Origin of the sequence: Amycolatopsis plumensis, from assembly GCF_042652605.1 — a bacterium.
GTDB classification, from domain to species: domain Bacteria; phylum Actinomycetota; class Actinomycetes; order Mycobacteriales; family Pseudonocardiaceae; genus Amycolatopsis; species Amycolatopsis plumensis.
The window spans coordinates 4,683,129-4,793,440 of record NZ_JBHSJY010000001.1; the positions used below are offsets into that span (position 1 = coordinate 4,683,129).

Below are 110,312 nucleotides of genomic sequence, written 5' to 3' on the forward strand. Positions count from 1 at the left end.
TCGAGGGCCGGTTCGCGGAAATCCTGACCCCGGCGGCACTCGACTTCCTGGCCAAGCTGGACAACACGTTCGCCGGTCGCCGGCGTGAGCTGCTCGACGCCCGCCGCACGCGGCGCGAGGAACTGCAGTCCGGCGAGAAGCCGCTCGGCTTCCTGCCCGAGACCCGCCGGATCCGCGAGGACGAGTCGTGGCACGTGGCCCCGACCGCGCCCGGTCTGGAGGACCGCCGCGTCGAGATCACCGGCCCCACCGACCGCAAGATGACGGTCAACGCGCTGAACTCCGGCGCGAAGGTCTGGCTGGCGGACTTCGAGGACGCGACGTCGCCGACCTGGCACAACGTCATCGACGGCCAGATCAACCTCTACGACGCCATCCGCCGCAACATCGACTTCACCACCGAGGCGGGCAAGCGCTACACGATCGGCGACGACCCGGCGACGATCGTCGCGCGCCCCCGCGGCTGGCACCTGGTCGAGAAGCACATCCGCATCGACGGCCGTCCCGTGTCGGCGAGCCTGGTCGACTTCGGCCTGTACTTCTTCCACAACGCACGCCAGCTGCTCGCTCGCGGCGTCGGCCCGTACTTCTACCTGCCGAAGCTGGAGAACCACCTCGAAGCGCGCCTCTGGAACGACGTCTTCCTGCTGGCGCAGCGCGAACTCGGCATCCCGCGCGGCACCATCCGCGCCACCGTGCTGATCGAGACCATCACGGCCGCGTTCGAGATGGACGAAATCCTCTACGAGCTGCGGGAGCACGCCGCGGGCCTGAACGCCGGCCGCTGGGACTACATCTTCAGCCTCATCAAGAACTTCGCCGCGCACGGCGCCGACTTCGTCCTCCCGGACCGCGCGCAGGTCACCATGACCGTGCCGTTCATGCGGGCCTACACCGAGCTGCTGGTGAGCACCTGCCACAAGCGCCGCGCCCACGCCATCGGCGGGATGGCCGCGTTCATCCCGAGCAAGGACCCTTCGGTCAACGCGACCGCGGTCGAGAAGGTCCGTGCCGACAAGGAACGCGAGGCCGGCGACGGTTTCGACGGCTCCTGGGTCGCGCACCCCGGCCTGGTCCCGGTCTGCCGCGAGGTCTTCGACAGCGTGCTCGGCGGCTGGCCGAACCAGCTCGGCAAGCTGCGCGAGGACGTCCACGTCACCGCCGAAGACCTCCTGGACGTGGCCAGCGCCGGCGGCGAGGTCACCGAGGCGGGCGTCCGCGCGAACATCAACGTCGCGCTGCGGTACGTCGACGCGTGGCTGCGCGGCACCGGCGCGGCGGCGATCCACAACCTGATGGAAGACGCGGCCACCGCCGAGATCGCGCGCTGCCAGGTCTGGCAGTGGATCCGCAACGGCACGAAGCTCGAGGACGGCACGGCGCTGACCCGCGAGCTGGCGGTCGAATTCCTGAACGAAGAACTCGCGTCAGTGCGCGCCGAGCTGGGGGCGGGCAACCGCCTGGACGACGCGTACGAGATCTTCACCGAAACCGCGCTGGGCGAGAAGCTGCCGAGCTTCCTCACCACGGGTGCCTACGCGCGGTACCTCACGGACGCCCGGTAGCAGGGGCCCCGGCCGCCCCTACCTGACGAGGGGCGGCCGGATTCCACACTGGTTGGGATGGTGTGGGTCCGGACCGGTCCGGTGACGGCGGCTCCCCGTCACCGGACCGGTTCATTTCCGCGTCAGGAGACCCCGTACGCCCGGATCACCGTCTGCTGCACGGTGTTCCCGTCGTCGTCCGACGCCTTCGCCCGCAGCGAGACGAAACCACTTGCCGGATTTCGGACCACGACCGTCCAGTGGTCCCCGGTCCGCACGGTGACCGCTGGCCGCCAGGTGCGCCCGTCGTCCGTGGACGTCTCGACGGCCAGCTTCGTCCCGGTCCCGCCGCCCTGCCGCTCGACGAACGCCGGGAACGTGAAGACCCGGTCGCCCGGCGCGCCGTTGCGGAGGTCGACCGCCGGGTCGAACCGGGCAGTGAGCAGCGGCAGCGCCTTGCCGTCCGCGGCGGCCGACGAACGGAAGCCCCACTCCGCCGACACATCCGTCCACAGCGGCCACCAGTCGGCGTGCCGGTGGACCTCCGCGGAGAGCCGGTACGCGCCGTCCGCGTCCGGCACCGCGATCCGGGCCATGCCCGGCTCGTCCGGGGACACCGGGATCGCGACGCCGTCCTTGGTCAGGCTCACCGATCCGGTGTCCCCGAAGAACGACTCGGCCGTGCGCGGGCGTCCGGCGGCGTCGCCGAACATCGGCAACCACATGTCGAAGACACCGTCCTTGCGCCACGCCCACGGACGCGGCTGCTCGCCGGAGTGGGTCACGGTCAGCCCGCGCAACGACGGCCCGGCCACGGCCTTGTTCCACGCGAGCCGGTACTGGCGGCCCGCGGCGAGGTCGAGCTTCTCCGTCAGCTCCCCGAGCCGGCCCGCGGTCCACACCGTCTCCCACCGGCCGGGGGAGTAGTACTCGGTGCGTTCCTGCTGGTCGGCGACGGGTTCGGTGTAGCCGTAGCCGACCATCCGGCCGAAGAACTCGCGCGCGGCGACGTAGCGGATCGTCTGGGCAGTGCTGTCGTGGTAGGCCGTGCGCACCTCGGCGAGGTCACGCGTCTTCGGCCGCTGCACCCGCGCGGTCGTCACGGCCCGCTCGACGCCGTCACCGAGCTCGTAGCGGAAATTCGGCGACGGACGGCTGACGACCGTCGCCGAGGCCCGGCCCGTCTTCGCCAGCTCCGCCAGCCGCCGTCCGGTGACCGACGAACCGCTCCAGATCGTCGGCATGGTCAGCGTCGGGGCGTCGCCGCCGAGCACCGTGGCCGCGGCTGTGTCACCCGACAGGGAAACCAGGGCGAGCTTCGCCCCGGCGTGCTCGACGTCCGCGAGCCGCCGGTAGGTCTCGGTGATCGGCGTTTCCGGTGCCACCTGGATGACGACGAGCTTGCCGCGCGCGTCGATCTTGGCCAGGTCCTCCGCCGTGCCGGCCCCGCCGGACACCATCGGCACCGTGCTGCGGCCGGCCGGTGCGGCGGACTCCAGCCACAGGCCCCGGACCGCGAACGGCTTCCCGTCGTCCGCGGTCAGCTCGAGGTCCGGTTCGGTGGCCCGGCGCTGCTGGCTGAAGGCGAACGCGGCCGACGAGGTCCCCGGCACCGTCGCGGCGAAGGCTTCGTGGAAACGCGGGTCGAGGTCCGTGTTGTTCGCGAAGACGCAGCCGCAGCCGGTGATCCGGCTGAGCAGCTCGACCCCGTACGTGCCACCACGGGCCGCGGGGTTGTCCGGCTCCAGTGACGTCGGCTTGCCGTCGCGCGCGTCGAAGGTCTGCGTGACGTCGTGGTCGAGCACCAGCTCCGGGTGGCTGATGAAGCTGTACGACGGCTCTTGGCCGGGCCGCGGCGTCTCGATGGTGCTGTGCACGGCGTACCGGCCACGCGGCAGCCGATAGGTGCCCGCCTCGCCGAGGGTCAGCGAGCCGGTGTCGAGGTCGAGGATCGCCACCGGCGGGTACCCGGTCGGCGCCCACGGCTTGCCGTCGCGGTCGAGCAGGCCGACGGTGAGGTTGTACGTCTCGCCTTCCTGCCGGACCGACAGCGCGGTCCGGGTGCTGACGCCGTCACCGCGCGCGGTGAGGATGCCGGAGTGAGTGCCCGGGGCGCCGTCCTGGGCGGCGAAGGTGAGCTCCACGGGAGTGCTGCCACCTGCGGGCACGGTCACGTTGGCCGGAAAAGTGACCACGCCGCCGAGGTCGCTGGAGAGCGCCAGCGTCACCGGCGTGGATCCGGAGTTGTACCAGGTGACCGTCGCCTTCTTGGTCGTCCCGTTGTTGGGCCACGGGAGGTACGCCGACGCCGCGCCGGTGGCGGTGACCGCCGTGGTCGTCGCGCGGGCGACGTCGACGCGGCCGGTGCCGACCGCCGCCGGTCCGGCGTCGACGGGCGTGGCGCTGCTGGTCAGTGCCGCCTTGAGCCGCTCGGCCGGCCAGTCGGCGTGCTGCTGGGCCAGGATCGCCGCCGAGCCCGCGACGTGCGGCGTGGCCATCGAGGTGCCGTTCAGCGTCTGGTAGCCGTCGCCGACGGGCTCGCCCGCGGGCGGGATCCCGGCCGGGCGCGCCGCGGTGATCGACTCGCCCGGGGCCGCGACGTCCGGCTTGGCCGCGCCGTCGCCGGGCCGCGGACCACGGCTGGAGAACGGGCTCAGCACGTCCTTCTTGGACACGCTGGCCACGGCGAGGGCGGCGTCGGCGGCGGCCGGGCTCTCGACGGATTCGTCCCGGCCGGAGTTGCCCGCGGCGACGACGAACAGCGTCCCGTAGTCGTGGGTCAGGGTGTTCACGGCTTCGGACACCGGATCGGTCCCGTCCGATGGCGCACTGCCGAGGCTCATGTTCACCACGCGGGCGTGCGCCTCGGTCACCGCCCACTGCATGCCGGCCAGGACGCCGTCGAAGGTGCCGTGGCCGGAGTCGTCGAGGACCTTGCCGACGGCCAGGGACGCGTCGGGCGCGACACCCCGGTACTTCCCGCCCGACGCCGCGCCGGAGCCGGCGATCGTCGAAGCCACGTGCGTGCCGTGCCCGGCGCCGTCCTCGACGGTGCCCTTGCCGGTGAAGTCCTTGCTCGGGCCGACGTGGCCGGCGAAGTCCGGATGGGCGGTGGCGATGCCGGTGTCGAGCACCGCGACGGTCACGCCGCGGCCGGTCAGCCCCGCTTGCCACGCCGCCGGGGCGCCGATCTGCGGCACGCTCTGGTCGAGGCTCGCCTGCACCTTCGCGTTGAGCCACACCTTCGCGGTGCCCGCCGCGAGCGTGGCGGGTTGCGTGGTGAGCCGGTTCCAGAACGCCGCGGCGCCGGACTTGGGCTCGTCGAGTGCGGTGTAGCCGAGCGCGGCGGGCCGCGCGGCGACCCCGGTCCGGGCGGCGACGGCCGGGCCCGCCTGCCGGACCAGCAGAGGCACGTGCGGCGTGCGCGCGTCGTCGTAGCCCTGGCGCAGCAGGCCGGTGACGTTGAACAGCTGCTCGTCGAGCCGTCCGGCGCGGACCAGCTCGGCGGCGTCGCCGGGCAGGACGTAGCTGTCGCCGTGGCGGGTGTACTGCCGGAACGGCACCGGGCGGTCCCGGCGCGCGGGCAGCACCCGCACGCCGGTGCCGCCGACCAGCACCTGGTCGCCGGTGACCAGCGTGATCCGGGTCGGCGTCTCTGCGAGTCCGTCCGCCGGGGCGGCCGCCGCGCCGGGTGCGGTGAGCACGCCCGCGGCCAAGGTCACCGCGATGACCGCGGTGATCGGTTTCCTCATGGAATGGTTCCTCACTGTCGGGTCCCCCGGTTCGTGGAACGGGTTCGGCGCGGAGCCGGGTTGCCCGGATTTCGATCTCCGGGCAACCCCCGCGGCCGCGCACCCCGTTCGACAGGTGTGGGGGCAACGAGGAGGAACTGGTGAAACGGTCGGAAGAAGCGGGGTACCGCGACTACGTCACGACCCGGATGGAGGTCATGCGCCGCACGGCGTACCTCTTGTGCCGGGACTGGCACCTCGCCGACGATCTCGTGTCGATCACCATCGGCAAGCTGTACCGGCACTGGCCGCGGGCCCGCCGGGTGGCGCACCTCGACGCCTACGTGCGCCGGATCCTGGTGCGGACGTGGCTGGACGAGAAGGCCAGGGCGTGGCGGCGCGAAGAGCCGGCGGAGACGCTGCCGGAGCCCGCGGTGCTGCCCGCCGACGACGTCATCGAACGGCTCGGCCTGCTGGAACTGCTCGACGCGCTGCCGCCGCGGCGCCGGGCTGCGGTGGTGCTGCGGTACTACTGCGACCTTTCGATCGAGGAGACGGCCGAGATCCTCGAGTGTTCGACCGGAACCGTCAAAAGCCAGACCGCGCGCGGGCTCGACTCGCTGCGCGCGCTCGTCGCCGCGAGCCGGAACTGATGGAGGGCCAATGAGCAGGGAGCAGTTCGACGCGGCGATCGGCGTCGTCCCCCCGTCCACAGTGGACGTCGACGCGGTGCTGGACCGCGAGCGCCGCCGGGCGCGGGTGCGCCGGGTGGCGAACCCGTGGACCGCGGCGGGCGCGGGCGTCGTGGCGGTGGCCGCCGGCGCGGTGCTCGTCCTCGCCCCGGGCGACCCCGGCCCCGCCCTCGTGCAGCCGGGAGCGGCGCCACCGACCCCGACGTCCAACGCGTGCCGGCTCCCCTCGCGGCCGACCGGTGCGCCGCCGAAGGAGAAGGTGACCGTGGCGGCGGACCGGCTGACGACGGTGCTCACCGCGGCCGTCCAGCAGCGGGTCGCCGCGGGCACGACGTTGGGTGTTCACCCGTTCGGGCAGTACCCCAAAGGCACCCAGCACGGGCCGCTGACCTTCTACCACGTCTTTTCCGCGCAGGTGGAGGAGGACGGCGCGTGCAGCGGCGGCGAGGACTACTTCATGGCCGCGGCCTCGACGACGGAAAAGGCGCACAAGGGCGCCGTCTGGGCCATCGTCACCCGGCTCGGCGGCAACGCCACCCCCGCGACCGAGTGCGGCCCGCTGCCCGAGGACACGCAGGGGTCGTGCCGTCCGTGGACCGGACCGCACGGCGAGACGATCGTCGAGACAACCTTCACCATCCACGGGGGTCCGACCGTCAACCGGGTGAACGTCACCAAGCCCGACGGCACCGGCGTCGTCATCGAGGCCCAGAACACCGCCCGGGACGCGAAACTGGGTGATGCGCCGGACATGCCGTCGCCGCCCCTGGACCTCGGCCAGCTGGCGCAGGTCGCGCTCGATCCCGGGCTGACGCTCTATCCCTGAGCGGCCAGCAGCACCTTGGCTGCTTCGCCGGCGATCTCCGCTTCGCGGGGGTCGCCGGTGATGGCGGCGAGCACCGTCGCGCCTTCCATCAGCGAGAACAGCTGGTCGGCGATGGTCCGGTCGGGGACGAGGCCGCGCAGGTAGGCGCGGACCTCGTCCTTGTGCTTGCGGATCGCGGCGGCGATGCCGGGGGTGGGCTCGCCGAACTCGCCGAAGGAGTTGATGAACGCGCAACCGCGGAAGCCCGGCTCGGCGAACCAGTTCTTCAGCCAGGCGAACACGGCCAGGGGGTCGTCGCCGCGGGCGTGGACGAATTCGCGCAACGAGCGGCGCCAGCGTTCGTCGCGACGGAGGAGATAGGCCTCGACCAGGTCGTTCTTCGCCGGGAAGCACTGGTAGAGCCGCTTGAGCGAGACGCCGGAGCGCTCGCGGACGGCGTCCATCCCGACCGCTTGCACGCCGTGGGCGTAGAAGAGGTCTTCGGCGGCCTCCAGCAGCCGGTCGGTCGCCTCCGTGGAATTCATGTCACCTGTCCCTGGCGCTGAGAATGATCGTTCTCTAGTCTAGCGGGAGCAGCGGAGAACGAACGTTCTCCGCGTCCGGAAGGAGCTCCCATGACCCCGCGCCCGCCGTTCCCGCCGTTCGACGAGGACACCGCCCGCCAGAAGGTCCAGGCCGCCGAAGACGCGTGGAACACCCGCGACCCGGAACGCGTCTCGCTCGCGTACACCGAGGACTCGGTGTGGCGCAATCGCGACCAATACGTCGTCGGGCGCGCGGAGATCGTCCGGTTCCTCACGGCGAAGTGGGAGCGCGAACTCGACTACGCCCTCCGCAAGGAGCTGTGGGGCTTTCGCGGCAACCGCATCGGCGTCCGGTTCCAGTACGAGTCCAGGACCGCCGATGGCCAGTGGTTCCGCAGCTACGGCAACGAGCTGTGGGAGTTCAGCGACGAAGGCCTGATGCGCCGCCGCGAAGCGAGCATCAACGACCTCCCGATCGCCGAAGCCGACCGCCGCATCTTCGGCCCGCGGCCGGAGTCGGAGCAGGGCGCGCTGTTGCCGGTCTTCTAGTCGGCCGAGCCGTCCCCGGTCCGGGGAGCGCCGTGGGGGAGAACCTTGACCTGGCCGGGCCGGGGCTTCGCCGCCAGGACCGTGAAGCGTGTGATCAGGGTTTCTCCCGCGCAGCGGACGGAAACCGGGTACGTGCCGGGCGCGACGGCGGCGACGACGCTTTCGCCGAAAAACGCCCACGGCTGGTGTCCCTCGGCGTTGCGGTTCAACGGCACGGTGATGCGCAGGGCCTTGGTGGTGACTGGGCCCGCTTCGCCTTCGCACGCGACGGTGAGGCTGACCTTTTCGCCGGGGTGCCCGCTGGAGGCCGACAGTTTCAGCCAGGTGGGCAGCGGTGGCGGGGTGGTGGTCTGCGCGGCGGTCGCCGTGGTGAGGGCGAGCGCGCTACAGGAACGCGTCCGCCTCCGGGTGCTGACCGGAACCCGGTGAACCGGACGAACCGATCACGGACGACGAATACGTATCGCCCCTGCTGTTCCGCTTATTGTTTCCCCGGGAAGCGGCGCGGATGCTCGCTGCGAGGCGCCGATCGCGCCCCCGTTTCCCCGAGGAGTCCCCATGACCAGCAGGTTGAGAGCTGCCGTAGCCACTCTCTTCGTCGTGTTCTCGCTGACGTTCGCCGTGTCCGAAATGGCGACGACGACCGTCTCGGCCGGTCCGGACTGCGTCCGGCCCTGCCGGTTCTGAGGTTCCCGGCTGCCTAGACTTCCGGGATCTCGGCCGGGACCGGTTCGAAGGCGTTGCCGGTGGCGATCTTGGGCCGGGGCAGCTCGACCGGTTCGCCCGGCTTCGTCCGCCGGTAGACCTCGGCGGTCGCCTCGGCGATGCGGCCCCAGTCGAAGTCCGCGGCCAGCCGGGACTGCGCGACCTGGGCCCGCTCGGCCGCGGCCTCGGCGTCGGAGAGCACCGCTGTCACCGCGGCGGCCAGCGCGGCGACGTCCCCGGGACTGAACGCCAGTCCGGTCTCGCCGTGGACGACGACCTCGCCGAGGCCGCCGGCCGTCGACGCGACCAGCGGCGCCTTCGCGGCCGCGGCCTCCAGGGCGACGATGCCGAACGGCTCGTACCGGCTCGGCAGCACGACGGCGTCGGCCGCGGCCAGCGCGGCCCGGAGGTCCCGGTCGGAGAGGTGCCCGACGAAGTCGACCGCGCGCCGCACCCGCAGCTTCCGCGACTGCTCGACCAGCTCGTCGAAGTGTCGTCCTTTTCCGGCAACGACCACGCGGGTGCCCGGGTGGCGGCGCCGGATGCGGGGGAGGGCGGCCAGCAGGTCCTGCACGCCCTTCTCCCATTCGAGTCGTCCGAAATAGAGCAACAGCGGCGCCCCGGCCGGGCTGTAGACCTCGCGGGCGCGCGCGATCTCGTCCGCGGGCACCTGCCAGCCGCGCTCCTCGATGCCGTTGTGGATCACCGTGACGTCGGCCGCTTCGATCTCGAAGAGATGCGCGACCTCGCGGCGCATCGCCTGCGAGCAGGTGATGAGCGCGTCGGCCCGGTTCGCGAGCCACCATTCGACCGAGTGGACCTGCTGGTTCAGCGGGTGCGACAGCCAGCCGGAGTGCCGCCCCGCCTCGGTCGCGTGGATCGTGCCGACCAGCGGCACCCGCGCGGCTTCGGCGATCGCGATGGCCGGGTGGGCGACCAGCCAGTCGTGCGCGTGGACGACGTCGGGCTGCCAGGTGCGCAGTAGGTCCTGCACGGCGCGGATCATGGCGTGCCCCATGGCCAGCGTCCAGGCGACGAGGTCCCGTTCGAAGGTCACGTGCATCGGGTCCTCGGCGACCCGGATGATCCGCACGCCCTCGACGACGCGGTCGGTGCGCGGGTGCGTCCCGGCGTCGGTGCCCGCGGCGTGCCGGCAGAGCACCACGACGTCGTGGCCCTGGCGGGCGAGGTGGGTGGCGAGCGCGTGGACGTGCCGGGCCAGGCCCCCGATGGCCACGGGCGGGTACTCCCAGGACAGCATCAGCACTCGCATGGGCAGAGGTTACTCGCGAGTCAGAAGGCCTCGACGCGCCCGTGCTGGCGAAGTGTTCACATGTGATCTCGATCACTGGCGAGCGCGGGGATCTCTGCCACCATCGACCGGGATGACTTCTGACGACGCCCCCGGCTGGCGCCGGCTCGACCCGCTTCTGCCGACCCCGTGGAGCGGCGACGTCGCTCCGGACAACGTCCTGCCCGAGTACCCGCGGCCCCAGCTGACGCGGCCGCGTTGGCTGAACCTCAACGGCGTCTGGGAGTACGCGGGCTGGCCGTCGTCGCCGGACGAACCACGGCCGTCCGGCTACGCCGAGCGCATCCTGGTCCCGTTTCCGCCGGAATCGGCGTTGTCCGGAATTCGGCGACGCGACGAAGTCCTCTGGTACCGGCGCCTTTTCGACGTTCCCGCCGACTGGCGCGGCTCACGGGTCCTCCTGCACTTCGGCGCGGTCGACCAGACGGCGAAGGTCTGGGTCAACAACCAGCTCGTCGCGACCCACGAAGGCGGCTACACGGCGTTCAGCGCGGACATCACCGACGTCCTGCGCGCCTCGGGACCGCAGGAGCTGACCGTCCGCGCCGAGGACCGCACTGACATCGAGCCTTTCCCGGTCGGCAAGCAACGCAACGCGCCCGGCGGGATCTGCTACACGCCGTCGTCCGGAATCTGGCAAACGGTGTGGCTGGAGCCGGTCCCCGAGGCCCGGGTCGAGCGGCTGGAGCTGACTCCGGACTTGACCGGTGTGACGGTGTTCCCGCAGGTCACGAGCGGCGACGAAGTCGTTGTCGTGATTTCGGACAACGACGTCGAGGTCGCACGAGCCACCAGCGCGGCCGGGACGCCGATTCGCGTGGACGTCCCGTCGCCGCGCCTCTGGACACCCGACGACCCGCACCTCTACTCGCTGCGCGTCCAGCTGCTCGACGAGCGTGGTGCGATTTCGGACGAGGTGGGCAGCTACGCCGGTCTGCGGACGATCGGCCTGGTCCCGGACCCGCACGGGCGGCCGCGGATCGCGCTCAACGGCCGGGTCACCTTCCTGCACGGACCTCTCGACCAGGGCTACTGGCCGGACGGCATCTCGACCGCGCCCACCGACGAGGCCCTGCGGTTCGACCTCGAGAAGACGAAGGAGCTGGGCTTCAACTTCGTCCGCAAGCACGTCAAGGTGGAGCCGGCCCGCTGGTACTTCTGGGCCGACACGCTGGGCCTGGTCGTCTGGCAGGACATGCCGTCGCTGACTGTGTCGTTCGACGGCCCGCCCGGGATCGCGCCGGACCCGGTGCCGCGGGCGCGCGAGCGGTTCGAGGCGGAGTTGGCCGAGATGGTGACGCAGCTGCAAGCGGTCCCGTCGATCGTCGGCTGGGTCCCGTTCAACGAGGGCTGGGGCGAGTTCGACACGGCCCGTGTCGCGGAATCGGTCAAAGCCCTCGACCCGACGCGGCTGGTGATCGCGAACAGCGGCGTCAACTGCTGTTTCTCACGGCCGGACAGCGGCGCGGGCGACGTCTACGACGACCACACGTACGTGGGCCCGGGTGCGCCGTCGGTGAGCGACGGCCGCGCGATCGTCGACGGCGAGTACGGCGGCCTTGGTCTCGTGCTGGACGACCACCGCTGGCCAGGCCCGCCGAACGCGTACGAGATGACGCCGACGCGAGAGCGGCTCACCGAGCGCTATGCGGAGGTGAGCGCCGCGCTCGAGCGAGTGGTGGCGGAGCGCGGCTTGTCCGGTGCCGTCTACACCCAGACGACGGATGTCGAAAACGAGGTCAACGGCCTGCTGACCTACGACCGCCGCGTGGTCAAAGTGGACCCGGTGGTGGTCGCCGAGTGCGTGCGCAAGGTGATCGAGGCGGGCTCGTCCTGAATGCGACCACGGCGGGGGACCGGTGTCCCCCGCCGTCGGACGTCAAGCCGGCAGCGCGGCCTCGATGGCCTTGACGACGGCCTCGTCCTCGGGCTCGGTGCGCGGCCGGAACCGCGCCAGGACCTCGCCGTCGGCGCCGACGAGGAACTTTTCGAAGTTCCACTGGACGTCGCCCGCCGTGCCCTCGGCGTCGGCGGTCTCGGTCAATTCGGCGTACAGCGGGTGCCGGCCTTCACCGTTGACGTCGATCTTCTCGAACAAGGGGAACGTGACGCCGTAGGTCGTCGAGCAGAACGTCTGGATCTCGTCCGCGCTGCCGGGTTCCTGGCCGGCGAACTGGTTGCACGGGAACCCGACGACGGAGAAGCCCTGCTCGCCGAAGCGTTCCTGCAGCCGCTCGAGACCGGAGTACTGCGGGGTCAGGCCGCATTTCGACGCGACGTTGACCACGAGCAGCGCCTTGCCCGCGAACTCGCCCAGCGAGCTGTCCCGCCCATCGAGGGTCTTGAGCGGAATTTCGTGGATTCCCATCCGGGGTCCCTTTCAGTCGTGCTTCAGCGCCCGGGCGTCGAGGTGCCCGAACGGTCCGTCGTCGGCCCGGTAGCGCGCGGCGAGTTCCGCGGCCAGCGCGCGATCGCCCCGGCGCAGCAACCCGGCCAGCGTGTCGAAACGCTCGGTGTGGACCGCCGCGCGACGACGGGCGTAGTCCGCGGCCGAGTCCTTGGTGACCATGAACGCCCAGTCGCTTTCCAGCGCCAGCATGGCCTCGGCGACGGCCTGGTCGGCGACGGTGTCCCGCGCCGTGGTCGCCAAACCGGCAACGAGCTCGAGCAGCCGCTCCTGCAGCGCCGCGTTGGCGGCGACCATGTCCTTGACCTGCTCGCCGTCCCAGACGCGCCAGTCCTTGCCCGAGCCCCACGACGACGCAGGCAGGTCGATCGGCTCGCCGACGTTGCCGGCTTCCGTCGCGCCCTTCAGCGTCGTCACCCGCACGCCGGCCTCGGGAAGCGCACGCAGCACGCCCTCCAGCCACGCCGGTCCTTCGTGCCACCAGTGCCCGAAGAGCTCCGTGTCGTACGCGGCGACCACGAGCGCCTCGCGCCCGTGTTGCCGCTTCAGCGACCGAAGCCGCGTCACGACTGTCTCGACGAAGTCCTTGACATGCGTGCCCAGCACGTCCGCGGCGAGCGCCGGGTCGTACGGCGCCTTGTCCTGCGGCTCGACCGTCTTGCCGGTGACCCGGGCCGCCTTGAGGCCGACCTCGTGCTGCCAGGTGTGGAAGTCGCGGTAGGCGGCGTGGCCGGGGTAGCCGGCCTTCGGCGACCAGACGCGGTAGGTGACCTCGAGATCCCGGCCGAACGCGAGGACGTCGGTGCCGCCGACCGGTCGCGCGGCCCAGGTCTCGCCGCGCAGCGACGGGCCGTCGACCAGGAACCGCCGCACGCCGGCGGCGGCGTAGTCGTTTTCCATACCAGGCGCGTAGCCGCACTCCGGAGCCCAAATCCCCTCGGGCCGCGTCCCGAGCCGCAGGGCGGTGTCGGCGAGACCGGCGTTCAGCGCGAATTCCCGCACCCGCGGGTCCAGCAGCGGCTGGAACGGGTGCGCGAGGGGGCCGCCGAGCAGCTCGATGGTCGAATTGTCGACCAGGGACCGCAGGACCGGGGAGAAGCCGTGCCGCCACCGGGTGCCGAGCTCCTCGGCCGCGCGGACGGCGGTCTGGTGCTCGGCCGCGGCGAGTTCACGCAGCAGCGAGTCGCCGCGCCACAGGGTCGACGCGTGCTGCGCCCGCAACTGCCAATGGCCGAGCCACTCGTGGAACGCGCGGATGCTGTAGGGATCGTCGAGCTGCGCGGCGAGGACCGGCGTCACCCCCAGCGTCAGCACGTCGCGGCGGCCTTCGGCGGCGAAGCGCTCCAGGAGCTCGACCATCGGCAGATAGGAATGCGCCCACGCCTGGTAGAGCCACTCCTCGCCGACCGGCCAGCTCCCGTGGTGCGGCAGCCACGGCAGGTGGCTGTGCACGACGAGGCAGAAGGTGCCCTCGCTCATCGGCGCACCGCCACGGCGATCAGGTCGAGGCTGGCATCGAGGTCGTCGCCGTGGATGTCGAAGCCGGTGGCCTCGATCGCGGCGACGTCGGCGAGCAGCGCCTCCGGCCAGACAGCCTGACCCGGCAGCTTGCCCATGACCACGTCGAGCTGGGCGTCGATGATCGAACCGCCGTACCGCTCGTCGAGCGCCCGAACGGCCTCGCCGTGGTGCAGCCCGTGCAGGGTCTCGACCTCGAAACCGGCGTCGGTGAGCAGCCCGGCCAGTTCGGACGGCGCCAGCTCGCGGGTGTGGAACGGGTTCAGCGGCGTGTCGCTGTCCGGGGTGAAAGTCAGCCGGTTCGGCGTCGTGACCAGCAGTTTGCCGTTTTCCGGCAACGCCCGCCGGCACTCGGCGAGGAACCCGGCCTGGTCCCACAGGTGCTCGATGACCTGGAAATTGGCGACGACGTCGACCGCGCCGTCCCGGACCGGGAGGAAGGCCAGGTTCGCCCGCGCGACGGCGACCTCGGGGTAGCGGCGGGCGACGTGCTCGGTGGTCGGGACGTCGTAGTCCAGCGCGAGCACCCGGCGGGCGGTGGTCGCGAGGAGGCTCGCGCCGTAGCCCTCGCCGCAGCCGGCTTCGAGGACCGTCGCGTCCGCGCAGTGGGGGAGCAGGGCGGCGTACGCGGCTTCGTGGCGCCTGAACCAGTAGTTCTCCTCGGCGATGCCGGGGACGGTCCGCTCGCCGGTCAGGTGCAGCGCCTCGGCCCGGGTGGCTGGGGTGGTCACCTCCGCGACCCTAGCGGGTGTCACGTCCGGCGCCGCCGTCTCGTTCCGTGGTCATGCAACGGACCATCACCCGCATACTGCTCGTCGTCTTCGGCCTGGTCGAAGCCGTGGTCGGAATTTGGCCACTGGTATCGCCGACCGGCTTCTACCAGGACTTTCCCGGCTTCCGCGCCGGCTGGGTGGCGATGGACGGGCCGTTCAACGAGCACCTCCTGCGCGACTTCGGCGGCCTCAACCTGGCGCTCGCCGCCCTCCTCGTCGGAGCCGTCGTGATCGGCACCACATCGGTCGCCCGGCTCGCCGGTGCGGCCGGGCTGCTGTTCGGACTGCCGCACTTCCTCTACCACCTCGGCCACGTGTCGCATTTCGCGCCGATCGACCAGGGGCTGATCATCACCACGACCGGGCTGGGGGTCGTGGTGCCGCTCGCGGTGCTGGCGATCCCGGGACGGCGGCTCAGCCCACCGGCGACACCGTGATGCCGAGCGCGCCGGGGCCGAGGTGCGCGCCGATGACCGTGCTCGCTTCGACGACCATGCTTTCGACCATCCCCGGCACCCGGCGTTCGATCTGCCTGCCGATCTCCAGTTCGTGGTCGCTGGCGCCGAACCGGGTCACGGCGATGTCGGCGCGAAACCCGCCGGACTTCTTCACCGCCAGGTCCACCATCTTGGCCAGCGCGCGCCGCGTGCCGGGGACGCGGGCCAGCGGCGCGACCTCGCCGTCCTTGACCGTGAGCAGCGGCTTGATCGAGAACGCGCTGCCGAGCATGGCCTGGGCGGCGCCGATCCGGCCGCCGCGGCGGAGGTATTCGAGGGTGTCGACGTAGATGAACTCGGTGCTCGTGGTGCACCGGCGTTCGGCGGCATCGATGACCCGCTCGGCATCAGCGCCGGCCGCGGCGGCCCGCGCGGCCGCCACGGCGGCGAAGCCGAGGCTCATGCCGGTGGTCCGGCTGTCCAGGACGTGCACCGGGATGCGGACCTGCTGGGCGGCCTCCCGGGCCGCGCGGACGGTGTCGGACATGCGGCCGGAGATGTGGATGCTGACGATCGCGGTCGCCCCGGCGGCGGCGGCCTCCTGGTAGGCCCAGAAGAACGCCCCCGGGTCCGGGGGCGCGGTGACGATGACCTGCCCGGCTCTCATGGCGTCGATCACTTCGCCGCGGTCGAAGCGGTTTTCGTCGTCGTAGTGGCTTCCCAGGCTCAGCTGGATCTGGACCACCCCGATGGCCCACCGGGAAGCGACGAGGTCGGGCAGGCAGGAGCTCGAGTCGGTGATGACGGCGATGCGCGCGGGCATGGTGGGGGAGGTTAATGCCTGACACCCACTGCGAGTAGGCCGTGGTTGGTCCGATCGGACGAACGGCCGGTCGGGTGGGGTAACCGGTCAACTACCGGGACGATAGTCCCAGTAAATTGCTCATCCAGGTGAATGGCGTCACCTCAACGGGTCCTGCGCGCTGAATGGCCCTAATCTACCGGCCAGTAGAGCACTGTCCCGTGGTCGCCCGCGGGCCACGAACCGGGAGGTCGAAGCAGACCCATGACCAACATCGTCGTCCTGGTCAAGCAGGTACCGGACACCTACTCGGAGCGGAAGCTCAACGGGTCCGACCACACCCTTGACCGCGAATCCGCCGACGCCGTGCTCGACGAGATCAACGAGAAGGCCGTCGAAGAAGCGCTGAAGATCAAGGAAGCCGGCGAGGGCGAGGTCACCGTGATCTCGGTGGGCCCGGACCGCGCGACCGACGCCATCCGCAAGGCGCTGTCCATGGGCGCCGACAAGGCCATCCACGTCTCCGACGAGGCGCTGCACGGCTCCGACGCGATCGCCACCGCCAAGGTGCTCGCCGCCGCGATCGGCAAGGTCGAGGGCTTCGACCTGGTCATCGCCGGCAACGAGTCCTCCGACGGCCGCGGTGGCGCCATCCCGGCGATCCTCGCCGAGCTGCTGGGCCTGCCGCAGGTCACCTACGTGCGCGAGCTGACCGTCGACGGCTCGACGATCAAGGCCACCCGCGAGACCGAGGACGGCCTGACCCACCTCGAGGCGAGCCTGCCCGCGATCGTGAGCGTCGGCGAGAAGATCAACGAGCCGCGCTACCCGTCCTTCAAGGGCATCATGGCCGCGAAGAAGAAGCCGGTCGAGACGTTCACCATCGCCGACCTGGGCGTCGACGCGGGCGAGGTCGGCCTCGCCAACGCGTGGTCGCAGGTGACCGAGTCCGCGCCGAAGCCGCCGCGCACCGCCGGCGAGAAGGTCGAGGACGAGGGTGACGGCGGCACCAAGGTCGCCGAGTACCTGGTCGGCCAGAAGCTCATCTGACAACGGCTCTTCGAGGAGGAAGTAGAACCATGGCTGAAGTACTCGTCCTCGTCGACCACGTCGACGGTGAGGTCAAGAAGGTCACGCTCGAGCTGCTGACCGCCGCCCGCGCGCTCGGTGAGCCGTCGGCCGTCGTCGTCGGCCCGACCGGGACCGCCGCGAAGGCGAAGCAGGCGCTGGCGTCGCACGGCGCCGCCAAGGTGTATGTCGCGGAAGGCGACGACGCCGCGAACTACCTGGTCACGCCCAAGGTGGACGTGCTTGCCGCGCTCGCGCAGCAGGCGTCCCCGGCGGCCGTGCTCGTCACCGCCAGCGGTGAGGGCAAGGAGGTCGCCGCCCGCCTGGCCGTGCGCCTGGGCTCCGGCCTGATCTACGACGCCGTGGGCGTCAACGGCGACGGCGTCATCGACCAGTCCATCTTCGGTGGCGCGTTCTCGGTCAAGTCCAAGTCCGCCAAGGGTGCGCCGGTCGTCTCGATCCGCCCGGGCGCGGTCGAGGCCGAGCCCGCCGAGGGCGCGGCGGCCGAAGAGACCGTCGAGGTTCCCGCGGTCGACGCGGCGAAGGCCACCAAGATCACCGGCGTCGAGCCGGTCACCGGCGGCGACCGCCCGGAGCTGACCGAGGCCTCGATCGTGGTCTCCGGTGGCCGCGGCGTCGGCTCGGCGGAGAAGTTCGACGTCGTCGAGAAGCTGGCCGACTCGCTCGGCGCGGCCGTCGGCGCGTCGCGTGCCGCCGTCGACTCCGGCTACTACCCGGCGCAGTTTCAGGTGGGCCAGACCGGCAAGACCGTGTCGCCGCAGCTGTACATCGCGCTCGGCATCTCCGGCGCGATCCAGCACCGCGCCGGCATGCAGACGTCGAAGACGATCATCGCCGTCAACAAGGACCCGGAGGCGCCGATCTTCGAGATCGCCGACTTCGGCATCGTCGGCGACCTGTTCAACGTCGCGCCGCAGCTGACCGAAGCGGTCGAGAAGCGCAAGGGCTGATCTTCGCCCGCGAAGGGGCCCTCCGGACGACCCGGAGGGCCCCTTCGTGCGTTTTCGGGACAGAGAACCCGCCATTAACTGAACGTGCATTTATCGGTCATCGGATGGCACTCTCCGCGGCTTCCTCCGCGCAGGTACACCTTGACCATGACGACGTCACAGCTCCTCGTCAGCACTGATCAGGCGGGTGCCGAGCTCCCCGCCGACGCCCCCCGGTACTCGCTTCTCGTCGCGCACGCGAACGACGAAGTGGTCGCGGCGCAGAAACTGCGGCACCGGGTTTTCGCCGAGGAAATGGGTGCGCGGCTCCACTCCCCGCGGCCCGGTCTCGACGTCGACGAGTTCGACGAGTTCTGCGACCACCTCGTGGTCCGCGACGACAACACGGGCGACATCGTCGGCTGCTACCGCATGCTGCCGCCGGAGCGCGCCGCCCAGGCCGGGAAGCTTTACGCCGACAGCGAATTCGACCTGGCGGCGATCGGAGGCCTGCGCCCCTCGCTGGTCGAGACCGGCCGGTCGTGCGTGCACCCGGACCACCGCAGCGGCGCCGTCGTGAGCCTGGTCTGGGCCGGGATCGCCCGCTACATGCTGCTTTCCGGCCACCGCTACCTGGCCGGCTGCGCCTCCGTCCCGCTCGTGGACGACGGTTCCTTCGCCGCCGGCGTGTGGGACCTCCTGCGCGCCAAGCACTACTCCGACGAGGCCACGCGCGTCACGCCGCTGATCCCGTGGGACGCCTCGGGCATCGAGCGCCCGGCGCGGCCCACGCTGCCCCCGCTGATCAAGGGCTATGTCCGCCTCGGCGCCAAGGTCTGCGGGCCGCCCGCGCTCGACGCCGACTTCGGCGTCGCGGACTTCTTCGTGCTGCTGGACCTGCAGAACGTCGACGAGCGGTACCTCAAGTTCTTCCTCGGGGGCCAGGGATGAGCCACGCGTGGATGCCGTCCTCGCCGTGCGGAGACGAGTGCCTCACCGCCGACGACCCGCTGGTCGGTGTCCCGCGCCGGGTCCTGCGCTTCGCGGCAGCGATCTCGGTGGTCCTCGCGGCACTGGTGTCCGCGCCCTTGCTGCTGGTCGCCCCCGGCCGTGAGCGCTTGCTCCGGCTCGTGTTCCAGGGCGTGCTGCGGGCGTTCGGCGTCCGGTTGGACATCCGAGGCGGCGCCGACTTCCTGACCGCGCCCGCCGGCCGTGGCGCGCTGGTGGTCAACAACCACATCTCGTGGCTGGACATCGTCGCGATCAACGCGCTACGGCCGATGCGCGCGCTGGCCAAGAAGGAAATCGCGAGCTGGCCGGTGCTCGGCGGCCTGGTCCGTCGCGGCGGCAGCATCTTCCTCGACCGCGAACGGCTGAGGACCCTGCCCGCCACCATGGCGGCGCTGGCCGACGCCCTCCGGACGGGCTCGTTGGTGAGCGTTACGCCGGAGGGCACGACGTGGTGCGGTCTGGCTTCGGGCCGCTTCACCACGGCGACGTTCCAGGCGGCCATCGACGGCGGTGTCCCGGTGCGTCCGATCGCGCTGCGGTACCGCCTCGCCGACGGCCGCGAGACCAGCCGCCCGGCGTTCATCGGCCCCGAGTCGCTGATCGCGTCCCTGCGCCGGGTCGCGGCCCTGCGCGGTCTGGTGCTCGAGATCCACATCTGCCCGGAAATCGCTCCCGGCCGGGCCGAAACCCGCCGTGAACTGGCCGACCTCGCCGAGTCTGCGGTCCATTCCGCGCTGGGCACGGTGCAGATCCCGGTCCAGCAGCGCCGCCGGACCCCACGCCGCCAGGCGGCCCCACTGGCTTCGCCTCCCGCGAAGTGATCCGGGCCCTGTCGCCGCGATCCGGCGGCAGGCCCGGATTGGGGACCTGGCCGCCGTCACCCGGCGGCCGGTCCCGGTCCGCTTCGTTCAGCCGACGGCGATCGTCAGTTTTCCGCCAGGGTGCCCGCCCTCGCTCTCGACCTGCGCCGCGGCCGCCTCGGCCAGCGGATAGCTCTTGCCCTGCGCGATGCCGACTCCGCGATCGGTCACCCAGCCGGCGATCCCGGTGAGGACCTCACGGGTCTGCTCGCCCCCGCTGGAGAACGGGATCCCCAGCTCGAACGCGGCCGCGTCGGCGATGGTGATGATCCGGTCCTTGCTGCCGCGCAGCTCCACGGACCCTGGCAGCACCCCGTGCCCGGCAGCGTCGAAAACGGCGTCCACCGGCCCGGTCGTCGCCTCACGAACCCGCTCCACCCAGCCGTCGCCGTAGAGCACCGGAACGACGCCCAGCGACTTGAGGTCGTCGAGGCTCCGGCTGCCGCCGGTCCCGATGACGGTCACACCCTGCGCGGCGGCGACCTGCGCGGCGAACCGCCCGACCGTGCCGCTGGCGCCGTGGACCAGCAGCGTCTCGCCCTCGCGGAGATTGAGCAGCCCGAGGACGCGAAGCGCGGTCTCGCCGGCGACCGGCAACGCGGCGGCGTCCGCCCACGAAAGGCTCGCGGGCTTCGGCGCGACCGTCTTGGCGAGCGCGTATTCGGCGTAGGCGCCGGTCTCCGACCAGCCGAACACTTCGTCGCCCACGACGAAGTCCGCGCCCTCCCCGACAGCGTCGACGACCCCGGCGACCTCGAGGCCCGGGATGTGCGGGAACGGGACCTGGAAATTCTGCTGCATGGCGCCGTTGCGGATCTTCCAGTCGATCGGGTTGACCCCGGCGGCCCGCACGGCCAGCCGCACCTGTCCCGGACCCGGCTCCGGCGTCGGGACGTCGGACAGCTGCAGGACTTCCGGCCCGCCGTATGCGGAGAAGGTGATCGCTCGCATGGTGTTTCTCGCTCCTTGGTTCGTGACCTTCGGTTCGAATGTCCTCCCTCGGAAGTCAACTCGCCCGGTGGGGCCGCCGAACCGCCCGGACGAGCAGTGTTCACTAGCCGGACGAGCAGGTCGCCGGATCCCGGACGCGCCTACCTTGGAGACCATGGACGTTTCCTGGTCGGATCCGCGGCATGTGCTGGGCGTCGTCGAACGGCTCCTGTCGGCACCCCGGCCCCAGCTGCTCAGCCGGTTCACCGTGGAGCTGGGCAAGCTGATCCCGCACCGCGCGGCCGCGATGCAAACGGGCGACTGCCCCCGCAGCCCGTTCAAGGCCATCGGCGACGAAGCGATCACGCAGGCCGTGACGAGCGTCGAGCTACAGCGGCTCGCCCACCGCAGTGAGCCCGGCAAGGCCCTGGTGATCGACGGCGTCCTCGGAGGCGTCGAGCGTCGCCTGATCCTGCTCGCTTCGACACCCGCGGTGGGCCACGGCGCGATGATCGCCGTAGTGCCGGAGGCCGCGGAGCCGCCGTCGGCAGAGCTGGAGCTGGCGGCTCAGCTGTGGCACATCGTCAGCACCGACGCAGGCCAGCGGGCGACAGACCCGGGCCCGGACGTCCTGGCCAGCAGCCTCGCCGCGGCTTCCGCCCGCGCCCAGGTGATCACCGACCTCGGCCAGACGCACGCGGCGACCCTGGTCACGCTCCTGTCGGTCCTCCGCTCCGGCCGGCTGTCCGACGCCGTCGCCCGCCGCACCGCGGTCGACCTCGCCGCCGACGCGCTGCTCGAGCTCAAAGGCATCGCCGACCGTGACCAGACCATGTCCGCGGAGCCGTCGGAAGCGGCATTCACCGTCCTCAAGGCCCAGCTGGCCGACCTGGTCCGGCACACGGAAGTCGACGTCGACCTCGTCGACCCGGTCGGCGACGCGTCCCTCCCGCAGGACATCGCCCACACGGCACGGACACTGACCCGCGGCCTGGTGCTCGCGGCGTTGGACCGGCCCGCGACCACGCGCTTGAGGGCGTCCTGGCGCGTGGACGGATCGGTGCTACGGATCACCGTCCGCGACGATTGCCCCGAAGTCGCCGACGCGGTCCCGCCCCGCGGCCTGACCGAGCGCCTGACGGCCCTCGGCGGCCACTGGGAGGTCGACGCCGTGCCGGACTGGGGCACAACGGTCACCGCAGTTCTCCCGCTCGGTGTCGCAGAGCCGCCGGAACTGCGTCCGCTCGACCGGCTCAACCCACGCGAACTGGAGGTTCTGTCGGGCATCTCCCAGGGCCTGCGCAACCGGCAGATCGCCGAGCAACTGCAGCTCAGCGAGCACACGGTGAAGTTCCACGTCCGCAACATCCTCGACAAGCTGGACGTGAGCTCCCGCGGGGAGGCGGCTGCACTGGCTCGCGACCTGCCGCTGGAACCGGTGGTGCGCCGCTCCGCCTGAACCAGCTTGACCTCCAGCGGGCTGGAGGTTGCACGCTGCTGATCATGGCCTCGACGATCGACTCCGCACCCCGCCGCCGAAGTGTGCTCTGGACCGCGGAACACCGCCTGACCACGATCGCGCTGCTGCTCGTGGTCACATTGGTCGCGTTCGAGAGCATGGGTGTGGCGACGGCGATGCCGACCTTGGTCGCCGACCTCCACGGTGCTGCGCTCTATTCGTGGCCTTTCACGATCTTCCTGGTCTCCAGCGTGGTTGCGACGGTGCTTTCGGGCCGGATCGGCGACCGCCGTGGCCCAGCGCCCGCCCTGCTGGCGGGACCCGTGCTGTTCGCGGTCGGCCTGGTCGTCGCGGGGACGGCGAGCGGAATGCCGATGCTCCTCTTGGGCCGTGCGCTTCAGGGCTTCGGCTCGGGGTTGCTCCTCGTCTCGGTTTCGCTCCTGATCGCGTTGACGTTCACCGACCACGAACGTCCGGTCATCTACGCCGCGAACGCAGCCGCGTGGGTCCTGCCTGCGGTCATCGGGCCTTCGGTGGCGGGGGTCGTGACGGTCAGCATCGGCTGGCGCTGGGTCTTCCTCGGCTTGGTTCCGCTGGTGGTGGTCGGGGTGCTCATGCTGGTCGTGGTCGTCCGGCGCTTGCCCGCGCACGAACCCGCCACCGGCGGTCGACGGGCCAGCGTGCCGCAGGCGATCGTCGCCGCGCTCGGCGTCGCAGCGTTGACGTGGGCGGCCCAGCACCAGTCGTGGGTCGCGCTCGGCTACGGCACGGTCGGCCTGATCGCGCTGGCCTACGCCCTCCGGACGCTGCTGCCGTTCGGGACGTTGACTTCCCGTCCCGGCCTGCCGACGGTCGTCGCCTCCCGCTCCCTGATCGCCGGGGCATACGCGGGGATGGAGGCGTACCTGCCGCTGACGATGGGTGCGGTCCACGGATACAACCCCGCCCTGGCCGGCCTGCCGCTGACGATCACGGCGTTGGGCTGGTCCGCGGCCTCGGCAGCGCAAGGCCGGTACGTCGACTGGTCGAGGGAGGCGTCGCTGCGCACCGGGTTCTGGCTGGTCGTGGCCGGCCTGGTCGGCTTCGGCCTGGTCTCGCAGCCGTGGTTCCCCGGCTGGATCGCCTTCGTGGCCTGCGCGGTCGGCGGCGCAGGCATGGGGATCGCGATGCCCGCGATCTCCGTCCTCCTGCTCCGCTACTCGCCCGAGGGAGAGCGCGGGTTCAACACCTCGGCGATGCAGCTCGCGGACTGGGTCGGATCCGCGCTGCTCATCGGCCTGGGTGGGGTCCTGCTCGGCGCGGTCGGCTCGGTTCTCGACCCGTCACCGGCGATGGCCCTGCTCACCGTGGCCCTGGTGGTTCTGGCGATGGTGGGTGTCCGGCTGACCGGGCGGTGGCCGTCAAAGGTGTGACAGCCCACTTCGAGGGCCAGGGTGGGCTTCGTCACGCGCTGGAGCGGACTACCCTGGAACAGCGATGACCTATCTCGACCACGCGGCGACCACTCCGATGTTGCCCGAAGCCATAGCGGCGATGACCGAGGCGCTGTCCACCGTGGGCAACGCCTCGGCCCTGCACTCTTCGGGTCGCCGGGCTCGCCGGATGGTCGAGGAAGCCCGCGAAACCATCGCCGAGGCGCTGGGCGCCCGTCCCTCCGAGGTGCTCTTCACCGGCGGGGGCACCGAGAGCGACAACCTCGCGATCAAGGGCATCTATTGGGCCCGCCGCGGCGAGCACGGGCAGCGTCGGCGCATCTTGTGCGGCGCCGCGGAGCACCACGCAGTGCTCGATACCGTCGAATGGCTCGAAGCTCACAGTGGCGCCGAGATCACGTGGCTCGACGTCGACAGCCGGGGACGGGTGTCGCCTGAGGTCCTCCGCACAGCCATCGCAGCGGATCCCGAGTCTGTGGCGTTGGCCACCGCGATGTGGGCGAACAACGAGGTCGGCACGATCAACCCGATCGCCGAGCTGGCGGCGGTGTGCGCCGAGTTCGGCATCCCTTTCCACACCGACGCGGTCCAGGCTGTCGGGGCCGTCCCGGTCGATTTTGCGGCTAGTGGCGCTGCTGCGCTCACCCTGACCGGACACAAGCTCGGTGGCCCGTTCGGTGTGGGAGCGCTTCTGCTGGGGCGTGACGTACCTTGTGCGCCGCTGCTGCACGGCGGAGGCCAGGAGCGCAACATCCGCTCCGGCACCCTGGACGTCCCGGCAATCGTGGGCTTTGCGGCTGCCGTCCGAATCAGCGTCGCGGCCCGAGCCGACTACGCGAAGCGCGTCGAGGAACTTCGGGACGGCCTCGTCGAGGCCGTCCAGCGCGAGGTGCCGGACGCCGTCCTCAACGGTGGAGAGGGCGAGAGGTTACCCAGCCACGCCCACTTCACCTTCCCCGGATGCGCCGGCGACAGCCTGTTGATGCTGCTCGACGCCAAGGGCATCGAATGCTCGACGGGATCTGCCTGCACCGCAGGCGTCGCCCAGCCGAGCCATGTGCTGCTCGCCATGGGGGCCGATCCGGCGGCGGCCCGTGGTTCCCTCCGTTTCTCCCTTGGTCACACATCCACCGCCGCGGACGTCGAGGCGGTGGCTGCGGAGATCGGCGGTGTCGTCATGCGCGCCCGGCAGGCCGGCCTCGCCGGAATGCGCAAGCAGACCCAGAAGCAAGAGGTGTAAGGCAATGCGGGTTTTGGCCGCGATGAGCGGAGGAGTGGACTCGGCGGTCGCCGCGGCGCGCGCGGTCGACGCCGGGCACGACGTCGTAGGTGTGCACCTGGCCCTGTCGGCCAAACCGGGAACGCTGCGGACCGGCTCGCGCGGGTGTTGCACGATCGAGGACTCGCACGACGCCCGGCGGGCCGCTGACATCCTCGGGATCCCGTTCTACATCTGGGACTTCGCCGAGCGCTTCACCGAAGAGGTCGTCGAGACCTTCGTCGGCGAATACGCTGCCGGACGCACACCGAACCCGTGCGTCACCTGCAACGAGAAGATCAAGTTCGAAGCTCTTCTCGAGAAGGCGATGGCGCTCGGATTCGATGCGGTCGCGACAGGTCACTACGCGCGTCTCTCCGTGGTGGACGGTGTGCCCGAGTTGCGTCGCAGTGCGGACAGCGGCAAGGACCAATCGTACGTCCTCGCGTCGTTGACACCGGAACAGCTCAGCCATGCCATGTTCCCCCTGGGCGACTCCTGGAAGACCGACGTGCGAGCCGAGGCGGAGCGGCGAGGCCTCTCCGTCGCCAACAAGCCGGACAGCCACGACATCTGCTTCATCCCGGACGGCGATACCAAGAAGTTCCTGGAGAACCGGCTGGGACAGCGTCCTGGTGAGCTCGTGGACGCGGAAACGGGTGCGCTCCTCGGCCGGCACACCGGGGTGCACGGGTTCACCGTCGGCCAGCGCAAGGGGCTGGGAATCGATGCACCGGCACCGGATGGCCGTCCTCGGTACGTTCTGTCTCTCGAACCGGTGTCGGGCTCCGTCAAGGTGGGCTCCGCGGCCGGGCTCGGCGTCAAGGTGATCGAGGCTGACCGGGCGATCTGGCCCAGCGGACGGCCGCTGAGCGAACCCACCGAGTGCGTGGTCCAGGTCAGGGCCCACGGAGGGATCGTGGACGCGGTCGCCGACGTGGACAACGACACCATGACGGTGCACTTGCGCGAGCCGCTGCGCGGAGTCGCTCCAGGGCAGGTCGTCGTTCTCTACCGCCCTGACCCCGAAGGTGGGGACGTCGTCCTCGGCAGCGCGAAGATCTCAGGAACCCGCTGATCGTCGGTCACCTCCGGTGCTTCTTACGAAGCCGGTTCGTCCGGCGGCGGGCGGGGTGCATCGACGGTGGCGTCGTCGAATGGACCTGTCCTGACGGCGTCGCGACGGTGACGGTGCCTTCCGGCGTGACTTCGTAATCCCAGCCAGGCTGTCCCGCCAGCTTGCCGTGCCGCGAGCAGAAGGTGACTGCCTGGTCCGCAACGCCTTCCGGCTCGCCCTTCGTGCGAGTCGCCTTGATCCCGCAGCTCTGGGCGGGGCGTGTGCATCCTGGCTGTCGGCATTCCTGGTCGCGGACGCGGATGAACTCGTCCTGATCGAGCGTGTAGCGCGTCGGCGACAGCTCGACCGCGTGGCCGGTTCGCGGGTCGGTGAGAACCCGGCGCAGCGTCGTACCGGGGCCGCCGATGATGTGGCGAGCGAGCGCGGCCGCGATGGGCCCGCGACCGGACAACGCGGCCGGGGTCTGATTGAGGCCGAGGTAGGTGGCCAGATCGATGTGCAGAAAGACCTCGGTGCGTTCGCTCGGGCCTCCGTTACCGCCGAGCAGCAGATCGATGGCCACGTCCGCTCGGAGCTGATCCAGCGTTCGCGGTTCGTCCGGCGTCTTCAGCGCACGGGCGGTCTGGTCGACGCGGGCATAGGCTGCGGTTGCCTTCTCGGTGGGTGCGTTGTTGACCGACAGGTGGGTCACGCCGGCGTCCTGGTGGCGGACGGTGAGCCGCCGCTCGACCAGCTTTCGTTCGGTGCGGAGCGCTGCGCCTTCGGGATCGGCCTGCGCAGCGGCGTAGGCCGCGGCTCGGCGGACCTGGGTGGCGTTCTTCCCCGGAACCCGATCTTCGAGCGTTGCGTCGACGACACGGACGTGTTCTCTCGACAGCCATGCCGTCGCGTCGGTGACTTTCATGGCGCGATAAAGGTCGAGCCGGCCGTCATCCATGAGATTCAGCATGCGGGGCAGGCGGGCGATCAGCGCGTTGGCCGCGGAAACGATGGCACTGGCGCGATGTTCCGTTGTGGACAAGGCCAACGCCACTTCCGAGGACGCGCTGGGCGCCTGTCTCCGCCGCACGCTCAGGTCCGCGATCGCTCTCAGCTGCAGAGCTTGCAGCTTCGAGATCTCCGCGTCCGTATCGCGGATCAGGTCGATGACCTGCTCGTCCTTCATGTGCTGCAATGTGTTCGGGTCGGCTCGGATCGACTGCAGCACGAACGGAAGTTCGCCGGCGGCGCTCTGGGCAGCTGCCGGGACGAGCTTGTGGACTGGTTGTGAAGATGTCATGAGTCCGACGGTACGACGGCTCGCGACAAAAGTCATCGAAACGGCGCGAACGGTCCATTCGCGCCGTTCTATTGACTAATCACCATTGTTTGTGCTTCGTTGACGTGAATGGACGTCCACGCTGGGGTTGGAGAAGATTCAATGTCCGAAATAGACAGTCGTTGCTTCGCGACACGTGGCGACGCTCGCCGCTCAGAGCTTGAGCTTGAAGCCTGTGTGGCTGGGCACGAACCCGAGGCGCTCGTAGAACCGGTGCGCTCCTGTCCTGGAGGTGTCCGACGTGAGCTGCACGAGGGCGCACCCGCGCCGCCGCGACTCGTCGATCGCCCAGCGGACGAGATCGGCACCCAGGCCGGTGCCGCGATGGTCGGCGTGGATCCGCACCGCCTCGATCTGGCCGCGAAGCGCGCCGCGCCTGGCGAGACCAGGAATGATCGTCAGCTGCAAGGTGCCGACCGGCTTGTCACCTGTCGCGACGACCATCAGAAGCTGATTCGGATCCGCGTCGATCTCAGCGAAGGCGCGCAGGTAGGGCTCAAGGTCGCCCGGATCGTCCCGAGTGGCGCCGAGTTGGTCGTCCGCCAGCATGTGAACGATCGCCTCGATGTCTTCTCGCCGTGCCCTGCGGATGGTGTAGTCGGCCACAGCGTCAGTATCACAGGACGCGGGAGAACCCTTGGTAGCTGTACTCGAAGCCGAAGCGTGAGTAGAAGTCACGCAGGTCGCCGCGGGTGAGGCCCGAATCAAGGTGGATGCGTGCGCAACCGCGCCGACGGGCTTCGTCGATACCCCAACTGAGGAGCGCGCTGGTCACACCGCGCCGCGCGGTGCCGGCGACGCCGTTGTCGTCCTCGGCCACGACAAGCGCGACGTGCGGGGCGTTCATGAGTGCCTGGAGCGCGGTTGCCAACGGTTCGCCCGGTGCGCCGAACAGGCGCACGGCGCCTCGATGTCCGTGGCCCGGGCGCGTCTGATGACCTCCATTTCATCCAGTATGCAGGAGGCAGGCCGGTAGGCCTGACTGCGACGAGGCGGCTACCCGCAGTGCATGGCCGCGAGTACGTCAGGCCACCGTGTAACGACGAACCCCGTCGACAGCTTGGGCGCTCAGTTTCCCTTGGGTCACCAGGAGGTCGAGGTGCGCTGCGGTCTCCAGAACCGCAAGCATCTGGTTGAAGGAGTCCATTTCGGACAGTTTGCGGTTGCGGCGGGTCCACCCCATCCGGTGCGCGGCTTCGTACGCGCAAGTCGCGCCGGCCGCGATTTGCGACGCTACCGTCTCGAGACGTTGGCGATGGTGCTCCAGCAGTTCGTCGACCCGGGTGTGCACGCTTTCGGACACCGGACCGTGGGCGGGGAGCATGCGGCGGTCCGGCATGGCGCGCACCAGGCGGAGCGAGCCGAGGAAGTCGTTGAGCGGCAACTCGGCCGGCACCGGCTGGAATCCGATGGAGGGGGTGATGTGCGGCAGGACGTGGTCACCGGAGAACAACAGGCCGGCCGTGGCGTCGACGAAGACGACGTGCCCGGACGTGTGTCCCGGAGTGGCGACGACGTCGAATTCGCGCCCGGGCAGGATCGGCCGCGGGCCCGGTGTCAGCCATTCGTCGGGCGCTTCCCAGAGGTCGGCTTCCGTGTGCCGCCGGTTCGTGCCGAACTGCCGGGCGAGCGCTTCCACGACTTCGCCGGCCCCGGCCTGGACCAAGAGGTCGACCTGGGCCTCCATCGGCAGGCGGTCGGGATTGCCGGATGCCTTGAGCGATGGCTCTTCGTCCTGGCCGAGCGCGATCTTCGAACCGAAGTCACGACGGAGGACCACCGCCTGCGAATAGTGGTCCCGATGCACGTGGGTGACGAGGAACTCGCTGACGTCGGCGAGTCCGGCGCCGATCCCGGTCAGAGCGTCGGCGAGCTGTTGCCGGGCCACGGTCAGCGCCCACCCCGAGTCGACCAAGACCAGCTTCTCGCCATCGGTGACCGCGTAGACGTTGACCGCACGCAGAGCATCGTTGGGCAGCGGCAACGGGATCCGGTAGACGCCCGACGTGACCTCGTAGATTCCGGGCTCGGTCCAGTTCCTGTCGCTGCTTTCCGGCAACGGTTCCACGGTGACCTCCCGTCCCGGCGAGACTGCGGCGTCCCGGCCTTTCTTCACCCTGAGCCGTGCCGGGCCCGCTGTCCACCGGGAGGAGATGAGACGCCGGTCACCTCGATCAGTCGGTGTCCTGCTTCAGCGCGGTGTCGATGGTCAGGGCGGCCGCGACCACCATGCTGGCGAGCGGATCCGGCAGCGGGTGAGGGATCTCGACGACGTAGTTGTCGGCCGTGGTGAAGGCGGCTTTGAGGAATCCGCCCCAGGTCTTGGTTACCCGGGCGACCTCGGTGCCGGCGTGGTCGCGGATCGAGAAGTTCCAGGCGCGCCAGTTCTCGGCGAAGATCCCGCCGACCGACCTGCCGTCGACGATGAAGCCGAACCGGATCTTGCCGAAGACGTTCTCCTGGACGATCTCACCGATCGGCGTCTCGTCCGCCCTGGTGACGAGGAACCGGGACTTGAACACCTTCGCCGGCCGGGTCACCTTGAGCACGGTGCTGTGGTTGGCGTCGCGGACCTCGAACTTGTGGGTCAGGAACTGGTCGTAGTTGGTCAGGAGCCGGATCGCCTTCCTCAGCGTGCTCTGACCCACCTCGACGACCCCGCCGAGCTGGTTGCCGTGCTGGTCGAAGACGCCGAACTCGTTGGCCATCTCGATCAGCTTGGCTCGCTGGTTGACCACGAGGACCGGCTCGGTGAACAGGGTCCCGCTGCCGACGCGTGCGGCGCCTCGGCCGCGTGTCGCGCGATTGACCTGGTTCTGGATCCGGGCCGGGTCGTGGGCGCGTTCGATGTCCAGCTCGATCGGCTCGGAATCGCTCGATGGCGGGGAGGGGTGGGCCGGCCGGGTGTCGGCGGTCCAGGCGTGGCCGTCCCACCATCGGTGCAGACGGGGGTCCCGCGCGTCCGGGTACCAGCCCGGCTGCGGTGGCGAACTGGTCATGGCCGGTCAGCCTATCGCCGTGGATGCAGCCATGGTGCCGGTCAAGGGATATGCGGTGAATGTCCGCATCCCGGCGCCCCGGCCGGTGCCGTCGTCCAGGGATCGACCAGAATCGGTGGCCGTGAGTGAGCGAATCTGGGCCAGCGGCGCCGCGACGGCGATCGGCTCGATGCCGGGCAACGATCCCGCCGAAGCGGCCGCCGTCGTGTTCGGCGAGTTGCCCAACTTCCCGCACCTGCCCGAGTTGCCGGCCCGCGGCGTCGGCGCGGACATGCTCGGCCGGACCGCCGCGCTGCTCGTCGATCTGGCCGTCGACGTCGTGCCGAGTGGCTATCGCGTCGCGTCCCGGCCTGGGCACGAGCATCGCCGGGCCGTCGACCTGCTCCGCTGGGATCTCGACGCCGTACAGGAGGCGCGGGAGAAGGCCGGGGTCACCCCGCCGGTCTTCAAGATCCAGCTGGCCGGGCCGTGGACCCTGGGCGCCGGAATCGAATTGCCCCGGGGTCATCGGGTGCTCACCGATCGCGGGGCCCTTCGGGACTTCACGTCGTCCCTCTTGGACGGCCTGGCCGGACATGTCGCGGAGGTGCAGGCCAGGACCGGCGCGCCGGTGGTGGTCCAGTTCGACGAACCGTCGTTGCCCGCGGTGCTGGCCGGCGGCCTGTCGACGCCGTCCGGCTACGGGAACGTCCCGGCGGTGCCGGCGCCCGAGGCCCGCCAGCTGCTCACCACCGTCATCGAGGGCGCCCGCCGGATCACCGATCGCCCGGTCATCCTGCACTGCTGCGCCGCGAAACCGCCGCTCGGTCTGCTGCGGGAGGCCGGCGCGGACGCCTTGGCGTTTGACCTCGCTGCGCTCGACGGTGCCTCCGCCGCGTTCCTCGACGAGATCGGCGAAGTGTGGGACGGCGGGGCCACGTTGTTCCTGGGGGCGGTACCGGCAAGAGCGCCCGGAGCGCCGCCGAGCCTGAAGGATGTCGGCGAGCCGGCGTTCCGGCTGGCCGACCGGCTCGGGTTCAACCGCAGCGTCCTCGCCGAGCGGGCCGTGCCGACGCCTGCCTGCGGCCTCGCGGGCGCGACGCCGGAATGGATGCGCCGCGCCCTCTCGCTCACCCGGGACCTCGGCAAAGCCTTCGTGGAGCCGCCGGAAGGCTGGTGACGGAATCCGGCGACTCGCGGACGTCTGCCCCGGCCGGCAAGTAGCGTTGGCGAGGTAGCCGACCGAACGAGGATCTCCCGAAACCATGCGTCTGTTCCGCCGCAAGAGCACCGCCGCCGACCCGCCCGACCCGCGCACCGCGTGGCCGGAGCAGCCCGTGCCGGATGATCCCGCAGCCGCCGCGGAGGCGTTCTGGCACGGCTGGTTCGAGCTGCTCCCGATGGTCAGCGCGGCTCTGGGGGAGGGTGAGCCGCATCGGGTCGAACACGAGCTCTGCGAGCTGGTGGAGGCGCTGCACCCGCGGCTGCACTTCTCGCTGGAGCGTGGTCGCCAGGCGATCTACGCCCTGGTCGTGACCGGTCAGGAAGACCCTGAAGTGCGGCCGTTCACCGAAGCGTGGCGGGCTGCCGCCCCGCCGGACGACGCGATCTGGGAGTACCACGACTCGGTTCCGCCGGTCCCCGATCCGACCGAGGTCACGGTGAACCTCGGCCAGCACCGGATCTCGCTGGCCGATGTCCGCGTCGTCGCTCAGGTGGACGACGACGAGCAGGTGGTCGACGTCGCCGTCTTCCACCCGCGCTTCGGCGACCTCGACGACGCCACCCGGCAGACCATGACCTTCCTGCCCCTCGACGCGACATTGGGTGAACGGCTCGCCGCCGAACGGTTACGGCGCGTCGAGACGGCCGAAGCCGAGCCCGCCGGCTCCATCACCCTTCTGGAGTTCCGTGAACTGGTCCGCTGGCTGGGCGGCAACCACGACGAAAATGTCGGTACCGCCGACTAGGGTTACCACCCGTGAGCAGCACCGACCTTCCCCAGGACCAGACCGCCGAGGACGTGACCGACGTCCCGGCCGACGTGCGTGAGCGGCACGGCGCCCTCGCCGAGGAACTGCGCAACCACCAGTTCCGCTACTACGTCCTGGACTCGCCGATCATCTCCGACGGGCAGTTCGACGAGCTGCTGGGCGAACTTCAGCAGCTCGAAGACGACTACCCCGGGCTGGTCACGCCCGATTCGCCGACGCAGCGGGTCGGAGGCACGTTCTCGACCGAATTCACCGCGTACGACCACCTCGAGCGCATGCTCAGCCTGGACAACGTGTTCGACTGGGACGAGTTCCTGGCGTGGGTGGAACGCGTCGAGAAGGAGGTCGGGCAGACCGAGTTCCTGGCCGAGCTGAAGATCGACGGCCTGGCGATCAACCTGCTGTACGAAAACGGCCGCCTCACCCGGGCGCTCACCCGCGGCGACGGCCGGACGGGGGAGGACGTCACGCTGAATGTCCGCACCCTCGACCAAGTTCCGGAAACGCTCACCGCCACCGACCAGTTCCCGGTGCCCGCCCTGGTCGAGGTGCGCGGCGAGGTCTACTTCCGCGTCGAGGACTTCCTCGAGCTGAACGCGAAGATGGTCGAGGCGGGCAAGCCGCCGTACGCGAATCCGCGCAATACCGCGGCCGGCTCGCTGCGGCAGAAGGACCCGAAGATCACGCGCGAGCGGCGGCTCCGGCTGATCTGCCACGGTCTCGGCAAGCGCGACGGTTTCGAGCCCCAGCGTCAATCGGAGGCGTACGACGCGCTGGCGGCTTGGGGGCTACCGGTGTCGCCGCACAGCAAAGTTCTGACGTCGGCCGACGAACTCACCGCACACATCACCTACTGGGGTGAACACCGGCACGACGCCGAGCACGAGATCGACGGCGTGGTCATCAAGGTCGACAGGGTGGCGCTGCAACGGCGGCTCGGTACGACGTCACGCGCGCCACGGTGGGCGATCGCGTACAAGTACCCGCCCGAAGAAGCCATCACGACGCTGCTGGACATCCAGGTCAACGTCGGGCGGACCGGACGGGTGACCCCGTTCGCCGTCACCGAGCCGGTCAAGGTCGCGGGGTCGACCGTCGCGCGGGCCACCCTGCACAATCAGGAAGAGGTCAAGCGCAAGGGCGTGCTGATCGGCGACCGGATCGTCATCCGGAAGGCCGGTGACGTCATCCCCGAGGTCCTCGGGCCGGTGGTGGACGCGCGAACCGGGGACGAGCGCGAGTTCGTCATGCCCACCCACTGCCCGGCCTGCGGTACCGAACTCGCCTACCAGAAAGAGGGCGACAAGGACATCCGGTGCCCGAACAGCCGGTTCTGCCCTGCGCAGCTGCGAGAGCGTCTGTTCAGCCTGGCCGCGCGCGGCGCGTTCGACATCGAAGTTCTGGGATACGAAGCGGCGGCTGCGCTGCTCGACGCGCGGGTAATCGCCGACGAGGGCGACGTCTTCGACCTCGACGAGGACAGCCTCGCCGAGGTGGAACTCTTCCGCACCAAAGCCGGCGAGTTGTCGGCGAACGCGCGGAAGCTGCTCGCCAACCTGGAGGTGGCGAAGGACCGGCCGTTGTGGAAGGTGCTGGTCGCTTTGTCGATCCGGCATGTCGGTCCGACCGCGGCGCAGGCGCTGGCGCGGGAGTTCGGCTCGATCGAGCGCATCGAGCAGGCGACCGAGGAGGAGCTCGCGGACGTCGACGGCGTCGGCCCGACCATCGCCCGCGCGACGCAGGAGTGGTTCGAGGTCGGCTGGCACCGGGAGATCGTCGAAAAATGGCGACGCGCCGGCGTCCGGATGGAAGAGGAACGCGACGACTCGATCCCGCGCAACCTCGAGGGCCTGTCGATCGTGGTGACGGGCTCGCTCGACGGCTTCTCCCGCGACGAGGCCAAGGAAGTCATCATGGCCCGCGGTGGCAAGGCCGCCGGGTCGGTCTCGAAGAAAACCGCTTTCGTCGTCGTCGGGGACTCGCCTGGTTCGAAATACGACAAGGCGGTTCAGCTCAAGGTGCCGGTGCTCGACGAAGGCGGCTTCCGCGTCCTACTGGAGCAGGGCCCCGACGCGGCGCGGGAGGTGGCGCTGCCGGCCGGCAATGAGACCGCCGAAGAGGAGACTGGGGGAACGGATGGGTGAGGTCGAGATTCGGCCGCCGCGGGCCGAGGAGTACGCCGCGGCCGGCGAGGTCACGGTCCAGGCGTACGAAGCCGACGGCCACCTGGCCGACGACGTCGGCTACGACGCCAAGCTGCGTGACGTCGCGCGGCGGGCCGAGGCGGCTGAGGTCCTCGTCGCCGTGGACGCGGCGAGGAACGTGGTCGGCACCGTGACCATCGTGCGGCCCGGGTCGGAGTACGCCGAGATCTCGCGTCCGGGGGAGCTGGAGTTCCGGATGCTGGCGGTGGCGCCGTCCGCGCGTGGCCGCGGTGTCGGCGAAGCCTTGATCAAGGCTGTCTTCGACCGCGCTCGGGCGCTGGGGCTCCGCAAGGTGGTGCTGAGCAGTCTCGACCGGATGCACAGCGCGCATCGGCTCTACGAACGTCTCGGGTTCACGCGTCTGGCCGAGCGGGACTGGCGGCCGTTTCCGCACATCAGCCTCATCGCCTACCAGATCGACCTCTGACCTGAGCCTCGTCGAAAGGGACGAACCCGCGGAGGGCTCGTCCCTTTTCGACGACGTGCGGGGCTACCCGTCGAGGACGACCGCGACGATGCCGGCGAGGTGGGCGAGCCGGGCGACCTCGGCGGCGCGGAAGTTCGGGCCGCCGGGGCGGGCGACGAGCAGCGCCTTGCCCGGCTTGCCGAGCGGGGTCGCCGCGAGCTCGGTGCCGAGCTCCTTCCACGTCTCCGGGATCCAGGCCTCCTCGCTGTCGAGGACCGTCGCGCGTTCGAGCGGCAGCCACGGCAGGTCGGTGATCGGGGTCTCCGGGGCCGCGCTGGACGAGGCCAGCCGGACCGCGCCGGTCTCCGAATGTTCGACGATCATCGCCCAGCCGGCGCGCACGATCCGGGGGACACCCTCGGCGAGGATGTCGAGGCCGGACTTCGGCTGCGCGGCGATCTCCTCGACGAGCTCGAGCTCGCGATGCGTGTCGAGGACGCCCGCGTAGGGACGGACCGCGTCCACTTCGACGCCCTCGACGCTCTCCGCCGCCGTAATCAGCGCGTCGGGCAGGCGGCCCGACGGGAGCTCGACCACCAGGTCGTCGACGGCGACTCCGCTGCCGCGCTCGACGACGTCCACGCTGAGGATGTCGGCGCCTACCGTGCCGAGCGCCGTGGCCACCGCGCCGAGGGTCCCCGGGCTGTCCGGAAGGAGGACCCGGATCAGGAACGACACCACGCGCCCCTCTCACCTCTGGCGTCCCAGCCTTGCCGTGGGACGCTCGATGCCGGTCGCCGATTGTGACAGACCCACTCGGCTCGCGGGACCTGCTGTCCGCCGGGCGGGATGTGAGAGTCGCCGGACGGCAGCCTGCCTGCGCCGGGCGTAACCCAGTCGAGTCCGCCCGCGCCGCCACCATAGACTTGCAGCTTCCGAGACAACCCGCACAGCACAACCCGGGAGTCACCCGCGTGCCCAACATTTCCCGAGACGAGGTCGCGCACCTCGCGAAGCTGGCCAGGCTGGCTGTGACCGACGACGAAATCGACGTCTTCGCCGGCCAGCTCGACCAGATCCTGGACTCGGTGGCCAAGGTGAGCGAGGTCGCCGCCGCCGACGTGCCGCCCACGTCGCACGCCGTGCCGCTGACGAACGTCTTCCGACAGGACGTGGTCGTCCCCGGGCTCACGCAGCAGCAGGCGCTGGCCGGTGCGCCGGCCGCCGAAGAGGGCCGTTTCCGGGTGCCGCGGATTCTGGGGGAAGAGCAGTGACCGAGCTCATCAAGCTGACCGCCGCGGAGCTGGCGGACAAGATCCACTCGCGCGAGGTGTCCGCGGTCGAGGTCACGCAGGCCCACCTGGACCGGATCGCCGAGGTCGACGACCACATCCACGCGTTCCTGCACGTCGACACCGAGGGCGCGCTGGCCGCGGCCAAGAAGGTCGACGAGGGCATCGCCGAAGGCAACGCGCCCGCGTCTCCGCTGGCCGGCGTGTCGCTCGCGCTCAAAGATGTGCTGACCACCGAAGGCGTCCCGACCACCTGTGGTTCGAAAACGCTCGAAGGCTGGCTGCCGCCGTACGACGCGACCGTGACGCGCAAGCTGCGTGAGGCCGGTGTCGTCATCCTCGGCAAGACGAACATGGACGAGTTCGCCATGGGGTCGTCGACCGAGAACTCCGCGTACGGGCCCACGCACAACCCGTGGGACCACGCCCGCATCCCGGGTGGGTCGGGCGGTGGCTCGTCGGCGTCGATCGCGGCGTTCGAGGCCGCCATCGCGATCGGCACCGACACCGGTGGGTCGATCCGGCAGCCCGGGTCGGTGACCGGGACAGTCGGGGTCAAGCCGACCTACGGCGGGGTGTCGCGGTACGGCCTGGTCGCTTTTTCGTCTTCGCTCGACCAGGCCGGGCCCTGCGCGCGGACGGTGCTCGACGCCGCCCTGCTGCACGAGGTCATCGCCGGGTACGACCCGCGGGACTCGACCTCCATCGACGCGCCGGTGCCGCCGGTCGTCGCTGCTGCGCGCCAGGGCGCGAACGGTGACCTGAAGGGCGTCAAGATCGGCGTCGTGAAGGAGTTCGGCGGCGACGGCTACCAGCCGGGCGTGCTGCGGTCGTTCCAGGCCGCGGTCGAGCAGCTGCGCGCGCTCGGGGCCGAGGTCGTCGAGGTCTCTTGCCCGAATTTCGTCTACGCGCTGCCCGCGTACTACTTGATCGCCCCGAGCGAGTGCTCGTCGAACCTCGCGAGGTTCGACGCCATGCGCTACGGCCTGCGCGTCGCCGACGACGGCACGCACAGCGCCGAAGAGGTCATGTCGCTCACTCGCGAGAAGGGGTTCGGCGCCGAGGTCAAGCGGCGGATCATGCTGGGCACCTACGCGTTGTCGTCCGGCTACTACGACGCCTACTACGGCTCGGCGCAGAAGGTGCGCACGCTCATCACGCGTGACTTCGACGCCGCCTTCGAGCAGGTCGATGTCCTCGTTTCGCCCACGACGCCGACCACGGCGTTCAAGATCGGCGAGCGCGTCGACGACCCGATGGCGATGTACCTCGCCGACCTGTGCACGATCCCGTCGAACCTCGCCGGCAACGCCGCCATGAGCGTGCCGAGCGGGCTGTCCGACGAGGACGGGCTGCCCGTCGGGCTGCAGATCATGGCCCCGGCGCTCGCCGACGACCGGCTCTACCGGGTCGGTGCCGCCTACGAGGCCGCCCGCGACGCCGCCGCCGGTGGGGCGCTCATCCACAAGGTCCCGGAGCTGGGAGGAACGAAGTGACTGCCGTGGCCGAGTTGATGGACTACGCCGACGTCGTCGAGCGGTTCGACCCGGTGCTCGGGCTCGAGGTCCACGTCGAGCTGAACACGAACACGAAGATGTTCTGCGGCTGCCCGAACGAGTTCGGCGGCGAGCCGAACACGAAGGTCTGCCCGACCTGCCTCGGCCTGCCCGGGGCGCTGCCGGCGGTCAACGGCAAAGCCGTCGAGGGGGCCATCCGGATCGGCCTCGCGCTGAACTGCGAGATCGCCGAGTGGTGCCGGTTCGCGCGGAAGAACTACTTCTACCCGGACATGCCGAAGAACTTCCAGACCTCGCAGTACGACGAGCCGATCGCCTTCAACGGCTACCTCGACGTCACGCTCGACGACGGCGAGGTCGTGCGCGTGGAAATCGAGCGCGCGCACATGGAGGAGGACACCGGCAAGTCGCTGCACGTCGGCGGCGCCACCGGGCGGATCCACGGTGCCGAGCACTCGCTGCTCGACTACAACCGGGCCGGCGTGCCGTTGATCGAAATCGTGACGAAGCCGATCGAGGGCACCGGTGAGCGGGCGCCCGAGGTGGCGCGGGCTTACGTGAGTGCGCTGCGGGACCTGCTGCGCGCGCTCGACGTGTCCGACGTCCGGATGGACCAGGGCTCGCTGCGGTGCGACGCGAACGTCTCGCTGATGGCCAAGGACGCGACCGAGTTCGGCACGCGCACCGAGACGAAGAACGTCAACTCGCTGCGCAGCGTCGAGCGCGCCGTCCGCTACGAGATGACGCGGCAGGCGGCGATCCTCGCCGAGGGCGGTTCGATCAAGCAGGAGACGCGGCACTTCCAGGAGGCCGACGGCACCACGTCGTCGGGCCGGACGAAGGAGACCGCGGAGGACTACCGGTACTTCCCGGAGCCCGACCTGGTCCCGATCGCGCCGTCGCGGGAGTGGGTCGAGGAGCTGCGCGGGACGCTGCCGGAGATGCCGTCCGAGCGGCGGAAGCGGATCCAGCAGGAATGGTCGCTTTCCGACGAGGCCCTGCGTGACCTGCTGAACGTCGGTGCGGTCGACTTCGTCGCGGCCACCGTCGAGGCCGGCGCGTCGCCGGACGACGCGCGTGGCTGGTGGGTCAACACCCTGGCCCAGGAGGCCAACGCCCGCGAAGTCGAGCTGGCCGAGCTGGCGATCACCCCGGCCCAGGTGGCCGAGGTGATCGGGCTGGTCACGTCCGGCGAACTGACGAACAAGCTGGCGAAGGAAGTCGTCCAGGGCGTGCTCGCCGGCGAGGGTGAGCCGCGGGAGGTCGTCGAGAAGCGCGGGCTGAAGGTCGTCTCGGACGACTCGGCGCTGCTCGCGGCGATCGACGAGGCCCTGGCGGCGCAGCCGGACGTCGCGGACAAGATTCGCGGTGGGAAGGTCGCCGCGGCGGGCGCCATCGTCGGCGCGGTCATGAAAGCGACCAAGGGGCAGGCCGACGCCAAGCGGGTGCGCGAGCTGATCATCGAGCGCGTCGGTTCCTGACCGTTTTCATGACACAGCCGTTCTCCGTCAAAAGCGTCACCTGGCGCGAGTGGCTCGGCCTGGCGGCCGGGCTGCTCGCGCTGGGTTCGACGTTTCTGCCGTGGACCACGCTGACCGCCACCCGACCGGACATCGAGGGCATCCTCGCGCAGCTGCCCCACGGTGACGTCGTCCGCGACGCGTGGCACTCGGGCTTCTTCGCCTGGTGCCCGCCGTTGCCGTTGTTGCTGGCCGGGCTGGTCGTGGTCGTTTTCGGGCGAATCCGGACCCTGCGCGTCAGCGGCCTGCCGCAGCTGTGGCTGGTGGTCGCGGCGGCGTCGCTGCTGCTGATGGCGCTGGGCTGGGCGACGCTGGACTGGGAGTTCGACGCCGACCAGCGCGGTATCTTCGAGGCCGCCGGGGTCGCGATCGAGCCCGGCCTCGGCCGGTACCTCGGGTTGGTCGCGGCATTGGTTTCCGGCGTTGCCTCTTTCCTGGACATGCGGGCGATGCGGGCGGAGAGCCGGCAGCCGCGGAAGACCCGCAGCAAGAGCAGCTGATCTTCGCTGCCGCTTCGGTAAGAGTCCTACCGCTGGAGAATTCCCGACCGGCTGCGCGAGTCGTCCGACCGGTTGATAGCGACCGTTGACAACGTTGACATCGCGTTCGCCCGTTGCACGAGAAAGCGCTTTCTGGAACGGTCGAAGAGGTCAGCCTGGCCGTGGAAGCCGCCGTCCGCGGGTGCCCGGGCGGCGTGGATCGGCGCTGCTGGGGCGCCGGAGCCGTGGAGGGAGACCCGGGTTGGCTCAGGGAAAGCGCTTACGGGTGGCGGTCGTCGGAACCGGGGTCATCGCGGAAAGCCACCGGACCGCCTTCGAGGTCCACCGCGAAGACGTCGACATCGTGGCCGCCGCCGATGTCGACGAGGCACGGGTCGCCGCGTTCTGCGCCGCGACCTACCACGCCAAGCCCTACCACGACCTGGGCACGCTGCTTGCCGAGCAGGAACCGGACCTCGTCTCGATCTGCACGCCGCCGAGCCTGCACGTCGAGCAGACGAAGAAGGCGCTCGCGAGCGGGGCCTGGGTCTGGTGCGAGAAGCCGCCCTGCCGGTCGCTCGCCGAGTACGACGAGATGACCGTCGCCGAGCGGGACGGTGGTCCGTATGCCGCCTTCGTCTACCAGCAGCGGTCCGGCTCGGCCACCGCGCACTTCCGGGAGCTGCTCTCCCGCGGAGAGCTGGGACGCCCGCTCGTCGCGCACTGCCAGACCACCTGGTACCGCGATGCTGCCTACTACGCGGTGCCGTGGCGGGGACGCTGGGAGACCGAAGGTGGCGGCCCGGCCATGGGCCACGGCATCCACCAGATGGATCTGCTGCTCCACCTGCTCGGTGACTGGGCCGAGGTGCGGGCGATGACCGCTCGGCTCGTGCACGACGTCGAGACCGAGGACGTCTCCACCGCGCTGGTCCGATTCGAATCGGGCGTGCTCGCGACCGTCGTCAACAGCGTGCTTTCACCGGACGAGGTGAGCCGGATCCGGATCGACTGCGAGCGCGCCACCGCGGAGCTCACCCACCTCTACGGGTACGGCGTCAAGGACTGGCGCTACACGCCGGCGCCGCACGTCGGCGGGGAGGCCGCCGAGCGGTGGCACACCCCGGCCGCCGACGTCGACAGCTCGCACGCCGCCGCGTTCGCGCCGATCCTCGCCGCCCACCGGGCCGGGCTGCGGCCGCCGTGCAGCGGGGACGACGGGCGGCAGGTTCTCGAGTTCATCGCCGCGCTCTACAAGTCCGCGTCCACCGGGCTCGGCGTGCGCCGCGGGGAGATCGGGCCCGGTGACCCCTTCTACCGCTCCATGGCGGGCGACCAGGCGGGAGGCCGCGGATGAGCGCAACGATCACGGTGACCCACCGGCACGGCGAGCACGTGGCCGTCGAGGCGGGCGCCGTCCAGCTGATGTCCTATGTGTACAAGCCCGACCCGGTGGCCTTCGAGTCGCGCAAACCCTACGCCCACCCGCTGCGGACCCTCGGCGGCCGGGCCGTCAGCGGGTACCGGCCCGCCGACCACCGCTGGCACAAGGGCCTGCAGATGACCGCGAGCCACCTGTCCGGGCAGAACTTCTGGGGCGGGCACACCTACGTCCCCGGCGACTGGTACCAGGAGCTGCCCGACCGCATCGGCTCGATGCGGCACGACGAATTCGCTGCCTTCACCGTCGAACGCGATCGGCTGAGCTTCACCGAGGGCCTCTCCTGGGTCGCCAACGGCGGGGAGGAGTGGGCGCGGGAGCGGCGCGACATCGTCGTCCACTCGGTCGAGCCGGACCTGGGGTCCTGGGCGCTCGACTGGGGGATCGAGCTGACGAACATCCGTGACACCGCGCTCGTGTTCGGCAGCCCGACCACCGCGGGCCGCGAGCGGGCCGGGTACACCGGGCTGCACTGGCGGGGGCCCCGGGACTTCGGCGGTGGCCGCGTCCTCGGCCCCGGCGACCTCGAAGGCGAGGCGATGATGGGCACGCAGGCGCCGTGGCTCGCGTTCGTCGGCGAGCACGACGGCGTCGACGCGCATTCGACGCTCGTCTTCGCCCACGCGCCCGAGAACGACAAGGCGATCCACGAGTCGCACTGGTTCGTCCGAACCGGGGAACAGCCCATGGTCGCGTTCTCATGGGCGTTTTTTGACGAATTCGAACTGCCGCCGGGCGAGAGCTTCGCCTACCGCTACCGGATCGTCGCCGCCGATGGGGCCTGGGACCGCGACCGGGTGACCCGCTACCTCGACGGGCACGGTTGGTCATGAACGAATTTCCGCTACCGGGTGGCATCGGCGTCTCGCACCTGCGCGCCTACGACTGGGCGGCCGAAGACGGCGTCTGCGGGGGCAGCCCGCACGTCCACCTCGCCTGCACCGAGGCCTACGTCGTCACCGGGGGCCGGGGCGCCGTCCAGACGTTGAGCGGTGACGGCTACGCGGAGACGCCGCTGTCGGCCGGGGTCATCGCGTGGTTCGCGCCCGGCACCGTGCACCGGATGGTGCAGGACGACGGCCTGCGCGTCACGGTCCTCATGCAGAACAGCGGGCTGCCGGAGGCCGGGGACGCCGTCTTCACGTTCCCGCCCGACGTGCTCGCCGACCCGGCCGCCTACGCCGCGGCCGCCGCGTTGCCGAAAACCGACCACGCCGCTCGGCAACGCCGTGACCTGGCCGTTCGCGGGTACCTGCCGCTGCGGGACGCCCTGCGGGACGGCGATCCGGAACCGCTGCGGGCGTTCCACCGGGCGGCCGTCGCGCTCGTCACGCCGAAGGTCGCAGAGTGGGTACCGCGCTGGCAGGCCGGGGCGCTGCGGGCCGCCGAGCTGACCGGCGCTCATCTGAAGGCGCTCGCCGACGGCGACGGGAGCCACCTCGACCGGTCCGGCCTGCGGGTCGCGACGCCGTCGAACCCGGACGGCTACGGCATGTGCGGGCGCCGCACCGAATACGACATCCCGCTCGACCAGGAAGGCTTGCAGTGATGAACCAGTCCAGCATCGGAGTGCTGCTCAACGGGGTGACGGGCCGGATGGGCTACCGGCAGCACCTGCTCCGGTCGGTCCTGGCGATCCGCGAACAGGGCGGTGTCGCCCTGCCGGACGGCAGCCGCGTCCAGCTCGAGCCGATCCTCGCCGGGCGCAACGCCGCGAAGCTCAAGGACCTCGCCGACCGGCACGGCCTCACGGCGTGGACCACGGACACCGACTCCGCGCTGCAAGACGTCGACGTCTACTTCGACGCGCAGCTGACGTCGGCGCGCGAGCCGTCGGTGCGGGCGGCGATCGCCGCGGGCAAGCACGTCTACGCCGAGAAGCCCCTTGCCGAAAAACTGACATCGGCGCTGGAGCTGGCGGGCCTCGCGCGGGACGCCGGGATCTGCCACGGCGTCGTGCACGACAAGCTGTTCCTGCCCGGGCTGCTCAAGCTGCGGCGGCTGGTCGACGGCGGGTTCTTCGGGCGGATCCTGTCGGTGCGCGGCGAGTTCGGCTACTGGGTGTTCGAGGGCGACTGGCAGGAGGCCCAGCGCCCGAGCTGGAACTACCGCGCCGAGGACGGCGGCGGGATCGTGCTCGACATGTTCTGCCACTGGAATTACGTGCTCGAGAACCTCTTCGGCCGCGTCTCGGCGGTGACGGCCAAGGCGGTGACGCACATCCCGCGCCGCTGGGACGAACAGGGCGAGGCGTACGCGGCGACGGCGGACGACGCCGCGTACGGCATCTTCGAGCTGGAGTCGGGGGTCATCGCACAGATCAACTCGTCCTGGTCGACGCGGGTCTTCCGCGACGAGCTGGTCGAGTTCCAGGTCGACGGCACCGAAGGCAGCGCGGTCGCCGGGCTGCGGCGCTGCCGCGTCCAGCACCGCTCGGCGACGCCCAAGCCGGTCTGGAACCCGGATCTGCCGGCCACCGAACCCTTCCGCGACCAGTGGCAGGAAGTGCCGGACAACGCCGAGTTCGACAACGGCTTCAAGGCGCAGTGGGAGGAGTTCGTGCGGGACGTCGTCGCCGGGCGGCCGCACCGGTACGACTTCTTCTCGGCCGCCCGGGGGCTGCAGGTGGCGGAGGCCGGGCTGACGTCGTCCGCGGAAGGGCGGCGGGTGGAGCTGAAGCCGCTGAGCTGACCGGCCGGAGTGTGGCGGGCCCGCGCGCCGGCGCGCGGGTCACACCGTGGTCGATTATCGGCGACGGGTGGAAAACCGCAGGTCAGTCCTTGCCGTTGCCGCCGCCGGAGGTGGCCGGGGTGATCAGGACGACGCGGTCGTCGCTGGAGACCGGGGTGCCGCCGTCCTTGTTGACCGTGCCCGCCACCGCCAGCTGGGGGTTGATCATGCTCATGCCGGCCAGCCGCCCGTACGTCACCGGCGGCTTGCCGGTCTTCCCGTCGAGGCTGGCCGTCGGCTTGCCGCTGATCGCGCCGTCCGGGCTCACCGGCAAGTTCTGCAAGTTGCCCGCCAGAGACGTGCCGACCGAGAGGGAGCCGTTGGCGTCGACGAAGTCGGCGCAGCCCGCGACGCCCGGCTTGCCCGTCCACGTCCACGCCGGCGTCGTCAGCGGCTGGCCGGGCTGGATCCGGTAGAGGGCGTCCTTGTCGGCGAGGCGGTCGGTGACCCACACGCGGCCGCCGTCGGCCGATGCGCACACCCCGCCCGGCGCGTGCAGGCCGGCCGCCACCACGAGCGAGCCGTTCGGGTTGCCCGCCGCGGCCTTGCCGGACGTGTCGATCCGCAGCAGCTTCCCGGCGAGGGAGCTCGGGTCGGCCGCGGCGTTCGGGTCGCCCGCGTCGCCGGTCGCGACCAGGAGCGCGCCCCGGTTGTCCGTGCCGATCGTGCCGCGGTTGCCGGACGCGCCCTTCGGGATGCCGGTGAGCACCGGTTTGGGCGGCTGGCCCTGGGCGAACCGGACGACGCGGTTGTCGGTCGCGGTCGTGACGTAGGCGAAGACCAGCTGGTCCTCGACGTACGACGGCGACAGCGCGAGACCGGTCAGGCCGCCGTCGCCGGCCGCCTGGACGTCGAGCTTCGCGAAGTCCGTCGCGTCCTTGCCGGCCGTCGCCAGCAAGACGCGGCCGCTTTTGCGCTCGCCCGCCAGCGCGGTCGGTGTGGAGCCGTCGCCCGGCAGGCCGGCCACCGCGGCGACGGTGTCCAGGCACGTCGCGATCACCGACGGGTCGAAGTCCTTGCAGCCTTGCGGCGGCGGCACGGGCGCGGCGGATTGGCCCGGGCGTGCCTGCTTGGGGTCGCTGCCGGAGTCCGCGCCGGGTCCCTGGACCTCGGGCGGCGACTCGGGGCTCGGGACGGGCGCGGGGCTGAACGTCTGGCCGGCCGCGGTGTCGTCGAACCGCGCGCACCCGGCGGGCAGCAGGACGCCGCAGGCCAAGATCGCCAGCAGGGCCGAGCGGTAGCGGGTGCGCATGATCCCCCAGCCTAGGGGCCGGTGCGTGAACCATGGGTGAGTACTCCTGGATTACGTTGGGGATCATGACGCTGACCGTGCTGGTGCCCGACGACGAGGGCATGACCGTGCTCGCCGAGGTCCCGCGGGTCCTGCCCGTGCGCTACCAGTGGGGCGAGCCGGTGCCGCCCGAGGCCGCGAAGGCGCAGGTGCTCATCCCCGGCAAGCACCCGCCGGGCGAGCAGCTGTGGCGCACGCTGCCGAACCTGAAGCTGATCCAGCTGCTGTCCGCCGGCGCCGAGGACTGGGTCGGCAAGGTGCCCGACGGTGTCCTGCTCTCCACCTGCCGCGGCGCGCACGGCGGGAGTACGGCCGAGTGGGTCGTCGCCGCGCTGCTGTCGATATACCGGAAGCTGGACGTGTTCGCCGTGGCACAGCGCGAAGGCCGGTGGGAGCGGCAGACGGCGGACACGCTGCAGGGCAAGCGCGTGCTCGTCGTCGGCGCCGGCGACCTCGGGCAGCACCTGCGCCGCCGGCTCGAGCCGTTCGACGCGCGCTGCACGATGGTCGGGATGACCGCGCGGGAGGGCGTGCACGGCGTGCGTGAACTGCCCGGGCTGCTCGAGCTGCACGACGTCGTGGTGCTGATGGTGCCGCTGACGTCCCGCACGCGGGGGATGGTCGACGCGGAGTTCCTGGCCCGGATGCGCGACGGCGCGGTGCTGGTCAACGTCTCACGCGGCGCTGTCGTGGACACCGACGCTCTTGTCGCCGAATTGACCACGGGCCGGTTGCGGGCGGCTCTCGACGTCACCGACCCCGAACCGCCGCCCGCCGGGCACCCGCTGTGGACGGTGCCCGGGCTGCTGCTGACGCCGCACGTCGGCGGGGCCGTCCGCGGGGTTCGTGGTCGTTCTTACGCCGTCGCCGCGGCCGAGATCGCCCGGTACGCCGGCGGCGAGCTGCCGGACAACCTCGTGCACGGCGAATACTGAGCTCGCCAGGCCCGCGGCGATCCCCTAACCTGCGCGGGTGAGCAGTGGAGACGACTTTTCGCAGCAGCCCACCAGCCTCCTGTCGGGCGTCGAGGACGATCGGTCGGACGACGCGCCGCGCCAGGGCGGGCTGGGGCTGGGCCTGCTGATCCTGCGGCTGGCGCTGGGCGTGACCATGGGCGCGCACGGGCTGCAGCACCTGTTCGGCCTGTTCGGCGGGCCGGGCATCGGCGGGTTCGCGCGGGTGCTGGAGACGTTCGGCTACCACAAGCAGACGACGCTGCTGTCGTGGATCACCGGCGTCACCGAGGTCGGCGGCGGGCTCCTGGTGATCGTCGGGCTGTTCACGCCACTGGCCGCGGCCGGGCTGCTCGGGGTGGCGGCCAACGCGGTGTACGCGAAGTTTCACGGCGGGTTCTTCGAGGGTTCGGGGCAGGGGTTCGAGTTCGAGCTGCTGCTGGGGCTTTCGGCGCTGACCCTGCTGTTCACCGGCGCCGGGTCGATCTCGCTGGAGCGGAACACGCCCTGGCGGAAGCGGCCGTTGCCGCTGGGCCTGGTGTCGCTGCTGCTCGCCGCGGCGGCGACCGTCGTGGTCATCGTCTTGACGCGGTAGCCGGGGGACGGCTCGGCGGGCGGCTCCGGCCTCCGCGTTGCCGGAAAACTGTCGGTGGGCGCCGGTAATGTTGAAATCGGGGGTCCCCCGGCGGCTGTGGACAACTCGGCGGTTCGGGCGGCTATGTGGACAACTGCGACTCGCGCGCCCGGGATTGTCGGTGGGCGCGAGTAACGTTGAATTCGGGGGTCCCCCAAGGGGCGGGGGTCTTGGTGTGCCGAAAAATCCGCCTGGTGGACCGGAAAAGGCCGCCCCGGGAAACCCGGGACGGCCTTCTCGACCCAGCCTGGCTTACTTGTTCACGTCGCGGACCGCGCCCGTGTCCGCCGACGTCGCCATCCGGGCGTACGCGCGCAAAGCCGCCGTCACCGGGCGCTGGCGGTCCTTCGGCTGCCACGGCCGCTCGGACGCCTCCATCTTCGCCCGGCGCTCGGCCAGGACCTCCGGCTCCACCAGCAGCTCCAGCCGGCGCTCGTGGACGTCGAGGAGGATCCGGTCGCCGTTCTCCACCAGGCCGATCAGGCCGCCCGCGGCCGCCTCCGGGGAGATGTGGCCCACCGAAATGCCCGACGATCCACCGGAGAACCTGCCGTCCGTGATCAGGGCGCACTTCTTGCCGAGGCCCGAACCCTTGAGGAACGCCGTCGGGTGCAGCATCTCCTGCATGCCCGGGCCGCCCGCCGGGCCCTCGTAGCGGATCACCAGGACCTCGCCCGGCTGGATCTCCTTCTTCAGGATCGCCGACACCGCTTCCTCCTGGCTCTCCAGGACCCGCGCCGGGCCCTCGAAGTGCCACAGGTCCTCGTCGATGCCCGCGGCCTTGATCACCGCGCCGTTCTCCGCGAGGTTCCCGCGGAGGATCGCCAGGCCGCCGTCCTTCGTGTACGCGTGCTCGACGTCCCTGATGCAGCCCTCGGCCGCGTCGGTGTCCAGGGACGACCAGCGGTTCGACGTCGAGAACGCCTGGGTCGTGCGGACCCCGCCCGGCGCCGCGTGGAAGAGCTCGAGAGCGGCAGCGGACGGCGACGCGGCGCGGATGTCCCACTCCGAAAGCCAGGATTCGAGGTCACGCGAGTGCACGGACCAGACGTCCGTGTTCAGCAGCCCGCCGCGGTACAGCTCGCCGAGGATCGCCGGGATTCCGCCCGCGCGGTGGACGTCCTCCATGTGGTAGTCGGAGTTCGGCGCCACCTTCGACAGGCACGGCACGCGGCGGCCGATCGCGTCGATGTCGGCGATCGTGAAGTCGACCTCGCCCTCCTGGGCGGCCGCGAGGATGTGCAGCACCGTGTTCGTCGAACCGCCCATCGCCATGTCGAGGGCCATCGCGTTCTCGAACGCCGCCTTCGACGCGATCGAACGCGGCAGCACCGAGTCGTCGTCGTTTTCGTACCAGCGGCGGCACAGCTCGACGACCGTGCGCCCGGCCTGCTCGAACAGCGCGCGCCGCGCGGCGTGCGTCGCCAGCGTCGAGCCGTTGCCGGGAAGCGACAACCCCAGGGCTTCGGTGAGGCAGTTCATGGAGTTCGCGGTGAACATGCCGGAGCACGAACCGCACGTCGGGCACGCCGAACGCTCGACGACCGCCAGCCCGTCCTCGTCGACCTCGGGGCTCGCCGACGCCGCGATCGCGGTGATCAGGTCGGTCGGGGCCTGGGCGACGCCGCCGACGACGACCGCCTTGCCGGCCTCCATCGGGCCGCCCGAGACGAACACCACCGGGATGTTCAGGCGCATCGCCGCGTTGAGCATGCCCGGCGTGATCTTGTCGCAGTTGGAGATGCACACCAGCGCGTCGGCCTGGTGCGCGTTGACCATGTACTCCACCGAGTCGGCGATGATCTCGCGCGAGGGCAGCGAGTAGAGCATGCCGGAGTGGCCCATGGCGATGCCGTCGTCGACGGCGATCGTGTGGAACTCGCGCGCGACGCCGCCCGCTTCCTTGACCGCGTCCGCGACGATCTCGCCGAGGTCCTTCAGGTGCACGTGGCCGGGCACGAACTGCGTGTAGGAGTTGGCGATCGCGACGATCGGCTTGCCGAAGTCGCTGTCGGTCATGCCCGTGGCGCGCCAGAGCGAGCGCGCGCCCGCCGCGTTGCGGCCGTGGGTGGTGGTCCGGGAACGGAGAGGCGGCACGGGAACTCCCAGGTCAAAGGGTGGCCGGCGAAACTGGTAGGACCAATTTACGCTGCCGGGCGAAGCCCGTCCGTTGAGGGTGGGGCGGGGCGGGGACCGGGTTACGCCGTCGGGTTCCCGGCAAACGCCGCGGGGTTACTCGCTCGCCGACGTCTCGGGCTTGATGTCCTCGGCCTGCAGCACCCCGCTCGGGTCGGCGACCAGCCCTTCGCTGACCAGTGACAGCACCGGCAGGTGCCGGGTCCGCACGGTCGGCAGCGGCACCTTCGTGTCGTCCTGCAGCACCGCCTGCACGCGGGACTTCTTCGTGATCGCGAGCCCCTTCAACGCCGACCACGGGATGTCGCGGTGGCCGAACACCGTGCGGACCGCCAGCCCCGAGCGCGTCGCGACGGTGCGGTGGCGGACCACGAACACCGCCAGCGCGATCGGGAAGAGGTAGAGCCACTGCAGGTACGGGATCTCCCCGAGCGCGATCGGTGTCACGCAGATCGTCAGGAGGGCGATCGCCATGAACGACGTGCGGGGGACCCGGAAGACGGCCTTCCGGCCTTCGTCCTGCTGTTTTTCGGCCACGGAGAAATGGTGCACCGCGCGCACGCCGGGCTCGAACCCGGGTCGCGCCGGTGTGACCCACGTCCACGATGCGGACACGTCATCCCGCAGAGTTGACACCCGCGGGGCGTTCGGTCTAGCGTCATCGTCGTGACACCGCTGACCGGCCTCGTACTTCCCAAGCGCGTCGACGCTTAGGGAAGACTTTCCGCTGCGTCGACGCGCGAACCCTCGTGCGACCTTACGGTCGGCGAGGGTTTTTTGTTGCCCTAGGGAAGCAATTCCCCGCCCCACCGCACCGATAGAGCTCAAAAAAGACCCGAACGAGTGACACCCGAGACCCACGAGGCAGATCCGATGACCAGTGCGACGTCGCGCAGCGACGCGAAGCCCGGGCCGACGCCCGGAACGCCCGGAGCACGTCCGAAGCCGGCCCCTCCGGCGGGAACGCCGGTGCGCGTCACCGGCGCGCAGTCCCTCGTGCGCTCGCTCGAGGCCGTCGGCGCCGAGGTGGTCTTCGGGATTCCGGGCGGCACCATCCTGCCCGCCTACGACCCGCTGCTCGACTCGACGAAGGTCCGGCACGTCCTGGTCCGCCACGAGCAGGGCGCCGGCCACGCGGCCACCGGCTACGCGCAGGCCACCGGCAAGGTCGGCGTCTGCATGGCCACCTCGGGTCCCGGCGCGACCAACCTGGTCACCCCGCTCGCCGACGCGAACATGGACTCGGTCCCGGTCGTGGCCATCACCGGCCAGCAGTCGCGCGCGCTGATCGGCACCGACGCGTTCCAGGAAGCCGACATCTGCGGCATCACCATGCCGATCACCAAGCACAACTTCCTCGTCACCGACCCGATCGACATCCCGCGGACCATCGCCGAGGCGTTCCACCTGGCCGCGACGGGCCGGCCCGGCCCCGTCCTGGTGGACATTCCCAAGGACGTGCTGCAGGAGATGACCTCGTTCTCCTGGCCGACGGAGCTGCGCCTCCCGGGCTACCGCCCGACGCTGCGCCCGCACGGCAAGCAGGTCCGCGAAGCCGCGAAGCTGATCGCGAAGTCGCGGCGCCCGGTGCTCTACGTCGGCGGCGGCGTCATCAAGGCCGAGGCGCACGAGCAGCTGAAGCAGCTCGCCGAGCTGACGAACATCCCCGTCGTCACCACGCTGATGGCGCGCGGCGCGTTCCCCGACTCGCACCCGCAGCACCTCGGCATGCCGGGCATGCACGGCTCGGTCGCCGCCGTCGCCGCCATGCAGCGCGCGGACCTGCTGATCGCGCTCGGCGCCCGGTTCGACGACCGGGTCACCGGCCAGCTGTCCTCGTTCGCGCCGGACGCCGCGGTCGTGCACGCCGACATCGACCCGGCCGAGATCTCCAAGAACCGCAAGGCCGACGTCCCGATCGTGGGCGACTGCAAGGAGATCATCGGCGAGCTCATCACCGCCGTGAAGACGGAGTTCGACCACAGCGGCCGTCCGGACCTCGCCGACTGGTGGACCCAGGCCGACGACTGGCGCAAGACCTACCCGGCCGGCTACGAGTGGCCCGACGACGGTTCGCTGTCGCCGCAGTACGTCATCGAGCGGATCGGCGAGCTCGTCGGCCCGGACGCCGTGTACGCCGCGGGCGTCGGCCAGCACCAGATGTGGGCCGCGCAGTTCGTCAAGTACGAGAACCCGCGCACCTGGATCAACTCCGGCGGCCTCGGCACCATGGGCTACGCCGTGCCCGCCGCGATGGGCGCGCAGTTCGGCGTCCCGGACACGCCGGTGTGGGCGATCGACGGCGACGGTTGCTTCCAGATGACCAACCAGGAGCTGGCCACCTGCGCCATCGAAGGCGCGCCGATCAAGGTCGCCGTCATCAACAACGGCAACCTGGGCATGGTCCGGCAGTGGCAGAACCTCTTCTACTCGGAGCGCTACTCCAACACCGACCTGGGAACGCACAAGCACCGTATCCCGGACTTCGTCCTGCTGGCCGAGGCGCTGGGCTGCGCCGGCCTGCGCTGCGAGACGAAGGAAGACGTCGACGCCACCATCCGCCGCGCGATGGAAATCAACGACCGCCCCGTCGTGATCGACTTCGTCGTGGGGAAGGATGCCCAGGTGTGGCCGATGGTCGCCGCGGGCACCGGCAACGACGAGATCATGGCGGTCCGGGGCATCCGGCCGCTGTTCGACGACGACGAGGTTTCGGTCGAGACGACCGAGGCCGCCGCGGAAGCCGCCGGAGAGGGTGAGCGCTGAGATGAGCGTCCACACGCTGAGTGTCCTGGTCGAGAACAAGCCCGGTGTGCTCGCGCGCGTGTCCGGCCTGTTCTCCCGCCGCGGGTTCAACATCGAGTCCCTCGCCGTCGGGCCCACGGAAAACCCCGAGGTGTCCCGCATGACGATCGTGGTCGCCGTGGAAGAGCTACCGCTCGAACAGGTGACGAAGCAGCTCAACAAGCTGGTCAACGTGATCAAGATCGTCGAGCTGGAGCAGTCGACCGCCGTGCAGCGTGAACTGCTGCTGGTGAAGGTGCGCGCCGACAACACCGTGCGCAGCCAGGTCCTCGAAACCGTCCAGCTCTTCCGTGCGAAGGTGGTGGACGTGTCCCCGGAGGCGCTCACCGTCGAGGCGACCGGGACTTCGGACAAGATCGGCGCCCTGCTGCGGATGCTGGAGCCCTATGGCATCCGCGAGCTGGTCCAGTCCGGCATGGTCGCGGTGGGACGCGGCGCTCGCTCGATCACCGCTACATCACCGCGTTAAGACGTAAGTCAGGAAAGGAAGCAGTACCCCCATGGCAGTGGAAATCTTCTACGACGACGACGCCGACCTCTCGATCATCCAGGGGCGCAAGGTCGCTGTCATCGGCTACGGCAGCCAGGGCCACGCCCACTCGCTGAGCCTGCGCGACTCCGGCGTCGACGTCCGCATCGGCCTGCCCGAGGGGTCCAAGTCGCGGGCGAAGGCCGAGGAGCAGGGCCTGCGCGTGCTCACCCCGGCCGAGGCGTCGGCCGAGGCCGACCTGATCATGATCCTGGCGCCGGACACCAAGCAGCGCTTCATCTACGAGCAGGACATCGCCCCCAACCTCAAGGACGGCGACGCGCTCTTCTTCGGGCACGGCTTCAACATCCGCTACGACCTGATCAAGCCGCCGGCCAACGTCGACGTCGCGATGGTCGCCCCGAAGGGCCCGGGCCACCTGGTCCGCCGCCAGTTCGTCGACGGCAAGGGCGTCCCGGCGCTCATCGCCGTCGAGCAGGACGCCTCCGGCAACGCCCAGGCGCTCGCGCTGTCCTACGCGGCCGCCATCGGTGGTGCCCGCGCCGGCGTCATCAAGACGACGTTCACCGAGGAGACCGAGACCGACCTCTTCGGCGAGCAGGCCGTGCTCTGCGGTGGCGCGTCCGCGCTGGTGCAGACCGGCTTCGAGGTGCTCACCGAGGCCGGCTACGCCCCGGAGATCGCCTACTTCGAGGTGCTGCACGAGCTGAAGCTGATCGTCGACCTCATGTACGAGGGCGGCATCGCGCGCCAGCGCTACTCCATCTCCGACACCGCCGAGTACGGCGACCTGACCCGCGGCCCGCGCGTCATCTCGCCGGCGGTCAAGGAAGAGATGAAGAAGATCCTCGGCGAGATCCAGGACGGCACGTTCGCCCGCGAATGGGTCGCCGAGGACGAGGCCGGGCGGCCGAACTTCACCAAGCTCGAGGAGCAGGGCAACCAGCACCCGATCGAGGCGACCGGCAAGAAGCTGCGCGACCTGATGTCGTGGGTGGACCGGCCGATCACCGAAACCGCCTGATTCCGGCCCACTCGAAGGGGACGCCCGCCGCGGGCGTCCCCTTCAGTGCGTTCGGTGGCCGGGTCGCTACGCTGGTGACATGAGTGAGCAGCCGGTCGACGACAAGGCGCACATCCGGCACCACCTCGACTTCACGAAGGCCGAGTGGATCCGGGCCGAGCCCGAAGGCGTCACCCTCGACGACTGCGTCGAGTACGCCTTCATCGAGCACACCGACGGCGTCACCTACACGGCGATGCGGCAGTCCGCGAAGCCGGACGGCGTGATCCTCGTCTTCACGCCGGGGGAGTGGGACGCGTTCGTCAAGGGCGTCCGCGACGGCGAGTTCGACCTGCCCGAGGACCTCGCCGACGCCTAGAGCTTCGCCGCCAGCTCGGCGATCTTGCCCAGGTCACCGGCGATGCCGAGGTGGTCGCCGTAGTCGCGCGATTCGACGATCACGCCGTCGCGAACCCGCATGGCGAAGATGTTCGCGATCCGGACCGGGCGGCCGCCGTACTCGCCCTGGTAGGCGAATTCGCCGATCAGCACCTCCGGGTCGGTGCCCTGGTAGGTGACCAGGTCCGCGACCGCGAAGCCCGGGTTCATCGCCTTGCCCGCGGCGAAGTGCGCCCGGAGTTCGTCGCGGGTACGGAGGATTCCGGAGCCCGGCAGGAACGGGTGCGTGACGTGGGTTTCCTCCGCGTACAGCTCCGGCAGCTCGTCCCAGCGGCCGCCGGCGACGCCGTGCACGAGCCGCTCGAACACCGTGTCCGCGCTCTCCGGCGTCACCGGAGACAGCTCGCGCGGCGGCGCCTGTTCGTAGGCCTTGACGAGTTGGTCGACGCCGTCGCGGATGACGGCCAGCCGCAGGTAGTCGTGGTAGTCGCGCGAGTGGACGATGAGGCCGTCGCGAACGCGCAGCACCTGGATGTTGGCCGTCGTGATCGTCCGGCCGGTTTCCACGGATTCGGCGTCGTAGTCGTATTCGGCGACGATCACTTCCGGGTCCGTCGTCTCGTGGACGACGACGTTCTTGCGCTTGAGCCGCAGCGCCCCGGCCAGGACCCCGGCGAACCGCTCGTGGACCGCCTCGCGGCCGACCAGGCGCGTCGGCCGCGGGACCGCCTGCGGGTGCTCGACGACGGTGTCCTCGGCGTAGAGCGCCGACAGCTCGCTGAAGCGTCCTTCGCTGATGCCGTCGGACAACGCGGTGAAGACGTCGCGAGGTGAGTTCATGAGATCCTCCCAGAGGGCGAAACGGAGTCTGTAGTCCGCCTCCGAAGATACGGACTAAAGACTCCGGTTGTCTACTGGAGCAGGTCCCGCGCGGCCGGCTGCCCGCACACCTCCGCCCACGTCTGCGGGGTGCCGTCGAAGATCGCGTCGCGCGCCGTGGGATCCGCGCCGTTTTCGAGGAGGGTGCGGATGACGTCGAGGTGCCCGGACTGCGCGGCCAGGTGCAGGGCCGTGACGCCCTCGCCGTGGTTCGGGCCGCCGAACGTGCCGCGGAAGTTCACGTCGGCGCCGAGGTCGAGCAGCGTCCGGACGGCGGCGAGCTTGCCCTGCGCCGCCGCCCAGGCCAGCGCGGTGCCACGGTAGACGTCCGCGTCCACGTCGGCGCCGCGGGCGACCAGGGTGCGCAGGGCTTCGGTGCGGTCGTTGCGGGCCGCCCAGGCGAGGGCTTCGTCGCGGACTTCGGCGGGGTCGTCGGTCGGCTGCCAGGCCGGGAAACCGCTGTGGGGACGGTAAAAACCGCGGTGGGCGCCGCCGCGGTCCGACGTCAGGAGGTCGTCGACGGCCTCGATGTCGCCGAGCCCGGCCGCGACGCGCAGGTTGCCCGGCGCGCGGCTGCGCGCGGCCAGGGTTTCCGCGGCTTCGCGGTGGCCCCAGAACAAGGCGACGACCAGGGGAGTGCCGCCGTCGCCGCGGGCCGGGACGTCGACGGGAGCGCCGTGCCGCAGGAGCAGGTCGAGCAGGAGCGGCAGGTTGCTGTAGGCCGCCTGGTGCAGGGGTGTCCAGCCGTGGACGTTGCCGCGGGCCGGGTCGGCGCCGTGGTCGAGGAGGATCCGGCTGAGCCGTTCGTCGTGCGTGGCGCCGGCCATGCCGAGCAGGTCGTTGCCGTTGGTGCCGCGCGCGTCGACGAGTCCGGGGAACTCGCCGAGCAGGGTTTCGAGCTGCTCGGGATCCCGGGCCTCGATCGCCCGGTACGCGCGCGCGAAAGGCTCCCCACTGTCCACAAGGGACTTCACGTGGTCACGGAGTGCTTTCCAGGAAACGAAACCGTGCTCGCGGGCGACGACCGCGCGGGCGCCGTCGCGGGTGAGGGGCCGGCCCCAGCGGTCGAACGGTTCTTTCGCGCCGGGCGTGTCGTCCTCGGCCGAGGCGAGCAGCCCGAGCGCGCGTTCGGCGTAGTAGCCGACGTCCTGGTGGTACGGGTGCTGCAGGGTGTCGCCGTGCTCGGTGACGCGCCGGACGTAGGCCTGCAGTTTCGGCCAGCTCGGGAACCCGTGGTCCCTCGCGATGCGGAACTGCGCTTCGGCGAGTTTGACGCCTTCGGCGCGCGCGAGGTCCTTTGCGCGCTTGCGCAGCTGGTCCAGGCTCGGTTTCGCGGGCAGCGTGCCCATGGTGCCTCCTTCCCTCGTCGCCCGTGGTCCGCCGGCACCGGGCAGGAAGAAGGTGCGGAGCTGGTGGTGCGGTGAAGCGGGGGTGGGCTCGGCCCTTTCCGCGGACGGGACGCGGCCCGCACCGCGCCCCGCCACCCTACCCCGACGTGCAGGAAGGGACGACACGCGTGATTGGACGGTCGACTCGCGTGATTGGAGGGTCGACACGGCGACGCGGGGGCTCGTCGCCGTGTCGTCGCCTCGATCACGCGTGTCGGCTTCCTGATCACGCGAGTCGACCCTTCGCTCACGGGCGGAGGTCGGCCAGGAGGCTGTAGGACTTGGGGGTGCGGGCGAGGACCTGGACGCAGACGTGGTCGGCGCCCGCGTCGAGGTGGGCTCGGATCCGGGCGGCGGCCGTCTCCTCGCCGGTCGCCACGATGGCGTCGACCAGGCGGTCGCTGCCGCCGTCGGCCAGGTCGGCGTCGGTGAAGCCGAGGCGGCGCAGGTTGGCCTGGTGGTGCGGCGCCTGCCGGACGTACAGGCCCACGTGCTCCCGGGCCGCTTCGCGGGCGGCCTCCGGCGGGGCGTCGAGGATCACCGCCTGCTCGACCGCCAGGTACTTGCCCGGTCCGAGCCGCTCCCGCGCGACCGCCGTGTGTTCCGGCGGGACGAAGTACGGGTGCGCGCCGTCCGCCCGCTCGGCCGCCAGGTCGAGCACCCGCGGACCGAGCGCGGCGATCAGCCGCCGGGGCCGTGGCGACGGCGGTGGCAGGGCAGGCAGCGCGGCCTCGTCCATCCCGTCGAGGTACGCGCGGATGGCCGGAACCGGCCGCGCGCCGGGCAGGTGGCCGCCGAAGCCGGCGACGAACCGGCCCGGGTAGGCCTCGCCGAGCGCCCGGGTCGCCGCCTCCGCCGCGATCGGGGCGCGGCGGTCGAACCGCGCGATCCCGGTGGCCACGGTCAGCCGGGCCGTCGCCGCCAGGATCAGGCCCGCCTGCGTGAACGCGTCCCGGCCGGCGTACTCGCCGAACCAGATCGCGTCGAAGCCGAGCTCCTCCACCTCGGCGGCCGTCTCGCGGACCACGCCGATCGGGGCGCCGTCGAAGAACCGCCAGATCCCGACGCTCATCGGGTCACCACCGCCGCCAGGTCGAGCAGCGTTTCCACAGTGGACTCGAAGGAAGGGGCGGACGGGGTCAGCAGCACATGGTCCGCGCCCGCGTCGAGCACCTCGCCGAGGCGTTTCGCGATGGTCGCCGGGTCGCCCCACAGGACGAGGTCGTCGACGAACCGGTCGCTCGGCCCGGCGATGTCGGCGTCGGTGTAGCCGAGCCGTTTCCAGCCCGCGAGGTAGACGGTGACGGAGTGCTCGCGCGCCTGCGCCACCCGGCGCCGCACGCTCTCGCGAGCGTCCTCGCGGTTGCCCACCAGCACGGTCTGCTGCGGGATCAGCAGCTTGCCCGGCCCGAGGATTTCGCGGGCGTACGCCGTGTGCGAGACCGGCTGGGCGAACGGGTGCGCGCCGTCCGCGTGGTCGCGGGCGAGCGCCAGCATCTTCGGCCCGACGGCGGCCAGCACACGGGGAAACGTGACCGGCGAAAGGGTTTCCGCCGTCGCATCGTCCATTTCGGACAGGTAGGACCGCATCCGGTCGAGCGGCCGGTAGTCCTCGCCGAGCTTCGCCGCCTGGACCGCGTGCCCGGCGCCGATGCCGAGCACGAACCGGCCCGGGTGGGACCGGGCCAGCGTCGCCGCGCCCTTGTACGCGGTCGTCCCGCGCCGGGCCCACAGGTTCGCGATGCCGGTGCCGAGCACGACGTCCGGCACGGTGGCCAGGAGGTCGCCGAAGTGGGCGAACACCTCCCGCGTGCCGGGTCCTTCGCCGCTCCAGACCGAGCGGTAGCCGGCCTCGGCGAGCCGGCGCGTCGCCGCGCGCTCGACGTCCGGTGGCGGGGCCAGCGGCGCGCTCGGCAACCAGGCGCCGACCGCGCCGAGCCGCGCCCGCGTGTCTTCGATCAAGGTCATCCTCGAAACTCCCTCCAGTAAGCTGAGGCTGCCTCCGGTTAATATACGGAGGCAGCCTCCGATTGGCTACCCGGTAAAGTCGGAGAGGCGATGACCGATGTGAAGCCGATGCGCGCGGACGCCCGCCGCAACTACGAACGCCTCCTCGAAGAGGCGCAGCGCGCCTTCGCCGAGCACGGCGTCGAGGCGTCACTGGAAGACATCGCGCGCCGCGCCGGCGTCGGCATCGGCACCCTCTACCGGCACTTCCCGACCCGGGACGCGCTGCTCGAGACCCTGCTGCGCGCCCGGTTCGACGCCCAGGCCGAGCGGGCCCGCGCCCTGCTCACCCACCCCGAGCCGCTGAACGCCCTGCACTCGTGGCTCGCCGGGCTCGGGGACGCCACCGGCACCTTCCGCGGCCTGGTCGAGCTCACCGCCGACGCGCTGAACGACGAATCGTCCCGGTTGTACGAGTCGTGCCACGCCATGCGCGAGGTCGGTTCCCAACTGGTGGAACGCGCGAAGCGCGCGGGCGAACTCCGCGAGGACGTCACGGCGCACGAGCTGCTTCTGTTGCTGCACGCGGCATCCTGGGCGGGTGGGCATCTGCCCGGCGAAGGGGGCATGCAGCGGCTGCTGGCTCTTGTTTTCGAGGGATTGCGGGCAAGTTAACACCGGACGACGCCACAGGTCCGGCGCGCGGGTTAAACTCCCGCTCGACCGGGGCACAACGACGTGCTGAGACCGTTTGTCGACACAGAGCGTCCTGGAAATGACCAGATAGTGGGAGCCGCATCGTGAGCAAGCCCAATAAACCCGTCGTCCTCATCGCGGAGAAGCTCGCCCCCTCCGTGCTGAGTGTCTTCGGTGACGAGGTGGAGGTCCGGCACGTCGACGGCACGGACCGGTCCGCGCTGCTCGAGGCGGTGAAGAGCGCCGACGCGCTCCTGGTCCGCTCCGCCACCCAGGTGAACGCCGAGGTCTTCGCGGCCACCACGCAGCTGAAGGTCGTCGCCCGCGCCGGCGTCGGCCTCGACAACGTCGAGGTGCCCGCCGCGACCGAGCGCGGCGTCCTGGTCGTCAACGCGCCGACGTCGAACATCGTCTCCGCCGCCGAGCACGCCGTCGCCCTGCTGCTGGCGGTCGCGCGCCGGGTCCCGGCCGCCGACCAGAGCCTCCGCGGCGGCGAGTGGAAGCGCAGCTCGTTCTCCGGCGTCGAGCTCCAGGGCAAGACCATCGGTGTGGTCGGCCTCGGCAAGATCGGCCAGCTGTTCGCCCAGCGCCTGGCCGCCTTCGATACGAAGCTCATCGCCTACGACCCCTACGTCTCGGCCGCCCGCGCCGCGCAGCTCGGCATCGAGCTCGTCACCCTCGACGAGCTGCTGAGCCGCGCCGACGCGATCTCGATCCACCTGCCGAAGACGCCGGAGACCAAGGGCCTCATCGACGCCGAGGCGCTGAAGAAGACCAAGCCGGGCGTCATCATCGTCAACGCCGCCCGCGGCGGGCTGATCGTCGAGGAAGACCTGGCCGACGCGCTGCGCTCGGGCCACGTCGGCGGCGCCGGCGTCGACGTCTTCGTCACCGAGCCGACCACGTCCAGCCCGCTGTTCGAGCTGGAGAACGTCGTCGTGACGCCGCACCTGGGCGCCTCGACGGCCGAGGCGCAGGACCGCGCGGGCACCGACGTCGCGAAGTCGGTGCTGCTGGCCCTGCGCGGCGACTTCGTGCCGGACGCGGTGAACGTCACCGGCGGCGGCGCGGTCGGCGAGCACGTCCGCCCGTACCTGTCGCTGGTCCAGAAGCTCGGCCAGCTGCTGACGGCGCTCAACCCGACGTCGCCGACGTCGGTGACCGTGCAGGTCAAGGGCGAGATCTCGAACGAGGACACCGGCGTGCTGCAGCTGGCGGCGCTGCGCGGGGTCTTCACCGGCGTGGTCGAGGACCAGGTCACCTTCGTCAACGCGCCGCAGCTGGCGGAGAAGCTGGGCGTGCAGGTCGAGCTGGAGACCGAGCCGGAGAGCCCCAAGTTCCGCAGCCTGGTCACCGTCCGCGCGGTGCACGCCGACGGCTCGGTGCTCACCGTGTCCGGTTCGGTGACCGGCCTGGACGAGGTCGAGAAGCTGGTCGAGGTCAACGGCCGCGGCTTCGACCTGCGCGCCGAGGGCACCGTGCTGCTGGTCGAGTACCCGGACCGCCCGGGCGTGATGGGCCGCGTCGGGACGCTGCTCGGCGAGGCGGGCATCAACATCGAGGCCGCGCAGATCAGCCAGACCACCGACGGCTCGGACGCGGTGATGCTGCTGCGCGTCGACCGCCACATCGACGCGCACCTGCTGGAGCCGATCGGCGCTGCGGTCGGGGCGCACACGATCCGCGCGGTGGACTTCAACTGACGTAACACTTTCGAAGACCCCCTGTCACCCGGCAGGGGGTCTTCGCGCGCAATCACAACTACATAACGGAGTCCTTTGCCTACGTAAGTAGGTGTTTTGGGGGATTAGGTTCTCTGCGCGAGGTTGAACCACGCGTCGTCGAGGGCACGGCGCTGTGCCGCGCTTCACCGTCGGGGGTGTCAGGAGCGGCAGGCAGGTTCGGGTCCAGACCTCGAGTAAGGGGCCGACTCATGAGCAGATCCCGCCTCCCCGCGCGCGCCACGACGGCGGCCTTCGCCGTCGTTCTGGCGGCCGCGCTCGGGGCGCCGGTCGCGAGCGCGGCCGATGTGCCGCTCGCCGACGGCGTCGCACCCGCCAAGATCGACGACGCGAAGCTGCAGGGGAAGCTGTCGCCGCGCCTGGGGGCCGCGCAGGGCCGGGTCACCGCGTTCGTCGAGCTGGCCAAGAAGCCGGCCGTCGACGCGTTCTCCGACGCGCAGCCGCAGGGCAAGGAGCAGGCCAAGCGGGCCGCCAAGGCCGCCAAGGCCGACACCGCGGCGGCCGTGGACGCCGTCGTCGGCCAGCTGCGCGCGGCCGACGCCAAGCCGCAGGTCGTCACCCAGACCGCCAACGCCGTTCCCGGGGTGGTCGTCACCGCCGACGCCGCGAAGCTGCGCGAGGTCGCGAAGCGGGCCGACGTCGTCGCGGTGCGGACGGTCGTGCCGAAGACCCGCACCAACGCCAGCGCCGAGCAGCTGACCAACACGCTCGCCGCCTGGCAGCAGACCGGCAAGTTCGGCGACGGTGTCCGCGTCGGCGTCATCGACGACGGCATCGACTACACCCACGCCGACTTCGGCGGCCCCGGCACGCAGGCCGCCTACAAGAGCGTCGATTCCACCAAGCCGACCCCGCTCTTCCCGAGCGCCAAGGTCGTCGGCGGCACCGACCTCGTCGGCGACGACTACGACGCCGCCACGGCGGGCAAGACCACCCCGAAGCCGGACCCGAACCCGTTGGCCTGCGGTGAGCACGGCACGCACGTCGCCGGCACCATCGGCGGCTTCGGCGTCACCGCCGACGGCAAGACCTTCAAGGGCGACTACAAGAAGCTGGACGCCAAGAAGGTCGACGCGATGCAGATCGGCCCGGGCACGGCGCCGAAGTCGCTGCTGTACGCGATCAAGGTGTTCGGCTGCACCGGCTCGACGAACGTCACCTCGCAGGCGCTGGACTGGGCGCTCGACCCCGACGGCGACGGCGACTTCACCGACCACCTCGACATCGTCAACCTCTCGCTCGGCTCCGACTTCGGCGCGCCGGACGACCCGGACTCGCTGTTCGTGCGCAAGCTCGCCGCGAACAACGTGCTCCCGGTGATCTCCGCGGGCAACGGTGGCGACATCAACGACATCGCCGGCTCCCCGGGCAACACCCCCGAGGCGCTCACCGTCGCCAGCACCCGCGACGCCGGCGTCCTGCGCGACGCCGCCGAGGTCAAGGCTCCGACGACCGCCGCGGGCCAGAAGACCGGCCAGTACAGCCAGAACTACACCGGCTACGACACGCTGGACGTGACCGCGCCGGTCGTGGCCCTCTCGGCGGCGAACGCCGCGGGCTGCGCGCCGTACTCCGCCGAGGACAAGGCGAAGGCGGCCGGCAAGTTCGTCTTCCTGGAGTGGGACGACAACGACGCGACCCGCGCCTGCGGTTCGGCCGCCCGCGCCAACAACGCGCAGGCCGCCGGGGCGAAGGGCGCGCTGCTTTCGTCCACTTTGGAGCACTTCAGCGCCGGCATCGCGGGCAACGCGGCCATCCCGATGTTCCAGTTCACCGGGTCCGCCACGAAGACGCTGCGCGCGGCGCTGACCGCGGGCACGCTGCAGGTCCGGCTCTACGGCGCCGGCCGCGCCTCGATCCAGACCTACGACAAGACGATCGTGGACACCCCGAGCTCGTTCACCTCGCGCGGCACCCGCGGCCCGGCCGTCAAGCCGGACGTCGCCGCGCCGGGTGACACGATCACCTCGGCCTTCCGCGGCAGCGGCAACGGCCGCACGGTGCTGAGCGGCACGTCGATGGCCGCCCCGCACACCGCGGGCATCACCGCGCTGGTCCGCCAGGCGCACCCCGACTGGTCGGTCGAGGAGGTCAAGGCGTCGGTCATCGACACCGCCGGCCACGACGTCTCCGACGGCGCGGGCCACACCTACGCGCCGCAGCGCGTCGGCAGCGGCCGGATCGACGCCAAGGCGGCGCTGGACAACCAGGTGCTCGCCTACGTCGTCGACGACCCGGGCGCGGTCAGCGTCAGCTTCGGCACGGTCGAGGCGGCCGGTCCGGTGACGCTGTCGAAGACGATCAAGCTGGTCAACAAGGGCGTCACGCCCGCCGAGTACACCGTGGGCTACCAGGCGGTCAATGCGCTGCCGGGTGTCGAGTACACAGTGGACAAGCCGTCGGTCAAGCTGACCCCGCGCGGCACGGCCAAGGTGAAGGTGACGCTGAAGATCACCGACCCGAAGGCGCTGCGCAAGGTCATGGACCCGACCATGGCCGCCACCCAGGCCGGCCTGGCCCGGCAGTTCGTCGCGGACGCCTCCGGGCGCGTCGCCTTCACGCCGGTCAGCGGGGCCAAGGTGCCGCTGCGGGTGTCGGTCTACTCCGCGCCGAAGCCGGTCTCGACGATTTCGACGCCGCCGTCGGTGAAGTTCGGCCCGGACGCCACGCAGGCCGTGCTGAACCTGACCGGCAAGGGTGTCGACCAGGGCAGTGGCGCGCAGCGGTACCGCTCGCTGATCAGCGTGCTCGAGCTGCAGGCGGAGTCCCCGCAGCTGCCCGAGTGCGACGCGGACGTGGTCACCGACTGCACGCTCAACAACACGGCCAAGGGCGGCGACCTCCGCTACATCGGCGCGGCGTCGACCGCTCCGCTGGCGAAGGCCCAGGGCGAGCCGGAGAACGCGATCCTCGCGTTCGGCCTGTCCACCTGGGGTGACTGGGCGAACATCGGCAGCAACACCTCGCCGTTCGTCGACATCGACACGACCGGGGACGGGCAGCCGGACTTCGAGACCTACGTGACCAAGGCGACCTCGACCGACGTCCTCCTGGCCACCACGGTCGCGCTGACCCCGGGCTTCCCGACCGTGGACGTCCAGGCGGTCAACGGCCAGCTCGGCGACGTCGACACCAACGTGTTCGACACGAACGTGCTCACGCTGCCGGTTTCGCTGGCGGCGCTGGGCATCGACGCGAACGCCGACTCCCACCGCATCTCCTACACGGTGGGCGTGAGCGGTTTCTACGTCGCGCCGGGCACCACGAACGGGCTCATCGACTACGTCGGCACGCCGCTTTCGTTCGACGCGCTCGCGCCGGGCTACACGGTGCAGGGCGGCGGCGACGCCGCGCTGGGCTACGTCGCGAAGCCGGGCACGGCGCTGGTCGTGACGCGGAACGCGGCGTCGGCCGCGGCCGACAACGCCCTCGGGCTGCTGGCCATCGAACACCACAACGCCGCGGGCAACCGGGCGAACGTGGTCAAGGTGGACGCGGCGCAGGGCGCCCGGAACGAGCGTCAGCCGATCGGGGCTGGTCACCGCTAGTCCACGGCAAGATCGATTCGTGCAGGACCAGGGGCGTCTCCGGCGGTTTTCCGCCGGGGGCGCCCCTGCCGTATTCACCCGATTGGGTGTCTCACCCCGTGGGAGGATGCGGCATAAGGGTGGTGCGGCTACGGCGGTTTGTCTACGGCCGGTAACCTTCCGGCTGCTGGCGTTTTGTTGCGGTGGGCCATCGGTGCGGCCGGTGGTCCGGTCGACGGAGGTGTGTGGATGCGGCTCGCGGTGATCCCAGGAGACGGGATCGGGCCCGAGGTGGTCTCCGAGGCGCTGAAGGTGCTCGGCGAGGTAGTACCGACGGCGGAGATCACGAACTACGACCTCGGCGCGGCGCGATGGCACTCGACCGGTGAGCTGCTCCCGGAGTCGGTCCTCGGCGAGCTCCGCCAGCACGACGCGATCCTGCTGGGCGCGGTCGGCGACCCGACGGTGCCGAGCGGCATCCTCGAGCGCGGCCTGCTGCTGCGCCTGCGGTTCGAGATGGACCACCACGTCAACCTGCGCCCGGCGCGGCTGTACCCGGGTGTCCGGGGACCGCTGGCCGACGCCGGCGACGTCGACATGGTCGTCGTGCGCGAAGGCACCGAAGGCCCGTACGCGGGCACGGGTGGCCTGATCCGCAAGGACACCGAGCACGAGATCGCGACCGAGGTCAGCGTCAACACCGCGTTCGGTGTCCGGCGCGTGGTCGCGGACGCGTTCAACCGCGCCGAGGCCCGCCCGCGCAAGCACCTGACGCTGGTGCACAAGACGAACGTGCTCTCCTTCGCCGGTTCGCTGTGGTCGCGGATCGTCGAAGAGGTTTCGCTGGAGCACCCGGAGGTGACGGTCGCGTACTCCCATGTGGACGCGGCGACCATCCACCTGGTCACCGACCCGTCCCGGTTCGACGTGATCGTGACGGACAACCTGTTCGGCGACATCATCACCGACCTCGCGGCCGCGGTGACCGGCGGCATCGGCCTCGCGGCCAGCGGCAACCTGGACATGACCCGCCGCAACCCGAGCATGTTCGAGCCGGTGCACGGTTCGGCGCCGGACATCGCGGGCCAGGGCCTGGCCGACCCGACGGCGGCGGTGCTGTCGGTGGCGCTGCTGCTGGACCACCTGGGGCAGAAGGAGGCGGCGCGGCGGATCGAGGCGTCGGTGGCGTTCGACCTGGCGACGCGGGACCAGGCTTCGCCGGGGGCCACGCAGGCGATCGGGGATCGGCTGGCGGCTCTGGTTTCGTCGAACGTGCGCACTGCCGGTTGATTCTTTTCGGGGAAGCCCCGTGCCCTTGGGGGGTGCGGGGCTTTTTCGTACCCGGGATGGGGTGGGTCGGCTCGGCTCGGTTGGGGACCCGAATGAGTCATTCGCCTCACCGGCGTGAACGGGACGCTGCCGCCCAAACCAGCACTCCACCCAGGCCAGCCACGACCGACCTCGCCGGAACCCGAGGACGGCATTCCCGAATGGTGGGAGCTTGGCCCAATTCCTGGACTCGTCCGCAAATCTTGTGGCATGATGCGAACGTGACCAGCTTCGCGATCATTATCGACGAGCGCGCCGGACGATAGCTCCACAAGAGCCCCCGGCGCGCAACCTCTCGCACCCCTGCGGGAGGTTTTTTTGTTGCCTCGAAACGCCAGGAAGACGCTAGGAGAAGACCGTGACCCGCAAGGAGCCCGCCGATACCCCGCTCGGCGACGCCTTCCACCTCTACGACACCACCCTGCGCGACGGTGCGCAGCGGGAGGGCATCTCCTACTCCGTCCAGGACAAGCTGGCCGTCGCGCGGCTGCTGGACGAGCTCGGTGTCGGGTTCATCGAAGGTGGCTGGCCCGGGGCGCTCCCCAAGGACACCGAATTCTTCGCCCGGGCCGCGAAGGGCGAGCTGAAGCTGCGCCACGCCGCCCTCGTCGCGTTCGGCGCCACCCGCAAGGCCGGCACCACCGCCGACGCCGATCCGCAGGTCCGGGCGCTGCTCGACAGCGAGGCACCCGTCGTCACGCTGGTCGCGAAGTCGGACCTGAGGCACATCGAACGCGCTCTCCGCGTCGACGTCGACGAAGCCTGCGCGATGGTGAAGGACACCGTCGAATTCCTCACCGGGGAAGGCCGGCGCGTCTTCCTCGACGCCGAACACTTCTTCGACGGCTACGCGCATTCCCCCGAGACCTCGCTCAGGGTCCTCGACGCCGCCGCCCACGCGGGTGCCGACGTCCTCGTGCTCTGCGACACCAACGGCGGGCAGCTTCCCCTCGGGCTCGCCGAGACCGTGCGGGACATCAAGGAAAAGACGGGATTCCGGCTCGGAATCCACTGTCAGGACGACACTTCCTGCGCCGTGGCGAACTCCGTCGCCGCGGTGCAGGCCGGCGTGACGCACGTCCAGTGCACCGCCAACGGTTACGGGGAACGGGCCGGCAACGCCGACCTGTTCGCCGTGACGGGAAATCTGGTGACCAAGCTCGGCCTCGACGTCCTCCCGACCGGAGGCGCCGCCGAGCTCACCCGGGTCTCCCATGCCCTTGCCGAAATCGCCAACCTCGCCCCCTACACCCACCAGGCTTACGTAGGGGCGTCGGCCTTCGCCCACAAGGCGGGACTGCACGCGAGCGCGATCAAGGTGGATCCGTTGCTGTACAACCACATCGATCCGTCTTCCGTCGGCAACGACATGCGGGTACTGGTCACCGAGATGGCCGGCAGGGCCAGCCTCGAGCTCAAGGGACGTGAGCTCGGGGTCGACCTTGCCGGCCGACCCGAAGCGCTGTCGAACGCGCTCACCAAGGTCAAGCGGCTCGAGGCCGAAGGCTGGTCCTTCGAGGCCGCCGACGCCTCCCTGGAACTCCTGCTGCGCCAGGAAGCCGACGTCCCCGCGGAGGCGCCGTTCGCGCTCGAGTCCTACCGCGTGGTGCTCGACCACCGCTCCGACGGCGAGGTGATGGCCGAGGCCACGGTCAAGGTGCACGTCGGCGGCGAGCGCGTCATCGCCACCGCCGAGGGCATCGGGCCGGTGCACGCCCTCGACGCCGCCCTCCGGAAGGCACTGAGCCCGCACCTGTCCTGGTTGGACAGTGTGGAGCTGGCCGACTACAAGGTGCGCATCCTCCAGGGCCACCCCGGCACCGACGCGGTGACGCGCGTGCTGGTCGAGAGCACCGACGGCGAACGCGAGTGGACCACCGTCGGCGTCCACGGCAACATCGTCGAGGCCAGCTGGCTGGCCCTCTGCGACGCGCTCGTCCACAAGAGCACCACCGTGGCCTGAGGGTACGGGCCGGGCGCACGTAGAATGGCCGCGTGCGCCTAGCCCGAATTGCTCATCCCGGTGGTGTCGCGTTCGCCTCGATCGAAGGCGACGGTGACGACGCCCAGGTCCTCGAAATCGCCGAACACCCCTTCGGCCAGCCGAACTTCACCGGCAAGCGGTGGCCGCTGGCCGACGTCCGGCTGCTCGCGCCGATCCTGCCGTCCAAGGTGATCGCCGTCGGCCGCAACTACGCCAAGCACGCGGCCGAGTTCGGCAACGAGGTGCCCAGCGCCCCGATGCTCTTCATCAAGCCGTCGACCACGGTCATCGGGCCCCACGCGGCCATCCGCCGCCCGTCGGACGTCGGCCGCGTCGACTTCGAGGGCGAGCTGGCCATCGTCATCGGGCAGCCGGTGAAGAACGTGCCCGCCGCCCGTGCCGCCAGCGTCATCCTCGGCTACACGATCGCCAACGACGTCAGCGCCCGCGACCTCCAGAAGTCCGACGGCCAGTGGGGCCGGGCCAAGGGCTTCGACACCTTTTGCCCGATCGGCCCGTGGATCGAGACCGCGATCGACGCGTCCGACCTGTCGCTGAAGGCCGAAGTCGACGGCGAGCTCAAGCAGGACGGCCGTACTTCGGACCTCGTTCACAAGATCCCCGAGCTGGTCGAGTTCGTCTCCGGCGTCATGACGCTCCTGCCCGGCGACATCATCCTCACCGGCACGCCCGAGGGCGTCGGCCCGATCGAGGGCGGCCAGAGCGTCTCGATCACCATCGAAGGCATCGGCACCCTGACCAACCCGGTCGAGAACGTCTAACTCCCGCCGAACAGCGCCCGCGCCGCCGCGACGACGGCGTCCGGGCGCTGTTCCGGGATCAGGTGCCCGCAGTCGGCGAGTACCCGCACCGGGAGGACGTCGCCCAGCAGCTCCGGCGGCACGAGCACGTCCCGGCCGCCGGCCAGGATCTCGGTCGGCATCCGCGGCCGGTCCGCGCCCGCGCGCCGCAGCTTCGGCAGGTCGTGCCCCACGAACTGCCAGTTCAGCTGCTGCCCGGCCCGGGCCTGCCCGGGACGGCGGCTGCGTTCGGCGAACTCCGCGACGCCGTCTTCGGCCGCGCCCCAGTGCCGGAGCAGGAACCGCGTCAACCCCGGCCAGTGGCGCAGGACGGCCGGGCCGAGCAGCGGGAGTTCCCACAGCGTCGTGTGCCAGAACCGCCACGCGGCCCGGCGCAGCGCCCGCCGCGCCGGCCACGGGTGGGTCATGGCGAGCGCGAGGTGCGCGCGGACCCGCTCCGGGGCGCGCAGGCAGAGCGCGAACGCCGTCCACGCGCCCCAGCCGTGGGAAACGACCCGCACTTCGTCGAGGCCGAGCGCGTCGAGCAGGGCGAGGAGGTCGTCGACGCGGGTCGCGGTTTCGTAGCCGTCCGGCGGCGCGTCGGACCAGCCGGCGCCGCGGAAGTCCGGGCAGAGCACGCGGTGGTCGGTGGCCAGGCCCGGGATCACCCGGCGCCAGGCGTACCAGTGCTGCGGGAAGCTGTGCAGCAGGAGCACGGGCGGGCCGGAACCGGCCTCGGCGACGTGCAACCGGACCGCGCCGGCCTGGACGAAGCGGTGTGTCACGCCGTCGACGGCGGGGAAGGGATCTTCGTTCACACCAGGAGGAGAGCCCTCGGGCGCGCGGGGTTCCCCGCGGAAAAGGTGACGAAGTTCCTGGGAACCTTTCGTCGGGTGGCCGCCTCCACCCGGGCGGAGGACGAGGAGGCGCATGGACCCGACGGAGCTCGTGCGCGCCGCCCAACGCGGCGACGCGCTCGCGATGCAGGAGCTGCTGGGCCTGCTCACGCCGTACGTCGGCAGGCTGTGCGGCCCCATCGCGCTCGACGACGGCGCCGACGCCACCCAGGAGGCGCTGATCGCGATCTTCCGCAACCTGCGCGGCCTCGCCGAACCGGCCGCGGTGTTCGGCTGGGCCCGCGCGATCGCGGTCCGGGAGGCGGTCCGCGTCGCCCGGCGCGCCCGGCGGGCAGTACCCGCCGAACTGGCCGACGTCCCGGCGGCCGTCGACGTCGAGCTCGGCGTCGACATCCGCGACGTGCTCGACCGGCTCGCGCCGGAGCATCGGGCGATCCTCGTCCTGCGGGACGTCGAAGGGCTGGACGAGCAGGCCGTGGCCGAGCTGCTCGCGGTGCCGGCGGGCACGGTGAAGTCGCGCCTGTTCCGCGCGCGGCGGAGTTTTCGGAAGGAGTGGAGCCGATGAGCTGGCCGGTCGCCGAACTGGACGCGGTCCGCCGCCTCGGCGTGCTGGCGGCGGCGCTGCCGGGCGCGTTCTTCGCCGAGACGGTGGTGGACGCGCCGTTCGAGGACGTCTGGGCGGTGGCCGCGGACCTGGAGGGCGAGCTGCCGCGGCTGCTGCGGAACGTGCGGTCCGTGCGGGTCGTGGGAGAGGGGGAGCACGTCGTCGCCGACATCACGGGGTATTTCCGGCTGCGCGACCGGTTCGATGTGGTGCTGCGCCCGGGGTGGTGCGTCATGCAGGGCAGGCGGGTGGTCGGCGGGATGGCGGCGGTGCCGGAGGGCAGCGGCACGCGGTTCGCGTTCCTCGGTGGGCTGCGCGGCCCGGGCACCCGTGCGGCCGCCCCGCTGCTGCGCCGCGTGGGACGGCCGGTGGGCCGGGGACTGCTCGAGCGGCTGCGAGAGCGGGCGTCCCCGGTGTCTTGAATGACTCATTCCTGGCGTCGGAGGTCTTGAATGAGTCATTCAAGACGAGCTAACCCGCGGCGGGTGGCTTTCGGCGGTTGCTCAGCGCTGCACCGGCTCCATCGCCCGCCGCGCGAAGGCCGGGGCGTGCTCGGGTCGCAGGCCCAGGCCCAGCAGGCGTGCCGGGAAGTACGACAGCTTCGGGAACCGGGCGAACGCCTTGACCATCGGCGCCGGCGGGCCGTTGCGCTTGCCGTTCATCACGCCGCGCACCACCGTCCGGTGCATCAGGCGCTGCAGCCCCTGCACCAGCAGCGTCGGCGCGAGGCGCCGCGCACGCACCTTCGCCAGCTCGGCCTCCGTCGGACGGCCCCGGCGCAGCGGCTCGGCCAGCAGCGTCGCCGCCGCGACCGCGTCCTGCACCGCCAGGTTGATGCCCACGCCACCGATCGGCGACATTGCGTGCGCCGCGTCGCCGAGGCACAGCAGCCCGTCGACGTGCCACCGGCGCAGCAGGTTGAGCCGCACGTCGAGGAACTTGACGTCGTCCATCGTCGCCAGTTCGTGCACCCGGTCGTGGAACTCGGGGCAGATCTGTGTCACATTCTCCCGGAACGCCTCGATGCCCTGCTTGCGCAGGTCCTCGCCCTTCGGCGCGAGGTAGGCGACCTGGTAGAAGTCCGGCCGGGGGAGCGGCACCGCGAAACGGCGGTCGCGCATCTTCGGCAGCAGCATGTTGCCCGCTTCGCCGTCGCCGCGGGAGAGCCGGAACCACCAGACGTCGAACGGGCAGTCGTACTCCCGCGGCACCAGGCCGGCCTCGCGGCGGGCCAGTGACCAGCGGCCGTCGGCGGCGATGACCAGGTCGGCGCGGATTTCGCCGGTCTCACCGGCGCTCGTGCGGTAGGTGATGCCGTCGACCCGGCCGTGCTCGCGGACCAGGCCGGTGCACTCGGTCTCCATCCGCTGGACGAACGTCGGCTCCTTGCGCGCGCTTTCGGCGAGCAGGTCGAGGAAGTCCCACTGCGGCACCATCGCGATGTAGGGGTGCGCCACCTTGAGCCGGGTGAAGTCGGCCAGCTTCATCAGCTCGCCGTTCTCCTGGGGGAAGCCGGCCGCGGTCAGCTCGCTGTGCGGCAGCGCGTCGAACTTCTCGCCGAGACCCAGCTCGTCGAGCAGCGTCAGCGTCGACGGGTGGACCGTGTCCCCGCGGAAGTCGCGCAGGAAATCGGCGTGCTTCTCCAGCACCGTCACCTCGACGCCGGCCCGGGCCAGCAACAGTCCCGTGACCATCCCGGCCGGCCCGCCACCGATGACGACGCAGGTGGTGCGCTCGGTCATCTCGACCATCTCCCTTATTCATCGCTTGTTGAATAACTCGAGGATGCACCCGCCCGCCCTCGGGGTCAAGGGCTTTGACCGGGGATACGCTGATCGGGCGACGGGCGCGCGCTCTCGCTCCGGTGATCAGAAACCGTCCAAACGCGACAGTTGGTCGGCGGTGTTCCGGCGTCGCGCCGCTCGGGCGGCGATATGCGGAAGTGCTCTTGTGGACGGAGCGGCTTTCCTTGCGGGAGAACGGCTTTCGGCGAGGAATCGATTGCTGTTCCGCCGGAGCGGGCGCCGGCGGCGCTCGTGGCGGATAACCGAACGGGGACGGTGCGCCAACTGGGAGTAGAGCCGGTGCGCCGGAACAGGCGAGCGGCTATCACCTCTTTGGCAGCGTCGCGAACGCGGCGGTTGCCCTAGCCTCACTGGGTGGATTTCGCCCTGGCACCCCGGACCCCTTCGCGAACCGCCCCGCCCGCCGCGGCGGCGTCCGAGCCCTGGGCGCCGCCCGAGCTCCGGCTGGTGTGCCTGGACATCGACGACACCCTCATCGACTGCACCGCCGCGATCCGCCGGAGCCTCCACATCCTCACCGGCCGGGGCGACCTGTGGCCGCTGTGGGACCTGATCACCGAAGAGCACGTCGCGCTCGTCGTCGCCGGTGAACTCGACTACGCGACGATGCACCAGCGGCGCACCGACTGCTTCCTCGCCGAAATCGGCATCTGCGCCGACGCCGAGCAGGTGAGCTCGTTCGAGCGGCGCCGCCGGGAGCTGCTCGACCACTCGTGGCAGCTGTTCGACGACGTCCTCGACTGCCTGGAGTGGCTGCGCGCGGCCGGCCTGATGCTGGCGGCGGTGACGAACGCCTCGGGTGTCCACCAGCGGAAGAAAATCGCCGACCTCGGCCTGGCGCCGTTCTTCGACCACGTCGCCATCGCCGGCGAGCTCGGGGTCGCCAAGCCCGACCCGGTGATGTTCCACACGGTGTGCCTGGGGCTGGGCTGCGCGCCGACCCAGGCGATTCATGTGGGGGACAAACTGGACACGGACGCGATCGGGGCCCGCGACGCGGGGCTGGGCGCGGTCTGGCTCGACCGCGACCGCATCGGCGCCCGCGCCCCGGAGGGCGTCCACACGGTGGCCGGCCTCGCCGAGCTGCCTGAGCTGCTGGTTTCGGAGTACGCGACGATCGGCGTCCCGGCCCAGCGGGGCAGTGGCACCCCCGCGTTCACGGTCCGGAACAGTGTGCTCTAGTATTTCTCCTCGTGCGGTGCTGAACCGGCCAGCCGGAGCGGTACCTCACTGGGGTATGGTGTAATTGGCAGCACGACTGGTTCTGGTCCAGTTAGTCTAGGTTCGAGTCCTGGTACCCCAGCTGCGGAGAGTGACCCCCCTGCGAAGCGGGAAATCGCTTCTGGTAGGTTCTCTCCAGCAAGAAAAACAGAAAAGCCCCTGGGAAACCAGGGAAGATCCTAAGCCCCCGTCGTCTAGCGGCCTAGGACGCCGGCCTCTCACGCCGGTAGCGTGGGTTCGAATCCCATCGGGGGTACAAACAGCTACCACCCAAGCTCGGCTGACCCAGGTCAGCCGAGCTTTTTGGTTGAGTAGCAGTCATTGCGTCGGAGATCCTCTCTGCGGCTTCCGCCGCCTTGGGCAGCTGATCCACCGGGAGTCTAACGGTGATCGTCACCTCGTCGCCGCGTCCGTGGACGTTGACGCTGAGCTGAGTGATCTCGAAGAGCTCGTGCAGCAGCTCGCGGGGCGCCTTCGCCATGTTCACCGCGAGGTAGGGGAGCGCCTCGATCCGGCCGAGGTCGGCTGTCTTCGGCGCAGTGGACTGGTCGGCTTTGTCGAGTTGGGCAATGGCGGCCAACGAGGCTTCCTTCTGCCTCTCAAGGTCGTTGTAGCTCTGGCGGAGTGCACCGGTGAACGGGTCGTCCGGGTCCCCTTCGCGGGCCTGCTTCATGATCGAGTCCTGCTGGCGCGCGATGGTGGCCAGGAGCTTCTGCTGACGTGTCCGCTCGGCCTCCCGCTCCCGGCCGGCGGTGTCATCGACGCCACCGAGGTCCTGTTCGAGGATCGCTCGCCTTTCGGTGCCGAAGAGCCGGTCGGCGTAGAACCGGCAAATGGCTTCCAGGAGTTCGTCTTCGCGCACCCGGATCGACGTCGGCAGACCGGGGTGAAGATCGGCCTTGCCCTGATTGTTCTTGCCCGGCCAGCAGAGGTAGTAGACGACCTTCTTGTGCTTCATGTCACCGAGCATTCGTCGCCCGCAGCTGTGAATTACCCGCCCACGGAGGATGTACTTCCGCTCGGCCTTGGGATGGCTGTTCAGCGTGTCCCCGTCGCGTGACCCGCAGCCCTTGGTGCGGTCGCCGTTGATCTCGTCGAACAGCCACTTCGGGACCAAGGGCTCGTGCACGGGATTCGGGGACCAGACCCACTTGCACGGCTCGTTGACCCGGCCGCGCTTCGACGTCGTCGCGCGCCGGTTGAAGACCTGGTAGCCGGTGTACTTCGGGTTGCAGAGGATGTTGTACACAGCGCTTCGGACGCCCGCGCCGCCAACCGGCGCCGGACCCGGGACCTGATGCCCCGAAGGCCAGCAAATCGCCCTGGAGTTCGTCCGCGACGGCCGCAAACACGGCGCCGACGCCGCCTTCGGCTCCCACGCACCGAAAGACCTCGGCGACGACGTCCTGCGCGGCTTGATCGCGGTGCGGTTCCTCGGCCGCCACCGCGATGACGGGCTCGCCCGCAGCGGTCTGGCCTGGCTCGGCGTCGACCCGGCCGACGCTCGTTACCACGAGGTCGTCACCAAGGACCTCTCGCCGCTCAACCCGGCTGGTGGCGAGGAGGAGCGGCGTGCTCGAGCGGGGGAGTTTCTGGTGCGGGACCACAGTGGACGGATCGGCAAGGTCAAGGTCATGACCCAGCCGTACCGCACGCTGCCGGACGCCGTCCTGACCACACCTGACGTATCCCGAGGCCATCGGGCGCATTGAAGACCAGCCTTCTGATCCCTGTCTCACAGAGACACAGGGCAGGAGGACGTGATGAGGCTGAGGTCGTGCGTAACCCGTGGACTCGCGATCGTCTCCGTCACCGTCCTCATCGGACTCGTCACGCCACAAGCCGCACACGGCCAGACGCAACGGAATCCGTGTGAGCCATATCCGACGTGCCTGTGGGTGGCTGGTGACCAGCCGCCGCCGCAGCCGGATCCGGACGCGCCGCCACTGGCGTTGCAGGACGACCCTGGTCATCACGTCCACCTCGGTGGGATCTTCAGCATCGACGACGGCTACGGCCGCGATCTGCACAACTACGATCTCTTCGCCAACCTGCCCGGCTTGCTCGACAACCCGATGCCGACGATGTGGCTGTGGCTGGCCAACATCGGCTTCGCCGTCGGCAAGTATGCGGTCGGGTTCTCGGTCTGGTTCACCGAATGGGCCGCCTCCACGCAGGTCTTCGACTGGATCAAAGCGCCGGCCCACGACCTCGAAGGCATCTGGCAGACCTCGGTCATCGGCGACCTGAAGCTCCGCGAGATCGCGATGCTCGTTGCCACCTGCTACCTCGGGCTGCTGTTCGCGCGCGGCCTGACTACCCGGGCCTGGCGGGAAACCGCGTCCACCATCGCGGTCAACGTCCTCGCCGTCGCGATCCTCACCCACCCCGTCGACGTCCTCGTCGGCGACGACGGCGTGCTGTCCCTGTCTCGCGACCTCGCTGCCGACGTCTCCAGCGTCGTCATGGGCCACGAGCCCGGCGGCACCGGGAACCCGGCCGCACCGATCGGCCAGGCGTTCATCGACAACCTGCTGGTCACGCCCTGGGAGACGCTCAACTACGGCACGCCGATCAACCGGGTCAAGGGCATCGCCGGTGCCTGCCAGTACTCGGTCAAGCGCATCCTCGACGACGGTCCGTGGTCCGGCAAGGACGACAGCACCAAGGCCCGCGAACTCGACGGCTGCCCCGGCGACTACGGCAAGTACAACGAGGTCGCCGACGGCGACCGCACCCTCGGAGCCTGGCTGTACGCGATCGCGATGCTCCTGTTCGCGATCCTGGTGATCTGCCTGAACGCCATCCAGGTTCTCGCTCCGTACCTGCTGCTGTTCGAGGGACTGCTGCTCGCGCTCGCCCTGGTCGCCGCGCTGGTGCCCTCGATGCAGCACCAGCTCGCCTACCGGGTCAGCTCGATCGCCGCCACCATCGCCCGGCTGCTGGCCGGCATGGTCTTCCTCGCCGTCATGACCGTCCTGCTGCGCACCCTCATGCTGGCCGACCTCGGCCCGCAGCTGGTCCGGTTCGCCGTCATCGATCTCGTCGTCTTCTCCGGCTTCCTCTTCCGCAAACGCCTCGCCGCGAACCTCCAGCGAGTCCGCGGCCAGGTCAGCTCCCGACTGCAACGGCTCGGCAGGCCGCGCCACGCCCCGAAGGCGCTGCCGACGCCGGTCGTCCCCGCTGGCCCGGATCGCCTGGCCCGGACGGTCAAGGCCGGGACGTCGGCGTTCGCGGAGACCTTCGCGCCGGTCGGGCGGCTCAAGGAGCGTCTGTACACCGCCGGGCGTGCTGGTGGGCATGCCGGAGGGCAGGCGCTCAAGTACACCGTGGGGGCGCCGGTTTCGTGGCCGCAGGCAGCCCACCGCGCGCAGACGGCGCTCACCGCCAAGGCCGGGGCCGCCAAAGGTGCGCTGGCCCGTCGTGCCGAGGCCGCCAAGACCTACGCCACGGCCTACGCCGGAAACCTCGGGACAGCGACGGCATCGACTTGCTCGGATTTGAAGGCCCGAGCCGCATCCTCTGCAGCAACCCGGCACAGCGCGACGAGATCCGGACGTTGCTGCAGGACAAGGGCGTCACCACCATCGCCGGGAAGCCGATCGAGGAGGTCGTCACCGTATGAGCAACCTGACCGCCGACCAGCTCTGGAACGGATTGACTGAGCTGCTCACCGGCCACCACGAGGCCGCCGGTGACGAGCTGCCGGGCGCCGAACTCGTGGTGACCGATGGCAAGCAGGAGGTGTTCCGAGCGGCCCTGGCCCGGCACGCTCGCCGGGACCGCGACGAACCCGCGGTGATCTGGATCCGCCCGATCATGGCTTCCGCCGGCCTCGAGGACGACCTTCCCGCGTTCGACCTCTCGATCGTTCGACGGCGCGCCCTGCACGTCGCGGTAGCTCAAGCCTCCGAAGGCGGGCTTAACTTCGAGCTGGTCACCGGGCAGCACGCCCGCGTCCAGCCTGCCCGCGGTATACAGCTCGCCGTGCTGCAGGACTTCGACACCTGGATGACCACCCTGACGCTCGAACGGCGGATAGAGGTCGAAGCGCTCGACAGCGACTGAATCTGCCCGGTTACGGCCGACACGTGTCTCCGGCGAGAACCCGAACGATCCGGTGGTGATGGACAATGCGGCACGCCGACCAGACTCCGGAAATCGCGGCCGTCGAGTGGGTCGCCGACCACATGGAAGCTCACGGCCATCTCCTGGTTCACGGTTCGACGATTGCCGAAGTCATCGGCCGTGTCCAAGCCGCAGTCGATGTCCGTCCGGTCCCCGGGCCTCGGGACGTGCGGCTGCGGATCCTGCACACCGGCTGGTGGCAGACGGAGACGTGCCACTGCCGGCGCTCACTTGCGTGCTCGAACCACCCGAGGTGGCACTACCGCCCGGCCGCGGCCACCGATCGGAACGCCTGGCGAGGCGCTGAAGTCCGGCTTGTACTCACAGTGAATCAGCCCGGTGCGATCAGGACGTGACTCGTGTGTCCGAACGCGACCCCTGCCACCGGAGGAGCCATGTACGAGTACTCCGACGACGAACTCGACCAGGCCGCGGCGTCCGCGGCTCAGCGATTCGACCTGGACACCCCGCACGCCCGCGAACTGGTCGACATCGTCGCGACCGCGCTCACCGATGGCGGCGATGCAATCGACGACGCTGCCTGGGACGTCCAGGACAACGACCCGGGCGTCGCGGGGAAGGAATTCGTCGACGACGTCGCGAACAACCTCGGCTACGACCTCCCTTGACCGTGGATGCGGGTCTTGACGACGGGGCCGACCGCTGCGTCGTGCTCCAACGCAAAGGCCAGTTGTTTCCCGCAATCTACGCCGCGGCGTATCGGCTTTGCCGGCTGCCGGTTTGGCGGAGACGAGACGCCGTCGATCCCTCGCCGGTGCTCGACTGCCTTGAGGACGTGACCATGCAGGTCGCGTTCTTCTGCGGCGAGGAGATCAACGCGTCGCTGGAGCGGCTGCTGACCGCAGCCCGAGTTGTAGCCGAAACCGCGCGGACCATCCAGGCATCCAGCCGGCCGGGGTTCGGTGGCAACGTCGACGAGCGGCTTCGGTCCGACGACGAAGCCGGCCGCCGCCGGCTGGATCACGCGATCACCGCGTTCGTCGAAGCCGCCCGCTCGGACCTGCGCATCGACGGCACCTGGCTGCCGGTGCATCCGAGGAGCTGACGGCTTACTCACTGGTGCGGTTCGGTGGCGTGTCGACCAGATTCACCTTCTTGGTGATGCGGACCGGCGCGTCGACCGGCCCACGCCAGTGCCCTGCAACCGGCGTCAACCGGCGCAGCGTCCGTCCCGGGCCGTAGGCCTGGCGACGGATGAACGGCGCGACCGGGAACCGGACACTCACCGTCCGTCCCGAGGGCTCGCCGCGGTGAGCTGATCGCGACGAGGTCTTGCGGCTCACCGAGACCACCCTGACCGGTGCCGCGCTGTAGCCCGCCCGCTCGGCGCGGACACGCTGAGTCCGGGGGAGGTGCACTTCGGCGGTCTCGGTCAACGTGTTCGGAGTACAGAAAATCCAGCCGGCGTGGACGGTCTGCATCCACCCGATCGCCGTCTCGGCGGCGACGAGCTGATCTGGCCGGATCGCCCGGCCGTCCGGGTGCGGTGCCAGCGCGGCCGACGTTGCACCCCACGGCATGTAGATCTCGTTGTCCCAGGTGAGTTCGCGTTCTGCTGGTGGGCTGTCAGCTCGGCCTCGGCGGCGCTCGCTCCCAGCGACCGGGCCAGCCGCTTGACCGGCGCGAAGTCGGTAGCGCTCCAGAAAGTGACCCAGAGACCGCCGGTGTCCGAGGTGAACAACTCGGTGCCGCCCCACGACACGGCAACGACGTCGATGCGCTTGCCGTCCTCGCGGACGTAGTCGGCCAGTGGTTCGGCGAACAGCATGAACCCGGTCGGGGCGGGGATGTCCTGCGGCTGGGTGTCCCAGTGGTTTTTCAGGCTCGGCGCGGCTTGGCGGACCAGGCGGGTGATGTCGGCGGTGACGTAGAACAGCTGCGCCCGGCTGAGCCGCTGGTGCTCGTCTTCGAGCAGGAGCCGCGCACCGAGGTCCGGCCTCACCACGGGACGCAGCGTCCCACGTTGGCGGCGCAGCGACTCTGCCGTGAACAGGCGAGCGGGCGGAGTCAGGAGGTAGTCGGCCAGGTGCTCTCGCAGGGCAGGCAGCTGCCGTGGTGATGGGGGCGACCAGCTCGGCGATTGGGGGACGGCCATCGGCTTGGGGCTCCCCTCAACCTTGTGTACTTAGTTCTCGTGGTTTACGGTAAGCAAACTTCGAGTACTAAGTCAACAATGATCGAGGGGAATCAAGATGGCCCGGCGCAAGCACGGTTCCGGTAAGGCGTCAAGGGGTAACCGGATCAACGCCGAGGCCCATGCCCTGACCCTCGCTGTCGAAATTGCCACCGCCTGGCACCGGGGTGGCGGCGCCGATCGGCCAGAGGTGCCATTGGGAGTTCCGGCGACCATCGCGGCCGCCGGGCTGCTGGTGGACCGGACTGCCGACGTGGCAGCGGGGATGAAGTCTGCGTCGCCGGAAAGCTTCATCGACATCGCCCGCAGTGTGTGGGCTGTGACCTTCAGTCGTCGCCCGGACGTGGCGATGTCGGTGTATCCGCTGCTCGGGTGGCTGTTCGCCGACGCTGATGGGGCATCGGTGAGGCAGATCAAGGCGACCGCCGATGCCGCCTTGCGCGCCGGTCTGCTCGAGGTGACCACCACCGAGCGTCGCTTCGACTGCGACGTGTTCGGTGCCCTTCTCGGCGCACTGCGGTCCAGGACGGCGACGAAAGTCAACGCGCAGATGTACACCCCAGGCGACATCGCGTGCGCGCTGGCCGCGGTCGCGCTCGACGACCTCGAACCCGGCCGATCGTTCTGCGACGACGCCGTCGGTACGGGCGGCCTCTTCCGGGCCGCCGTGTGCCTCATCCGAAGCCGCGGCCTGGACCCGGCCGACATGTCGTGGTTCGGGGCCGACGTCGACGATCTCGCGATCGCGGCGGCCGCCGTCAACGGTCTGATCTGGGGCCTCGGCCCGCGGGTCTACCTCTACGTCGGCGACATCCTCGTGCACCCGCATTGGTCAGACGAGGCGCGTGCCCGCCGAGCCCGGTTCCTCGAAGAAGTGGACAGCCTGAACAACGGGATCAAGGTGCTCGACTTCCTCAAGAGCCTCTGACCGCAGCCCAGGCCGACGCGCCGCGAGGCCGAATGCCGCGACGACCTGCTCTTCCCTGCTAACTTCCCGGCGTGGAGCACGTCGAGCGGCAGATCACGGACGGCCCGGCCGCCCCGGTCGGCAAGACCCTCCGCTACGCCGACATGGTCGAGATCGGCACCTGGTTCAACGTCAGCCACCGAGCCGTGGCGAACTGGCGTTCCCGGTACGCGGACTCGCACCCGTTCCCGGAACCGGACGTGATCATCGGCCGGACACCCGGCTGGTCTCCGGCACGCCGGAGTGAGATCGATCGGTGGGCAGCGGCTCGGCCAGGTCAAGGTGCCGGCGGCGGCCGTCCGCGTAAGGCGGATTGACCAGCACTTGCGGATACTTTGAGGCCCTCAGGATTACTGGGCTCGAAGATGATCGTTGAGACGTCCTTGCTTCGCGCCACGCTGATAGCGACGCGGCACCGGGCCTCCGTCCTCGCGGCCAAATCCTCGCTCTCATCGCCGTCGTCGCCGCGGCCGGGACCGTCGTCGGTCCGCGGCGGGAGTCTGGGTCAGAGGGTTGAATACTCCGATGCGATGACTGCGGGCAGCTCGGCGACGCTCGGCAGTAGGTGAGTGTGGCGGACGGCTCCGAGGCTCGCCGCGTCGCCGCCGCCGGAGAGGACGGCGGCGACGATCGCGGCGCCTGCGTTGGTGCCCGCCTCCAGGTCGAGGACCGTGTCTCCGACAGTGGCCACGGCCTCGACCGATTGGACGCCGGTCAGTTCCATCGCCTTGAAGATCATGTACGGGGCCGGGCGGCCCGCACGCACGTCGTCCACAGTCACCACCGCGTCGACGATGGACTCGTCCACGCCGGCCAGCGCGAGCACCGAGTCGGTGGTAGTGCGGTCGAAGCCGGTGGTCAGCGCGACCTTGACGCCGTTCGCGCGCAGCTTCCCCAGCGCTTCGCCGACTCCAGGCATCAGCGTCGGCGGCGTCTCGGCGTACTTGGCGGCGAGGCGGGACCGGAAGTCGGCCAGGGCGTCCTCCACGCTCGCGGGGTCTCGGTCCAGCAGGCCCGCCAGCGCTTCTCGCTTGTCCGCACCCATCCACCGGCGGATCTCCGCCGGTGTCGGGTCCCCGCCGGCCGCGCGGGCTGCCTCCGCCAGCGCCACGTAGACGGCCTGGTGCTCCTCGACGGTGGTCCCGGCGATGTCCAGGACGACGAGCTCGATCACGACGCTGATTCCTTGTCTTCCGGACGCCAGCTGCGCACGAGGGCGGGCCGGGCCGCCTGCTGGGAATTCTCGATGGTGAAACTGATCATGTCGGCGCGGTAGCGGTCGTCGGAGTACTCGACCTCCTCGCCGTCGGCCTTGGCGGCCAGGCGCCGCTCCCGCAGCAGGGGTGCCCCGACGGGCACGCCGAGCAGTTCGCTGTCGGTGGCGTCGGCGGCGACGGCGTCGATCTTGTGGTGGCCGACGGTGATGTCGACACCCCGCGAAGCCAGGTAGGCGTAGATCGAGCCGGAGTCGCAGTCGAAGTCGAACAGCAGGCGGCCGGCGGACTCGGTGAACGTCGAGCGCTCGACCATGGTCGGCCCGTCGTCGATCAGCCGCAGCCGCAGCACCTGCACGACGGGGGTGCCCTCGTCGATGTGCAGCGGGTCGGCGACCTCGGCGGTCGCAGGACGGCGGGCGACCTCCAGGGTCCGCTGCCCAGGGGTGCGCCCGATGCCCTCGACCCAGCGGGAGAACGACAGGAACGTGTCGAACGGCTGGCTGAGCAGTTGTCGGCGCACCACCGGGGGCTTGCCCCGGCCGCCGCCGATCAGCCCCTCCGCCCGCAACGTCGCCAGTGCCTGCCGCACCGGGCCGCGCGAGGCATCCCAGGTGGCGCACAGCTGCGATTCCGAGGGTACCGGGGCGCCGACGGCCAGTTCGCCGCCGGCGATCCGCCGCCGGACATCGGCGGCAATGCGTTCGTGCAATGACTCGCTCACAAACTTAACCATACATGTTGCCGTGTCGCATGGCACCACAATGGACGGATACGTACGCGGAACATCCGTTGGGTGGACGCAAAATGAACAGATGCGGCGAGAATTCGCTCGGCGTTGACAGAGTTATCCACCATCTCGCATCGTGCTTGTCATGACAAGTTGGCTGGACTCGGTCGAAGTGGTCGTCGTCGGCGCGGGGATCGTGGGGCTCGCCCACGCTGTCGCGGCCGTCGACCGCGGACTGACGGTCGCGGTGGTGGAGCGGGACGACCGCGCCACGGGCGCCTCGGTGCGCAATTTCGGCCACGGCTGCATCACCGCCCAGGACGGCGTCGCGCTCGAGTACGCGCTCGAAGCGCGCGAGACGTGGCTGCGGCTGGCCAAGGAAGCCGGGTTCTGGCTGCGAGACCGCGGCACGGTCGTCGTCGCCCGCGACGGCGCCGAGCAAGCCGTTCTGTCGGAGTTCGCCGCCCTGCGCGACGGCCAGGTCGAGCTGCTCGACGCGGCCGCCGTCACCGAGCGCGTGCCCGTCGGTCCCGGCGTGACCGGCGGTGCGTTGCTGCCACTGGATATCCGGGTCGACCCACGCACCGCGATCGGTGCGATCGCGGCGTGGCTGGCCGCACACGGAGTCCGGTTCCACTGGGGCACCAACGTCCACACGATCGAGCCCGGCCTGGCGCGCACGAGCCGGGGCGGGATCCGGGCGGGGAAGATCGTCGTCGCCGTCGGGCACGACGTCGACCGGCACTTCCCGGACGTCGCCGAGGACTTCGGCGTACGCCGCTGCGCGCTGCGGATGCTCCGCGTGGCCGACCCGCACGGCGGCACCATCGATCCCGCGGTCCTCACCGGTCACTCCATGCTGCGTTACGACGGGTTCGCCGCATGCCCGTCGCTGGCCGCCGTGCGCGAACGCCTCACCACCGAAAACCCCGAGCTGATCGACATCGGGTTGAACCTGATGCTGACCCAAGCGCCGAGCGGGGAGCTGACCATCGGCGACACGCACCACTACGACCGCACGCTCGACCCCTTCGACGACGAACGGCTGGACGAGGCCGTGCTCGCTGAGACCGCCCGGCTCCTCGGGGTGCCCGCCCTGACCGTCCGGCAGCGGTGGCGCGGCGTCTACGCCTCCGCACCCGGCCCCTACCTCATCGCCGCACCCCACGACGGCGTCCGGGTCGTTTCCGTGACCTCGGGCATCGGCATGACCACCGCGTTCGGGCTGGCCCCGCACGTGCTCGACGACCTCCTCATCTGATCGAAGGACACACCGCTATGCGCACTTCCTCCAGACTCACGGCGCTCGCCTCGGCCGCACTGCTCGCTCTCACCCTCGGCGCGTGCGGGGCGGGATCCACCCCGGCCGCCGCGGGCCGCGACTGCCCGGACGGCCGGGTCCGGTTCGGCATCGAGCCGTACGAGGACCCCGTAAAGCTGACCCCTGCCTACGACGTGCTCGCGAAAGCCCTGGAGAAGAAGCTGGGGTGCACGGTGGAACTGCAGGTCGTCGAGGACTACTCGGCCGAAGTGCTGGCCATGAAGAACGGCCGGCTGGAGGTGGCCCAGTTCGGCCCACTCGGCTTCGTGTTCGCGTCGCAGAAGGCCAACGCCGAGGCCACGGCGTCCTTCGCCGACGCCGGCGGCAAGTTGACCAGCTACACCGCCGGGATCTGGGTGGCCGCGGACAGCCCCGTCAGGTCCGTCGGCGATCTGGCCGGGCGGACGCTCGCCCTCTCGAGCGCGGGCTCGGCCTCCGGCGACGCGCTGCCGCGGTACGCGCTGAAGAAAGCGGGCGTCGCGGAGAACGCGCTGAAGCTCGACTACGCGGGCGGCCACCCGGAGGCCCTATTGGCGCTGAACAACGCCAAGGTCGACGCGGCGGAGATCAACAGCCAGCAGCTGGCGAGCGCCAAGGCCGCCGGAACGTTCGACGAGTCGAAGTTCCGCCGGATCTGGGGATCGGAACCCATCCCGAACGATCCGATCACAGTGCGCGGCGACCTGCCAGCCGTCCTCAAGGACAAGATCCGCAAGGCCCTGCTGGAGCTGACACCGCAGGACGTCGCCAAGGTCGGCGCATTCCTCGACGTCGACCCGGCCGGCCCACTGGTGGCGGTCGGCAAGCAGACCTACCAGCCGCTGTTCGACCTGGCCGCCACGCTCGGGTTGACCGAAGATGACGTCTGAGCTGTCGATCCGGGGGCTGCGGAAGTCGTTCGCGGGCAGGCCCGTCCTGTCCGGTGTGGACCTCGACGTCCACGCGGGGGAGTTCGTCGCCGTCCTCGGCGCCAACGGTTCGGGCAAGTCGACGGTCCTGCGCTGCGCCGTCGGCCTGCAGACGCCGGACGCGGGCACGATCTCGCTGGCGGGCGACCGCGCGGCGATGGTCTTCCAGCAGATCCACCTGGTCCGTAGGCGCACGGCGCTGGACAACGTGTGCGCGGGTGCCCTCGGCCGGCTGCCCCTGCACCGCTCGCTGGCCCCTGCCCTGTTCCCGGCCGCCCTGCGCGCCGAGGCGATGGCGTGCCTGGACCGGGTTGGCCTCGCCGGCCAGGCCGGCGACCTGGCGGGCAAGCTGTCCGGCGGCCAGCAACAGCGCGTCGCCATCGCCCGTGCGCTCTGCCAGCGCGCGAAGGTGATCCTGGCCGACGAACCGGTGTCGGCCCTGGACCCGAGCGCGGCCGAACAGGTCGTCTCCCTGCTTGCCTCCTTGGCGGGGGAGGGCCTCGCGGTCGCGGCCGTCCTGCACCAGCCGGACCTCGCCCGCCGTCACGCGGGCCGCATCGTTGGGCTGCACGAAGGCCGCATCGTGCTCGACGGCCCACCACCGGCCATCCGAGAGTCCGATCTGGACGTCCTCTACGGACACGAGTCCCGAACGCCCCACCCGGTCGCCCAGTCGAGCGGAGCCTGAGAGAGAGGCCATGTCCAGCACACTCATCCCACCTCGCCGCACGAGACCGTCGACGGTGGCCGTGGGGATCACCCTGGCCGTCCTCGCGGTGCACGTCCTCGCCTGGAACGAGACCGAGTTCTCGCCCGGCTCACTGGTGGACGGCTGGCGGGGCATGGCGGACTTCCTCGGCGACGCCCTGCCGCCCGACCTGACGTGGGCCACGGTGCTGCGGCCGAGCCTGGAGGCCGCGCTGGTCACCCTCTACATCGGACTCCTCGGCACCACCCTGTCCATTCCCTCGGCGCTGCTGCTGGCGCTTGGTGCCTCGAAGGCCACGACCCGTGGCCCGGTGCTCTACCAAGCCTGTCGTTCGCTGCTGTCGTTCCTGCGCTCCGTGCCCGACGTCGTGTTCGCCCTGATCTTCGTCACTGCCGTCGGCCTCGGGCCGTTCGCCGGGGTGCTCGCGCTGATCTGCCACAACACCGGGGTCATGGGCAAGCTGTGGGCCGAGGCCATGGAGGAATCCGACCCCGGACCCCGCGAAGCCCTCCGCACCACCGGTGCAGGGCCGATCCAGATCGCCGTCAACGCCGTCCTGCCGACGGTGCTGCCCCAGTTCGTCGGCCTGCTGCTTTACCGGTTCGACGTCAACGTCCGCTCCTCGCTCGTGCTCGGCCTGGTGGGCGCGGGCGGAATCGGCTTCCTGATCAACCAGTCGATCAAGCTGTTCCGCTTCGACCAGATGGTGACGCACATCCTCGTCGTGCTCGTCCTCGTCGTCGCCGTCGACCAGCTGTCCGCGGTCGTGCGCAGGCGCATCGGCGCCTGAACCGCGGCGCACCATTGGGAAGGAATCTGAATGATCGTGTCAAGCTGCCGCGGTAGCGGTGTGTGGCGCGGTCGGTGTGAAGGTCCGGCCGTCGCGCAGCAGGGCCCAGAGCACGTCGACCAGGCGGCGGGCGAGGGCGAGCAGGGCCTGGGTGTGGATGAGGCGTTCGCTGCGCTTGCGGTCGTAGAAGGTCCGCGAGGGGCCGGTGACCTTGAGGCTGGACAGTGCGGCCATGTAGAACACCCGTCGCAGCCTGCGGTTGTAGCGCTTGGGACGGCGCAGGTTGCCGGTCACGCGGCCGGAATCCTGAGGCACGGGAACAAGGCCCGCGTAGGAGGCCAGCCTCCCGGAGGTGGCGAAGGCGGCGAGGTTGCCGCCGGTGGCCACCAGGAACTCCGCGCCCAGGATCGGCCCGAAGCCGGGCAGCGACTCGATGATCCCGGCCTGCGGGTGTTCCCGGAATTGGCTGGTGAGCAGCTTGTCGGTGTCCTTGATCTGTCGGTCCAGGGCCAGCAGCCGGCGGGCCAGTCCCGCGATGAGCATCGCGGTGGTGGCCTCACCGGGCAGCCGCACCGTCTGGGCGTGCGCGGCAGCCAGGGCATCGGCGGCCATGGCGGGGATGCCCTGGGCCCAGGCGCCGTGCTCGTGCAGGTAAGCGGCCACGCCGGACTCGCCGGCCGCGCGGATCGCCTGCGGGGTCTGGAAACCGGTGACCAGTACCAGGGCACTGCGGGTGGAGTAGTCGAAGGCACGTTCCAGTGCAGGGAAAATGCCGGTCAGCAGGTCCCGCAACCGGTTGACGCCACGGATCCAGTCGGCCATCAGGTCCTCACGATGGGCGGTCAGCCGGGTCAGCTCGACGACCAGGTCGTCGGTCGCGGTGACCGGCGTCAGATCGGTGCGCATCCGCGCGGTTTCGGCGATCACCCGGGCGTCTTTGGCGTCGGACTTCGCTTCGCCCCGGAACACCCCGGTCATGCGGTTGACGACCCGCCCGGGCACATAGACCACCTGCTGCCCGGTCGCGATCAGCACGGCGACCAGCAGTGCGGCGGCGTTGCTGGTCAGATCGATCGCCCAGCGCACCTCACTGGCGGCCTGGCCGGCGCGGGCGACGAGCTGCTCGATCGCGGCCTGGTCATTGGCGACCTTCTGCGAGAACACCACCTTCCCCGCCGGGTCCATCACACACGCGTGATGCGTGGCCTTGCCGACGTCGACACCGACCCAGACCAGCGGCCGATCCGTCACCCTCATTCTCCTGTTGTCGCAGGTCAACCCCGTGGACAACCCCGCCAGCAGGTCCCTAAACAGCGACGGTCCGCAGCAGATCTGAATCAGTGGCCAGGGCGTCCAGAACGACAGGGCGGCCATTCCTTCCGAGCCACCACACGGCAGAGACCCGATCAGCCACACCCCATCGCCCCGGGCATCCGGGGCACTCACCCCGAACAACATCAACCTTAGGGAAACCTGATGAGAACACCTCGCCTGCTCGCGGCCGTGGTGGCCGCCGTCGCGATGGCCGCGCTGGTGCCGGCCGCCCATTCGGCCGCGCAGACCACCGCGCGGCCGAAGAAGGTGGTCGTCCTCGGCATCGACGGTCTGCTGTTCGACAAGATCGCCCCGGCCGACGCCCCTCACCTCGACGCCTTGATCGCTTCTGGCCGCTCCAGCAAGACCTGGTTGTACGCCAACCCCATGGCGCCCACGATGTCCGGCCCCGGCTGGGCCACCATCGCCACCGGCGTATGGCCCGACAAGCACAAGGTCACCAGCAACAACTGGGGCACCACCACCAACTTCGCCCAGTACCCGGACTTCCTGACCCGCCTGGAAAATGCCAACCCTGCGCTGTCCACCTACGCGATCACCGACTGGTCCCCGCTGACCACCGACAGCGCGGGCCGGGCGATCTTCGCCGGCGCCATCGACAAGCGGGAGAACGTCGACGACTCGATCGGCGTCCCGCAGGCCGACGCGATCGTCGCCGGTCGCGCCGCCGCGTACCTCAAGGACAACGGCCCCGACGCGTCGTTCGTCTACTTCGACGCAGTCGACGCCGCAGGACACAGCTGCGGCGCCGCGAGCAGCTGCTACACCACCGCCATCAACGAGACCGACAAGAACCTGGGCAAGGTCCTTGATGCCGTCAAGGCGCGCGCGACCTACGCCGACGAGGACTGGACGTTCCTCGTCACCACCGACCACGGCCACACCGACGCGGGAGGGCACGGCGGGTCGACGCCACCGGAGCGCTCGTCGTTCATCATCCAGACCGGGCCCGGCATCCCCGCGGGCACCATGGCGGTCAAGCCCAAGAACGTCGACATCGCCGCGACGGTCCTGAATCTCTTCGGGGTCGGCGCACCGCTGGACGGTCAGGTGCTGGGCACACCGGCGGCGGACCCGTTCGAGAGCGTCACGCTCAACTCCCGCGTCGACGAGTCCGGCATCCCGGCGAGTGTGCTCGGCTGGACGAAGTCGGTGCCGAGCGGCTGGTCGATCGACAACAGCGCCATGGGCACCGGCGGCGTCACCGAGTGGCGCGGCTGGTCGCTGACCACCGACGAGTTCTGGACCAGGACGCAGCCCGACCAGCAGCGCGAGACCAACGTCCGAGCGCGGGGCGTGTTCGCGGTCGCCGATTCGGACGAGTGGTCGGACAAGCTGGTGAACGGCTCGTTCACCAGCTCGCTGATGTCGCCGCGGTACCCGGTGACCGGGAAGACGAAGGCCACGATCACGTTCGGATCGCACTACCTGAAGGAGGGAGCCGAGACGGCGACGCTCGCGGTCTCCTTCGACGGCGGCGCGTTCCAGACGGTGCTGACCTACCCCGGCGACGTGCTCGCCAAGGTGGAGTCCGTGCGGGTCAGCGTGCCTTCCGGAGCGGCCGGGATGGTGGTGCGGTGGCGGTTGGCCGACGGGTCGAACAACTGGTATTGGGCCGTCGACAACCCCGGCGTGACCCTGAGCTGACAGTGGCGTGGAGGCGTGGCCCCGCCCGGCGCCCGGGCGGGGCCGTCGCTTCCCGCATACTTTGATCGACCGATGTCTTGATCCGGCGGTCACGAGATCGTGGCTGCATGACGGTGAACGAGATCGACAAGACCCCCGCGGACCGGCCGGCCGAGCCGCCCGACGCCCACGACCAGTGGAACTTCGCGGTGCGTCGCGAGACGCCGACGCAGCGGCTGGACCGCAACTACGCCGAGATCCTGCAGGAAGTGCGGGTGGCGCAGACCGGTGTGCAGCTGCTGCTCGCCTTCCTGCTCACCGTCGCCTTCACCCCGCGCTTCGCGACGCTGACCGAGTTCGAGCGGAGCGTCTACGTGGCCGCGTTGGTGCTCGGGGCCGCCGCCACCGCACTGCTGATCGCGCCGGCCGCCTTTCACCGGCTCGTCTACCAACGGCGGCTCAAGCGGCAGCTCGTGCTCGCGTCCAGCCGGTTCGCGTTGTGCGGGCTGACCCTGCTCATGCTCTCCATCGGCTCCGCGCTCCTGCTGATCCTCAGCGTGACCCTCGGGCCCGCGCACGCCGCGTGGTTCACCACCGGCGCGCTGGGCTGGTTCGCGCTGTGGTGGTTCGCTTTCCCGCTGTGGAGCCGGATGCGCCACTCCGGAGACCGCTAGCCCGACGCCGAATTCCTGCTCGCTTCGCGAGCGATGTCGATGCGGGAGTGCACGCCGAGCTTGGCCAGGATGTGCGACACGTGGGTGGCCACCGTGCGCGGCGACAAGAACAACCGGGTCGCGATCTGGGGGTTCGACAGCCCCTCCACCACGAGGGCGGCGATCTTGGTCTCCGTCGGCGTCAGGCTTTCCCAGCCGTGCGTGGCCTGGCGGTGCTTCACCGTCGGGCCACGCCGGATGCCGAACGTCCGGAAGCGGGCGCGCAGCCGCGCCACGTCCCAGTGCGCGCCCAGGCTGCCGTACAGGTCCAGCGTGCGGGTGAAGGCGGCCCGCGCCGAGCCGCGGTCACCGGCCTCGGCGAACGCGATTGCGGCGGCTTCCAGCGCCTTGGCGCGGGGGAGAGGACGGCCCGCCTCGCGGTAGCCGTCGGCGGCGCGCAGCAGGGTCGCCGCCTCTCGCTCGGTCATGCCCTGGCTGTAAAGGCCCAGTGCCCGGCGGTGCGGGACGTCCGCTCCGGCCGTAGTCGCACGGATCCTGGCCCCGACCGCGGCCGCGGTGGCGGTGTCCCCGGTTTCCACGGCCAGCCGGACGGCGTCACCGAGCAGGCCCTCTCCTTCGTCTTCGCTCGCGAGCGCGGCGGTCAACGCGGCGAGCGCCCGGTCCGGCTCGCCTTTCTGCTCGAGGGCGAGGCTGCGCGCCAGAACCAGTGATTCCACGACCCGGCCACCGATCCGGTCCGCGCACGGTGCCGCCGCGTCCAGGTGTCCCTGCGCCGCGGCCGTTTCGCCGCGGTGGAAGTGGATGATCGAGGCGACGCCGTGGTCGCAGCACGCCACGCTCGGATCCTTGAGCTCGTCCGGGACGACGTCGACCTCCGCCACGGCGTCGTCCCACCGCCCGCTGCCCAGCAGCAGCTGCCCGAGCGCGCTCTGCGCCTGGGTCAGCCGCACCACGCTGCCCGCGCGGTCCGCCCGTTCGCGGGCCCGCTCGGCGGCGGCGAGCGCGTCCGGGTAGCGGTCGAGCGCGCCGAAGGTGACGGCCTGGTTGATCCGCAGCAGCAGGCCCAGGTCGGTGAGCGTGGGATCGTCCGCGGCGGTGGCCATCGCGCGCTCGAACAGCGGCAGCGCCGCGGTCCACTCGCCGCGCATCATCGCCACCAGGCTCAGCACATGCAGGGCCCACCCGGTCGCCCAGTGGTCGTCGCCCGCTTCCGCCAGCGCCGCGGCGGCGACCCGCGCGGCAGTGTCGACTTCGCCGAGGTCGCGGTGCGTCCGGGCGGTGAGCACGAGCAGCCGGGCCCGGTGGCGGGCAGACAGGTCCGGTGCGGCCGCGGCCTGGCTCAGCGCGGCGAGGGATTCGGCGGAGCGGCCGGTCATCGCCCGGCACTGCGTCACCGTCGTGTGCAGGTCGACGCGCAGTTCCGGGTCGACGGCCCGCGACAGGGCGCGGACGGCGACGCGTTCGGACCCGCCGAAGTCGCCGACCCGGTAGAGCGCCTCGGCCAGCCGGCAGCCGAGCGCTCCGGCCGTCGCGTCGCCGCCCTGTACTGCGCGACGCAAGAGCGTGACAGCTACCTCGGGCGCCTGGCCGATCAGCGGGGTGGCGGCGCCGAGCAGCCAGTCCACGACCCAGCGCGGGACCGGTTCGACGGCGTCTGCGGCGGACACCGTGGGCAGCAGCTGCCGGGCGACCCGCTCGACCGGGGCACCGGCATCGGCCAGGGCCCGCGCGGCGGCCCGGTGCCAGACGACCCGGACCCCGGCGGGCAGCTCGTCGTACAGGGCCTGGCGGATCAGCGGATGCCGGAACGCCAGGTTGTCGCCGGACGCCACCAGCACCCCGGCGGCCCGTGCCTCGTCGAGCGCGGAGACGAGAACGGCCAGCTCGGCTTCGGCCACGACCGTCAGGTCCGGGACCGAGAACCCCACGCCGAGCAACGCGGCCGCCCGCAACACCGCCCGCGCCGGCTCCGACAGGAAGTCCAGCCGATCGGCGATCGCTTCCGGCAGCGAGTCGGGGGCCGGGCCGCCGGTCAGCTCCGCGATCCCCGCGTCGTCGACGGCCAGGCACGCGCTCCGCGTCAGCGCGTCGAGCAATTCGGTGAGGTACAAGGGGTTTCCCGCGGCGCCGTCGGCCAGCCCCTCCAGCCGCTCGCCCGGCTTGCCGCCGGCCAGCTTCGCCACCAGCTCGAGCGCGGCCGGTTCGGTGAGCCTGCCGACGCGCAGCCGGTCGGCGGGACCGACGATCCGCCGCAGCGCGCGCAGGTCGTCGCGGCGGGGCACCGGGCGCAGCACACCGATCAGGAGCAAGGGCAGCTGCCGGACCGAGCGGGCGAGCCTGCCCCACACCGCCACGGTCGCGCGGTCGGCCCACTGCAGCTCGTCGACCACCAGCACCACCGGGCCGCCTTGGCAGAGCTCGTCGACGAGCACCAGCAGCTGCTCGGCGGCCGCCGCGGCGAGATCCGCTCCCTTGCCCCGCCCGGTGTCGCCGCGCAGGAGCCCGGCAATGGCTCCTCGCCGGGGATCCGGTGCGGATCCGGTGATCCGCAGCGCGTCCAGCAGGGGGAGCAGGGGCAGCGCCTGCCCCAGTTCGTCGCCGGCGCCGCGGAAGACCTGGCACCCGGACCGGGTGGCGACCGCGCACGCGGCCTGGACGAGGGTGGACTTGCCGATGCCCGGCTCGCCGTCCACCAGGACCGCCCGCCCGCGGCCGGCGGCGACGTCGTGCACCCAGCCCACCAGCCGGGACAGCTCACCGTCCCGGCCGATCAGGAGGTCGACACCGTCCGTGAGCGGTTGCACACACTCGATAATAGAAGAAGAACAGTTGCTGAACAAGAGGTGTACTCGACATTGCTGCACGACGCGTCGGAAACCCGCTGTTCTCATTCTTGAAAGTTGTGATTCGTTCATTGTTCGAGAACTGGCTCGGGCATGAGTTGGCCGCCTGGCGTTGGCGGGGCCTTAACCATCCGTTGTCGGCCGGTTGTGGTGGACCTGGAAGCGTCTGCCTGGCACGGAAGTCGGTTTCGCCCCGATTGACAACCGGAGGAATGATGTCGGTTCGCCGAGCGGTCGCCGCGGTCGCGTTGACCCTCTTCGCGGCTGGTGTCCTGGGAACTTCCGCGACCTTCGCCGTCGCCGCCGAGAGTGCGGCGCCGGCCGCCGTCCTCGCCGAGATGGGCTACAACGGCGTGTCGCCCGATGAAATGGGCTACAACTAAGGGCTCAGACGGTCCTGCGGCCGTGGCTGGAAGACCATTCCCGCCGCGGCCGTTCCGTCGTTTCGGAAAATTGCCTGTAACGAACGAACCGGCTCGATAGACTTCCTGGGCGAAACGTCCGCTTCTTGCGGCGGAATCCCTCCGGAGGTCTGATTCGGTGACGACCGAGAGTCCCACCCTCGAAGAGCCGCACCTCACCGTCCGGCCCCGGCCCTCGGCCTTCTTCCTGCGGCGCGGGTTCCTGCGATCCTTCGGGCCCGTGCTGGGACTGGCGATCGCCGGGCTGGTCACCCTGCTGCTGTCGGGCAACCTCCTGGTCCCGTTCGAACCGACCCTGGAACTGGCCGGAAAGATGGGCTCGAAGGCGGACTTCTTCGCCGACGCGCAGGTCCAGGAACTCCTGATGCGTCACCACATCCGGGTCCACGTCACGCGCACGGGCTCCCGGGACACCGCGATCCACGACCTCGACAAGTACGATTTCGCGTTCCTCTCCGGCGAGCCCGCGGCCGGCCTCGTCCGCACGGCGCGGGCCGACAAGCTGGGCGGCACCATCCGGCAGCCGTTCACCAGCCCGATCGTGCTCGCCACCTACCGCCCCTACGCCGAAGCGCTGCTGCGCAAGGGCATCGCGTCCGCGCCCCCGGGGACCGACGAGCCGCTGTACTACACCCTGGACACCGAGAAGCTCGTGCAGGCCATGAAGGCCGGCGCCACCTGGAACTCGCTCGGCATCGACGGGGTCAACAACAGCAACCTGGTGCTCGCCCAAACCTCGAACGTCTGCGACTCCAACTCCGGGGCGACCTACCTGGCACTCATCGCCTACCTGGAAAACGGCAGGCAGGTCCCCTTGGCGGACCCGGCGCCGGCGGGCGAGCCGGCCGGCCCGGCGACGCTGCGCAACGCGCACGAGCTGGCCAACCGGGTCAAGCCGCTGTTGAACCGGCAGGGCTTCGCCTCGGCCGACCTTTCGGAGTCGTACTGGAACCTCGCCGAGGGCGACAAGCCGATCGTGGTGATCTACGAGCACCAGTACCTCGAACAGCAGCTGCGGATCAAGGCCGCGACCGGGCGCCAGGACCCCGACCACGTGCTGCTGTACCCGAAGGACAACATCCTGACGAAACCGCAGTTCGTGCCGCTGCGGCCGGAGGCGGAACGGCTCGGCGAGCTGATCACGTTCGACCCGGAGCTGCAACGCCGGGCGATGGAGCTCGGCTTCGGCGTCGCCACCCCGGCGGGCAGCAACAAGAGCGGGCGGCTGTACGCCTTCCTCGCGGAACAGGGGCTGCCGACTCCGCAGCAGGCCGACAACGACAGCACCACTCCGCTGCCGGCGAACCCGGTCCTGGAGGAAATGATCAAGACCGTCGGTGACTGCCCGTGAAGCGGCTCGTCGCGATGCTGCTGGCCGCGGTCCTGGTGGCGACCGCGTGCACGGGCGGGCCGGGCGAGCAGCGGCTGAGCGTGCTGGCCAGCTCGGAGCTCGCCGATCTCGGGCCGATCCTCGACGACCTGCGCGCGGACACCGGGATCCGGTTGGACCTCGACCTGCAGGGCACCGTCGACGCCGGGACCGCGCTCACCCCCGGCCAGTACCACCACGACCTGGCCTGGCTGTCCACCGACCGGTACTTCCAGCTCAAGCTGCGCAAGTCCGGCTTCACCGGCGAGCGCCCGGCCGCCACGCGGATCATGCTCTCGCCCATCGTCATCGGCGTGAAGCCACCGGTCGCGGCCGCGCTGCGCAGCCGGCACCCGGACGTGTCCTGGGCGGACTTCGCCGACGCCGCCGCGGCGGGCTCGCTGCGGTTCGCCATGGCCGACCCGGCCCGGTCGGCGAGCGGGCTGTCGGCGCTGGTCGGCGTCGCCACCGCGGCCGCGGGCACCGGGGCCGCGCTGCGGCCGCAGGACGTCGTCTGCGACCGGCTGCGGGGGTTCCGCACCGGGCAGTCGCTCACCGCGAACAGCTCCAGTGCGCTGGTCGACCTGTTCGCCGCGCACCAGAGCGAGGTGGACGCGGTGATCGGCTATGAGTCCACGCTGCTTTCGCTCAACGCGAGCGGGAGGCTCGCCGCGCCGCTGGAGCTGATCTACCCGCGGGACGGGATCATGCAGTCGGAGTACCCGCTGCTGCTGCTCGACCCCGGCAAGCGCGGCGCGTACGAGCGGGTCACCGACTGGCTGAAGCGCCCGGACACCCAGCGGAAGATCATGGAACGCACGCTCCGCCGTCCGGCCACCGAGGGTGTGCCGCTCGAACCGCGCCTGCCGAAGAGCGTCGGCACCGCGCTGTACTTCCCCGACGACCAGGACGTCGTCGACAAGCTGCTCGCCTACTACGCGGACCCGCGGGGCCGCACGCCCGGCCACGTCGTCTTCGTGCTCGACTTCTCCGGCTCGATGCGGGGCAGCCGGATCACCGCGCTGCGCGCCGCGTTCGACGCGCTGACCGGCGCCGGCGAGGCGGAGTTCGAGCGGTTCTACCGTGGCGAGAAGATCACGATGATCCGCTTCGGCGGCCGCGTTCTCGCCGAGCGGGACTTCGCCGTCGAGGGGCCTGCCGACCTCGCGGCCGTGCGCGGCTTCCTCGACACCGAAGAGTTCGACAGCGCCACTGCGGTCTGGTCGGCGCTGGCGTACGCCTACGACAAGGCAGCGGAGTTCGCGAAGACCGAACCGGTGTCCATCGTGCTGATGACCGACGGTGAGAACAACGCGGGGCTGGGGGCCGACGAGTTCCTGCGTCGTCCCGCGCCGCCCGGAGTGCACACCTACGCCGTGCGGTTCGGCGAGGCGGACGCGGCCGAACTCGGCCGGGTCGCCGCCGCGACCGGTGGCCGGCTGGCCGACGCGACGGCGACGTCCCTGCTCGACGCGTTCAAGGAGACCCGTGGCTGCCGATGACGGCTCCCTCTACCGGAGCACCTGGGGAATCTGGTGGGGCGTCTGGATCCTGACGCTGCTGCTCCTGCTGGCCGCGGGCGTGATCCTCGTCCGCCACTGGCGTCGCGCGCACCGCGGCCAGGGCACCGGCCCGATCAGCGGGATCGCGTTCTACCTGCACCACAACTCGGTGATGGGGTTGTACCAGCAGGACCGCTACAGCGAAGCGCTGGAGAAGGAAATCGAGAAGCGCTCCCACCGTGGCCGGTCGATCAGCGGGAGGATCAGGTTCCCGGCCGGAGAAGCCACGGGGGAGCAGAACAGGACCGAAGAGGTGTTCAGCCGGTACATCGAACGCGCCGAGCCGATCACCGTCATCGGCATGGTGATGGAAGTGCTGGAGAAGCGCGACGACATCGTGTACGTCGACCTCGTCAAGCGCGAACTGGTGCAGAACAAGGCCCTGGTCACCGCGCTCGGCTGGGCCGACGGGCCGGACACCACGCGGCTGCGCACGGCGCGGCTGCGCGGGATGGACGCGTTCGTGTCGATGAGGGGCCTGTTCCGCCGGGTCCGCTCCGACGAACCCGGCTACACGACCTTCATCGCCGCCTACGGCGACCCGGCCGACCCGCTCGCCGGGCCGCGGGTGCGCTTCCGGTGCGGCATCCGCGGCTTCCGCGACGCCGACGAGGTCCCCGACGGCACCTTCCACGCCCAGTGCCTCGGCCGCGTCGAGGACTGGGACCCGCATCGCGGGGAGCTGATCGTGCACCCCATCGCCATCTTCAAGTAGCGGCCAGCGCGGTCCGGACCGCCCGCTCGACCAGGATCGGGACGAAGGCGTGGATGCGGGCGCCGGCGAACCGGGCGCGCTCGCGGTCGATCATGGCGTGCAGCCGGCTGCGGGTGACGTTCGCGTAGTCGCGGCCCAAGCGGTCCTCGAGCTGGGCGAGGTGGGTGTCGAGCTGCTCGGAGGCCATCGTGTCCAACGTGCTCATCGTTCACCTTCCGGTCGGCCGTGGTACGGACAACATGCCCCATGAGACGACCGCGAGATGAACCCAAGGTGAACAGTAAAAATTCACGCGCTGCTCGATGACTCCGGTACCCGTCGGCGGCGTCGGACGAGCCCGGCGACGATCACCGCCACTGTCAGCGCGGCGACGGCCGGACGCCGTCCAGGAGCCGGGGCTCGGCGTGACTGTCGCTTCGGGGTCGGCGGGCCGGTGACGAACCCGGCGCCGAGGGCGCCGATCGGAGCGGGCGCGGGGTGCGGCGCGGACCAGTCGTCAGCGACGCGCCGCACCCGGCGACCAAAGCGGCGATCGCGGCTAGCGGGCCGGCGATGCGACGGCGCGAATACCGCGTCGTACTGCTCACTGCGGGCGACGACCAGCCAACCCGGACGCTCACGGCGGCCGTGACCGACTGGGCTCAGCGGGAAGGCGTCAGTGTCAAGAACGTCGAAGCGAAGGACCCCGGCCGGTTCAGCTGACCCCCGACCTGATCATCACCGCGGGCAAGGACCTCGTCGACGCGCTGGCCCTGGTCACGGCCAACCACCTCGACCGGCAGTTCCTCGTGCTCGGCGCCGAGTTGGCCGAACCCACGGCGAACGTAACCGCGGCCAACTGGCCGGGCGCGTCGTTCCGCGGCGAGGGCCTTGGCACGTCGACAGGCTACGACCCGGCGTCGTTCACCCCTGCCCGCGCCGCAGCGGCCGTCCGCGCCGGGGTAGCGAGTGTCCTCAGCGGACTGACCGGGATCGTCATCCGGCTCGGCTGAACGGGCTCCGCCCGAGCCGGTCCCGCACCTGACGCCGGAAGTTCACCGGATCGGTACGTTCCCGGTCGCCTTCCGGCTCGACGCGGCAGCCACCATTCCGGTGCCCGTACGAGACGAGGAGGTTCCGTGCCCGCTTCCCTGCTTTCCCGGACCGCGCAGCGGCTCGCCGTGACCGTCACCGCGGTGGCTGCCACGCTCGGTGTCACCACCACCATGGCCGACGCCAGCGTGTACAGCTCCTGCACGCAGACCCGCTGCGCCGATGCCCGTTCGGCGAACACGACCTGGCAGAGCAAGGGGTACCCCGGTACGCGCGGCTGGTACGACTGGCCCGGCGGCAAGTGCAACTACGCGGGCGGCACCTACCAGAACCGGGAAGGTGAGCTGCCGGCCGGCCACTCCTTCCGCGAGTTCGACGTCTATCCGCGCACCTGCGGCGCGGCCCGCGACGCCTACCGGATCGTCGTCGATCTGACCACCGGCGTGGTGTGGTTCTCGCCCAACCACTACACGGATTTCTACCAGATCTGAATCCGCTGAGGTTCAAGCCGTGCTCCGGTGCCCGTGGTTCGGGCGCCGAGCACGGCAAGGCCCCGGCTCAGAGCTGTCCGTCGGCCAGGAGCTTCGCGACCCAGCGGTGCGCGGTCGTGCAAGCGTCGGCCTCGCTGCCGCGGGCGTGCTCGACGACGTCGCCGTCGGACCACAGCATGACGGCGACGGTGCCCGGCCGGATCGGCGTGAGCCCGACGACCCGGCGGTGCCCGTCCTGCTGGACGACCCGCTCCGCGGTGAGCCACTGACCCCTCGTCCCGGTGCGGGTGACCGTCCACGCGGGATCCGCGGTGAGTTCGGCCACCGACTGTGGTGCGGGGCCATCGGGCTGTTCGTCCAGCATGACCACAGCGTCGCACGACTAGCGCCCACGGGTGAGCTGCAGGTGAATCTCAGATGAACAACGTCTACGCTGACGGCTGGAACGTGTCGCTGACCTCGGTCGTCAGCGCGTATCCACCGGTCGACGCACCACTCGCGCGCTGTCGGCGGCCTCCTCCCGAACATGATCTACTACGGTGTGCCATAGCTGGGTGCCGCAACCGCAAGGAGCCCTCATGTCCACCATCACCACGGTGGCCAACTGGACAATCACCGCGTCCGGCGACAACGCCACCTTCACTCATGCCTCCGCTGGCGCCTACTGGGCACCCCGGGTATGGAGTGGCCGCGGACTGGCGATAGCCGACGGCGACCTCGCGGCCTTCGACAAGGCGCTCGGCGAGGTGATGAAGCTGCCGGTCTACTGGCTGGCCCGGGGCCGTCGGCGAGATGCCGCCGCCGGAGACCCCGCCGTCTGGTCGCAGCCGCGGTATGACCCGGAAGACGAGTTCGTCTACCTGAGCGGACCCTGCCGGACCGGGCAGGCGACCGCGGGCTACCGGCCCGCATCGGATTTCGTCATCGACCTGGTCCACCTGCGTGGCTTGCGGGTCAGGATCGCCGCCTACCGGGCGACGTCCAGCTGCCTTTGATCGCGCAGTGACGAATGAAACGCCGGTCACGGGGTATCCCGGGGCATGACGACTTCGCCGTTCGAGCCGAATGCGGAAACAGGACATCAGGAGATCGCTGCCGCCGACCTTGGTCAGGGGGCGCCTGACACCGCCGATGTCTTCGGGGCCGGGGAGACCGGACCGGATGTCATCCTTCCGCACGACGACGCCGAGGAAGAGCCCGAGGCGTAAGCCCTGGCATCGAGTTGGATTCGTCGCTGCGAAGCCTCGGGGTGCCCAGTTCGCTGCCAAATGCAGTTCGCGGCGTTCTGGGCTATCGCGACATCGTGAACGGCGTGCGCTTCAGGCGCGGCTACCGGCTCAATGACGACCTTCTCGACGTCGACTTCTGGCAGCTACAGCGCGTTCTGCAGGCGCAGCGGCCACCTGACGAGCTCGGCAGCGCCGGCCTCCGCGACGCGGTTGAACTGCGGCAGCCTTCCTCGTCATCACTCGAGACGCTGCGAAAAAAGGGGATCCACACCCGGCTTGATACCGCTCACGTCCAACGAGATTCGCAAGCTGCTCAACCGGGTCGCCACGCGGGTCATAAACACAATCGAGCATGCGATGCACTGGTCACGATGGCGACGAATCAGCCAAGCCCGAGCGCGAGCCAGCCACTACCGCCGACGCGGCCATCACGAAGTGTCGTTGCAGTATTAGAACGCATCTCATTTGGGGTTGTTGTGGGCCAGAAGATCCAGCTTGATCGCTCGGCGGTAGCAGATCACCGCGCAGGCCAGCTGGGCGAAGCCCAGGAAGTGGGCGGCCTTGCGCTCGTAGCGGCGTGCCAGCCGACGGAACCGGGAAACCCACTCCAAGGTCCGCTCGATGACATACCGATATCGACCCAGCCGCTTGGCCGACTCGATCCCCCGGCGGGCGATCCGGGTAACGATGCCCCGCGCACGCAGCACCTCTAGCAGGCCGGGTAGTCGTAGCCCTTGTCCGCGTGCAGCTTGTGCGGCCGGCGCCGCGGCCGTCCGACCGGCCCGGCGATCGGCGCGACCGCATCGACCACCGCCTCGAACGTCAGGTGGTCGTTGCGGTTGGCCGCGGAGATGACCACCGCCAATGGGAGGCCGCCACGCTCGCTCATCGCGTGGATCTTCGAGCCCGGCTTGCCCCGGTCGACCGGGCTGGGGCCGGTCAGATCCCCCCTTTTACCGCCCTGACCTGCATCGCGTCCACCGACGCCCGGGACCAGTCGATCGCTCCGGCAGAACCGAGCAAGTCCAGCATCATCTGGTGCAGCCGGGCGAACACCTCCGCCTCGACCCACTCGGTGAACCGGCGGTGCGCGGTCGCGGCACTGACCCCGAACGAGGCCGGAAGTGCTGACCAGGCGCAACCGGTCTGCAGCACGTACAAGATCGCGGCCAGCACCGCACGGTCGTCGAGCCGGCGCCGACCTCCGCCCTGGTGGCGTTGCGGCGCATCGGGCAACAGCGGGTACGCCAGCAGCCACAACGGCTCCGGGCACCACTTCTCCACATCGGTCATCGCCGATCAACGATATCGCCGGCCTGATCACACACCCAAATGAGATGCGGTCTTAACAGCAGCGCCGTGGACCTCACTTCAAGCGGTGTCGACGAGTTGATGAGCCAACGGATTGCGGCGCTGTCGAGGCACAGTAGGGTGTCAGGCGGGCACGTTCCGTCGATGCGGGCGTTGTGTCACACCTCGAGGTGTTGCAGTCCGAAAGAAACAGCCCGGCTGGCGAACCTCGCCGTGTTCGCGTTGGTTGACACGGCGCTTGCCGCGGTGGTGCCGGGCGGATTGCGCCGCGGCAGTGCACCGTCGGTCCGGAGCTCGACCGCGCTGGCCCTTGCGTTGCACGATGTCCGGTGGCCCTGACACGGACGGTCGTCGCGCTGACATTTGCTCAGGGGATTTTGCGGCGATAGGCCGCGGTGGCGAAGACGTAAGCCACGATGAGGATCCCCGCGCACCAGGCCAGAGCGGTCCAGATGTCGGTGCCGGCCGGTGCCTGGGTGAACAGGGCGCGGATGGTGTTGACGATGGACGTCACCGGCTGGTGTTCGGCGAACCAGCGCACCGGTCCGGGCATCGTGTCCGTGGGGACGAAGGCCGAGCTGAGGAACGGCAGGAAGATCAGGGGGTAGGAGAAGGCACCGCCGCCTTCGGCTGTCTTCGCGGTGAGGCCGGCGATGACCGCGACCCAAGTCAGGGCCAGGGTGAAGAGGAGCAGGATGCCGGTGACCGCGAGCCAGGCCAGCGGCCCGGCGCCCGAACGGAAGCCCATCAGCAGCGCTACGCCCACGACGATCACGAGTGAGATCAGGTTGGCGACCAGCGAGGTCAGCACGTGGGCCCAGAGCACGGCGGAGCGCGTGATTGGCATGGAGTGGAAACGCTCGAAGATGCCGCTCTTGAGGTCGGTGAAGAGCCTCAGTGCGGTGTAGGCGATGCCTGAAGCGATGGTGATCAGCAGGATGCCTGGCAGCATGTAATCGATGTAGGAGCCCGCTCCGGTATCGATTGCGCCGCCGAAGACGTAGACGAACATCAGCATCATGGCGACCGGGGTGATGACGGTCGTGATGATGGTGTCCAGGCTGCGGGTGATGTGACGCAGCGACCGCCCCAAAAGGATGGTGGTGTCCGTGGTCATCGGTTCTCGCTTTCCGTGCGGTTGCTGACGACGGCGAAGAAGACGTCTTCGAGGGTCGGCTGCTTCTCGACGTATTCGACCTTGGCGGGCGGGAGGAGCTGCTTGAGTTCGGCGAGGGTGCCGTTGACGATGATGCGGCCCTCGTGCAGGATCGCGATCCGGTCGGCGAGCTGTTCGGCCTCGTCCAGGTACTGGGTGGTGAGCAGCACCGTGGTGCCGCTGGCGGCGAGGCCTTTCACCGCGTCCCAGACCTCGATGCGTGCCTCGGGGTCGAGGCCGGTGGTCGGCTCGTCGAGGAAGATTACCGGCGGATCGCCGATGAGGCTCATGGCGATGTCGAGGCGCCGTCGCATGCCGCCGGAGTAGGTCGACACCTTCCGCGTGGCGGCGTCGGTCAGGGAGAAGCGCGCCAGCAGGTCGTCGGCGATTTCGCCGGGGTGCTTCAGCCGGCGCAGCCGGGCGATGAGGACCAGGTTCTCCCGGCCGCTGAGGATCTCGTCGACGGCGGCGAACTGGCCGGTGAGGCTGATCGCCGCGCGCACGTCGTCGGCCTGGGTGACGACGTCGAAGCCGTTGATCGCGGCGTTCCCCGCGTCCGGCTTCAGCAGCGTGGCCAGGATCCGCACCACGGTGGTCTTGCCTGCGCCGTTCGAGCCGAGGAGAGCGAAGATGCTGCCTCGTGCCACGTCGAAGTCCACGCCGCGCAGGACGTGCAGCTGTTTGTACGACTTCTCGAGGCCGCGTACTCGTATCGCTGTCATCGGTCATCCCCTCGTCCAGCTAGTCAGTACTGCTGAGTACTGGTATACAGTAGTACTGAGTAGTGCCGCTAGGGCGAGCCCGGAGGAGCGATGGACGACCTGACGGAGATGTTGAAGGGCACCCTCGAAGGCTGTGTGCTCGAGATCATCGGCAAGGAGGAGACCTACGGCTACGCCATCACGCGCCGGCTGAACGACCTCGGCTTCGGCGACGTCGTCGAGGGGACCGTGTACACGATCTTGTTGCGGCTGGAGAAGAACAAGCTCGTCCAGGTGACGAAACGGCCGTCCGAGAAGGGGCCGCCGCGCAAGTTCTACGCGCTCAACGACGCCGGTCGCGAAGAGCTCGGGCGGTTCTGGGCGAAGTGGCAGTACGTCTCCTCGCGCATCGACAAACTGAAGGAAGGTGGGGGATGAACTTCTGGGAGACCATCACCGGCAGCGACATGACCCGGGAATACCAGGCTTTCGAAGCCAGGGCCGGGGCGTTGCCGGAGGACTACCGGGCGGCGTGGGAACAGATCAAGGCGAACCTCCTCCTCTACGGGGATTTCTCGGGTCGCAACCTGATGCCGATCCTCGACGGCGCGCTGGGGCTGCTGGAGGAAACCGCAGCGGAGGGCCAGAACGTCCACGACGTGCTGGGAGACGACGTCGAGGGCTTCTGTGCGGCGCTCGCCGGCGGTGAAGGCGCCAAGAACTTCCGTGACCGGTGGCGGAAACAGCTGAACCGGAATGTCGCGAAAAAACTGGGCCGGCTGGGAGGCTGACATGGGCATCCAGGACGTCATCGAAGGCAAGAAGCAGTGGCGGGCGCACCTGGCTCGGGTCAAAGCCCTGCCGCCGGACTACCAGATCGTCTACAAGGAGATGCAGAAGTACCTGTTCAAGGTCGGGCCGGTCGACCTGCTCGAGGGAAATCTGCTCTCGGGGATCGTCGACTTCTTCGAGGAGAGCGCCGCGACGGGCAGGGGAGTCCTGGACGTGATCGGCGAGGACGTCGCCGCCTTCTGCGACGAGCTGATCAAGGATTCGCCGACCTACGCCGACCGCTACCAGCAGTCGCTCACGGACAAGGGTGGGAAATAGCCGGAAAGCGGCGTGAAACCAGGCTGAAACCGGCCTCACGCACTCTCGCCACAGCCGCGGCCGCCGAGGTCGCGGCGGACGAGAGGAGAACCGTGACCACCCCGGCGATAGCGGCCAGCGGGCTGCGCAAATCCTTCGGCGACCAGGTCGTGCTCGACGGCATCGACCTGCAGGTCACCGCAGGCACGATCTTCGCCCTGCTCGGGCCCAACGGCGCGGGCAAGACGACCGCCGTGCGGATCCTGTCCACCCTGATCCGCGCAGACGGCGGACGGGCCTCGGTCGCGGGGCACGACGTGGCCGCCGACCCGGACGGGGTCCGCGCGGCGATCGGCGTCACCGGGCAGTTCTCGGCGGTCGACAACCTCCTAACCGGCGAGGAGAACCTGCTGCTGATGGCCGACCTGCACCACCTCGGCCGGACCGAAGGCCGGCGGAAGGCGGCCGAGCTGCTCGAGCGGTTCGACCTCGTCGAATCCGCGGGCAAACTTGTGTCGGCCTACTCCGGCGGGATGCGGCGCCGGCTCGACCTGGCGATGACCCTCACCGGCGAGCCGCGCGTGCTCTTCCTCGACGAGCCGACCACCGGGCTCGATCCGCGCAGCCGGCACGCGATGTGGGAAATCATCCGGGACCTCGTTGCCGGCGGCGTCACCGTGTTCCTGACGACGCAGTACCTGGAAGAGGCCGACGAACTGGCCGGCCGAGTCGCGGTGCTCGACCACGGACGAGTGGTCGCCGAAGGGACGCCGGACGAGCTCAAGCGGCGGGTCGCCGGCGGCCACGTCCGGCTGCAGTTCGCCGACGCCGCAAGCCTCGACACCGCCGCCCGGGCACTCGGGGAAGGGACGCGGGACGAGTCCGCGTTCACGCTGTCGGTGCCGGGCGACGGCGGGGTTCGCTCGTTGCGCGGGCTGCTCGACCGGCTGGACGGCGCGGGGATCGACGTGGAGAACCTGTCGGTGCACACTCCGGATCTCGACGACGTCTTCTTCGCATTGACGGGCCACGCCACCGCCGAGAAGGAGACCGTCCGATGAGCTACGCAGTGCGCGACTCGGCGACCATGCTGCGGCGCAACCTGAAGCACTTGCGCAGGTATCCCGGGATGATGATCATGTCGCTCGGGATGCCGGTGCTGCTCTTGCTGCTGTTTGTCGAGGTGTTCGGCGGCGCCTTGAACGCGGGGTTCGCCACCCGGCCGGGTGGTGGGGCATACGTCGACTACCTGGTGTCGGGAATCCTGCTGATGACCGTCGGGTACGGCGCGTCGATGACGGCGCTGGCGGTGAACCGGGACAAGACCGAGGGGATCATCTCGCGGTTCCGGACGATGGCGATCGCGCGGGTGTCGGTGCTGACCGGGCATGTCCTCGGTGCGGTGCTCCGCACGGTGGTAAGCACGGCGCTGGTTGTCGGGGTGGCTCTGCTGCTCGGGTTTCGCCCCGTGGCGGGCCCGGGCGGCTGGCTCGCCACGCTCGGGATGGTCCTCCTGCTGGCGTTGGCGCTCACCTGGCTGGCGGTCGCCGTCGGGTTGGCGGCGAAGAACGCCGAAGGCGCGAACCTGTTCATCTTGTTCGTGCAGGTGCTGCCGTTCCTCAGCAGCGCGTTCGTGCCCACGGACACGATGTCGGGCGCGATGCGCTGGTTCGCGCGCAACGAGCCGTTCACGCCGATCATCGACACCCTGCGCGGCTTGATGCTGGGCACGCCGGTCGGGAACACTGGGTGGATCGCCGTGGCCTGGTGCGCCGGGTTCGCCGTGGCGGGGTACGTCTGGGCGCGGGCGTTGTTCAGGCGCGATCCCGCGGCCTGACGGCCAGGACCGCTATCGCGGCTGCTCGCAGCTCGTCGCGGCGGAGGCCGGCGTATTCCGCCTGTGCGGCGGTGTAGGCCGGCCCGTCGGCCTGCTCGGCCAGGGCGCGGATGCGGGCCGAGGACATCGTCGGGTGGAAGCCCCGCACGTACCGGAACCGCTCGGCGAGCGCGATCATCCGCAAGGCAGCGACGCGCTCGCCGGGCGTCTGCGCGCGGTCGAGGTCGGTCAGGGCCAAGGCCAGCAGCAGGGCACCGCAGACCGGGACCGACGTCCCCGGATCGTCGAGCAGGCGGGGCAGCGCGCGGGGGAGGTCGTTGGTGATCTCAGTGACGAGGTCGAGGCGTTCGTGGTGGGCGTGGGCGATCACGGTGACGGCCTGGGTCTCCCACATCCAGCCGTCGGCGCCCGGACCTGTGTCCTTGATGGATCGGAGTCGTTCGGCGGCCTGCCGCCACAGGCGCAGGCCCATCTCGGCGTCACCGCGGGCGAGCTGGATTTCGGCGCGCGCGCCGACGTCCACCATGGACGCTCCGGCGACTTCGCTGCCGCCGGTCAGCATGGCCTGTTCCAGCCAGTGTTCCGCTTCGTCGATCGCGCCGACCTGGAGGTTGGCCAGCACCAGAGCGCCCCGGAGGCGGGCGGCGCCGGGCCAGGTGTCGGTCTCGTCGAGCACCGCGAGCACTGTGTTGATCGACCGCCGTGCTTCTTCCCCGCGCTCCAATTCCAGGCAGAGTTCTCCCACTCGGGCGTGCGCGACGGCACGCAGCCACGGCGACTCTCGGTCGTCGAAGACGGCGACCATGCGCTCCGCCGCGGCCAGTGCGCGTTCGGGATGGTCGAGCGCCGACCACGCGTAGCTGGCGACGCCCTCGGCCAGTCCGGCGATGAGCGGGTTGTCGTTGTCGCACAGGGCGAACAACGGCTCGAAGTCCGGCGCGGCCACGGTGCGGAGCACGGTCTCGGCGGCGTGGACCAGGGTGCCGGATGCGGCGGGCGGGAGACGGCGAAGGCCGGCCAGGGCGCGGGTCGGGCGGGGGCCCTGCAGCAGGAAGCTGTTCACCGCGCTCAGCACCAGCGCCGCCCGGGTCGCGTCCACGAGGCCCGGGTCTGGGCGGTAGTGCGAAAGCAGCCAGGCGGTGTCTTCGACGAGTGCGGCCATGCGGCCGAAGTTCGACTCGAAGGTCCAGAGTCCGGCCAGGACGGCGGCGGTGGCCGCCACGGTCACGCCGTCCTCGTGGTCGATGCCGTGCCGCAGGGCGTGCACCAGGTTGTCCTGCTCCGCGCCGACCCGGCGCATGGCCGGGACGAGGTCGGCGGCGAAGAGGGATTCGTGGTGGGCCAGGGCGAAGTCCGCTGCCCAGGTCAGGAAGCCGGTGGTGGCCTTTTCGGTCTCGCCGGCCTCATCGCGGCGGGCGGCGCTGAATTCGCGGATCGTTTCCAGCATCCGGAAGCGCGTGCCCGCCGGGGTGTCCTGGACCTTGAGCAGCGAGTGGCCGGCGAGCTGGTCGAGCAGGTCGGCCGCGTCGTTGCCGAGCAGGTGCCGGGCGGCGTCGGCGGTGAAGCCGTCGGGAAAGACCGACAGTGCGCGCATGGCGGCCTGTCCCCGCTGGTCGAGGAGGGTCCAGCTCCAGTCGATGACGGCATGCAGCGTGTGGTGACGCGCCGGGGCGTCGCGGGCGCCGCCGCGCAGCAGCGCGAACCGGTCGTCGAGGTGACGGGCGATCTCGGGGACCGACATGACCCGGCTGCGGGCCGCGGCCAGCTCGATCGCGAGCGGCAGGCCGTCGAGGTGCGCGCACAGCTCCCGGACGGCCTCGTCCGGCAGGTGGCCGTCCGGGCGGACGGCGCGGGCCCGTTGCCGGAACAGCTCGGCGGCGGTCGCCGGGGTCAGCTCCGGCAGCGGGTGGACCGACTCGGAGGAGAGGTCGAGCGGGGTTCGGCTGGTGGTGAGCACCCGCAGGTCGGCGTTGAGCGCGACCAGTGCCCGGACCAGGTCGGCGGCGCCGCGGACGACGTGTTCGCAGTTGTCGAGCACCAGGAGGGCCGGGCCGGGGCCGAGCGCGTCGAGGATGGCGGTCACGGCGTCGCGCGGGGCCGCCGGGCGGCTACCCGGCGGCCCTCCCGCGTCGGCACCACTGATTGCCGAGGCGACTTCGGCGGCGACCTCGTCGTCGTGGGTGATGCCGGCGAGCGGCACGAAGTGCACGATCCGCTGCTCGGCCTGGCGGCTCACGGCGTGGGCCAGCCGGGTCTTGCCCAGTCCGCCCGCGCCGACGATCGACGTGACCCGGGACGTCCGCAGCAGCCTGGCGACGGCGGCGAGGTCGGTGTCCCGGCCGAGCAGCGGGTTCGGCTCGTGGGCGACGCCGTGGCGGACCGCCGGTGCCTCGCCCTGCAGGAGCTGCTGGTGCAGCTCGCGCAGCGCGAGACCGGGATCGCTGCCGAACTCCTCGCGCACCCTGCGCCGGTAGTCCTCGTAGCGGGCCAGCGCGGCGGTGGGCCCGGCCGTCGCAGCTTCGCTGCGCAGCAGTTCCAGGAGCAGTTCCTCGTCGCGCGGTCGTTCGGCCGCCAGCTCGGCGAGTTCGTCGACGGCCTCGTCCGCCCGGCCCAGCCGCGAGCGGCACAGGGCGCGAGCCCGGACCAGCCATCGACTGGTCGACGCGCGGGCCGCCCGCAGCGCGCCGAGCGGATCGGTGCTGCCCGGCTCGTCGTGTGCCGTCCAGAGCGCCAGGCCCGCCTCGGCGTGGGCGAGCGCGGCTTCGTGGTCGCCGTCGCGGCAGAGCCGAGCACAGGCCGCCGCGCTGAGTACGAGGGCGGCGGCGTCGACCTGATCGTCGGCCAGGGCGAGCCGGTAGCCGGACGGGGTGGCTTCGATGACGTCGTGGCCGAGCTGGGCTCGAGCGCGGGACACGAGCACCTGCAGGGCTTTGGCCGGGTGTTCCGGTTGCTCGTCCGGCCAGAGCCCTTCGATCAGGCGGGCGGTACTCGTCCCCGCTCGGAGGTCCTCGGCGAGCAGGGCGAGCAACCCGCCCAGACGGGGGCTGGTGATCTCCCGGCCGCGGTAGGCCACCCGCGGCAGCAGGACCAGCGCGATTGTCACCGCCTCAGGCTAGTGGGGGTGCGACCTCGGCGGCTCCGGTCGTGCGGGCGCGTCGCGTAGGCTGATCCCGGCGCGCCGGGAAGTCTGGTCGGCATCCGGATTTCGGATCGGGAGGACCGGCTCATGCGCGGGGTGGAAACCGTCCTGTTCCTCGTGGTCGTGGCGACCGTGGTGGCCACGTTCGCCCGGCGGCTGCGGATTCCGGCGCCGTCACTGCTGGTCGTCGTCGGGGTCGTCGTGGGGCTGCTGCCCGGCGTCCCGGTCGTGCAAGTGACGCCGGAGGTGATCAGCTTGGTCGTGCTCCCGCCGCTGCTGTTCGCGGCGGGGGAGGAGCTGCCGTGGCGGGACCTGCGGGCCGTCGGGCGTCCGGTCGCGGTGTTGTCGGTCGGGCTGGTGCTGCTGTCGGCCGCGGCGGTGATCGGGGTCGCGGTCGCGGTGACGCCCTTGCCGGTCGGAATGGCGTTCGTGCTGGGCGCGGTGCTGGCGAGCACCGATCCGGTCGCGGTGACTGCGCTGGCGAGGCGGCTGGCGCTGCCGCCGCGGGTGCAGGCGCTGATCCAGGCCGAAAGCCTGTTTAACGACGCGACCAGCCTGTTGCTGTTCCGGGTGGCGCTCTTCTTGGCTGTCGCCGGCGGGGCCGCGTCGTGGGGCCGGACGCTCACGGAGTTCGGCGTGCTCGCCGGCGGCGGGGTGGCGGTCGGGGTGCTGACCGCGCTCGGCGCGTTCGTGATCCGGCGGCACACCGAGGACCCAGTCCTGGAGACAGTGATCTCCCTGGTCACGCCGTATGCAGGCTATGTGGTCGCGGAGTCGGTGGGCGGATCGGGAGTGACGGCGGTCGTGGTGGCCAGTGTGATCCTCGGGACCCAGGCCGAGCGGCTGACGACGGCGCGGATCCGGCTGCAGGTCGGCGCGGTGTACCAGACGGTGGTGTTCCTGCTGGAGAGCGTCGTGTTCGGCCTGATCGGACTTCAGCTTCCCGCGCTGGTACGGCGGGTGGCCGGCGGCGGACCGTGGTGGCTGCTGCAGGCGCTGGCCATCGCGGCGACGCTGGTGCTCGCGCGGCTGCTGCTGGTGTTCGTGCTCTCGGCGCTGCGGCAACGGCGGCAGGACGGCCGGATCTCCTGGCAGGTACCCGCGGTCGTCTCCTGGGCGGGTGCGCGGGGCGTGGTGCCCCTGGCGGCAGCGCTGTCGCTGCCGGTGGCCACTTTGGACGGTTCCGAGCTGCCCGCGCGCGACCTCGTCCTCCTGCTCACCACTGCGGTGATCGTGCTGACGCTGGTGGTCCAGGGCTTCACCCTGGCGCCCCTGGTCCGCCGGGCGGGGATTGCTCTCGACCCGGCCGACTTGCGCACCGAGTACGGCGCCGCGCGCCGGAAGCTCGCCGAAGCCGGTCTTTCCCATCTGGATCACCTGGCTGAGAGCGAATCGGCGCCGACGTTCGTGGTCGACCAGCTGCGGGCGGGCTGGCAGGCGCGGCTGGACCACATCCGCGGCGACACCGGCGAGCAGGCGGCGGACTGGGTGCGCGGAATCGACTACCGCGCCTTGAAGCGGGAGCTGATCGACATCGAGGCGGCCGAGCTGCTGCGGCTGTTCGAGGCGGGCGAGATCACCGACGGCACCCGGCGGCGCATCCAGCGGCTGCTTGACCTGGAGTACGCGGGGCTGGAGGACTGAGTGGACTCACCGGGGATCGTCGTCGTGGGTTTCGAGCCACGTGCCGGCGAGCCGCAGGAGAATGGCGACCAGTGCGAAGCTGCCCATCAACGTCAGCGCCCACCAGAAATCACTTATGGAACAGAGGATGGACCTGGTCTGCCAGCCGGGCGAGCCTGTCGGGCGAACCTTGACGCCGTCTTGACCACGGGTCGCCCCACGCGGCCGGGGTGCCGCGCGACTGGCGCTCATCCACTGCCGAACGGATCCGGGCCGGGTGTGGAACGCCGACGATCCACGGTTGTGGACGCCGAAAACGTTCGGCCGGGAATACAAACTCAACTTCGACTGGGTGATTCCTTCGATTCGGTACGTTCGCGGCCATCGGCGCTAAACTTTCGTAAATACGCCTAAAGCCTGCCTCGAACCCGCCGCGATGACCGGCGTCCGGCCACAGTGGACCGGTAGGGTTCGCGACGTGACTGCCGAGGCAAGGGGAAGCGCGTGAGCCAGGCGACGACCGCCGAGACACCCACGACGTCGCCCGCGCGCGACGTCGTGCGCCTCGGGCTCATGATCGGCGCGCTCGGCGTCGTCTTCGGCGACATCGGCACCAGCCCGATCTACACCCTGCAGACGGTGTTCAACCCCGCCGACCCGCACCCGGTGCCGGTGAACCCGGACAACGTCTTCGGCGTTGTGTCATTGATCTTCTGGTCGGTGATGATCATCGTGACCGTCACGTACGTGCTGCTGGCCATGCGCGCCGACAACGACGGCGAGGGCGGCATCATGGCCCTCATCACCCTGCTGCGCCGCTGGGGCGCGCAACGCGGCAAGCGCGTGGCCGTCGTACTAGCCGGTCTCGGCATTTTCGGCGCCGCACTGTTCTTCGGTGACAGCATGATCACCCCGGCGATCTCCGTGCTGTCCGCGGTGGAGGGCTTGAAGGTCGTCTCCGGCGGCCTCGACGACTGGATCGTCCCGATCACCGCCGTGA

109 protein-coding genes, 2 tRNA genes and 3 pseudogenes (2 of these 114 cut by a window edge) are annotated in these 110,312 nt (G+C 70.5%); 76 read left to right on the forward strand and 38 right to left on the reverse strand.

What is annotated here, in order from left to right:
* Positions 1-1,565: the 3' portion of a malate synthase A gene (aceB, locus tag ACFPLC_RS22650; protein WP_378196222.1), read on the forward strand. 43 nt of this gene lie to the left of the window's left edge; only the last 1,565 of its 1,608 coding nucleotides appear in the window; the start codon falls outside the window, past its left edge; the stop codon is at positions 1,563-1,565.
* A gap of 122 nt (positions 1,566-1,687) precedes the next feature.
* Here the strand turns inward: aceB and ACFPLC_RS22655 are convergent, their stop codons facing one another.
* Positions 1,688-5,296, reverse strand: coding sequence for a S8 family serine peptidase (locus ACFPLC_RS22655; RefSeq protein ID WP_378196219.1), 3,609 nt, complete (start codon positions 5,294-5,296; stop codon positions 1,688-1,690).
* 140 nt (positions 5,297-5,436) lie between these two features.
* On the opposite strand from ACFPLC_RS22655, the gene ACFPLC_RS22660 reads away from it, so the two are divergent.
* Positions 5,437-5,928, forward strand: a complete 492-nt coding sequence (locus ACFPLC_RS22660; protein ID WP_191309980.1) for a SigE family RNA polymerase sigma factor — start codon at positions 5,437-5,439, stop codon at positions 5,926-5,928.
* A 10-nt stretch (positions 5,929-5,938) separates the two neighbouring features.
* Positions 5,939-6,793 carry a hypothetical protein gene (locus ACFPLC_RS22665; protein WP_378196216.1) on the forward strand — a complete coding sequence of 285 codons (855 nt, stop codon included), beginning with the start codon at positions 5,939-5,941 and terminating at the stop codon, positions 6,791-6,793.
* Here ACFPLC_RS22665 and ACFPLC_RS22670 read toward each other — a convergent pair.
* On the reverse strand, positions 6,784-7,317 hold the full coding sequence (locus ACFPLC_RS22670; RefSeq protein WP_378196214.1) for a TetR/AcrR family transcriptional regulator: 534 nt from the start codon (positions 7,315-7,317) through the stop codon (positions 6,784-6,786). The two genes, ACFPLC_RS22665 and ACFPLC_RS22670, sit on opposite strands and share 10 nt — an antisense overlap.
* Positions 7,318-7,407: 90 nt before the next feature.
* Here ACFPLC_RS22670 and ACFPLC_RS22675 point away from each other — a divergent pair, with 90 nt between their 5' ends.
* The 3 genes from ACFPLC_RS22675 to ACFPLC_RS22685 all read left to right on the forward strand — a co-directional run bounded on the left by ACFPLC_RS22675 (position 7,408) and on the right by ACFPLC_RS22685 (position 8,553).
* Positions 7,408-7,866, forward strand: a complete 459-nt coding sequence (locus ACFPLC_RS22675) for a nuclear transport factor 2 family protein (protein ID WP_378196211.1) — start codon at positions 7,408-7,410, stop codon at positions 7,864-7,866.
* 90 nt (positions 7,867-7,956) lie between these two features.
* Complete coding sequence (locus ACFPLC_RS22680; protein WP_378235901.1) at positions 7,957-8,295, forward strand: hypothetical protein; 339 nt, start codon at positions 7,957-7,959, stop codon at positions 8,293-8,295.
* A 129-nt stretch (positions 8,296-8,424) separates the two neighbouring features.
* Positions 8,425-8,553, forward strand: coding sequence for a hypothetical protein (locus ACFPLC_RS22685; protein ID WP_378196206.1), 129 nt, complete (start codon positions 8,425-8,427; stop codon positions 8,551-8,553).
* 13 nt (positions 8,554-8,566) lie between these two features.
* On the opposite strand, the gene ACFPLC_RS22690 is transcribed toward ACFPLC_RS22685, so the two are convergent.
* Positions 8,567-9,844 (reverse strand): glycosyltransferase family 4 protein, encoded by a 1,278-nt coding sequence (locus ACFPLC_RS22690; RefSeq protein WP_378196203.1) that lies wholly within the window; start codon positions 9,842-9,844, stop codon positions 8,567-8,569.
* Positions 9,845-9,956: 112 nt separating this feature from the next.
* On the opposite strand from ACFPLC_RS22690, the gene ACFPLC_RS22695 reads away from it, so the two are divergent.
* A complete protein-coding gene (locus ACFPLC_RS22695) occupies positions 9,957-11,720 on the forward strand; it encodes a glycoside hydrolase family 2 protein (protein ID WP_378196200.1) in 1,764 nt (587 codons plus the stop codon).
* Positions 11,721-11,762: 42 nt separating this feature from the next.
* Here the strand turns inward: ACFPLC_RS22695 and ACFPLC_RS22700 are convergent, their stop codons facing one another.
* The 3 genes from ACFPLC_RS22700 to ACFPLC_RS22710 are packed head-to-tail and all read right to left on the reverse strand — an operon-like array spanning position 11,763 to position 14,539.
* Positions 11,763-12,251 (reverse strand): glutathione peroxidase, encoded by a 489-nt coding sequence (locus ACFPLC_RS22700; RefSeq protein ID WP_378196197.1) that lies wholly within the window; start codon positions 12,249-12,251, stop codon positions 11,763-11,765.
* A 12-nt stretch (positions 12,252-12,263) separates the two neighbouring features.
* The gene (locus ACFPLC_RS22705) at positions 12,264-13,769 is read right to left on the reverse strand and encodes a 1,4-alpha-glucan branching protein domain-containing protein (protein ID WP_378196194.1); all 1,506 of its coding nucleotides are present in this window, start codon (positions 13,767-13,769) and stop codon (positions 12,264-12,266) included.
* The gene (locus ACFPLC_RS22710) at positions 13,766-14,539 is read right to left on the reverse strand and encodes a class I SAM-dependent methyltransferase (RefSeq protein ID WP_378196191.1); all 774 of its coding nucleotides are present in this window, start codon (positions 14,537-14,539) and stop codon (positions 13,766-13,768) included. Before ACFPLC_RS22710 ends, ACFPLC_RS22705 begins: the two co-directional genes overlap by 4 nt.
* Before the next feature lie 53 nt (positions 14,540-14,592).
* Here ACFPLC_RS22710 and ACFPLC_RS22715 point away from each other — a divergent pair, with 53 nt between their 5' ends.
* Positions 14,593-15,018, forward strand: a complete 426-nt coding sequence (locus tag ACFPLC_RS22715; protein ID WP_378196188.1) for a hypothetical protein — start codon at positions 14,593-14,595, stop codon at positions 15,016-15,018.
* Here ACFPLC_RS22715 and ACFPLC_RS22720 read toward each other — a convergent pair.
* Positions 14,996-15,841 (reverse strand): DegV family protein, encoded by an 846-nt coding sequence (locus ACFPLC_RS22720; RefSeq protein ID WP_378196185.1) that lies wholly within the window; start codon positions 15,839-15,841, stop codon positions 14,996-14,998. The two genes, ACFPLC_RS22715 and ACFPLC_RS22720, sit on opposite strands and share 23 nt — an antisense overlap.
* 243 nt (positions 15,842-16,084) lie before the next feature.
* On the opposite strand from ACFPLC_RS22720, the gene ACFPLC_RS22725 reads away from it, so the two are divergent.
* The 4 genes from ACFPLC_RS22725 to ACFPLC_RS22740 all read left to right on the forward strand — a co-directional run bounded on the left by ACFPLC_RS22725 (position 16,085) and on the right by ACFPLC_RS22740 (position 19,670).
* Positions 16,085-16,870, forward strand: a complete 786-nt coding sequence (locus ACFPLC_RS22725) for an electron transfer flavoprotein subunit beta/FixA family protein (RefSeq protein ID WP_206790640.1) — start codon at positions 16,085-16,087, stop codon at positions 16,868-16,870.
* Positions 16,871-16,899: 29 nt separating this feature from the next.
* Positions 16,900-17,859 carry an electron transfer flavoprotein subunit alpha/FixB family protein gene (locus ACFPLC_RS22730; RefSeq protein WP_378196181.1) on the forward strand — a complete coding sequence of 320 codons (960 nt, stop codon included), beginning with the start codon at positions 16,900-16,902 and terminating at the stop codon, positions 17,857-17,859.
* Positions 17,860-18,006: 147 nt separating this feature from the next.
* A complete protein-coding gene (locus ACFPLC_RS22735; RefSeq protein ID WP_378196178.1) occupies positions 18,007-18,789 on the forward strand; it encodes a GNAT family N-acetyltransferase in 783 nt (260 codons plus the stop codon).
* Positions 18,786-19,670, forward strand: a complete 885-nt coding sequence (locus ACFPLC_RS22740) for a lysophospholipid acyltransferase family protein (protein ID WP_378196176.1) — start codon at positions 18,786-18,788, stop codon at positions 19,668-19,670. Before ACFPLC_RS22735 ends, ACFPLC_RS22740 begins: the two co-directional genes overlap by 4 nt.
* Positions 19,671-19,757: 87 nt before the next feature.
* Here ACFPLC_RS22740 and ACFPLC_RS22745 read toward each other — a convergent pair whose 3' ends face one another.
* A complete protein-coding gene (locus ACFPLC_RS22745) occupies positions 19,758-20,660 on the reverse strand; it encodes an NADP-dependent oxidoreductase (RefSeq protein WP_378196174.1) in 903 nt (300 codons plus the stop codon).
* Positions 20,661-20,814: 154 nt separating this feature from the next.
* Between ACFPLC_RS22745 and ACFPLC_RS22750 the strand changes: the two genes are divergently transcribed.
* The 4 genes from ACFPLC_RS22750 (at position 20,815) to mnmA (ending at position 25,867) form a co-directional block, all read left to right on the forward strand.
* Complete coding sequence (locus tag ACFPLC_RS22750; protein WP_378196171.1) at positions 20,815-22,098, forward strand: helix-turn-helix transcriptional regulator; 1,284 nt, start codon at positions 20,815-20,817, stop codon at positions 22,096-22,098.
* A 44-nt stretch (positions 22,099-22,142) separates the two neighbouring features.
* Entirely contained in the window at positions 22,143-23,510 is a 1,368-nt protein-coding gene (locus ACFPLC_RS22755; protein WP_378196168.1) for an MFS transporter, read from the forward strand.
* A gap of 64 nt (positions 23,511-23,574) precedes the next feature.
* Entirely contained in the window at positions 23,575-24,771 is a 1,197-nt protein-coding gene (locus ACFPLC_RS22760) for a cysteine desulfurase family protein (RefSeq protein WP_378196165.1), read from the forward strand.
* 4 nt (positions 24,772-24,775) lie between these two features.
* Complete coding sequence (mnmA, locus tag ACFPLC_RS22765) at positions 24,776-25,867, forward strand: tRNA 2-thiouridine(34) synthase MnmA (RefSeq protein ID WP_378196467.1); 1,092 nt, start codon at positions 24,776-24,778, stop codon at positions 25,865-25,867.
* Between the two features lie 7 nt (positions 25,868-25,874).
* On the opposite strand, the gene ACFPLC_RS22770 is transcribed toward mnmA, so the two are convergent.
* The 5 genes from ACFPLC_RS22770 to ACFPLC_RS22790 form a co-directional block, all read right to left on the reverse strand.
* Positions 25,875-27,146 (reverse strand): DUF222 domain-containing protein, encoded by a 1,272-nt coding sequence (locus ACFPLC_RS22770; protein WP_378196162.1) that lies wholly within the window; start codon positions 27,144-27,146, stop codon positions 25,875-25,877.
* 192 nt (positions 27,147-27,338) lie between these two features.
* Entirely contained in the window at positions 27,339-27,791 is a 453-nt protein-coding gene (locus ACFPLC_RS22775; protein ID WP_378196158.1) for a GNAT family N-acetyltransferase, read from the reverse strand.
* A gap of 10 nt (positions 27,792-27,801) precedes the next feature.
* Positions 27,802-28,086 carry a GNAT family N-acetyltransferase gene (locus ACFPLC_RS22780; RefSeq protein ID WP_378196155.1) on the reverse strand — a complete coding sequence of 95 codons (285 nt, stop codon included), beginning with the start codon at positions 28,084-28,086 and terminating at the stop codon, positions 27,802-27,804.
* A 123-nt stretch (positions 28,087-28,209) separates the two neighbouring features.
* A complete protein-coding gene (locus ACFPLC_RS22785) occupies positions 28,210-29,253 on the reverse strand; it encodes an MBL fold metallo-hydrolase (protein ID WP_378196152.1) in 1,044 nt (347 codons plus the stop codon).
* Between the two features lie 106 nt (positions 29,254-29,359).
* The gene (locus tag ACFPLC_RS22790) at positions 29,360-30,184 is read right to left on the reverse strand and encodes an LURP-one-related family protein (RefSeq protein ID WP_378196149.1); all 825 of its coding nucleotides are present in this window, start codon (positions 30,182-30,184) and stop codon (positions 29,360-29,362) included.
* A gap of 121 nt (positions 30,185-30,305) precedes the next feature.
* Here ACFPLC_RS22790 and ACFPLC_RS22795 point away from each other — a divergent pair, with 121 nt between their 5' ends.
* From ACFPLC_RS22795 to ACFPLC_RS22810, 4 genes are all read left to right on the forward strand, one after another.
* Positions 30,306-31,343, forward strand: coding sequence for a uroporphyrinogen decarboxylase/cobalamine-independent methonine synthase family protein (locus tag ACFPLC_RS22795; RefSeq protein WP_378196146.1), 1,038 nt, complete (start codon positions 30,306-30,308; stop codon positions 31,341-31,343).
* A gap of 85 nt (positions 31,344-31,428) precedes the next feature.
* Positions 31,429-32,133 (forward strand): hypothetical protein, encoded by a 705-nt coding sequence (locus ACFPLC_RS22800; RefSeq protein ID WP_378196143.1) that lies wholly within the window; start codon positions 31,429-31,431, stop codon positions 32,131-32,133.
* A gap of 11 nt (positions 32,134-32,144) precedes the next feature.
* Positions 32,145-34,301 carry an NAD-dependent DNA ligase LigA gene (ligA, locus tag ACFPLC_RS22805; RefSeq protein WP_378196140.1) on the forward strand — a complete coding sequence of 719 codons (2,157 nt, stop codon included), beginning with the start codon at positions 32,145-32,147 and terminating at the stop codon, positions 34,299-34,301.
* The gene (locus ACFPLC_RS22810) at positions 34,294-34,788 is read left to right on the forward strand and encodes a GNAT family N-acetyltransferase (RefSeq protein ID WP_378196137.1); all 495 of its coding nucleotides are present in this window, start codon (positions 34,294-34,296) and stop codon (positions 34,786-34,788) included. Before ligA ends, ACFPLC_RS22810 begins: the two co-directional genes overlap by 8 nt.
* Before the next feature lie 63 nt (positions 34,789-34,851).
* Here the strand turns inward: ACFPLC_RS22810 and ACFPLC_RS22815 are convergent, their stop codons facing one another.
* On the reverse strand, positions 34,852-35,505 hold the full coding sequence (locus ACFPLC_RS22815; protein WP_043781008.1) for an ACT domain-containing protein: 654 nt from the start codon (positions 35,503-35,505) through the stop codon (positions 34,852-34,854).
* Positions 35,506-35,741: 236 nt separating this feature from the next.
* Between ACFPLC_RS22815 and gatC the strand changes: the two genes are divergently transcribed.
* From gatC to ACFPLC_RS22855, 8 genes are all read left to right on the forward strand, one after another.
* Positions 35,742-36,041, forward strand: coding sequence for an Asp-tRNA(Asn)/Glu-tRNA(Gln) amidotransferase subunit GatC (gene gatC, locus ACFPLC_RS22820; protein WP_043780795.1), 300 nt, complete (start codon positions 35,742-35,744; stop codon positions 36,039-36,041).
* Positions 36,038-37,555 carry an Asp-tRNA(Asn)/Glu-tRNA(Gln) amidotransferase subunit GatA gene (gene gatA, locus ACFPLC_RS22825; RefSeq protein WP_378196132.1) on the forward strand — a complete coding sequence of 506 codons (1,518 nt, stop codon included), beginning with the start codon at positions 36,038-36,040 and terminating at the stop codon, positions 37,553-37,555. The genes gatC and gatA overlap by 4 nt, the downstream gene beginning before the upstream one ends.
* A complete protein-coding gene (gene gatB, locus ACFPLC_RS22830) occupies positions 37,552-39,057 on the forward strand; it encodes an Asp-tRNA(Asn)/Glu-tRNA(Gln) amidotransferase subunit GatB (RefSeq protein ID WP_378196129.1) in 1,506 nt (501 codons plus the stop codon). The genes gatA and gatB overlap by 4 nt, the downstream gene beginning before the upstream one ends.
* A gap of 8 nt (positions 39,058-39,065) precedes the next feature.
* Positions 39,066-39,596, forward strand: a complete 531-nt coding sequence (locus tag ACFPLC_RS22835; RefSeq protein ID WP_378196126.1) for a hypothetical protein — start codon at positions 39,066-39,068, stop codon at positions 39,594-39,596.
* A gap of 265 nt (positions 39,597-39,861) precedes the next feature.
* Positions 39,862-40,932 (forward strand): Gfo/Idh/MocA family protein, encoded by a 1,071-nt coding sequence (locus tag ACFPLC_RS22840; protein WP_378196123.1) that lies wholly within the window; start codon positions 39,862-39,864, stop codon positions 40,930-40,932.
* Positions 40,929-41,849, forward strand: a complete 921-nt coding sequence (locus ACFPLC_RS22845) for a DUF6807 domain-containing protein (protein ID WP_378196120.1) — start codon at positions 40,929-40,931, stop codon at positions 41,847-41,849. Before ACFPLC_RS22840 ends, ACFPLC_RS22845 begins: the two co-directional genes overlap by 4 nt.
* Positions 41,846-42,565 carry a cupin gene (locus ACFPLC_RS22850; RefSeq protein WP_378196117.1) on the forward strand — a complete coding sequence of 240 codons (720 nt, stop codon included), beginning with the start codon at positions 41,846-41,848 and terminating at the stop codon, positions 42,563-42,565. Before ACFPLC_RS22845 ends, ACFPLC_RS22850 begins: the two co-directional genes overlap by 4 nt.
* A complete protein-coding gene (locus ACFPLC_RS22855) occupies positions 42,565-43,707 on the forward strand; it encodes a Gfo/Idh/MocA family protein (protein ID WP_378196114.1) in 1,143 nt (380 codons plus the stop codon). The genes ACFPLC_RS22850 and ACFPLC_RS22855 overlap by 1 nt, the downstream gene beginning before the upstream one ends.
* Positions 43,708-43,789: 82 nt before the next feature.
* On the opposite strand, the gene ACFPLC_RS22860 is transcribed toward ACFPLC_RS22855, so the two are convergent.
* Positions 43,790-44,998, reverse strand: coding sequence for a PQQ-dependent sugar dehydrogenase (locus tag ACFPLC_RS22860; protein WP_378196111.1), 1,209 nt, complete (start codon positions 44,996-44,998; stop codon positions 43,790-43,792).
* 65 nt (positions 44,999-45,063) lie between these two features.
* On the opposite strand from ACFPLC_RS22860, the gene ACFPLC_RS22865 reads away from it, so the two are divergent.
* Together ACFPLC_RS22865 and ACFPLC_RS22870 are read left to right on the forward strand one after the other, a co-directional pair.
* Positions 45,064-45,972, forward strand: coding sequence for a 2-hydroxyacid dehydrogenase (locus tag ACFPLC_RS22865; RefSeq protein WP_378196108.1), 909 nt, complete (start codon positions 45,064-45,066; stop codon positions 45,970-45,972).
* Positions 45,973-46,009: 37 nt separating this feature from the next.
* Entirely contained in the window at positions 46,010-46,585 is a 576-nt protein-coding gene (locus ACFPLC_RS22870) for a DoxX family protein (RefSeq protein ID WP_378196105.1), read from the forward strand.
* A gap of 291 nt (positions 46,586-46,876) precedes the next feature.
* Here ACFPLC_RS22870 and ilvD read toward each other — a convergent pair whose 3' ends face one another.
* Entirely contained in the window at positions 46,877-48,721 is a 1,845-nt protein-coding gene (gene ilvD, locus ACFPLC_RS22875; protein WP_378196103.1) for a dihydroxy-acid dehydratase, read from the reverse strand.
* A 135-nt stretch (positions 48,722-48,856) separates the two neighbouring features.
* Positions 48,857-49,297: a PH domain-containing protein gene (locus tag ACFPLC_RS22880; protein ID WP_378196100.1), complete on the reverse strand. Its 441-nt coding sequence runs from the start codon at positions 49,295-49,297 to the stop codon at positions 48,857-48,859.
* Between the two features lie 336 nt (positions 49,298-49,633).
* Here ACFPLC_RS22880 and ACFPLC_RS22885 point away from each other — a divergent pair, with 336 nt between their 5' ends.
* The 4 genes from ACFPLC_RS22885 to ACFPLC_RS22900 all read left to right on the forward strand — a co-directional run bounded on the left by ACFPLC_RS22885 (position 49,634) and on the right by ACFPLC_RS22900 (position 53,437).
* Positions 49,634-51,526 (forward strand): acetolactate synthase large subunit, encoded by a 1,893-nt coding sequence (locus tag ACFPLC_RS22885; protein WP_378196097.1) that lies wholly within the window; start codon positions 49,634-49,636, stop codon positions 51,524-51,526.
* A 1-nt stretch (position 51,527) separates the two neighbouring features.
* Entirely contained in the window at positions 51,528-52,034 is a 507-nt protein-coding gene (gene ilvN / locus ACFPLC_RS22890) for an acetolactate synthase small subunit (RefSeq protein ID WP_003080760.1), read from the forward strand.
* A 31-nt stretch (positions 52,035-52,065) separates the two neighbouring features.
* Positions 52,066-53,079, forward strand: coding sequence for a ketol-acid reductoisomerase (ilvC, locus tag ACFPLC_RS22895; RefSeq protein ID WP_191309919.1), 1,014 nt, complete (start codon positions 52,066-52,068; stop codon positions 53,077-53,079).
* A gap of 79 nt (positions 53,080-53,158) precedes the next feature.
* Entirely contained in the window at positions 53,159-53,437 is a 279-nt protein-coding gene (locus ACFPLC_RS22900; protein ID WP_191309918.1) for a DUF397 domain-containing protein, read from the forward strand.
* Here the strand turns inward: ACFPLC_RS22900 and ACFPLC_RS22905 are convergent.
* From ACFPLC_RS22905 to ACFPLC_RS22920, 4 genes are all read right to left on the reverse strand, one after another.
* On the reverse strand, positions 53,434-54,297 hold the full coding sequence (locus ACFPLC_RS22905) for a nuclear transport factor 2 family protein (RefSeq protein WP_378196092.1): 864 nt from the start codon (positions 54,295-54,297) through the stop codon (positions 53,434-53,436). The two genes, ACFPLC_RS22900 and ACFPLC_RS22905, sit on opposite strands and share 4 nt — an antisense overlap.
* Positions 54,298-54,368: 71 nt before the next feature.
* Positions 54,369-55,685 (reverse strand): ankyrin repeat domain-containing protein, encoded by a 1,317-nt coding sequence (locus tag ACFPLC_RS22910; protein WP_378196089.1) that lies wholly within the window; start codon positions 55,683-55,685, stop codon positions 54,369-54,371.
* A gap of 286 nt (positions 55,686-55,971) precedes the next feature.
* Entirely contained in the window at positions 55,972-56,796 is an 825-nt protein-coding gene (locus ACFPLC_RS22915) for a TIGR03620 family F420-dependent LLM class oxidoreductase (RefSeq protein ID WP_378196086.1), read from the reverse strand.
* Positions 56,793-57,692, reverse strand: a complete 900-nt coding sequence (locus tag ACFPLC_RS22920) for a TIGR03620 family F420-dependent LLM class oxidoreductase (RefSeq protein ID WP_378196083.1) — start codon at positions 57,690-57,692, stop codon at positions 56,793-56,795. The genes ACFPLC_RS22915 and ACFPLC_RS22920 overlap by 4 nt, the downstream gene beginning before the upstream one ends.
* A gap of 90 nt (positions 57,693-57,782) precedes the next feature.
* Here ACFPLC_RS22920 and ACFPLC_RS22925 point away from each other — a divergent pair, with 90 nt between their 5' ends.
* From ACFPLC_RS22925 to ACFPLC_RS22950, 6 genes are all read left to right on the forward strand, one after another.
* Entirely contained in the window at positions 57,783-58,346 is a 564-nt protein-coding gene (locus ACFPLC_RS22925) for a TetR/AcrR family transcriptional regulator (protein WP_378196080.1), read from the forward strand.
* Positions 58,347-58,471: 125 nt separating this feature from the next.
* Positions 58,472-60,070, forward strand: coding sequence for a phosphoglycerate dehydrogenase (gene serA / locus ACFPLC_RS22930; RefSeq protein WP_378196077.1), 1,599 nt, complete (start codon positions 58,472-58,474; stop codon positions 60,068-60,070).
* Positions 60,071-60,300: 230 nt separating this feature from the next.
* Positions 60,301-63,657, forward strand: a complete 3,357-nt coding sequence (locus ACFPLC_RS22935; RefSeq protein WP_378196074.1) for a S8 family serine peptidase — start codon at positions 60,301-60,303, stop codon at positions 63,655-63,657.
* Between the two features lie 228 nt (positions 63,658-63,885).
* Positions 63,886-64,926, forward strand: a complete 1,041-nt coding sequence (locus tag ACFPLC_RS22940) for a 3-isopropylmalate dehydrogenase (protein ID WP_191309904.1) — start codon at positions 63,886-63,888, stop codon at positions 64,924-64,926.
* Positions 64,927-65,323: 397 nt separating this feature from the next.
* Positions 65,324-66,928, forward strand: a complete 1,605-nt coding sequence (cimA, locus tag ACFPLC_RS22945; protein ID WP_378196071.1) for a citramalate synthase — start codon at positions 65,324-65,326, stop codon at positions 66,926-66,928.
* Between the two features lie 32 nt (positions 66,929-66,960).
* Complete coding sequence (locus ACFPLC_RS22950) at positions 66,961-67,731, forward strand: fumarylacetoacetate hydrolase family protein (RefSeq protein ID WP_191313814.1); 771 nt, start codon at positions 66,961-66,963, stop codon at positions 67,729-67,731.
* Here the strand turns inward: ACFPLC_RS22950 and ACFPLC_RS22955 are convergent.
* Entirely contained in the window at positions 67,728-68,567 is an 840-nt protein-coding gene (locus tag ACFPLC_RS22955) for an alpha/beta fold hydrolase (RefSeq protein WP_378196067.1), read from the reverse strand. The genes ACFPLC_RS22950 and ACFPLC_RS22955 overlap by 4 nt on opposite strands.
* Before the next feature lie 112 nt (positions 68,568-68,679).
* Here ACFPLC_RS22955 and ACFPLC_RS22960 point away from each other — a divergent pair, with 112 nt between their 5' ends.
* A complete protein-coding gene (locus ACFPLC_RS22960) occupies positions 68,680-69,171 on the forward strand; it encodes an RNA polymerase sigma factor (RefSeq protein ID WP_378196064.1) in 492 nt (163 codons plus the stop codon).
* Complete coding sequence (locus ACFPLC_RS22965) at positions 69,168-69,632, forward strand: SRPBCC family protein (protein ID WP_378196061.1); 465 nt, start codon at positions 69,168-69,170, stop codon at positions 69,630-69,632. The genes ACFPLC_RS22960 and ACFPLC_RS22965 overlap by 4 nt, the downstream gene beginning before the upstream one ends.
* Before the next feature lie 81 nt (positions 69,633-69,713).
* Here ACFPLC_RS22965 and ACFPLC_RS22970 read toward each other — a convergent pair whose 3' ends face one another.
* Entirely contained in the window at positions 69,714-70,952 is a 1,239-nt protein-coding gene (locus ACFPLC_RS22970; RefSeq protein ID WP_378196058.1) for an FAD-dependent oxidoreductase, read from the reverse strand.
* Between the two features lie 510 nt (positions 70,953-71,462).
* Here ACFPLC_RS22970 and ACFPLC_RS22975 point away from each other — a divergent pair.
* The 4 genes from ACFPLC_RS22975 to ACFPLC_RS22990 all read left to right on the forward strand — a co-directional run bounded on the left by ACFPLC_RS22975 (position 71,463) and on the right by ACFPLC_RS22990 (position 73,296).
* The gene (locus ACFPLC_RS22975) at positions 71,463-72,197 is read left to right on the forward strand and encodes an HAD family hydrolase (RefSeq protein ID WP_378196464.1); all 735 of its coding nucleotides are present in this window, start codon (positions 71,463-71,465) and stop codon (positions 72,195-72,197) included.
* A gap of 49 nt (positions 72,198-72,246) precedes the next feature.
* Positions 72,247-72,318 (forward strand) — tRNA-Gln (locus tag ACFPLC_RS22980).
* 101 nt (positions 72,319-72,419) lie between these two features.
* Positions 72,420-72,492: transfer RNA gene (locus ACFPLC_RS22985), tRNA-Glu, on the forward strand.
* Between the two features lie 156 nt (positions 72,493-72,648).
* On the forward strand, positions 72,649-73,296 hold the full coding sequence (locus tag ACFPLC_RS22990; RefSeq protein ID WP_378196056.1) for a hypothetical protein: 648 nt from the start codon (positions 72,649-72,651) through the stop codon (positions 73,294-73,296).
* Positions 73,297-73,368: 72 nt separating this feature from the next.
* Here ACFPLC_RS22990 and ACFPLC_RS22995 read toward each other — a convergent pair.
* Positions 73,369-73,485, reverse strand: a pseudogene (locus tag ACFPLC_RS22995) (hypothetical protein); the annotation flags it as partial.
* Positions 73,486-73,549: 64 nt separating this feature from the next.
* On the opposite strand from ACFPLC_RS22995, the pseudogene ACFPLC_RS23000 reads away from it, so the two are divergent.
* The 5 genes and pseudogenes from ACFPLC_RS23000 to ACFPLC_RS23020 form a co-directional block, all read left to right on the forward strand.
* Positions 73,550-73,948: pseudogene (locus tag ACFPLC_RS23000) on the forward strand (ATP-binding protein); the annotation flags it as partial.
* Between the two features lie 51 nt (positions 73,949-73,999).
* Complete coding sequence (locus ACFPLC_RS23005; protein ID WP_378235902.1) at positions 74,000-75,901, forward strand: hypothetical protein; 1,902 nt, start codon at positions 74,000-74,002, stop codon at positions 75,899-75,901.
* Complete coding sequence (locus ACFPLC_RS23010) at positions 75,858-76,304, forward strand: hypothetical protein (protein ID WP_378196051.1); 447 nt, start codon at positions 75,858-75,860, stop codon at positions 76,302-76,304. Before ACFPLC_RS23005 ends, ACFPLC_RS23010 begins: the two co-directional genes overlap by 44 nt.
* 455 nt (positions 76,305-76,759) lie before the next feature.
* Positions 76,760-76,993 (forward strand): hypothetical protein, encoded by a 234-nt coding sequence (locus ACFPLC_RS23015; RefSeq protein ID WP_378196048.1) that lies wholly within the window; start codon positions 76,760-76,762, stop codon positions 76,991-76,993.
* Between the two features lie 41 nt (positions 76,994-77,034).
* Positions 77,035-77,430 carry a hypothetical protein gene (locus ACFPLC_RS23020; RefSeq protein WP_378235903.1) on the forward strand — a complete coding sequence of 132 codons (396 nt, stop codon included), beginning with the start codon at positions 77,035-77,037 and terminating at the stop codon, positions 77,428-77,430.
* 4 nt (positions 77,431-77,434) lie between these two features.
* Here ACFPLC_RS23020 and ACFPLC_RS23025 read toward each other — a convergent pair whose 3' ends face one another.
* Positions 77,435-77,761 carry a hypothetical protein gene (locus tag ACFPLC_RS23025; RefSeq protein WP_378235904.1) on the reverse strand — a complete coding sequence of 109 codons (327 nt, stop codon included), beginning with the start codon at positions 77,759-77,761 and terminating at the stop codon, positions 77,435-77,437.
* Entirely contained in the window at positions 77,758-78,480 is a 723-nt protein-coding gene (locus ACFPLC_RS23030; protein ID WP_378235905.1) for a hypothetical protein, read from the reverse strand. Before ACFPLC_RS23030 ends, ACFPLC_RS23025 begins: the two co-directional genes overlap by 4 nt.
* A 229-nt stretch (positions 78,481-78,709) precedes the next feature.
* On the opposite strand from ACFPLC_RS23030, the gene ACFPLC_RS23035 reads away from it, so the two are divergent.
* Together ACFPLC_RS23035 and ACFPLC_RS23040 are read left to right on the forward strand one after the other, a co-directional pair.
* The gene (locus ACFPLC_RS23035; RefSeq protein WP_378235906.1) at positions 78,710-79,447 is read left to right on the forward strand and encodes an N-6 DNA methylase; all 738 of its coding nucleotides are present in this window, start codon (positions 78,710-78,712) and stop codon (positions 79,445-79,447) included.
* A gap of 71 nt (positions 79,448-79,518) precedes the next feature.
* Entirely contained in the window at positions 79,519-79,803 is a 285-nt protein-coding gene (locus tag ACFPLC_RS23040) for a hypothetical protein (protein ID WP_378196037.1), read from the forward strand.
* 188 nt (positions 79,804-79,991) lie between these two features.
* Here ACFPLC_RS23040 and ACFPLC_RS23045 read toward each other — a convergent pair whose 3' ends face one another.
* Both ACFPLC_RS23045 and ACFPLC_RS23050 read right to left on the reverse strand, forming a co-directional pair.
* Positions 79,992-80,660, reverse strand: coding sequence for a phosphonatase-like hydrolase (locus tag ACFPLC_RS23045; protein ID WP_378196034.1), 669 nt, complete (start codon positions 80,658-80,660; stop codon positions 79,992-79,994).
* Positions 80,657-81,424 carry a GntR family transcriptional regulator gene (locus tag ACFPLC_RS23050; protein ID WP_378196031.1) on the reverse strand — a complete coding sequence of 256 codons (768 nt, stop codon included), beginning with the start codon at positions 81,422-81,424 and terminating at the stop codon, positions 80,657-80,659. Before ACFPLC_RS23050 ends, ACFPLC_RS23045 begins: the two co-directional genes overlap by 4 nt.
* A gap of 151 nt (positions 81,425-81,575) precedes the next feature.
* Here ACFPLC_RS23050 and ACFPLC_RS23055 point away from each other — a divergent pair, with 151 nt between their 5' ends.
* The 4 genes from ACFPLC_RS23055 to phnE are packed head-to-tail and all read left to right on the forward strand — an operon-like array spanning position 81,576 to position 85,158.
* Positions 81,576-82,691 (forward strand): TIGR03364 family FAD-dependent oxidoreductase, encoded by a 1,116-nt coding sequence (locus ACFPLC_RS23055; RefSeq protein WP_378196028.1) that lies wholly within the window; start codon positions 81,576-81,578, stop codon positions 82,689-82,691.
* 17 nt (positions 82,692-82,708) lie between these two features.
* Positions 82,709-83,620 (forward strand): phosphate/phosphite/phosphonate ABC transporter substrate-binding protein, encoded by a 912-nt coding sequence (locus ACFPLC_RS23060; RefSeq protein ID WP_378196025.1) that lies wholly within the window; start codon positions 82,709-82,711, stop codon positions 83,618-83,620.
* Positions 83,610-84,347, forward strand: coding sequence for a phosphonate ABC transporter ATP-binding protein (locus ACFPLC_RS23065; protein WP_378196022.1), 738 nt, complete (start codon positions 83,610-83,612; stop codon positions 84,345-84,347). Before ACFPLC_RS23060 ends, ACFPLC_RS23065 begins: the two co-directional genes overlap by 11 nt.
* A gap of 10 nt (positions 84,348-84,357) precedes the next feature.
* Positions 84,358-85,158: a phosphonate ABC transporter, permease protein PhnE gene (gene phnE, locus ACFPLC_RS23070; RefSeq protein WP_378196019.1), complete on the forward strand. Its 801-nt coding sequence runs from the start codon at positions 84,358-84,360 to the stop codon at positions 85,156-85,158.
* A 39-nt stretch (positions 85,159-85,197) separates the two neighbouring features.
* Here phnE and ACFPLC_RS23075 read toward each other — a convergent pair whose 3' ends face one another.
* Positions 85,198-86,415 (reverse strand): IS110 family RNA-guided transposase, encoded by a 1,218-nt coding sequence (locus ACFPLC_RS23075; protein WP_378208288.1) that lies wholly within the window; start codon positions 86,413-86,415, stop codon positions 85,198-85,200.
* Between the two features lie 219 nt (positions 86,416-86,634).
* Between ACFPLC_RS23075 and ACFPLC_RS23080 the strand changes: the two genes are divergently transcribed.
* Positions 86,635-88,140 (forward strand): alkaline phosphatase family protein, encoded by a 1,506-nt coding sequence (locus ACFPLC_RS23080; RefSeq protein WP_378207541.1) that lies wholly within the window; start codon positions 86,635-86,637, stop codon positions 88,138-88,140.
* Between the two features lie 107 nt (positions 88,141-88,247).
* Positions 88,248-88,793, forward strand: a complete 546-nt coding sequence (locus tag ACFPLC_RS23085) for a DUF6328 family protein (protein WP_378207544.1) — start codon at positions 88,248-88,250, stop codon at positions 88,791-88,793.
* On the opposite strand, the gene ACFPLC_RS23090 is transcribed toward ACFPLC_RS23085, so the two are convergent.
* Positions 88,790-91,597: an ATP-binding protein gene (locus ACFPLC_RS23090; RefSeq protein WP_378207547.1), complete on the reverse strand. Its 2,808-nt coding sequence runs from the start codon at positions 91,595-91,597 to the stop codon at positions 88,790-88,792. The two genes, ACFPLC_RS23085 and ACFPLC_RS23090, sit on opposite strands and share 4 nt — an antisense overlap.
* 254 nt (positions 91,598-91,851) lie before the next feature.
* Between ACFPLC_RS23090 and ACFPLC_RS23095 the strand changes: the two genes are divergently transcribed.
* From ACFPLC_RS23095 to ACFPLC_RS23110, 4 genes are all read left to right on the forward strand, one after another.
* The gene (locus tag ACFPLC_RS23095) at positions 91,852-92,019 is read left to right on the forward strand and encodes a hypothetical protein (RefSeq protein ID WP_191308511.1); all 168 of its coding nucleotides are present in this window, start codon (positions 91,852-91,854) and stop codon (positions 92,017-92,019) included.
* A 157-nt stretch (positions 92,020-92,176) separates the two neighbouring features.
* Positions 92,177-93,409, forward strand: a complete 1,233-nt coding sequence (locus tag ACFPLC_RS23100) for a hypothetical protein (protein WP_378207550.1) — start codon at positions 92,177-92,179, stop codon at positions 93,407-93,409.
* The gene (locus ACFPLC_RS23105) at positions 93,406-94,929 is read left to right on the forward strand and encodes a vWA domain-containing protein (RefSeq protein ID WP_378207553.1); all 1,524 of its coding nucleotides are present in this window, start codon (positions 93,406-93,408) and stop codon (positions 94,927-94,929) included. The genes ACFPLC_RS23100 and ACFPLC_RS23105 overlap by 4 nt, the downstream gene beginning before the upstream one ends.
* On the forward strand, positions 94,916-95,704 hold the full coding sequence (locus ACFPLC_RS23110) for a hypothetical protein (RefSeq protein WP_378207556.1): 789 nt from the start codon (positions 94,916-94,918) through the stop codon (positions 95,702-95,704). The genes ACFPLC_RS23105 and ACFPLC_RS23110 overlap by 14 nt, the downstream gene beginning before the upstream one ends.
* On the opposite strand, the gene ACFPLC_RS23115 is transcribed toward ACFPLC_RS23110, so the two are convergent.
* Together ACFPLC_RS23115 and ACFPLC_RS23120 are read right to left on the reverse strand one after the other, a co-directional pair.
* A complete protein-coding gene (locus ACFPLC_RS23115; RefSeq protein WP_378207559.1) occupies positions 95,697-95,909 on the reverse strand; it encodes a three-helix bundle dimerization domain-containing protein in 213 nt (70 codons plus the stop codon). The two genes, ACFPLC_RS23110 and ACFPLC_RS23115, sit on opposite strands and share 8 nt — an antisense overlap.
* An 83-nt stretch (positions 95,910-95,992) precedes the next feature.
* Positions 95,993-96,217, reverse strand: a complete 225-nt coding sequence (locus ACFPLC_RS23120; protein ID WP_378235907.1) for a hypothetical protein — start codon at positions 96,215-96,217, stop codon at positions 95,993-95,995.
* Between the two features lie 39 nt (positions 96,218-96,256).
* Between ACFPLC_RS23120 and ACFPLC_RS23125 the strand changes: the two genes are divergently transcribed.
* The 3 genes from ACFPLC_RS23125 (at position 96,257) to ACFPLC_RS23135 (ending at position 97,227) form a co-directional block, all read left to right on the forward strand.
* Positions 96,257-96,406, forward strand: coding sequence for a hypothetical protein (locus ACFPLC_RS23125; protein ID WP_378207562.1), 150 nt, complete (start codon positions 96,257-96,259; stop codon positions 96,404-96,406).
* 101 nt (positions 96,407-96,507) lie between these two features.
* Positions 96,508-96,696 carry a hypothetical protein gene (locus ACFPLC_RS23130; protein ID WP_378235908.1) on the forward strand — a complete coding sequence of 63 codons (189 nt, stop codon included), beginning with the start codon at positions 96,508-96,510 and terminating at the stop codon, positions 96,694-96,696.
* A gap of 126 nt (positions 96,697-96,822) precedes the next feature.
* A complete protein-coding gene (locus tag ACFPLC_RS23135) occupies positions 96,823-97,227 on the forward strand; it encodes a ribonuclease domain-containing protein (RefSeq protein WP_378207567.1) in 405 nt (134 codons plus the stop codon).
* A 67-nt stretch (positions 97,228-97,294) separates the two neighbouring features.
* Here ACFPLC_RS23135 and ACFPLC_RS23140 read toward each other — a convergent pair whose 3' ends face one another.
* Positions 97,295-97,591, reverse strand: a complete 297-nt coding sequence (locus tag ACFPLC_RS23140; RefSeq protein ID WP_378207570.1) for a hypothetical protein — start codon at positions 97,589-97,591, stop codon at positions 97,295-97,297.
* Between the two features lie 214 nt (positions 97,592-97,805).
* On the opposite strand from ACFPLC_RS23140, the gene ACFPLC_RS23145 reads away from it, so the two are divergent.
* Complete coding sequence (locus ACFPLC_RS23145) at positions 97,806-98,222, forward strand: hypothetical protein (protein WP_378207573.1); 417 nt, start codon at positions 97,806-97,808, stop codon at positions 98,220-98,222.
* A gap of 45 nt (positions 98,223-98,267) precedes the next feature.
* Positions 98,268-98,435, forward strand: a complete 168-nt coding sequence (locus tag ACFPLC_RS23150; protein WP_378207576.1) for a hypothetical protein — start codon at positions 98,268-98,270, stop codon at positions 98,433-98,435.
* Between the two features lie 482 nt (positions 98,436-98,917).
* Here the strand turns inward: ACFPLC_RS23150 and ACFPLC_RS23155 are convergent.
* Positions 98,918-99,749: pseudogene (locus tag ACFPLC_RS23155) on the reverse strand (IS5 family transposase).
* Between the two features lie 231 nt (positions 99,750-99,980).
* On the opposite strand from ACFPLC_RS23155, the gene ACFPLC_RS23160 reads away from it, so the two are divergent.
* Entirely contained in the window at positions 99,981-100,106 is a 126-nt protein-coding gene (locus ACFPLC_RS23160; RefSeq protein ID WP_378235909.1) for a hypothetical protein, read from the forward strand.
* A 28-nt stretch (positions 100,107-100,134) separates the two neighbouring features.
* On the opposite strand, the gene ACFPLC_RS23165 is transcribed toward ACFPLC_RS23160, so the two are convergent.
* Positions 100,135-100,884, reverse strand: coding sequence for an ABC transporter permease (locus tag ACFPLC_RS23165; RefSeq protein WP_378207578.1), 750 nt, complete (start codon positions 100,882-100,884; stop codon positions 100,135-100,137).
* Positions 100,881-101,645: an ABC transporter ATP-binding protein gene (locus ACFPLC_RS23170; protein ID WP_378207581.1), complete on the reverse strand. Its 765-nt coding sequence runs from the start codon at positions 101,643-101,645 to the stop codon at positions 100,881-100,883. Before ACFPLC_RS23170 ends, ACFPLC_RS23165 begins: the two co-directional genes overlap by 4 nt.
* A gap of 90 nt (positions 101,646-101,735) precedes the next feature.
* Between ACFPLC_RS23170 and ACFPLC_RS23175 the strand changes: the two genes are divergently transcribed.
* The 5 genes from ACFPLC_RS23175 (at position 101,736) to ACFPLC_RS23195 (ending at position 104,550) form a co-directional block, all read left to right on the forward strand.
* Positions 101,736-102,062, forward strand: a complete 327-nt coding sequence (locus tag ACFPLC_RS23175; protein ID WP_378207584.1) for a PadR family transcriptional regulator — start codon at positions 101,736-101,738, stop codon at positions 102,060-102,062.
* The gene (locus ACFPLC_RS23180) at positions 102,059-102,415 is read left to right on the forward strand and encodes a DUF1048 domain-containing protein (protein WP_378207587.1); all 357 of its coding nucleotides are present in this window, start codon (positions 102,059-102,061) and stop codon (positions 102,413-102,415) included. The genes ACFPLC_RS23175 and ACFPLC_RS23180 overlap by 4 nt, the downstream gene beginning before the upstream one ends.
* A gap of 1 nt (position 102,416) precedes the next feature.
* A complete protein-coding gene (locus ACFPLC_RS23185) occupies positions 102,417-102,734 on the forward strand; it encodes a DUF1048 domain-containing protein (RefSeq protein WP_378207590.1) in 318 nt (105 codons plus the stop codon).
* A 92-nt stretch (positions 102,735-102,826) separates the two neighbouring features.
* A complete protein-coding gene (locus ACFPLC_RS23190) occupies positions 102,827-103,774 on the forward strand; it encodes an ATP-binding cassette domain-containing protein (RefSeq protein ID WP_378207591.1) in 948 nt (315 codons plus the stop codon).
* Entirely contained in the window at positions 103,771-104,550 is a 780-nt protein-coding gene (locus tag ACFPLC_RS23195) for an ABC transporter permease (protein WP_378207594.1), read from the forward strand. Before ACFPLC_RS23190 ends, ACFPLC_RS23195 begins: the two co-directional genes overlap by 4 nt.
* Here the strand turns inward: ACFPLC_RS23195 and ACFPLC_RS23200 are convergent.
* Positions 104,528-107,653 (reverse strand): ATP-binding protein, encoded by a 3,126-nt coding sequence (locus tag ACFPLC_RS23200; protein ID WP_378207596.1) that lies wholly within the window; start codon positions 107,651-107,653, stop codon positions 104,528-104,530. The genes ACFPLC_RS23195 and ACFPLC_RS23200 overlap by 23 nt on opposite strands.
* Before the next feature lie 123 nt (positions 107,654-107,776).
* On the opposite strand from ACFPLC_RS23200, the gene ACFPLC_RS23205 reads away from it, so the two are divergent.
* On the forward strand, positions 107,777-109,333 hold the full coding sequence (locus ACFPLC_RS23205) for a Na+/H+ antiporter (RefSeq protein WP_378207599.1): 1,557 nt from the start codon (positions 107,777-107,779) through the stop codon (positions 109,331-109,333).
* A gap of 6 nt (positions 109,334-109,339) precedes the next feature.
* On the opposite strand, the gene ACFPLC_RS23210 is transcribed toward ACFPLC_RS23205, so the two are convergent.
* Positions 109,340-109,654 (reverse strand): hypothetical protein, encoded by a 315-nt coding sequence (locus ACFPLC_RS23210; RefSeq protein WP_378235910.1) that lies wholly within the window; start codon positions 109,652-109,654, stop codon positions 109,340-109,342.
* A 162-nt stretch (positions 109,655-109,816) separates the two neighbouring features.
* Between ACFPLC_RS23210 and ACFPLC_RS23215 the strand changes: the two genes are divergently transcribed.
* On the forward strand, positions 109,817-110,312 hold the 5' portion of the coding sequence (locus ACFPLC_RS23215; RefSeq protein WP_378207602.1) for a potassium transporter Kup. Its footprint extends 1,436 nt past the window's final position; the window shows 496 of its 1,932 coding nt (coding positions 1-496); it begins with the start codon at positions 109,817-109,819; its stop codon lies off the right edge, out of view.

What these genes read in the sequence shown, in the direction of transcription:
- ACFPLC_RS22655 (WP_378196219.1), bottom strand. Translation starts at nt 5,296, where the DNA reads ATGAGGAAACCGATCACCGCGGTCATCGCGGTGACCTTGGCCGCGGGC.
- ACFPLC_RS22665 (WP_378196216.1), top strand. Translation starts at nt 5,939, where the DNA reads ATGAGCAGGGAGCAGTTCGACGCGGCGATCGGCGTCGTCCCCCCGTCC.
- ACFPLC_RS22670 (WP_378196214.1), bottom strand. Translation starts at nt 7,317, where the DNA reads ATGAATTCCACGGAGGCGACCGACCGGCTGCTGGAGGCCGCCGAAGAC.
- ACFPLC_RS22675 (WP_378196211.1), top strand. Translation starts at nt 7,408, where the DNA reads ATGACCCCGCGCCCGCCGTTCCCGCCGTTCGACGAGGACACCGCCCGC.
- ACFPLC_RS22685 (WP_378196206.1), top strand. Translation starts at nt 8,425, where the DNA reads ATGACCAGCAGGTTGAGAGCTGCCGTAGCCACTCTCTTCGTCGTGTTC.
- ACFPLC_RS22690 (WP_378196203.1), bottom strand. Translation starts at nt 9,844, where the DNA reads ATGCGAGTGCTGATGCTGTCCTGGGAGTACCCGCCCGTGGCCATCGGG.
- ACFPLC_RS22695 (WP_378196200.1), top strand. Translation starts at nt 9,957, where the DNA reads ATGACTTCTGACGACGCCCCCGGCTGGCGCCGGCTCGACCCGCTTCTG.
- ACFPLC_RS22700 (WP_378196197.1), bottom strand. Translation starts at nt 12,251, where the DNA reads ATGGGAATCCACGAAATTCCGCTCAAGACCCTCGATGGGCGGGACAGC.
- ACFPLC_RS22705 (WP_378196194.1), bottom strand. Translation starts at nt 13,769, where the DNA reads ATGAGCGAGGGCACCTTCTGCCTCGTCGTGCACAGCCACCTGCCGTGG.
- ACFPLC_RS22715 (WP_378196188.1), top strand. Translation starts at nt 14,593, where the DNA reads ATGCAACGGACCATCACCCGCATACTGCTCGTCGTCTTCGGCCTGGTC.
- ACFPLC_RS22720 (WP_378196185.1), bottom strand. Translation starts at nt 15,841, where the DNA reads ATGCCCGCGCGCATCGCCGTCATCACCGACTCGAGCTCCTGCCTGCCC.
- ACFPLC_RS22725 (WP_206790640.1), top strand. Translation starts at nt 16,085, where the DNA reads ATGACCAACATCGTCGTCCTGGTCAAGCAGGTACCGGACACCTACTCG.
- ACFPLC_RS22730 (WP_378196181.1), top strand. Translation starts at nt 16,900, where the DNA reads ATGGCTGAAGTACTCGTCCTCGTCGACCACGTCGACGGTGAGGTCAAG.
- ACFPLC_RS22735 (WP_378196178.1), top strand. Translation starts at nt 18,007, where the DNA reads ATGACGACGTCACAGCTCCTCGTCAGCACTGATCAGGCGGGTGCCGAG.
- ACFPLC_RS22740 (WP_378196176.1), top strand. Translation starts at nt 18,786, where the DNA reads ATGAGCCACGCGTGGATGCCGTCCTCGCCGTGCGGAGACGAGTGCCTC.
- ACFPLC_RS22745 (WP_378196174.1), bottom strand. Translation starts at nt 20,660, where the DNA reads ATGCGAGCGATCACCTTCTCCGCATACGGCGGGCCGGAAGTCCTGCAG.
- ACFPLC_RS22750 (WP_378196171.1), top strand. Translation starts at nt 20,815, where the DNA reads ATGGACGTTTCCTGGTCGGATCCGCGGCATGTGCTGGGCGTCGTCGAA.
- ACFPLC_RS22755 (WP_378196168.1), top strand. Translation starts at nt 22,143, where the DNA reads ATGGCCTCGACGATCGACTCCGCACCCCGCCGCCGAAGTGTGCTCTGG.
- ACFPLC_RS22760 (WP_378196165.1), top strand. Translation starts at nt 23,575, where the DNA reads ATGACCTATCTCGACCACGCGGCGACCACTCCGATGTTGCCCGAAGCC.
- mnmA (WP_378196467.1), top strand. Translation starts at nt 24,776, where the DNA reads ATGCGGGTTTTGGCCGCGATGAGCGGAGGAGTGGACTCGGCGGTCGCC.
- ACFPLC_RS22770 (WP_378196162.1), bottom strand. Translation starts at nt 27,146, where the DNA reads ATGACATCTTCACAACCAGTCCACAAGCTCGTCCCGGCAGCTGCCCAG.
- ACFPLC_RS22790 (WP_378196149.1), bottom strand. Translation starts at nt 30,184, where the DNA reads ATGACCAGTTCGCCACCGCAGCCGGGCTGGTACCCGGACGCGCGGGAC.
- ACFPLC_RS22800 (WP_378196143.1), top strand. Translation starts at nt 31,429, where the DNA reads ATGCGTCTGTTCCGCCGCAAGAGCACCGCCGCCGACCCGCCCGACCCG.
- ACFPLC_RS22810 (WP_378196137.1), top strand. Translation starts at nt 34,294, where the DNA reads ATGGGTGAGGTCGAGATTCGGCCGCCGCGGGCCGAGGAGTACGCCGCG.
- ACFPLC_RS22835 (WP_378196126.1), top strand. Translation starts at nt 39,066, where the DNA reads ATGACACAGCCGTTCTCCGTCAAAAGCGTCACCTGGCGCGAGTGGCTC.
- ACFPLC_RS22845 (WP_378196120.1), top strand. Translation starts at nt 40,929, where the DNA reads ATGAGCGCAACGATCACGGTGACCCACCGGCACGGCGAGCACGTGGCC.
- ACFPLC_RS22850 (WP_378196117.1), top strand. Translation starts at nt 41,846, where the DNA reads ATGAACGAATTTCCGCTACCGGGTGGCATCGGCGTCTCGCACCTGCGC.
- ACFPLC_RS22855 (WP_378196114.1), top strand. Translation starts at nt 42,565, where the DNA reads ATGAACCAGTCCAGCATCGGAGTGCTGCTCAACGGGGTGACGGGCCGG.
- ACFPLC_RS22860 (WP_378196111.1), bottom strand. Translation starts at nt 44,998, where the DNA reads ATGCGCACCCGCTACCGCTCGGCCCTGCTGGCGATCTTGGCCTGCGGC.
- ACFPLC_RS22865 (WP_378196108.1), top strand. Translation starts at nt 45,064, where the DNA reads ATGACGCTGACCGTGCTGGTGCCCGACGACGAGGGCATGACCGTGCTC.
- ACFPLC_RS22885 (WP_378196097.1), top strand. Translation starts at nt 49,634, where the DNA reads ATGACCAGTGCGACGTCGCGCAGCGACGCGAAGCCCGGGCCGACGCCC.
- ilvN (WP_003080760.1), top strand. Translation starts at nt 51,528, where the DNA reads ATGAGCGTCCACACGCTGAGTGTCCTGGTCGAGAACAAGCCCGGTGTG.
- ilvC (WP_191309919.1), top strand. Translation starts at nt 52,066, where the DNA reads ATGGCAGTGGAAATCTTCTACGACGACGACGCCGACCTCTCGATCATC.
- ACFPLC_RS22900 (WP_191309918.1), top strand. Translation starts at nt 53,159, where the DNA reads ATGAGTGAGCAGCCGGTCGACGACAAGGCGCACATCCGGCACCACCTC.
- ACFPLC_RS22905 (WP_378196092.1), bottom strand. Translation starts at nt 54,297, where the DNA reads ATGAACTCACCTCGCGACGTCTTCACCGCGTTGTCCGACGGCATCAGC.
- ACFPLC_RS22910 (WP_378196089.1), bottom strand. Translation starts at nt 55,685, where the DNA reads ATGGGCACGCTGCCCGCGAAACCGAGCCTGGACCAGCTGCGCAAGCGC.
- ACFPLC_RS22915 (WP_378196086.1), bottom strand. Translation starts at nt 56,796, where the DNA reads ATGAGCGTCGGGATCTGGCGGTTCTTCGACGGCGCCCCGATCGGCGTG.
- ACFPLC_RS22920 (WP_378196083.1), bottom strand. Translation starts at nt 57,692, where the DNA reads ATGACCTTGATCGAAGACACGCGGGCGCGGCTCGGCGCGGTCGGCGCC.
- ACFPLC_RS22925 (WP_378196080.1), top strand. Translation starts at nt 57,783, where the DNA reads ATGACCGATGTGAAGCCGATGCGCGCGGACGCCCGCCGCAACTACGAA.
- ACFPLC_RS22935 (WP_378196074.1), top strand. Translation starts at nt 60,301, where the DNA reads ATGAGCAGATCCCGCCTCCCCGCGCGCGCCACGACGGCGGCCTTCGCC.
- ACFPLC_RS22940 (WP_191309904.1), top strand. Translation starts at nt 63,886, where the DNA reads ATGCGGCTCGCGGTGATCCCAGGAGACGGGATCGGGCCCGAGGTGGTC.
- ACFPLC_RS22960 (WP_378196064.1), top strand. Translation starts at nt 68,680, where the DNA reads ATGGACCCGACGGAGCTCGTGCGCGCCGCCCAACGCGGCGACGCGCTC.
- ACFPLC_RS22965 (WP_378196061.1), top strand. Translation starts at nt 69,168, where the DNA reads ATGAGCTGGCCGGTCGCCGAACTGGACGCGGTCCGCCGCCTCGGCGTG.
- ACFPLC_RS22970 (WP_378196058.1), bottom strand. Translation starts at nt 70,952, where the DNA reads ATGACCGAGCGCACCACCTGCGTCGTCATCGGTGGCGGGCCGGCCGGG.
- ACFPLC_RS23005 (WP_378235902.1), top strand. Translation starts at nt 74,000, where the DNA reads ATGAGGCTGAGGTCGTGCGTAACCCGTGGACTCGCGATCGTCTCCGTC.
- ACFPLC_RS23010 (WP_378196051.1), top strand. Translation starts at nt 75,858, where the DNA reads ATGAGCAACCTGACCGCCGACCAGCTCTGGAACGGATTGACTGAGCTG.
- ACFPLC_RS23015 (WP_378196048.1), top strand. Translation starts at nt 76,760, where the DNA reads ATGTACGAGTACTCCGACGACGAACTCGACCAGGCCGCGGCGTCCGCG.
- ACFPLC_RS23030 (WP_378235905.1), bottom strand. Translation starts at nt 78,480, where the DNA reads ATGGCCGTCCCCCAATCGCCGAGCTGGTCGCCCCCATCACCACGGCAG.
- ACFPLC_RS23055 (WP_378196028.1), top strand. Translation starts at nt 81,576, where the DNA reads ATGACAAGTTGGCTGGACTCGGTCGAAGTGGTCGTCGTCGGCGCGGGG.
- ACFPLC_RS23060 (WP_378196025.1), top strand. Translation starts at nt 82,709, where the DNA reads ATGCGCACTTCCTCCAGACTCACGGCGCTCGCCTCGGCCGCACTGCTC.
- ACFPLC_RS23065 (WP_378196022.1), top strand. Translation starts at nt 83,610, where the DNA reads ATGACGTCTGAGCTGTCGATCCGGGGGCTGCGGAAGTCGTTCGCGGGC.
- phnE (WP_378196019.1), top strand. Translation starts at nt 84,358, where the DNA reads ATGTCCAGCACACTCATCCCACCTCGCCGCACGAGACCGTCGACGGTG.
- ACFPLC_RS23075 (WP_378208288.1), bottom strand. Translation starts at nt 86,415, where the DNA reads ATGAGGGTGACGGATCGGCCGCTGGTCTGGGTCGGTGTCGACGTCGGC.
- ACFPLC_RS23080 (WP_378207541.1), top strand. Translation starts at nt 86,635, where the DNA reads ATGAGAACACCTCGCCTGCTCGCGGCCGTGGTGGCCGCCGTCGCGATG.
- ACFPLC_RS23085 (WP_378207544.1), top strand. Translation starts at nt 88,248, where the DNA reads ATGACGGTGAACGAGATCGACAAGACCCCCGCGGACCGGCCGGCCGAG.
- ACFPLC_RS23095 (WP_191308511.1), top strand. Translation starts at nt 91,852, where the DNA reads ATGTCGGTTCGCCGAGCGGTCGCCGCGGTCGCGTTGACCCTCTTCGCG.
- ACFPLC_RS23115 (WP_378207559.1), bottom strand. Translation starts at nt 95,909, where the DNA reads ATGAGCACGTTGGACACGATGGCCTCCGAGCAGCTCGACACCCACCTC.
- ACFPLC_RS23125 (WP_378207562.1), top strand. Translation starts at nt 96,257, where the DNA reads ATGCGACGGCGCGAATACCGCGTCGTACTGCTCACTGCGGGCGACGAC.
- ACFPLC_RS23140 (WP_378207570.1), bottom strand. Translation starts at nt 97,591, where the DNA reads ATGCTGGACGAACAGCCCGATGGCCCCGCACCACAGTCGGTGGCCGAA.
- ACFPLC_RS23145 (WP_378207573.1), top strand. Translation starts at nt 97,806, where the DNA reads ATGTCCACCATCACCACGGTGGCCAACTGGACAATCACCGCGTCCGGC.
- ACFPLC_RS23150 (WP_378207576.1), top strand. Translation starts at nt 98,268, where the DNA reads ATGACGACTTCGCCGTTCGAGCCGAATGCGGAAACAGGACATCAGGAG.
- ACFPLC_RS23165 (WP_378207578.1), bottom strand. Translation starts at nt 100,884, where the DNA reads ATGACCACGGACACCACCATCCTTTTGGGGCGGTCGCTGCGTCACATC.
- ACFPLC_RS23170 (WP_378207581.1), bottom strand. Translation starts at nt 101,645, where the DNA reads ATGACAGCGATACGAGTACGCGGCCTCGAGAAGTCGTACAAACAGCTG.
- ACFPLC_RS23175 (WP_378207584.1), top strand. Translation starts at nt 101,736, where the DNA reads ATGGACGACCTGACGGAGATGTTGAAGGGCACCCTCGAAGGCTGTGTG.
- ACFPLC_RS23180 (WP_378207587.1), top strand. Translation starts at nt 102,059, where the DNA reads ATGAACTTCTGGGAGACCATCACCGGCAGCGACATGACCCGGGAATAC.
- ACFPLC_RS23185 (WP_378207590.1), top strand. Translation starts at nt 102,417, where the DNA reads ATGGGCATCCAGGACGTCATCGAAGGCAAGAAGCAGTGGCGGGCGCAC.
- ACFPLC_RS23195 (WP_378207594.1), top strand. Translation starts at nt 103,771, where the DNA reads ATGAGCTACGCAGTGCGCGACTCGGCGACCATGCTGCGGCGCAACCTG.
- ACFPLC_RS23205 (WP_378207599.1), top strand. Translation starts at nt 107,777, where the DNA reads ATGCGCGGGGTGGAAACCGTCCTGTTCCTCGTGGTCGTGGCGACCGTG.